Origin of the sequence: Eubacterium segne (assembly GCF_014287775.1) — a bacterium.
GTDB lineage: Bacteria > Bacillota > Clostridia > Lachnospirales > Lachnospiraceae > Eubacterium_G > Eubacterium_G segne.
On record NZ_JACOOZ010000010.1, the window covers coordinates 1 to 115343 of the forward strand.

Below are 115343 nucleotides of genomic sequence, written 5' to 3' on the forward strand. Positions count from 1 at the left end.
AAGAATACAAAAAGAAGAGGGAATAAGCAATATAATAGAGGAAAATGGTGTGAAAGAGTAAATTCCGTTTATGTAAAAGTAAATTCCACTGTACAGTGGGAGAGTGGAATTTAAAATTTTAATTTTGGTATCAAATGAAGATGATGTGGCAGTATTGCAGGAGTTCCCCTATTATGAGTATAATGGTAGTATTCAATGGGGTTGTGATGAGTATAGTAACTGGACATCTTTATTTGAGAAGAATAATCTAACAGTTATAGAACCGTACAAAAAGGGACTAAATGTAACAGTAGCTGTGGTTCCTAAGCAGAAAAGTGTATGGAAAAAGACAGATGGTGATGATTGTAAAACATCATTTAAAGATGGGTATTTAAATAAGTATATTGAATTGTTAAAAGAATTTAGAATACTTGGAATTCATCTACCTAGTTCATCTGTATTATTGCCTTTATTGCACGGAATGGGAGAAGCCGATAGACCGGACTTAATTTTGGGAGACTTTAATTCAGGAGATTACGTAATCAAGAATAGATGGGATGAAGAACATGAGTGTGAAAGACAACAGTATCGAAAGCTGATTAATGTATATGGCTACACGGATATTTCTGGAGGTGGTGTAACAAATCATATAACAGGATCTTCAATAGATCATTTTTTAATAAAAAATACAGTGCTTTTTAGATTGAATATAAAAAACGTTTTTATTGATGATAATAAAACATTGTCAACATTGTCCGATCATTATCCAATTATAGTGGAATTGGAAAAGAAGTTTTAGAGAGCCATTTCCTTCAAATACAACAGATGCCACTAGTGTATTTGGAACGCTTAACAAAATATGCTACTCAGAATCGGGTATCAGGTGTAAAACGAGAATTGAAAGAGAGATAAAGTTTTGTTTTTGATATTTCTGAAAGAAACGATTTGAGTAGATTTATAAACCAATTGATATAGTAAAATCTAAAGGTAAAAAACAAAAAGGGGCAGTTGTTTTGGAGTTTATGATAAAGAGAACCAGTATCTGGATGTGGTCAAAAATTACCTTGTATTTAAAACAGCATAATTTGTATTTTGAAACAGATCTGATGGAAGGTATACCGAGAATAACGATGGTTTTTAAGAATTGTGACAGATCTCCAGGTTATATTACAGAGGGGTGTATCTGGTTTTATGAGAATTCTATGGAAGTAAGAGTTTATTATTCAAAATTGGGTGCAGAAATATGTCAAAAGTCGAAGCATCTGCCTGAATTATACAGATTAATGAATTATATAAATGCCAGATTGTGGGTACGCGTTTCAGATGGTCTGGAAGGTGCATTATATCAGTCTCAATATTTAATATTGCCAAGATTCTATGTTACCGAAGACGAAATGCAAGATATTACAGCAACAATGCTTATTCCATATACGCATTTTGAACTGGATATGTTGGAGATAGAAGATTTTATTACATCAGTGCTCCCCGGCTTGCTAGATGATTTAAGTATTCCAGTGTTTCTTTTGCTTGAAGGCAGGATAACCGCAGAAGAAGCTATAGATATGGTGAGGTCCTCGGGTGACCGAGGGTATATTTGAGAGTTCAATTTTAAAAGACGTTTCTGTTTTTGGTTTTAGTCGGATTGGTGACAGAGGAAGGTGAAAGAAATGGAACAAAAATTTAGTTCAGATTTAGAAATACCCAAATATCTCAAACGGAAAGAAAATGATATATCTAAAGCAAATAAGAAGTCAAAACACAGGCATCAATATGAAGAATGTCTAATTAGATATAAATGGAATTGGGAAGAAAATAAAATTCATACATCACTTAACAGCTATTGTATTATCTGTGGGAAAATCAATGATAAAATGAAAAATTCTATTGTAGTAGATTATATGCAAAAAATAGATACACCAGTGGGAAAACGTTATATACAGATTTCAGAGGATGTATTATATCAGACATATCGTGGAAAATTACCAGTATTTTTTGTAGAAGACATATATAAAGATAAATTTGTAAATTTACATAACACGAATAGCGTTAAAAGAGATGAAGAAAACATAGAGGTGAAGAACGTATGAAATGTGAAAATGTAGGTTTAAAATCAATATTGGCACCAAAATTCAGTAAACAGAATAAAAACTGTACCTTGTGAAATTACCATGTATCAGGCACTTGACTTTCTTTTGGAAGCAAGAATAAGGGATTTCGTGAATTTAACTAACAGATTCGTAGACACATCAAACTTATGGATTTACAACTACTACAATAGTGAAACGAAATCATTTCACTTCGATTTCAAGGAGAGAATTGTTCCGGACAAAAATATTTGCAAGAGTGCTATATATGATCAGGCATTTATTGATGAGCTTATTAATATTGAAGAACATGAAAATGCATCTGTCTTCAAGGGAAATATGGTTCATTATGTGGTATGCGGTCATAGTATTGAGGCTGTAAAAGATATGACGGAAACACTTATGCAGAGCTTAATAAGGGCAAAGCGTATAAGTAGCCGACGCATGGAAGTAATCAGCGAGATAGAACCTGATGTGTATCTTGTACAAAATCATCTTAACGACATAATTGAGGGGAATTACGGAGGAGTGGTAGTTCTTGATCTTACAGAAAAGTTTGGTTGTGATCCGGTAGATTATACTTTGACTAGCAAATATATAGTGAATCTTCTAAAAGAGTATAGAAATAAATGTCTTTTTGTTTTTACATACTCCTATAATTATTTGGAGGTCTAGAATGGAAAAGGATTTTATTGATGAGTTTATCACATCGAAAGATACAAGAGCTTATCTACATAGTATTCACCACGAATTTACAGATATAGAAAAGGCTACAATAGTTGCAAATCACATTATGATTTCATATGAGGAAAAGGTAAAGTGGTTAAAACAGTTTATGGACGAAATAACTGATGATGTATTAAGGAATAGGATATTAAAGGCGATATCACAGATTAGGGAAGACAAGCAATATTACAATGAGAGAAATATTGCATCAGGAAATATATCGTACAGTGAATCATTGTCTGACTTCATATTTATACCACACAACTTCCGGCATGGTGACATTGTAAGAAGTCTCTATGGTAACTGGAACACAACTATGTTTAACGAGAAGATAGGAATAATCTTAGGTTATTTTGACGATGATTATGAGCTTTATAAAAATCTCAGAGGAGATTATTCTGATGTTCAGGTTTGCGTAGATATTAAGTTTGATGGAGTAGCATATCAGGGAGAGTTTGAACATGAGCATATTAATCCGATATATATTGAGCGTATGTCCTTGAACGAAAAAGATGAGAGAATTGCATATCTTAAATATCTCACGAATTTATACAGTAAAAATAGTCATAGGATTAATGCTGATAACAAACCTGAATATGCAGGTGGTTCAGATGATTTATTAGAGCAGAGATATCTTAGTGAATATATCCCGGTTTATGATGATACTTCTGGTATTTGGTGTGTGCAGATGGGATATGGTTTTGAAAGAGGAGCTGTTGATTATATTGCGGCGGAGTTCTCTGGAACAGGGTTAATATATCATTTCGTGCGTAATGGTCAGTTGGATCATGCCCATGGATTTGATAGTGTGTTGGAAGAAGTTTTGCAGGATCCAGAAAATGTAGATATTGTCACAGACTATGGTGAATATTCACAGCAGGAAATAAATATGGTTAGTGGGATAAAGAGAGCTGTGATGTTTGTACAATCACACCGCAGACCTATGACCAGTGCAGAACTACGTGAAAATAGTATAGAGATAAAAAAATAAAGGAGAAGATAATTTTGGATATATATGAGGCATTTGCTGTATCAAATAAGCCAGGAGAAATAACATTAACAGGATTTCATTTCATAAAAGATGTGCTTCCACATAATTTTGAGGTTTGCTTAATTATAGAGAAGAATGGCCACCTATCTGCTGGTTGTTGGGACACCGGATTATGGAGCACTGAAAATGGAAAGGCGGGAAGCTTCAGGCAAAGCCGAGGAGGAGTAATTGAACTTGATAATGTACTGGCATGGTTACCTATAGAAGAAACAACAATAAACATAAAAGAATTATGGTGGAATCCTGAGTATCGTCTCATATCTATTTTTTTGAATTGTGTTATGGTGTTTGCAAAAGATGCTGATAAATATCTAACTATCGAATATTACGGTGGAAATGAAAAGAAAATCATCTTTCACATGGATGTAACGACGGGCAACATATTAGAGATTGATGAAAATGGCAGAGGCGAAATATACTATCTCCAATCTACAATGAGAGCATGGTATGATGATTTGAAGGAAAAACTTTTGGAAGGCTATTATAGTGGCAGATATACTGTTTTGCCAAAGTGGGAGGAATAGCACTTATGAATTATGAACCAAGGACATTAGAAGAGATTGTCGTTGGGAGTGAAAGATTTAACAATGAGCAGAAGTTATAAGCATACACCAGTATACAAAGTCGGTGGCAAAACGAAATTTGCCAAGAGAGTAGCGAATAAGAAAATACGTCGTTCGGGAAAAGATAATCTCGAAAATGCATATTCGGGTAAATCCAATGATTATCGCAAAGAAAATGAATCATGGCATATTTGGGATTATAGATTTTGGGGAGAACCAATATGGAGAGCGGAATCTTGGCGGAACATAGAGGGAAAATTATGGGAAAAACTTTATAAGAGAAAGTGAGGCAATAGATTATGGCAATTCAGTTTAAGGAACTTAGAAAGTATTTGGAAAGAAATATCAGGTTATCCATATGTTTTGAAGATGGTCATTATCACGATTATCTGATGATTTCGGACATACCGGCTGAAAAATACAATGACTTATATATTTATGGTGTGGGAATGGCAGATGTTGAATTTTCTAAGGATATATACATATCTCAAAAGGATTTAGACGGAGTAATTGTTTCAATAAACGATGATACGATAGAACCTGCGATTGAGATTGTTCTTCATGAAAATTCACGTGAGATAGAAAGAAAGGCAGAAGATGTTCTTTTGTTCAAAGATATAAAGCCTTATTTACAGATAGGGCGAAATTTTGCTGTTGTTAATAGAGAAGACTGGTCATACAGATTATACGAATATCGAAATGAAATTCCAGCTAGTTATGACGACATGTTTGTGTATGGTATAGGCATGGAGGATAATTTAGAAGAAAGCGATAAAAATATCGCAAAAGTGTTGGAAAAAAGAAAATTTGATTCATGCTTGAATAAGCGGATGGTAATTGTGTTGTCAAATACAGCGAGGACGGATATTGAAATAAATGGAAAAACTATATATGGAATATTTTAGAGCGAAGGATGGTTATTATTATGAATTTGTCTGAGTTTTTGGAAAATTGGGATGGTAATACACAAATTGTGGTAAAGACTGATACAGAGGAAGTATTTTGCGGGAAGGTTGCGGATGTATCCGTGGATATAGCATGCAGATATAGTATTCCTAAAGCTGGTGTAAAGCATAATAGAGAAATAATGCACATAATTGTAGAGCATAACGGCAAAGAAAAAAGCAATTGATTTCAGTAAGCGGATTAAAAATAGAGTACAAAAATGGAAGGTGGATTTGTTATGGAGAATAGATTATTTTTATTATATTTTCCGGGTTATTATGATGGAGATGAAATCATTGGAATATATGATGATATATCGAAGTTGAAAGCTTCATATGAACGCGTGATTAGTAATCCTGCAGATGAGTATGGATTTCAACAATATGATTTTTATCTCAATAATCCTTGTACAAAACTTACGATAGAAGAATTCAATCAGGACAATGAAATATTTGTAGAAGTAGAACCTGAATTGCTATGGGCAGAGTTTGATAAGGAATCTGTTTATGGGAAGGGACCGTTCTTTCTCCTTGTTACAGCAGATGAATGGAATCATGATGCCGACGAGTGGCTTGGAATATATGTAAGCAAAAAGACAGCAAGGGAAGCCTATGATAGGGCAGTTGCATGGTGGAATGAAGAGCAGAAGCGGGTGTCGGTTTCTACATCGCAAAGAGTTGCGATATTTGAGTATATTGCTATGGATGACAGATTTAGAGAAGTGGAACGAAAAGAGCTAGACTGAAATGAGAAGGAGATTCTAAGTAATGGCAACTTATGTTATTGGAGATATTCATAATTCACTAAAAAAAATTTGATGAAATGATTAAGCTGATATCACCTACAACGCAAGACCAGATTATTCTTTTAGGGGATATATTTGACCGTGGAGGTGCCGAGCCAGATCCTGTTGGTGTTTATTTTAGAATTTGTGGGTTAAATACAAATGTAAAATGGATTCGTGGTAATCACGATCATCTTTTGGCAAAATATATCTATACTTACTACGGAACTGTCCCAAAGAAGCGAAGCAACTTGCAACCATACAGGTATAATTTATTCGATTTGATGAAGGACAGACTTACTGAGGCAGATATGCTGAATTTGGCGGATCAGATTATGGATCTGCCTTTGCATATTGAACGAATAATAAGGTAACAGGGATTACCGCATACAATAGGAGGTCACATATGAATAGTATAGTTTATGTTGGGATGGATGTCCATAAGGAACAGTACACACTTTGTTGTTATAGTTATGATACAGATAAGGTTGAATATAAACAGACAATACCATCAGATTACAAACTTGTTCTTAAATATATGGAACAGGTTCGTTCAAGATATGAAGGTGAGGTTACATTTGTTTGTGGATACGAGGCAGGATGTTTGGGTTATTCTTTGTATCATCAATTAAAAGATCATGCTGTAGATTGCAAAATATTGGCTCCAAGTACAATGGCTGTAACCAATACACATCATGTAAAAACTGATAAAAGAGATGCTGCAAATATAGCCAGATGTCTGGCATTTCATACTTATAGTGAAGTATATGTTCCAGATAATGATGACAATGATGTTAAGGAATATATTAGAATGCGTGATGACCAGAAGCTGTATCTCAAAAAGGTAAAACAACAGATACTTGCGTTTGTTTTAAGACAGGGAAAACGTTTTGAAGGCGGAAAATCTTATTGGACTATTGCACATCTGAAATGGTTAAAAAATTTGGAATTGCCAGATTTACAAAGAGAAGCTTTAGATGAGTATCTTCTGACGTATGAATATTTAACAGAAAAAATCAACAGATTTGATGAAAGAATAGAAGAACTTGCATCAGCAGAAAGATACGAAGAAAAAGTAAAACATATGAGTTGTCTTCTTGGAATTAAGACACATACAGCCCTTTAAATGATTGTCGAAGTTGGTGATTTTGAAAGATTTGAAAAAGCACCGAAATTTGCTTCATTTTTAGGTCTTGTACCAAGTGAAGATTCCAGTGATACGAGAGTTAATCGCTACAGCATAACAAAAGCTGGAAATAGCCACTTGCGAAGACTTTTAGTTGAAGCAACCCAGAGTTATACAAGGGGAAATGTAGGACACAAATCAGTGGCATTGAGGCAAAGACAGCAAGGAAATCCACCGGAAGTAATTGCGTATGCAGATAAAGCAAATGAAAGGCTTAGACGAAGGCTTTACAAAATGACTCTAAACAAAGGAGTTAATCGAAATGTGGCAGCAACAGCAATAGCAAGAGAATTAGCGTGTTTTATCTGGGGTATGATGACAGAACATGTAAGTTAGTAGAATATTCATCTGTTTCAGTCAAGGATGCTTCGCATCGCCATTGGCGACAGGTCCCTGACAGAATCATCTGAATATTCTTAAGGGTAATCAAGCAGAAGTAACTGACTCTGTCAGATTACATCTGCAAAACAACTAATTAACACTGGATACAGAGGTAGAGCCTTGGAGCACTCTAAGGTCCTAATTATTTGCGACTCACCTCTGTTGACACTATATTTATATATTTTGATTCACGCTAGGAGACGGCAAGATTCACGGCGGATCATTGACCTGTTGGTAACCAATCCACGTATAACAGAGTGGCCAAGGCCAGGGACTGTTAGTCTGGGGTTCTACCTCTGTACCCAGTGTTAAAATTTAATGAAAGGAAAAGTTTGTGGTGATTTTTGTGAATTTACTCTTGACAAAGGTCACTTCATAACAGGTGAGACAATGGCAAGGATAACCAAGATTGAAGCCATCAAGAGTTTCATAGAAAAAAGAAAACACGAGTTGCTGCCTATGCCAGAGTATCTACCAGATCGGATGGGCAGTTACTAAGTTTGGAAACACAGAAGGAACATTACGACAATTTCATTAGTGCGAATTCCGAATGGGAATATGCAGGTCTGTATTATGACGAAGGTGTTTCCGGCACAAAGGTGGAAAAGCGTGATGGACTGCTTGCACTTCTGAAGGATTGTGAAGATGGCAAAATCGACCGAGTGATCACAAAGTCTATCAGTCGATTTTCAAGAGATACAACCGACTGCCTGGAGATGGTAAGACGACTGGCATTATTAAACATTTATCTGTACTTCGAAAAGGAAAATATCGACACCGAACACATGAGTTCAGAATTGATGCTTTCCATATTAAGTTACATTGCAGAGAGCGAGTCGAGATCCATTTCGCAAAACAGCAAATGGTCCGTAAAACACCGCTTCGAAGAAGGGATTTTCACTATCAGCTATCCACCATATGGATACGCAAACGAAGATGGTAAGATGGTAATCATTCCGGAAGAGGCAGTAGTTGTTAAGGAGATTTTTTCCATGACCATTAACGGCATGGGAACCTATGTGATTGCAAGAGAACTCAACGAAAAGGGCATTCAAAGTAGGAAGGGAACTAAATGGCATCCATCCACTGTAAGAGGAATTCTGCAGAATGAAAAATATACCGGGGATGTAATTTTTCAAAAGACATATACCGATGATGATTTCAATCGGCACACCAATTACGGAGAGAAAAACATGTACCTTTGCAAGAATCATCATGAACCGATTATCAGCCATGAGATTTTTGATAAGGCGGCAGCAGTGATTGGACAGAGAGCAAAAGAAAAAAGCATTGAGGCAGGTATTGGAAAGTACCAGCGTCTTTATGCATTTTCCGGGAAGATTATCTGTGGCGAATGCGGATCAACATTTAAGAGAAGACAGCATTATAAGCCGAGCGGAGATTATGTTGCTTGGTGCTGCAATACGCATATTACAGATAAGGATGCCTGCTCTATGATGTACATCCGTGATGAGGACATCAAGACAGCATTTCTCAGAATGATTCGGAAGTTGCAAACTGCTCATGCAAAGGTATTAAAGCCTTTTGTTGAAGAACTAAGAGGAGCAAACAATAAGGAAGGATTGTACCAGGTGCTTTCATTGGAAGAACAGATAGAAAAGAACGTGGAACAGATAACGGTTCTTACGAATCTGCTGAGTTCCAGTTATATCGAGCCGGAGATTTTCCACACAGAAAAGAATCAGCTAATCTTAGAGGCTGACAGGCTTGCAATGGAGAAACAGCTGATTTCGAAGAGTATCAATGGTGACCTTACTCATTTGGAAGAGGCACAGAAGCTCCTACGGTTTGTTTCAAAGAAAGCAGAAATCACAGAGTTTGAAGATGAGATGTTCCTGGAATATGTTGATATGATGACAGTTCATTGCAGAGATGAAATAACCTTCAATCTGAAATGCGGACTGAATTTAACGGAGAGGTTGGTGAACGCATGACACATACACCATACGGATACATCATTGACAATGGTCAAGCAGTTATTGATGAGCCAAATGCAGAAAGAGTGAGAATGTTATTCCGAGAATACATTAAATGTGGATCCATGAGAGCTGCAGCTAAGAAAGCCGGAATTGATAAAACGCACTCGGTAATCGGCAGATTTCTAAAAAACAAAGTGTATGTTGGCACAGAGTATTATCCGCAGATTATCAATGAAAATGTTTTTACGAAGGCACAGGAAATCAGAGGAAACAATGCCAAAAGCCAAAATCGTATAGGAGCATACAGACCTCATCCGAAAGGAGAGATTGGTACTTTCACTATTAGAAAGGTAGCAGTGCAATACGATGATCCATACAAACAGGCAGAATACGCATATAGTCAAATCACGGAGGTAGCAAATGAATGAGAATGTAACATTGATTCCTGCCAGAATACGAGCAGGCAATCGAATATCTAAGGAAGAAAATAAGCCGAAATTAAGAGTCGCAGCGTACTGCCGAGTCAGTACTGACAGCGATGAACAGGCGGGGAGTTATGAAGTGCAGGTTCAGCACTACACAGAATATATTGGCAGAAATAAGGAATGGAAACTTGCTGGAACCTATACTGACGATGGAATCTCCGGCACCAATACCAAGGAGCGTGAAGGATTTAATGAGATGATCGATGACTGTATGGCTGGAAAAGTAGATTTGATTATTACTAAGTCAATCAGCCGATTTGCAAGAAATACCATCGACTGCCTAAAGTATGTAAGACAGCTGAGAGAAAAGAATATAGCCATCATATTCGAGAAGGAAAACATCAATACCCTAGAGGCATCTGGGGAGCTGCTCCTTACTATCATGGCTTCGCTTGCACAGCAGGAATCAGCATCCTTATCACAGAACGTAAAGTTGGGACTGCAGTTCCGATACCAGGAAGGAAAGGTAGTAGTGAACCATGAGCATTTCCTCGGATATACGAAGGATGCAAAAGGAAACCTAATCGTTGATAAGAAAGAAGCGAAGGTTGTGAAGCGTATCTTCCGAGAGTATTTGGAAGGGGCAAACTTTAGAGATATCGCAATGGGACTGGAACGAGATCATATTAAAACCGGAGGAAAACGTTATAAATGGCATATGAGTACGGTTCGTGGAATTCTTTCAAATGAGAAATACATTGGTGATGCACTTTTGCAGAAGACCATCACAACAGATTTTATCGAAAAAACAAGAATTAAAAACGATGGAACGGTTCCCCAGTATTATGTAAAAAACAGTCAGGAAGCAATCATACCGAGAGATGTATTCACCCAGGTTCAAGAAGAAATGCTAAGAAGAGCCGATATGACAAGTGGAAGAGATGGGAAGAAACGAAGAATCTACTCTAGCCGATACGCACTCTCAAGCATTTGCACTTGCATGAAATGCGGAGATATTTATAGGCGAGTGGCTTGGAATAACCGAGGCAAGAAATCAATAGTATGGAGATGCTGCACAAGAGTGGAAAATGGACCATCGGGTTGCACAGCACCGACAGTGCCGGAGGAAGAACTTCAACAGGCAGTTATCGATGCCATGAATGCTGTATTGGAGAGTTCCAAGGATGTGATAGCTATATTGGAAGAGAATATTCTGGAAGTTGTCAGCCAAGACAATTCTGATGAAATTGAGGAAATTAACAAGACCATTGCAGAAAAGCAAAAGGAACTCTTGGAATTGGTACACAGCAAAAAAGATTATTCGAAATGTGCTGATGAAATGGAAAAGCTTAGGCAGAATAAACAGCTGCTTTTGGTAAAGCATGCTCAGACCGAAGGCACCAGACAGCGAATCAATGAACTTGTAGCCTATGTTAAAACACAGGATACTCAGATAACCGAGTATGATGATAAGCTAGTAAGGAAATACATCGATCAGATAAAGATTTATGACGATAAGTTTGTGGTCTGCTTTAAGGCCAAGATGGAAATCAATGTTTTAAGATAAAATATAAAGAAATTAGCAGCGTCCAGACGGAAGTCTGGACATTTTAATTTACAAATAATAAAATTATATGAAAAATAATTTAGAAATAATTGCGATATATTGACAAATATAGTTGAAATGTGTATGATAAAATAAAAATGTACGATAAGGAGAAAAATTATGGCTGAATCGAAGCATGATAAATTTATAAGAGTTGCTGAAGCTAGAACAAACAAAATTATTGATATGATTCGACTTTTAAGTAACTGCTCTAATACCGCAACATATGAATACACTGATGAAGACGTAAAAAAGATTTTCTCTGCACTAGAATCAGAATTAAAAACTTGTAAAAGCAAGTATCAGGATAATAGCAATAAAGAAAGCAAATTTACGTTGAGGTGATTTAGATGACTATTGAATGGAAGTTTCCGCATAATGGATTTGGACAAGTGCGTGGAGTATCGGACGCAGGCATTGAAACCTTTACAGGAACAGAGATACAGTCGCTTGCAAGAGAAATTTGTCAAAACTCATTAGATGCAGCGGTGGAAGGCAGTAATGCGACCATCAAAGTTGATTTTGAACAGTATAGAATTCCTTCTTCTGATATTCCTGGATATGAGCAGTATGCTTCTAAAATTCAGAAGGCTTATGATTATTGGTCGAAAAAGAATAGTGAAAAGACCATTAAGGTACTGACAAAGGCATTAAATGCAATTAAGAAGCCTAATACAGTTGTTTTGCGAATTAGCGATTTCAACACAACTGGACTTAGCCATCCATATGAGGATAGTGACGAAGGCTGGAATGCATTGACAAAACTCGATGGTGGTGCGACAAAAACGGGTGATAAAGCCGGAGCATTTGGAATAGGAAAGAACGCACCATTTACAAATTCGGATTATAGATTAGTTTTTTATAGAACTCTAAATGAAGATCAAGAGACTGCTGCACAGGGAATGTCACGCTTTATATCTTTTCCAGAAGATTTAAGCAATAGTATGAATACGATGACAACTGGAATTGGTTATTACGGAAATCCGGAAGGTAACTTACCTGTTGATTCTATCAGTGAGTTGGAAAAACTATATCAGAGAACTGAGATTGGTACAGATGTTTTTGTGTACGGATTTAATGCGGGACATGAATGGAATAGCGATGTAATTAACGAGGTTCTAGAAAATTTCTTGATGTCTATTCACAAGAATTTATTAAGTGTTACAGTTGACAATAAAGTCATCGATAACTCTACGCTTGCAAGTTATCTCAGCACGTATAACTCAAAGATAAAAAATGCATATTGGTACTACCAAGTGCTTGTTCGACCTGAAACAAAAGTGTTCAAAAAGGACTTTCACGGGATGGGAACTCTAAAACTTAGCGTTCTGGTCGATCCTTCGGAGAAATTGAATAGAAAAATTCTCATCACTAGATCTTCCGGAATGAAATTGTTTGCATTGGGTAGTATGTCGAGAATTATTTCATTTTCTGGTGTGCTTGAAATGGGAGGTAAAGAGCTTAATGAATTCTTTAGAGAAATGGAAACGCCAGCACATGATAAGTGGTTGCCAAGCAGACACTCAACAAATGTGCCGCTTGCAAAAGAATATAACAATGAGCTAAAGGATTGGATAAGAGGCTGTATTCAAACGTTGGGCGAACATTCCAGTGACGATGAAATTGAAGTTGCAGGTTTGGCTGGTGTTCTTCAGAAGGAATCGGATAAGACTAATCAGCGTGGAGATGACAGTAATAAAGAAAGTCTTCAAGATAAGATTGGTTCCATTACAATTCAGCCTCGAACATCAAAAACAAAGCCAAAGGGTTTATTTTACGGCAGTGATGGAAATGGAAAGTCGAAAAACACGGATACGGAAGGAACCATCGGTTCTGATGGAGATGATCCAACAACTCGGAATTTAGGTGGTACTAGACATAGGAGTAAAAAGGATTCTCATAAAGGAAGAGCGGAACAAGGTGGACATGATACCGTACATAAAAGATATGGTGGAGATATAAACCAAGAACTTAAGAATGTTAGAGTTATAAAGACATCGAGAAACACTTATAGAGTTTCCTTTATTTTGCCACGGGATATTTGTGCAGGGCATGTTGAGATTGTTACAGTTGGTGAAAATGGTAAATCAAATCGACTGGCCATCCATTCTGCATCAGAGTTGATGGGGTGCACAGGAATAAAGAAGAGTTCGGAAGGTGTAGATTTTTCTAGTATGAAGGGAAACGAAAAAGTCCAGTTTGAAATCACTTTGCTTGATAACCGGGATTATGCGATGGAGGTAAATGTATATGAACATAACTAAAAGATTATATACATATCCAGTTCTAAGCGAAGAAAGAGATGATTACACTGATTCTGTCTTTGATGCAGATGTGCAGTATAAAATGAATGGTGTTAATAATCTGTTGTTTGATTTCGATATAGAAATGGATAACAAAGAACTTCAGAAAATGATCCTGGAAGGTGATGCTGAATATGTGATTCATATTGAATGCGCAAACACATCATATAGAACTACAATTCATGATATTTCCAATCACGTAAGCAAAGAAATTCCGATTGGAAGAATTAACGGAAGAATAGAAATTATCGTTTTAATAGTGACAAAAAAAGATGTTAATCATTTTGTGAATTCTAATTGGGACGATGATTATCAAGGGCTGTCATTCGAACTGTCGAAAGGAAGTATTCTTGCGTATAAAAATATACCAGCTATTGATATTGTAAAGAATTACGAAGAATTTAACAGCGCAAGTTCAATTTTTAAGGTGTATAAGCGGTTAACAACAGAACCAAAGCCAATGGAGGTGGAATTGTCAACTGCACAAATTGGTATCGGTTTGGGATTAGAAGAGTATGAGATTTACTCTCGTTTCTGTGACAAAGAAGAATTTCAACCAATATTGAACTCCATGATGGTTTTCCCTGCCTTAGTATATGTTTTTGAAGAATTAAAGCAAGAGAATGGCATTGAAAATTATGCAGGTACAAATTGGTATATTTCTTTATCAAAGGCCTATGAGAAACGTGGAGTAGACTTGGAAAATGAGATGTTATATTCAGATAAGACCTCTGTGCAATTAGCACAGGAAGCAATGGAATTACCGTTGAATGCTGCATTGAGAAAATTTGCAGATTTGTTTGAAACTGATGAGGAAGAGGAGGATGTTTAAATGAAACTATATTTTATGAAAAAAGAAGCACTGGACATCCTTAAATCAAACCTCGATATGGTTTACAACATGTATTTCACAGAAAAGGATAATAAATGGCTTTGGAAGGTATGTGGAGGAGATCCGTTTGTCGAATTTAAGGAGATACAAGATTTCCAGTTGGCACCGATTGATTCTGATATGTCAAAAGGTGAAGTTGAGTTTGCGAACTGTAAGATTATTTATCAGCACTTGTCATTTTTGACAGAGTCACAGGCTTGTGATGAAAGACTGTGGGCGGGTCTGTGCCATTCGGTTTATTACGATTACCTTAGAAAAAGATGGGACTATGATACAAAATCACCTAAAACACAGAAAGAGGCTGTATCAAATATAAAATCGAGATTTTTCTTTTCTGGTGGTACAAGAGCCGGATTATTTAGAAATTCCATAGCCAAGTGTTGGTGGGTTGGAAGAAATACCTATGATCCAAGTAATGTAGCAAATCCATTTGAAAAATTGGATATTATAGGTAGCAACGATATTAGTAGTAAAATTTCCGATATTTTTTACAGTAATAATTTCTCTGCAAATCCGGTTATTTTGAATGGCATCGTTAAAGCATTCAAAAACTTCAAAGAGGAAAACACACAGCTTTCACTCAAGGAACATATAAGACCAACATTGCAATTCTTGAATGCAGTAGGCGGTGGAGTTGTTTTAGATTGTCTTGATGAGGATGAGATTGCTGATATGCTCATTGATAACATCTATGGAATTTTACAAGGTGATGAGCAGGGGGTAGAGATTGAAGAGGAATCCGAAGAGTATGAAGATATGGATGTTGATGGCAATGACATATCAGAAGAAGAAAACTCTGAAGATAGTGTTGAAGAAGAGTATATAGTTATTGGTCAAAAAGTCAATGTTCGTATTAAGGAAACCGATGAACAAAAAACAATACTGGTAAATTATCTTCCGAATTCCACAAAGATTCCGCCATTGGCAAAAAGCCTTTTAGGCTGCTGGATTGGAGATGAGGTTCCTTTCCAAGGAAAGACATATATTATAGAAGCAATTCAAAAGTAGAGAACAGTTAAAAAAGTGTTTTCAGTGGTGACACTTTTTAACGATAGCCTCGACCTATCGTTAAAAGGTTCATGGATATGTTTCCTTTCACGATGGTAATTCATAGACAGCAGTCCTTTCATGTGGAGACTGTGTGTTTGCTTAGCCGATAAATAAAGGAGTTTCGAGGATTAGAAGTGGGAAAATGGTCGATTTGTCCACCTCTTGTCCACGAAAATTAAAAAAAGAGTGAAACTAAAAGGTGTTTAGTATAGGATACAGAAGGAGGTAATCCTTTTTGAAAAAGAAGAAAGACGAAATAACCATCCGTTCCAGTGCAGCGGAATATTTGACCTATGTTGCTTCTGTTGGCGACCAGCAGGACAGTATTGAGATGCGCTATGAGGATGAGAATATATGGTTGACACAGAAGATGATGGCGGCATTGTACGATGTGGATGTTCGTACAATCAATGAGCATATTAAGAAGATTTATTCCGACTCAGAGCTTGAGGAAGATTCAACTATCCGGAATTTCCGGATAGTTCAAACCGAAGGTTCCCGTCAGGTGACTCGTGATACAAAGCATTATAATCTTCAAATGATTATTGCGGTTGGATTCAAGGTGAATAATGAACGGGCAGTGCAGTTTCGTAAGTGGGTCAATGGTATCGTGAAGGATTACACCATCAAAGGCTGGGTCATGGATGACGAGCGTTTGAAGAATGGTGGTTCTGTGCTTACAGTAGAATACTTTGACCGTTTGCTTGAGCAGATTCGTGAAATTCGTTTGTCCGAGCGTAGATTTTATCAGAAGATAACAGACATCTATGCTACAGCTCTTGATTATGACCGGACAGCAAAAACAACAAAGCAGTTCTTTGCAAAAGTGCAGAACAAGATGCACTATGCAGTTCACGGACATACAGCAGCGGAGTTGATTTATGAGCGAGCCGATGCAGATAAGCCACATATGGGATTGACCACTTGGGCAGCAGCACCGGAAGGCAAGATTGTAAAAAGCGATGTGAGCATTGCGAAGAATTATCTTTCAGAGAAAGAAATGCGTTCACTGGAGCGTATTGTATCTGCTTATCTGGATTTGGCAGAGGATCGTGCAGAACGTCATATTCCGATGACAATGGAGGATTGGGCGAAACGACTGGATCTATTCCTGATGGCAGATGACAGAGAGGTACTTCAGGATGCAGGTAGAATCACAGCAGAAATTGCCAAGGCAAAAGCTGAAACTGAATTTGAAAAATATCGTGTCATTCAGGACAGATTATTTATGTCTGACTTTGATAAGTACATGCTGGAACTGGAAGAGAATGCGAAGAAGTAGCAGTGTTTCAATCAAATTATTAATTCAGAAAATTAAAGATTTTCATTAAGAGAGGGCAAGCTGGAATTCCTTGAATTAACTTATGTGAAAAAAGAATAGCATAAGAAAAATAATATTCTACTGGAGACGGCATGGTAATATATGTATATCCGGTATAGTAACCGACTAAATAGAGGTGAAGCATGATTGAAATAATAAAAATATATAATCAAATTCATGGTGATATTTTACTAATGATAATTAAAATAATCATAGGAACATTGCTTATTGTAAATGAAAAATACATATCTCGAAGGTTTAAATATAGTGTAATAGTAATTTATTTTGGGATGATGCTAGGATGTTTTATTCCAGGGTACCTTGATTTTTCGGTAAAGGGTATTTTTTTAGGGACAATTGTAGGTTTAATATTGGGTTGTATAATTGCCAAATATCATAAGACGGATCATATTGCTAATTCACTATTTTTATTAATTTATTTCTATGAAATTATAGGATGCATTTTTTATATTTTTAATATAAACTTTTCGGAAATACTTGGAGTATATAATTACGATATTGATTATAAAACAATATATGTTGCATTAATTTTTTCCGTTATTTTGACAGTGATAAGTTATATTGTTTTCCGTAATAAGAATAATTTTATAAAAATAGTTGAAGAAAATAAATATTTTTGGATAGGTAATTATTTTGTTATGGGAGCGGTTATAGGATTTTGTATGTTTCCTATTTATGGACCGGGTGATTGGAATGAGATGAGTATAGAATTGTTAAACGTCACCGATGATTTTCAGGTGAATTGTTTAGTAATGTTTGAAGTTGTGATATTAATTGCGTATCGGGAATATAAAAAAACGATAACTAATATATAGATTCAAGTAGTTACTAGATTGGTGGCATTCATGCATTGGGATAGAGACAGTGTATGTTTTGAGATTTCACATTACCTTTAAAATTAATGGCAATAAAGATATAATATAAAAATAAGTATCTTGAAAAAGGAAGGACTTTAAAATGAATATAAAACTATTGCAAACATTAAGAAATTATAACAAAGACAATTTTATAAAGGACATTATTGCAGGAATTATTATTATGGCGGTGTCTATTCCTATCTCTATGGGATATGCACAGATAGCCGGTCTGCCTGCAGTTTGCGGATTGTATGGTTCGGTATTTCCAATTCTTGTTTTTGGACTTTTTTCTACATCGCCTCAGTTTATATTTGGTGTGGATGCGGCACCGGCAGCTCTTGTAGGCTCGGCACTTTTGACACTTAATATAGAGGCAGGTTCAGACAAGGCTATGGCAGCAGTTCCTGTTATGACGTTTTTTGTTGCCTTATGGTTGTTGGCTTTTTATTTTATGAAAGCCGGAAAGCTGGTTAATTACATTTCAGCACCGGTAATGGGTGGTTTTATAACAGGTATTTGTACAACAATCATATTAATGCAGATTCCAAAGGTTATGGGAGGCACATCGGGAACAGGAGAGTTTTTCGAATTAGCCGAACATATCTATAAGACTGCGCTTAATATAAATATGCCATCAGTAATTATGGGAGTGATAGCGCTGGTAATACTTTTTGCCTCGAAGAAGATAATGCCTAAATTTCCAATGGCAGTAGTTTTAATGTTTGTGGGTACGATTTTCACAATAAGTCTTCCAATAAGAGATTGGGGAATTAAGACTTTAAATGCAGTAGAGCCGGGACTTCCAAAGTGGAGTATTCCTGATTTCTCGGCTATTCCCATTCAGCAGACCATTACAATAAGTTTATCAGTGGCAGTAGTAATTATGGCTGAAACATTGTTGGCAGAGAACAGCTTTGCTCAGAAAAATAATTACAGAATAAATGACAATCAGGAGATTTTAGCTTTTTCTGTAGGCAACTTTATGGCTGCTTTTACAGGATGTTGTCCTATTAACGGTTCAGTTTCACGTACGGCAATGGGGGAACAGTATCAGGCAAAAACTCAGCTTACAGGTATTGTGGCAGGACTTTCTATGATAGTGTTGCTTCTTTGTGGAACCGGATTTATCGGATATCTTCCTATTCCTATTTTGACGGCAATAGTTATTTCGGCACTTATGGGTGCAACTGAGTTTGACTTGGCAGTAAGATTGTGGAAAGTAAGCAGAACTGAATTTTTAATTTTTATGGGAGCTTTTTTCGGCGTGCTTTTACTTGGAACAATAAATGGAGTTTTAATCGGCATAATTCTTTCTTTTACGGAAATGATTATAAGGACTTCAAAACCTTCAAGATGTTTTCTTGGAATACAGCCGGGACACAGACATTTTAGGGATTTGAAGGAAGGAAGCCAGATACACGCAATTGAAGGTGTTGTAATTTATAGATTTAGCAGTAATCTGTTTTTTGGAAATATTCAGGTGTTACAGCGTGACATTGAAGACAGCATTAAATCTGATACTAAAGCAGTAATTCTTGATGCAGGTGGTGTTGGAAGTATTGACATAACTGCGGCAGACAGGCTGGCAATGCTTTACAAGTCCCTCGAAGAGAAGGGGATTGGATTTTATATGACGGAGCATATTGCCAGTATTAACGAGCAGCTTAGAAAACTGGGACTGGGCTATATGATTGAAGACGGAAGAGTCAGAAGAACTATCCATATTGCTTTGAAGGACATGGGAATTGGTAGACCATATCCTTTAGAAGGCGGTGTGGAAAATGTAGAAAGAAGTGCTTCAAGAAAAAGAGCTGACAATAAGGTTCAGGAGTTCGTCTGGGCATATGGTGCTGAAAGTGAGGAACAAATTGAAAAACAAATTGTCCTACAGATTCAGCAGTTAAAGAAAACAGGAGACATGGAAAAACTATTCCACGGAAGCTGGTCACATATGGATGCTTTTGATGAGGACGAGTGGTTAGAACATCTGGAAGAACACCTAAAAGAGATTGTTAATATTTCGGGAAAAGATGAAAAGACCATTGCTGAACGTTTTGAAAAGCATAGAGAAGAAATACATATAAGAATCAGGGATGAGCATCCTGAAATGGCAGAGAGATTTAAGGAAAGAAGGCATATTCTTGATGAACATTTGAAAAAAAGACATCCGGAAGTGTTCAAATTAATTGAAGATTTAAGGGAAAAAGAGGATTAAATGTAACTTCTACCCAACCTATTTTCTTATTCCACACACTATATTAATGAAAACAAAAAGTGCACATTTGTTTATCATGGAGGTAAGTAGTGAACAAGATAAATGCAGACAGATTAATAGTTGAATACCAGCAGAAAATATTTGGATTTGCAATGTCTAAAATGAGAGATGTTGATAATGCAGAAGAACTTGCTTCAAACATAGTGTTGGAAGTATATAAGTCATTTCTTAAGTCGGATAATATTGCAAATATAGAAGGATATGTATATAGAATAGCAAGTAATGTATATGCAAGATTTATTGACAGAAAAATGGCAAATCAACACATAGACATTATGAAAATAGAATATCCGGTGTCTGAGAGCGGTTTTGATTGTATTGAAAGTGGAGAAACATACAGAAAACTGCGAAGAGAAATTGGAATGTTGTCCAATAGACAAAGGGCAATTACATACATGAAATACTATAAGGATATGTCTGTAATGGAAATCGCAAAAGAACTTAATATTTCTGTTGGAACCGTAAAATGGCATTTATCTGACATCAGAAGTGGATTGAAGGAGAAAATTGATATGGTTAAGAATGGTAATTTAAGTGTAAATCCTGTATATTTTGTTAGTATGGGACATAGTGGAAGTCCGGGTAAAAGTGGTGACACAAAAGATATGTTTGATTCAAGGTTAAAGCAAAATATTGCATGGAGTTGTTACTATCAGGCAAGGACAGTAACAGAAATTGCAAAAGAATTGGAAGTTCCCATTGCTTATATTGAAGGAGAACTGAGAAAACTGGTTGAGTGGGGATATATTGATCAGATTGATAATTCAAAAAATCCAAAATATCTGACAAATATGTATATAACAGATGTCAGAGAAGATTTTTCAGAAGAGTTAAAAATTAAAAAAGATGTTGCCGACTTTTTATGCGAGAATCTTTTTAAGGACATGTTTGACAAATTTGATAAGGCAGATGATAACTGGGGAATGATATGTCCAAATAATGATAAGAATTATTTGAAATATAATTTAATAATGATGACATTAATTTCCCTGGGAGATGATTGGGAAAATTGGGAAGAGTTTGCAGTAAAAAGACCGGATGGAGGACATTTTATTGCTTATGCAAATGTGACGGATGATTGTACAAAAAAGAAGTTAGACGATAAATACAAAGGTTGCGGTTATATGTTTGATCAGGTATGGAGAGATAACAGGCAGGTGCTTCAAAGTATACAGTATAACTGTATGTACAGTGGTAGAAGTATAGATTGGAGAAACAATAATCCGGATGATTGGGAGGATTTGTATTCGTACATATCAAATGGTTGTGAGAAAGACAAGATAAGTGTAAATAGTTTCTCAAATTTATCAGCAAAGGGATATGTAGCTGACGGGAAAAATCAGATTACACTTATAAATGTAAAAGACGGAAATTTAGTGGGTACCATAAACAATTTTGTAAAAACTCATATGCAGATTCCGGAATTTGTGCTGGAAGAAGGAAAAAGAACAGATGAAAGATTCTACAAGGCAAACCGGCATAAATATCCCAAACATTTGGAAAAACTTGTAAGATACAATAATAGCAACTCATTTACATGGGGAGAAAATATTCCTTTTATAGTTGAAAGAATGCTTGAAGTGAGAATGTTAAAACCACTGACTGATAAGCAGAAAAAGGCGGTATTTACAGTTGTGGCAATAAATGGCGAAGAATGATATAATTCTATAAAAATAATGAAGCACTTATAATTAGCTTACCATATGTACACGCTCTTTATGTAGAAGGATAATTGCATTAGTCGGGAAGATTGGGGAAGTCGTGAGATGTATGGGAATAATTGGTGTGGAAAGGATGAAATTATGCAAACAAAACAAAGGTTATTTATATGTTATCCAAAATGTTCAACGTGTAAAAAGGCAGAAAAATGGTTAGATGAGCATAACATAGAGTACACGGAACGTCATATTGTAGAAAATAATCCGTCATATGATGAGTTAAAAAAGTGGTTTTCTGAAAGTGGCTTACCCTTAAAGAAATTTTTCAATACCAGTGGATTGCTTTATAAGGAAATGAAACTTAAGGATAAACTGCCGACAATGAGTGAGGATGAACAATTAAAATTATTGTCAACAAACGGAATGTTAGTAAAACGTCCATTGCTTGTTGATGGTAATGAGGTGTTAATTGGATTTAAGGAAACAGAATGGACTGAAACATTGCTGTAGAAAATCTGGTTTATATCCATGTGGTAAAAGAAATAGTGGATGTGTAGACAACATCTATGAAAAGGAGCACAGATAAGATTATGAAAACAAGACAGGAAGCAATATCCTATGGATTAACATTTGAAAATACATATTTGGACACCCCATTTAAGGATACTAATTGGCAATTAATAAGAATAAAAGGAAGCAGAAAAGCATTTCTTTGGATTTATGAGAAAGACGGAGTTATTAATTTAAATGTGAAGGTTGACCCGCAATGGAGAGATTTCTGGAGACAGACATATAAATCAGTTGTGGCGGGATATCATCAGAATAAAGAACATTGGAATACCATAATTCTTGATGGAAATGTACCTGATGAGGATGTAAAAAGAATGATAGCCGAAAGTTACGACATTATTACTGACAGTCCAACAAAAAGAATATACGAAGCTGTTAAGAAAATTCCTAAAGGGCATGTGGCAACCTATGGAAGGATTGCGGAAATGGCAGGGGAGCCAAAGATGGCAAGAGCTGTAGGAAATGCATTGCACAAAAATCCGGACCCTGAAAATATCCCATGCTTTAGAGTTGTCAATTCCAAAGGAGAACTTTCAGGGGCCTTTGCTTTTGGTGGAGAAAATGAACAGGCAAAGAGATTGATGGAAGACGGAGTGGAAGTGGTAGAGGGTAAAGTAGATTTGGAAAAGTATGGAATATAAAGGTTTAGGCTAGCTTAAACCCTCTCCAAGGTTAAAATGTTTATTAATATTCAAAATAAGAAAAATTAGTTATCATCAGCTTTGAAATTATAAATCGGAGTAATTACCTTTAATTCCAATTTTTTTGTTAGGTTGACATAATCTGCCACCCTGATTTGGTACAATGTGTGTATATTGTAATATATGGGTAAGATTAAATATCAATAAATAGGAGGATTAGGAAAGGGGAGATTATGTTAAGAACAAGAAGAATATGAAGTTGTTTGATATTATTATCACTTTAGCACATGGTTTGTTTAGAAAAGAAAATGAGGATAAGGATTTATTTGAGGTGAGAACGCGAAAAATACTTTTGATTTCAAATTCTATTGCATCCACAAGTACAATTATTAATACAGCTATAACTCGTAATCCTAAAAATCTTGACATAGGAAGTCTATTGAACACTATTACACACTTGTTTACAGATTTACATTTTATTGCAAAGATAAAGCAGGAATTCATTAATAATGAAATTTCAGATAGATTAAAAAAAGAAATTGACGAAATCGATTTACTATATGAAACAATATAAAAATAAATAATGGAATTTATATGAATGAGATGTTGCTAAAAATTTATAAGGTAATATCTCATTTTTTTATAGAGTAATTTTGGTACACCACCACTTTCCACCATTCCCCTTTGTCTTATCCAAATTATATGATAAAATACATAATAACAAGAAAACATAGCGAGGTGTTCTAGTGAGAAACAGACTAATAATTTTATTTATAATGATATTTGCCCTTACAGGGTGCAGTGCTGACAGCAGTAGTATTAGATTGGGTGCGGCAGGAATCGGCGGTGCATACCATGTATTTAGCGATATTTTCGCAGGAGTAGTGAGTGAGGCGGACAACGGCTATGATATGCAGGTAAAAACCACAGCCGGTTCGGCGGCGAATCTCCGACTTTTATCAAAGGGCTATCTGCAAATGGCAATTGCCCAGAATGATATGACAAATGATGCGTACTACGGCGAAGGCAATTTCGCAGGTGGCGATAAATACCGTGGATACAGTGCCATTGCAACATTATATGACGAGGCATGTCAGATTGTTGTAAGGAAGGATTCAAACATCAAATCGGTAAATGACCTTCAGGGAAAGAATATCAGCATAGGAGAAAAGGAATCAGGAACAGAACAAAGTGCAAAACAGATTTTACAGGCTTACGGACTTACAGACAGATTAGTAAAAACAGTTCAGTTAGATTATACCAGTGCAGCAGACAAGTTAAAAGATATGGAAATTGATGCATTTTTCTGTACAGCTGGAACAGCCACTACAGTAATCAGTGAACTGGCGAAGCAGTGTGATATTGAACTATTGTCATTAGATGATGAAAGTATCAAAAAACTTGAGTCAGCTTACAAATCATACAACATATATACTATTCCGGCAGGCACATACAATGGACAAAAGCAGGATGTTAAAACGGTTGCTGTTAAAGCACTTCTTCTGGCAAGTGATAAATTATCAGACAAAACAGTTAAGGATATAACTAAAATTCTTTTTGATAAGAAGGAAGAAATTCAGCTGGCACTGCCGGTGGATATTTCCTTAGATGAAAAAACTGCTGTGGAAGGAATTTCAATTCCATTTCACAAAGGTGCTGCAGAATATTACAAAGAATGCGGCATTGACGTTAAAATAGAGAAAGGAAATAATTAACAGCTGATATGAAGATAGAATTGGATATGTATCAGACAATGGCAGTTGCTGTCCTTGTTCTGATGTTGGGAAAATTTTTAAAAAAGAGAGTTAATTTTTTAGAAAGATTTTGTATTCCGGCACCGGTTATTGGTGGCGTAATATTTGCAGTATTTACATGTATATGCTATGTAACAGGAGTGGCGGAGTTTACCTTTGACGATATTTTAAAGGAAGTATGCATGGTATTTTTCTTTACATCTGTAGGCTTTCAGGCAAATCTAAAGGTTTTGAGAAGTGGCGGAAAAGCAATGATTGTATTTCTTGGATTGGTTATTACCTTAATTGTATCCCAGAATTTTCTGGCAGTAGGACTTTCAAAATTGCTAAACATAAGTCCGTTAGTGGGATTGTGTACAGGCTCAATTCCAATGGTTGGAGGACATGGTACGGCAGGAGCCTTTGGCCCGGTTTTGGAAGACTTTGGAATTGGCGGAGCCACTACGTTATGTACCGCAGGAGCTACATTTGGTTTAATTGCAGGAAGCGTAATGGGTGGTCCTGTAGGAAGACGTTTAATAGAAAAGAAAAAGCTGTTAGATACAGTTGTTCAGGAAGATGACAGCTTGTTGGTGGAAGAAGAGAAGAAGCACGAGAGACACACAAGTATGTACCCTTCAGCAGTTTTCCAGATTATCATTGCCATTGGAATAGGTACCATTGTGTCAGAGCTTTTGTCCCTTACAGGAATGACTTTTCCAATATATATAGGTGCAATGATTGTTGCAGCCTGCATTCGTAATATAGGAGAATATTCAGGAAAATTTACCATATATATGGGTGAAATAAATGACATTGGTGGTATAAGCCTTTCACTGTTTTTAGGCATGGCAATGATTACCCTTAAAATCTGGCAGTTAGCAGAACTGGCACTTCCACTGGTGATTTTATTGGCAGGACAGACACTTCTTATATTGTTCTTCACATATTTTGTAGTGTTTAATGTAATGGGAAAAGACTATGATGCAGCAGTATTATCCTCAGGTGTATGTGGCTTTGGAATGGGTGCCACCCCTAATGCCATGGCAAATATGCAGGCATTGTGTGAGAAATACGAGCCATCAGTTAAGGCGTATCTGTTAGTTCCATTGGTAGGAAGTTTATTCGCCGATTTCTTAAACAGTTTAGTAGTTACATTCTTCATTAACTTTTTATAGAAAATGTATATTCGGGAGGTATAAAAATGCTCATAAAAAAAATAAGAAAAAAACGTGGTGATTATGAGGTGGAAAGTGAAAACCTTGCAGTTCCTGAAATCCATACAGGAGAAATAAAGGAAGAAGAAAAGGACGACAAAACAGACAAGGACGGGTACATCACATATGATAATGTAGCAATACCGGAAATTCACATTAAGAGGAAAAAATAAGGAGGAGGTTTCATATGAATAATTTTGTATACGACATACCTACTAAGGTGTATTTTGGAGAAAATCAGCTAGGTCATTTAGGTGAAGAATTAAGTAAGTACGGAAAAAAGGTACTGCTTGCATATGGTGGCGGTTCTGTAATTGACTGCACAAAATACATTGGAGCGGCAGCTTTTTATGACGGAGATGCATGGGATATATTAGAGCAGAAAACAGACGTTAAGTAGTATCTTCCTATTGTGGACATCCTCATGGGCAATAAACGGATTTGTAGATGGTGGCAAGCGTCAGGCGTGGAGTTGTCATCCAATGGAGCATGAACTCTCAGCAATATATGACATAACTCATGGTTTAGGTCTGGCAATACTTACACCACGTTGGATGAAATATTGTTTTGACGAAACTACAGTGTCAAAATATGTGGATTTTGCGGTAAATGTATTTGGAGTTGACGAAAATCTCCCACCAATGGAAATTGCAAACAAAGGTATTGAAATGATGGAAAAATTCCTTTTTGAAACATTAGGATTAAAGAGCAGTTTTATTGATATTGGAATTGATGAAAGTCATTTTGAAGTAATGGCTGAAAAGGCAGTAAGGCTGGGAGGACTGGCATATGCATTTAAACCTCTTGCAAAAGAAGATGTTGTAAATATTTTCAAAATGTGTTTATAAATAAGATATTTGCCGGAAGTGGTAAACAGTAAAATTAAATAAGAATAAAACAATGTCGGTTATCATTTTGGTAGCCGGCATTTCTTTTTATCTTAATTTATGCTAACCTATTATCAAGTAATTAGCAAAGTCAGGATAAAAAATGAGAGAAATAATTAATAATAAAAAAAGAGTTTATGCCGTTATTATATTGGCATTATTTAATTTTATATTTTTAGGAACAGAGTATCTGTTTGACAACATGATGAAATATGTAACTGATTCTAAAGGTGTGGTAATTGCACAAAGTTACATATTAGGAGCCAGCGTATTGGGATTTATCATATTCCCTTTTATTAAAGGCTGTGTGAAGAGTAAGGTGCCATACATAGGAAGCATATTGGCAGTAGCAGGGTATATTGGCGGTGTATTGATAATAGTTATGCATTTTTCATATGTTTTAATATTAATTGCCGGGTGCCTTATTTTTGTGTTGTTAGGAATTATAGGCAGTTTAACCCATTACCTTGTGGCAATTAATCTGTTTAAAGATGGCAGTCTGGCAAAGACTATTGGTTTTTCATATGCCATAGGTTTGTACCTTCAGTTCATTAATAACAATCTTATAAACAATGACAGGGCAGAGGCTGTTGTATTGTCAGTAATGATGATAATATGGCTGGCTGTTATTTTAAGTTATGCTTTAAAAAAGCCGGAAGATATTGTGTCAGCAACGGGGCAAAATCAGGATATACTCAAAAGACCAAAAGTTGCAGCTATAACCCTGATTTTTCAGGTGTTGTTCATGGCATGTATATTTTCTACCCTTGATAATGTGGTTACATTATTCCATTCCACAGGAAAGGTTGACATAGGACAGCTGCCAAGACTATTGCTGGCAGTAAGTGGAATTTTGGCAGGTATTTTATTTGATATGGGAAAAAGACGGTATATGAGTATTATTATGTACTGTGTGACTCTGTTATCTACTATTTGCGTATTAGTTATAATGACAGGGGGCAGATTCATGGTAGGTCTTATAGTATTTTATCTGTCAGCAGGGTTTTTCGCAGTATTTTTTACTACGGCATTTATTGAACTGTCTTTCCATATGAAAAAAATGGAACTTTGGGCAGGTCTTGGACGTGGTGTAAACAATTTATGTGCTGCCATTATAGGAACATTATCCATCAATTTGTTTGAAACAAAAAGCGTTTTTGTTAATAGCATTGTAGCATTGGTTATGTTTGTGTTAATAAGTTTATCAATATTCATATACTATATGCATAATGGCATAAGACAGGATATAGAGTCTATAGAGACTCAGGAGGAAGATTTAAAAGACAAATTTATAAAATTCTCAGAAACATTTTCCTTAACACCAAGGGAAAAAGAGGTGATGATGAAACTTCTTACGTCCGACAAAAGTGTACAGGATATAGCAGGAGAATTATATATTTCAAGAGCAGCATTGTACAGGCATATTGCCAACTTAAATGAGAAAACAGGTACCAAATCCAGAGTGGGTCTGATTCAGTTTTATTATGAGTGGAAATAACAAAAAAATGCCATAAAATAACGATTTGAGACATATGTAAACTTAAAAAAAAGTAAACTTTATGGGATATTATTCATACAAATACAGGTGGGAGTGCCGGATTTAACCGGTCCTCGAAAACAAAAAATATTACATACGTGAAAGGAGTATTTGTTATGAAAGAAAAAGTTATAAGTTTATTATTAAGTCTTGCATTGTTGATTACAATGATGCCTCAGATGGTGTTAGGAGCCAATGGACCGGGTAAGGGAGAGTTGCCGTCATATTTAAGATTGATTTCGGAAAAGACCGACAAGTTTATATTTGCCAATTTTGCACAGGCTAAGGTGGAAAAGGTAAATGGTGTGACATATAATGAAAAAAACAACACTCTTACACTAAATAATGTAAAAATGAAAGAGTACAACCTAGTTGCCAATATTATGGGTGATGATTTTAAAATTAACGTAAAAGGTGAAAATGAAGTAAGGTCAATCTTTATTTGGGGAGACGGATATGGTGGAAATCTTACTATTTCAGGAGATGGAAAACTTGTGGTAAATAAGCAGAAATTACAGGAAACAGCGATTAATATGCGTGCCGAGGGAACAAAGGGAATTCTTACAATAGAGAGCACCGTGGACATGGAAATGTATTCACAAAAAGGATATCCTGTAATAGAAACAATTGGGGCTTCAAATGGTGATAAGACAAAAGCCATAGCTATAAAGGGAAAGACTTCAGAAAAGGTTAATGTTAAGCAGGATAAAGAAAAACATGTGATTCCGGAAAATGTTAAGGCATATGATGTTTCAGAAGGAGCATGGCTTGATAAGTTTAAAAAAGACGGAAAATATTATGGTGGCAATGCAAAGTATGATGATAACATGGAAAAAACAGGCTATTATTCCATGTATGAAATATTGGAAAATAAAGAAATTGAGGCAGGGAAAACTTATTTAATTGCAAAGCCTATAAAAGGTCAGGAGAATATTAAGCCTGAAACTAAAGGATATGAAACGGTATTAGACAGTGATGGGGAGATAGATCAGTTTAAGGGAGTGGTACTTATGGACCTGTTTAGTGAGGTTTACCTGCAAATGTATCACAGCACTTCTGATAATAAAGACTATGGTGTATATACCGTACATTACATTGACGATGACCATCCTGATGGAGTCATAAAATATACCGTATTTAAAATAGTAGATGACAGTATATTAGGCAAGGCTGCCATTTTAGTACCGGGCAAGAAAGAAATATTAGAATTGCCAAAGGATTTACAGCAAAAGATTAAGGGAGAATATTATTCATATTTCTACACTGTTAATTTGGAAAAACTGGTTCTTACAAAAGGAACAGCACCAAAGCCGGCTGTAAAGAAAATCGGTCAGGCAAAAATCAGCAGTGCGAAAAATTCAAAGAAAAAGACAGTAACTCTTAGCTGGAAGAAAGCAAGCAATGCAAAGAAATATCAGATTCAGTATTCTTTAAATAAAAAGTTTTCTAAGGCAAAGAAGTATAAAACAAAGACAATAACATCCTCTAAATTAAAAGTGACTGTAAAAAAACTTACTAGGAAAAAGACATATTATTTCAGGGTAAGGGGAATAAATGGCAAGAATGCTGGCAAATGGTCGGCAGTTAAAAAAGTTAAGATAACCAAATAAATGCAAAAACCCGGAAGAAAAGACATTATTCTTGTTCTTCCGGGTTTAATTATGTTGACATTTTTGTTATACTTAAAACACTGTAAACATAATTTATGTTAGTGAATCAGCAATAGGATGTGTATTAATAGGTGCCGGTACGTTATTAATGGTGCTTTAATTCGCAAAGATTATTATAGACTGAAAAATGGTATTAAATTACAGGAGAGATAAGGCTAAAATGAGAAAGTTAGTAAAAACAATAGCGCTTGTAGCTGCAATAACAGCTATTTATGGAGGAGTTCAAAATACATATACTGCATATGCAAATGAAACAGAAAGAGGAACAGCAGAGGAAACTACAGCAGTTATTCCGGAAGAGACTACCAAAAATCCGGAAAATAATTCTAAGATACCAAAGGAAAGTATTATTTCTAAAATATCTCCATCTAAATCTAAAACAGTGGTTTTAGACCCGGGACATTGTAGTGTACATACAGGAGCAAAGGCAAACGGATTAAGGGAAGAAAAAGTAGTTCTTGACATAGCAAATGCCTGCAGGGATGAATTAAATAAATATGAAAATATAAATGTATATATGACAAGGAATACAGGAAGATGCTGCAGTGCCCTTAAGTTAGGGGATTGTCTTGTGGCAAGAAATAATTATGCATTGCGTTTAGATGCTGACTTTCTAGTTAGTATGCATATTAATGCAGATGATAATCCTCACAGAAACGGAGCCATGATTCTTCCGGCATATAGGTCTGGATACAATGATAATGTGCGAATTGAAACTCAGGCATTAGGCAGACAGGTTTTGGCTAATTTAAAGGATTTGGGCATAAAGAATCTGGGACTTTTACTGAGAAAGGCAGATGACATGTATTACGGTAACGGTGCCAGGGCAGACTATTATTCCATAGTAAGAAACGGAGTAAAAACTAAAATCCCAAGCATAATTATTGAACATGGATTTGTTACCAGCAAATCAGACTGTGAAAAGTTTTTTAGCACCAAGGCAAAAAGAGAAATGTTAGGTGTGGCAGATGCCAATGCCATTGTATCATATTATGGTTTAAACCCTATTCAAAACAAGGGAAAGTTTGTAAAGGAAAATGGTGCCACATATTATGTTACGGAAGATGGTAGGAAAGTAAAAGGCTGGGTAAAGCATAACAGTAAATGGTATTATTTTAGCAAGAACAACGGAAAAATGAGAAAAGGTTTTATTTCAGTGGGCAAAAAGAAATATTATCTGTCAGGAAGTAACGGTGCTTTAAGAACTGGTTGGATTAAGGTAAAGGGATACAGATATTTGACAAAGGGAGATGGTTCCGTAATAAGAAATCAGGCTTACAGTGACAGTGTAAAAACATACCTTTTTAGCAAAACAGGAAAGAAGTACACAAAGGGAAGACATAGAATTAAAGGAAAAATGTATTATATAAATAAGAGAACAGGTACGGTTATTAACAGATAAATTGCATTCGCCTGTCTTATAAATGTTAAGGAGAGATTAATGAAAAAACATAATATATCTCAGGTAAAAGATGAAGCAAAATGGATGCTGAAATACGCGAAACACTATTGGGGAGCAATTTTACTTTATTGTGTGTTAGGTGTTTTGGCAACTGTTATGGGATTAGCAGGAAGTGTAATGAGTAAATACCTGATTGACATTGTAACAGGGTACGATACAAAGGCAATAGGATGGGTTGTTTCCCTGATGATTGCCATGGGTATGGGAAATATCGTGTTAAATGCCATAACCAGCAGGGCAACGGTTTTAATCAGTACCAAAGTATATAATGAAATTCAGGCAGAAATTTACGACAGGGTAATGGAAGCTGATTGGGAATCGCTGTATGAATATAGAAGCGGTGACTTAATAAACAGGCTTACAGGAGATGTGAAAACTGTTTCAGACAGTGTTATCAGCTGGTTTCCCAGTCTTATTACCAAGGGAGCACAGTTTTTAGGAGCGTTGGTTATTATTTTATATTATGACCCTACTATGGCAGTTATTGCATTACTTAGCGCACCGGTTTCAGTGCTAATGTCCAGGGTGATTTTGTCAAAAATGAGAAAATACAGTCAGGAACTTAGAAAAGCAAGCAGTGAAGTCATTACATATCAGGAAGATTCTTTTCAGAATATACAGACAATTAAATGTTTTGGAATAGTGGATTTTTTTGAAAAAGGGATGAGAAATGTACAGCAAAAATATAAGGATTTAATGATGGATTACAACAAAATGTCCATAACCGCCACAAGTCTCTTATCTTTTACGGGAATGTTGGTATCTTACGGATGTTTAGGCTGGGGAGTATACAGATTGTGGAAGGGTGCCATTATATTTGGAACTCTTACATTGTTTATACAGCTGGCAAACAGTTTGTCCTCCTCGTTTTCTTCTTTAATATCATTAGTTCCTCAGGCGGTATCAGCTACCACCAGTGCAGGAAGAATTATGTCAGTATCTGAAATTAAGCCGGAGCCGGTGATTGAGGAAGAAACTGCACAAAAAATAAAGGAAAACAGTTCTAAGGGATTGGAAATCAGAATAGAAAATATTGATTTTACGTATAAGGGTGGTGAAAAGGTTTTATCTAATGTAAACCTTTTGGCAAAGTCAGGAAATATTGTGGCAATAGTAGGTCCTTCAGGAGAGGGAAAAACAACTATAATGCGAATAATTTTAGGACTTATAAATCCACAATCCGGAAAAAGTGTTATGAGGGATAATTTAGGAAATGAATGTGCTCTCTCCGCTGCTACAAGGGAAATGTTTTCGTATGTACCTCAGGGCAATACAATTTTTGCCGATACCATTGCCAAGAATATGAGAATGGTTAAAAATGATGCAACAGACAAAGAAATAATAGTAGCTCTTAAAACTGCCTGCGCCTATGATTTCGTAAAAAAACTGCCGGAGGGCATAAATACCATAATCGGTGAAAACGGGCAGGGACTTTCAGAAGGTCAGGCACAGCGAATTTCAATAGCCCGTGCAGTTCTCAGAGATGCACCGGTAATACTGTTAGATGAAGCTACTTCTGCATTGGATGTGGATACCGAGGAAAAGGTTCTTAAAAATATAATAAAAAAGGACAGCAAGAAAATATGTATTGTAACAACCCACAGACCAAGTGTTTTGGATATTTGTGAGAGGGTTTACAGGATAAATAAGACAAATTTTGAGGAAATTAAAAAATAAAAATGTTGCATAAAGACAAATTATATCATAAAACTTTACTTTTTTTTTTCACCGGTGGTAATATCAGATAAATAAGAAAGTTTGACGTTAAACTTATACTGGATTAAACCACGTGAAAAGTTAATTAAAAAGTAGATTCAGTATCATTAGCAGACTGGAGAAAACAATGGAGAGTATTACGGTTTTTACACCTACATATAATCGTGGAAATATAATTAAAAGATTATATTGCTCATTAAAAAAACAGACGTGCAAAGATTTTGTGTGGCTTGTTGTTGATGATGGCTCCACTGATAGCACTGAGAAACTTATAAAAAAGTGGCAGCTGGAAAATGAAATAAAGATAGAATATTTGAAGCAGGACAACTTAGGAAAGTCTATGGCTCATAACAAGGCTGTGGAAATGACAACAACAGAAATATTTATGTGTCTTGATTCAAATGATGTTATTACCCCAAATGCCATTGAAATGGTACTTAAATGTTGGGAAAAAGTTAAACTGAATGAAAACATTGTAGGTATTATGTCACAGAAAAAAGTTCAGTTCAAAGATATAAAAAGGGAAATGAAGGTTAAACAACTGCCGGGGTATATCAAAATAAAACATGATAAAAAGCCTGGAGAAAAAGCTTTTAATGACAGGTATTACATTGAGAAAGAAAAAGCAAGTGATGGCTACGTTGAGACTACTTTAGGGGAGGCATACAGGAAGTTTGGCTTAAAAGGGGAGGCTATGCTGGTATTTAGAACAACAGAAGTTAAGAAGTATCAGTTTCCTAAAATTCAAAAGGAAAAATTTGTACCCGAGGCATACTTATATAATTTAATAGACAGGGACGGAAAACTTGTGGTATTAAACAGAACGTTGTGTGTACACAGATATCAGATGGATGGGTATACATTTAATATGTCAAAACTTATTAAAGATAATCCAAAGGGTTATCTGTTATATGTTAATCAGAAAATAAATAGTGATGATACATTTAGGTCGTTATTTTTTGATTATATAAGATATATTTCAGTAGCAGGAATTGCAGGGGAGAAGGATGTAATAAAGAAAGCACACAACAAGATTGTTGCGTTAATGGCATACCCCTTTGGTGTGATATTTTATTTGTTAAGGTATAAGAGAGTTTAAAAGAGGTGTCACATGATAAGTCCTGATAGTAAAATCTTTATGGATGCCGTTAAAGGAGCCCTTGGGACAGATGGTGAAAACATAGAGATAAATATTAATAAAAAAGAGCAGCTTATTGAAGTATTAAATATGGCAAGGGAACAGAGTATGCTTCCTATTGTGTGCGATTTTATTGCCGGTACCAACAGCTACGAAAGATTTCAAAAAGAGATTGCACCTTATAAAAGACAAACCATTTTGCTTATGATATCCCAGACTCAGAGGACAAGCTTTTTCTTTGAAATTTATAAAAAGTTATTACAAAATGAAATTAAACCGGTGGTGGTTAAGGGAATTGTTCTTAGAAATCTTTATCCTAAGCCGGATTGTAGATATTCAAATGATGAAGATTTGCTTATTGATAAAGAAGATTTTATGAAATGCCATGAAATCTTAAAAAAAGAAGGCTTTATATGTGAAAATGACGTGGAGAATATGGACAAAAAGAAGATTCCATATGAAGTAGCTTATTATAATTCGATTACGAAAGTAAGAATAGAGATACATACTGGCTTGTTGCCATCTGACAATAACGCTTTTAAAGGTCTTAATAACAGATTTAAAAAAGCAGTGGATAAGGCGGAGAAGAGAGAGACGGGAACAGGATGGGTATGGACTCTTAATGAAACAGATCATTTTCTGTTTTTACTAAGTCATAGTTACAAACATTTTATATATTGTGGTTTTGGAGTACGTCAGCTGTGCGATTTGCTGATATTTGTCCAAAAATATAATTCCTTAATTAATTGGGATTATGTGGAAACTGTGGCACAGGAAAACAGATTATATAGATTCCTTATCAATTTATTTGATATAGGTGACAGATATTTAGGCTTTAACAGCAGCGAGATTCCTTTAAAAGACAGACAGTTAATTGTGGCAGACAGTGAAAATCTTTTAGTGGATATGCTTGATTCAGGAACTTTTGGTAAAAGCAGTATGGGAAGGATACATAGCTCAAAAATCACCATAAGTGCTGCAAATAAAGGATTTTCAGAGAAAAATAAAAAAGTACGGCTTTCCATAAAAAGCTCTTTATTTCCGTCTAAGTCATATATGAAGCAGAAATATCAGTATTTGCAAAAGAGAAGTTATTTATTGCCGGTTGCGTATTGTCACAGAATAATAAGGTATTTGAAACAGAGAAGAACACAAAGCAGATATTCTAAAGAAATAGACAGTATAGCAATGGGAAAGAAAAGAATGGAACTTATGCGTCAGTATGGAGTTTTATGAGAAAATAAGTTATTTAAATTTATTAGGAGGAAAGGGATAATGAAAGTGAGAAAAGTTCTAAAAAAAAGCAACAGCGGTCGTAATGGCTACAGCTTTTACGTTTTCAGGAATTAGCTTTCCTACATTTGTAAATCCTACGAATGTAAAAGCCGAAACTGCAAAGGAACCGGGAAATATTCCGGCAAATGCAGAAGTTTTCTTTGATGCAAATAATGAAATACAGTCATTTAACGTTGGATCATACTGGGATGTTTATGACCAGTATTTATTGGGAAATATTGTAAATAAAAACAATGGATTAAAGCTTACATCATCTACTGATGGAGGAATTATTTCAGGGGCGGATACAAGTCAGGCAGCAGAAGTTACCAGCCCTCAGACATATCAGATATCCATGACGGGAAGTAATGGTGATTCAGCTACAAAGACCATTTCAGGTGTAAGTATTCCAAAAAACGCAACGGTTACCCTTACAGGTTCGGGAGGTGCATGCTCAGAAGAAACAAATACAGTAACATGGACTATTCCGGTTCTTAATGCAGGAGAATCATTAAGAAAAGAAAGGCTGCTACAGTTAAAATTTCTCTTAAGAAGATTAAAGGTATAAAGAAATATCAGGTACGGATTTCTTCATCTAAGAAATTTAAAAAGGTTTTAGCTAAGAAAACTGTTAAAAGTGTTTCGTTTACTTTAAAGAGCAAAAAGATTAAAAATAAAAAAGTGTTATACATAAGGGCAAGAGTCATAAAAACTGTTGTCAGAAAGAGCTATTCAGGTAAGTGGAGCAAGCCTAAAAAAGTAACAATAAAAATAATAATTAATCAATAAAATAACCGGTAAGGTGTGACATATTTTTGATATGTACATACTTTACCGGTTTTCATTTAAGTTAAATCCTTTTTTTACAAATATCATTTAGGCAACATCTGTTGCAGTGAGGAGTGGTTCTGGCAGTACATACTTCCCTGCCATGATACACAAGACGGTGACAAAAGTCGCTGCCTTCTTCGCCGGGAATGATTTTCCAAAGTGCCATTTCAACTTTTTTCGGTTCCTTTATTCCATCCACTAATCCCATACGGTTGGTAAGTCGGATGCAATGGGTATCTGTAACAATGGCAGGCTTCCCATAAACATCACCCATTATAAGATTAGCACTTTTACGGCCAACTCCCGGAAGCTTCAACAAATCCTCCATATTGTCAGGTACCTTGCAATCAAAGTCATCTCTCAACATTTTCATGCAAAGACTTATATCCCGGGCTTTACTTTTCCCTAATCCACAGGGACGGACTATTTTTTCTATTTCTTCTACAGGGGCTTCAGCAATAGCATCAATAGTAGGATATTTTTTATATAAATCAGGGACGATTTTATTTACCCGCTCATCAGTGCACTGGGCAGCAAGACGGACGCTTATTAAAAGCTTCCATGCATCCTTATAGTCTAAGGTACAGGAGGCATCAGGATATTCCTTTTTTAAACGATTAATAATTTCCAAAGCAAGCTGTTTTTTTGTCATTTTTTTAATCCTTTCAAATATATCATTTACATATTATAGCATATTTTTTCTTGCTACACATTGATTTAGTGATATAATATTTCTATAAGTTTGAACGGAGACAAGGAGGATACTAAAATGGATAATAATATAGAAAAATCCTGTGTGGAATTTTCTACATCACAGATGCTTAAATGGATGGAATATGTTGCAGATATGCAGGGGGTAACACCTGAAAAAATCAAGCTTCTTAATACTTGCGGAAAAAGGAGAAATGTTCTTGCAACAATAGCAACTCATAAGAGAATTTTAATTTTTGCTGATGAAACTCATCCTAATATGTTATATAAATGCTGGGAAGCAGGCTATGGCGACTATGAAATGTATTTTGGAAAGGGATATGAGCCTGGAGAAATGAAGCACTGTAAGGTAAGCGACATGATGGATGATGAGTTGTCAGGTCCTACGGTTATTTTCATTGTTAATGAAAATACCAGAGAATCAATGATTTTTGGAATAAAAAATGAAAACTTCTCATCAGGTACCGTTAAATATGTAGGTCACGAAATAAGGTCTGTTATTATGAATAAGTTAGAGCTGGATGTTAGTGACACAGCCCTTATTGTAAGTGGTGAAAGTATAGTAATAGAGGCTTCAATGGTGGCATATGAAGGAGTAATTATTGCAGCAGAAAGAGATGCAGGTTCCCTTCGCTCCATGGAAGAGAATGCGTCTAAGTTTGGAGTTCACAATGTTGAAATCGTTTCTGACTTAAAGGTGGAAACATTGGAGAAGCTTCCGGTGCCAAGAATTGCATTTATAGTAGCAACAAAGCAGGATATTGAAAGTGATATTGTAAACTTATTAAAAATTAATCCAAACATTAAGATTATTGTTTATACCTTAGAACTTGATATATTAGCAGACATTAAATACTTAATGAAAAAACATGGAGTTAATGTTACGGAAGTAATGCAGATATCAGTTTCAAAAACAGACAAAAACAGTATTTTTGTTGCACAGCCGTCACCTTGGATGATAACCGGAGAGGTTACGCAATGAAATAAACATAAAAAATATAAAAATAGCACAAAATATATTGACATCACATATACAAAATGTTAACATGCATATAACGATATGAGGCAACACAGGCAACGTATTATTCAAAACATATGTCAGGTATGGATTTGCGCACATAATTTCACATACTAATGTACATATGCTTCCTTATGTTTTAGGCGTGTATTGCCCTATCAGTTATATTGTGAACAGGGGGTGGAAATATGGATTTAAATTTCAAGTCCGGATTTTTCTGACGATGACGTGTTAACATGACGTTATGTCAAAAGAGCTATGGTATTTCCCGGAAGTATCCAGGGATTATACTTTTATTTTTTAATTTGTCATATTGAAACTTAGACGGTATTCTGTCAGCCATTTCGACAGGCTATGTCGGAGAATGTGTAAAAATACTTCCTTGATATAGAGCCTATGGCTTTTGTTATATTCAACAGTTCTATATCTTTAACACCTTATATATATTTATAGTGTATACATATTAATTTCATACTAAGTGTCTTATTGTATGGTAGGGCATATTATTGACAGAAAAGGTCCAAAGTTTTACCGGTATGGTTTTAGGTAATTAAATCCGTACCGGTTTTTTGTATTTAGCCTTAAAGGTAGATGATTTATTTGATTTTAATGCTTACTTCCCCGGATGAAAGCCATTTCTCGCTACCATCTTCATATTCTACCTTTAATCGGCAGTCTCTGTCGATTTCTTTGGCAGTAACAGGTATTTTATCATCACCGTTTACAATATAAATTCTTCGTCCAATAAGCATGGAACGTTTAATGTATTCATCCACGTAGGATTTTTTGTCAAAATTTTCATAATAGTCCATAAAATAATCCAAAAGATGGGCTATAAGGATACTTCTTTTATTAACCGTATCGGTATTGCTGTCAAAAACCGCAGTGGCTATATCATTAATGTTATCAGGAAATCCACCGTCAGGATAGCAAATGTTAATTCCTATTCCTACAATGGCATAATCTAATTTTCCCGTTTCAATATTAAAGGAAGCTTCAGTTAATATTCCACAAACTTTTTTATCAGATATATATATATCATTAACCCATTTAATGTCAGCTTTTTTATCTGAAACATCTTCAATGGCTTTGGCAGTGGCAACGGCAGCAGAAGTAGTAAGAAACAGTGATTCCCCTGCCGGAATGTCAGGGCGGACTAAAATGCTTAAATATATTCCGGTTTTTGATGGAGAATAAAAATTCTTTCCCATGCGCCCTTTTCCGGCAGTCTGTTCCTGAGAAATTATTACGGTTCCGTGAGGTGCCCCCTGAGCTGCCTGCTCCTTTAAAACATCATTAGTGGACGAAATTGTGTCATATACAGTTATGTTAAGGCCGTCGTGGTTTAAATGCTGCTTTATGCTCCAGGATGAAAGAATGTCATTATCCATGTTAAGACAATATCCTTTATTAGGAACAGCAGAAATACGGTATCCACTTTTCTCTAAGGACTTAATTGCCTTCCATACGGCATTTCTGCTGACACCTAATGCAGCTGCCAGTTCACTGCCTGAAAAATAAGTTCCTTTATTATCTTCTAATTGTTTTAATACCTGATCTTTTACCTTCATGTTCGCCTCCAAAAGCAAGTTGTAATGCATTAAGTATAGCATTTTATTAATTTAAAAACAATAAAGCTGAAAAGAAATGTGAACCTAAAAAATAAAATGGTTGACAAATAGAGCTATATGAAATAAAATGGTGACGTTTGAATAATAAAAAAGAGAGGATAAAAATATGCAGACACAAAAAGAAAAGTTGTTTTCAACACAAAACATGGTTTTAATAGCAATATTTACGGCTTTGATAGTAGTATGTTCATGGATAAGAGTTCCGGTTCAGCCGGTTCCATTTACCCTTCAGACATTTGCAGTTTTCGTAACTGCCGGATTGCTGGGGTCAAAGAGAGGAACAATCTCAGTTATAGTTTACATACTGTTAGGAATTATAGGCGTTCCGGTTTTTGCAGGTCAGGTAAAATCAGGACCGTCAGTTATAGCAGGACCAACAGGGGGATATATTGTGGGATTTATATTTACGGCAATTGTTACAGGATTAATTGTTGAAAAAGCTGCTAACAAATTAGAGGGAGTGGCAAAAATCGCAGTTACCGCATTAGCAATGATTGTAGGAGATGTAATATGTTTTGCCATAGGAACAATATGGTTCATGATTTTAATGAAAAACGGATTAGTTGCAACATTGGGACTTTGCGTATTCCCATACATAATACCTGATATAATTAAAATAATTGTTGCAGTAATAATTGTAGACAGAATGAAAAAATATGTAAGATATTTTGATTAATTTTAAATAGGTTTTAAAAAGCTGCTGCTTTGGTGATATGAAATCATCAGGCAGCAGCTTTTCTTATGGATAGATAAGTTAAATTATGGTAATATAGATATTGTAGGTTTTTAATGATTTTGGGGGAGACTTATATATTTTTATGAAAGGTAAGAAAAGAATGGTTAAAGATATTATTGAAAAAAATAAATCCATATACGAAAAAGATGCATATGAAGTAGTGATAAATAAGTATATTGAAGAAATTAATTCTGATGCATGGCTTTTAAAACATAAAAAAACCGGGGCGAGAATTGTATTATTGTCAAATGAGGATGACAACAAGGTTTTTAACATAGGCTTCAGAACACCGGTAAACAATGACACAGGTGTGCCTCATATTATAGAACATACGGTTTTATGTGGCTCAAAAAATTTCCCTTTAAGAGATCCTTTTATGGAACTGGTAAAGGGGTCACTTAATACATTTCTTAATGCCATGACTTATCCTGACAGAACGGTATATCCGGTGGCAAGCTACAATGATAAGGATTTTAAAAATCTTATGCACATATATATGGATGCGGTTTTTAATCCAAATATTTATAAAACAGATAAAATTTTCAAACAGGAAGGCTGGCATTATGAGCTTAATGACGAAAATGAGCCTTTAGAAATTAACGGCATTGTTTACAATGAAATGAAGGGTGTGTATTCCTCTATAGACGGAATTGCTTCCCGTGTAACAGCTCAATCATTGTTCCCGGATACAACATATCAGTATGAATCCGGTGGCGACCCAGAGCATATTCCGGAGCTTACTTATGAGGAATATCTTGATTTCCATAGAAGATATTATCATCCGTCAAACAGCTTTATTTATCTCTACGGCGACATGGATATGAGTGAAAGATTGGACTGGATTGATGAAAATTATCTTGGGAAATATGACAAATTGGACATTGATTCTAGTATTGAACATCAAAGTTCGTTTGATAAAACATATGAGATTGTAAAGGAATATGCCATTTCCGATAATGAAATAGAAGAAGAAAGTGCAATGCTTACATCAAATTATGTTATAGGAGACAACCTTGACGCAAAACTTATGCTGGCGTTTAAGGTACTTAAATATGCAATAATGGATATAGAGGGAGCTCCTCTTAAACAGGCAATTATAGATGCAGGTATTGGAAAGGCAGTGACAGGCTCTATGGATGACGACATACTTCAGCCTGTATACAGCATTGTGGTAAAGGGTGCTAATAAGGATGACAAGGACAGGTTCCTTCAGGTAGTTCAGGACACATTAGAGAAAATAGTAGAAAATGGCATTGATAAAACAACACTTCTTGCAGGTCTTAACAGCATTGAGTTTGACACAAAGGAATCTGATTTTGGAAGCATTCCAAAGGGACTTATGTGGGGACTGGATGTTATGGCAAGCTGGATTTATGATGATGAGAAACCATTTATTCACTTAGAGACAAACAAAATTTTCGATGAGTTAAGAAAGAATATTGAAGGTAATTATTTTGAAGAACTTCTTACAAAATATCTTATAAATAATACACATCATTCTGTAGTGGTTCTGGCACCGAAAAAGGGGCTTACAGAGGAAAAAGAATCTAGGTTAATGGAAAGTCTTCAGGCAAAAAAGGCAGGTTTGTCTAAGGAAGAGATTGAGAAGATAATTACTGAAACCCGTGAATTAGAGGAGTTTCAAAAGACACCATCTACTCAGGAAGAATTAGAAACTATTCCTCTTTTGGAGATTTCAGACATTAATAAAAATCCGAGACCTCTTATTAGTAAAAAAAGTCAGGTGGAAAATATTACGGTGCTTCACAGTGATATTTTTACTAACGGTATTGGATATGTGGATATAGCCTTTGACTGCTCACGGATGCCTGAAAAGTACCACCAATACATTGGTCTTTTGAAGTATCTTTTGACATACATGGATACAGACAGAGACTATATGGAATTAAATATGGATATAGATTTGAATTTAGGTGGTCTGGCCTTTGACACAGGTTTATATGTAAGTCAAAGTGAGAATAAAATTAAATTAAACACTGAAATTCACTTCAAGGCTCTTAATGAGAATATTAAGATTGCATATGAAATCATTAACGAAGTAATTTTGAAAACAAAGTTTGACAATGAGAAGCGTCTTAAAGAATTACTTGAAGAGTTAAAACTTAGAATGAACAGAAGAATAGTAAGCAGTGGTGACAGTGTGGCAAGGCTTAGGGCAATGTCATATTATTCAAAGGCATATTATTTAAGAGACCAAATCGCCGGACTGGCATTTTATGAGTTTATAAGTGACATTGTTGATAATTTTAATGAGAAAAAAGATAAAGTTATAGCAATGCTTTATGACACTGTGAAAAAAGTGTTTGTTAAGGATAATATGATTCTTAACTTTGCAGGTGATGGCGAAAACTTTGAAAAAGTAAAAGAATATACTGTAGACCTTAAGAAAAATATGTTTGACAGTTCAGATGATTTTAAGGAGCAGTTTGACGGCTGGAAGTTTGTTCCACAGCAGAAAAACGAGGCCATTGTAACATCAGGTCAGGTTCAATATGTAACTATGGCAGGAAATTATAATGACGAAGGTGAGAAGGAAGAGTACGATGGAAGCTTTTTTGTTCTGGGAAATATTATGAGAAATAAATATTTATGGAATAATATCAGAGAAAAAGGCGGAGCATACGGATGTAATTGTGTTATTGGAAAAACAGGAGACGGTTTCTTTAGCTCATACAGGGATCCGAAGCTTAAGGAGTCAGTTGAGGTATATAAGAAGGCACCTGAATTTATAGAAAATTTCAACGTGGATGAGCGTGAAATGCGCAAGTATATTATCGGCACAATCAGTCTTCTTGATACACCACTAAATGCAGCTGATATAAGCGGAAGGGAATTTACTAATTATATGGCAGGGGTGCCCTACGAGTCCCTTTGTAAAACAAGACTTAAGGTTTTGGCAACAACACCGGAGGACATAAGAAATCTGGCACCAAAGGTTAAAAAGATAATAGACAGAAACAATATCTGCGTTGTGGGAAGCAAAAGTGCCATAGAAGGTTCTAGGGAGTTATTTAAGGAAATTAAAGAATTAAGATAAGAGGTATAAAATGGATTCAGGAAAGAATACGAAGTTTAAATCGGGTTTTGTGGCACTTATTGGAAGACCAAATGTTGGAAAGTCAACATTAATGAATCAGATTATCGGACAGAAGATTGCCATAACATCAAATAAACCACAGACTACAAGAAATAAAATTCAGACTGTTTATACATGTGATGAAGGTCAGATTGTATTTTTAGACACACCGGGTATTCACAAGGCGAAAAACAAGCTTGGAGAGTATATGGTAAATGTGGCTGAAAAAACATTAAAGGAAGTTGATTTAATTATGTGGCTGGTGGAACCGGACACCTTTATTGGAGCAGGGGAACAGCATATTGCCCAGCAACTTAAAGGAATAGGAGTTCCGGTTATTCTTGTTATTAACAAGACAGACACCGTAAAACAGGAAGAGATTCTTACATTTATAGATGTATATAGAAAAATATATGATTTTGATGAAATAATACCTGCATCAGCCCTAAGAGGCAAAAATGTTGATGTTGTTATTGAACAGATTTTCAAATATCTGCCGGAAGGCCCACAGTATTATGATGAAGATACAGTGACAGACCAGCCTATGAGACAAATCGTGGCGGAGTTAATCAGGGAGAAAGCTCTTCATGCATTAAATGAAGAAGTCCCTCACGGAATTGCCGTTACTATTGAAAAAATGAAGAAGCGTACAAAGACTGACATTGTGGATATTGAGGCAACAATAATATGTGAAAGAGAATCACACAAGGGCATTATTATTGGCAAAAAAGGCAGCATGTTAAAGAAAATCGGAACAAATGCCAGATATGAAATAGAAAAACAGCTGGAAATGAAAGTAAATCTTCAGCTTTGGGTAAAGGTTAGAAAAGATTGGCGTGACAGCGAACTTCTTATGAAAAATTACGGTTATATAAATGAGAAGTAGTTGTTAAATGAATTAACAATTGGTCTTTCCAGTTTTTTCTTTGAAGAAATCAGTATACAAATAATCTCATGGGAGAACCTAATCTTATCACTTAAACAGGTGAAAAAAGCAATTTGATAATTGCAGTATTACGGAGGGATAAGATGGATAATTTAAACAGTTGGAAGGTTTTTGAAGCAACAGGTAAGATTGAAGATTATTTGAAATATGCTGATGAGAGAAGAATAAATAAAACACGGGAAAGCTTTATTGCAAGGATAAAGGACACAGAAGGAAAAGAAGATGGTAGAAACAGTAACGGCGCTGGGGATGGTAATATCTTCAATGGCTATAGGTGAATACGATAAGAGATTAGTTATAATTACAAAGGAATTTGGAAAAATAACAGCTTTCGCCCGTGGCGCAAGAAAACCTAACAGTCCGTTTCTAGGAGGAAGCCAGCCTATGGCTTTTGGTGAATTTACCTTATACCGGGGACGGAACGCCTATACGGTTACTGGAATGAAAATTAGCGATTATTTCAGCAATTCCATGACAGACATTGACAGCATGTACATGGGAATGTATTTTCTTGAACTGGCAGGATACTATGGAAGAGAAGGAATAGAGGCCTCTGAAACTTTAAAACTTTTATATATGGCAATGAAAGCTTTAACTAAAAACAGGATTCCTGTTGACTTAATACGTTGTATATATGAGCTTAAAACCTTGGTTATAAACGGAGAGTACCCCAACGTTTTCTCCTGTGGTAATTGTGGAGAGAAGCAGGAACTTGATTATTTTGATATAAACCGTAATACAATGGTATGTAAAAAGTGTCACGGAAAGGTACCGGATAATGAGATAATAACAGACTCCACGGTGTATGCACTGCAATTTATTGTGGTTACTCCTGTAGATAAATTGTTTTCCTTTACAGTTACAGATATAGTTTTGAAACAGCTAAAACATATTATTGGTTCATACATGGATAAAGTGATAGACAAAAAGTTCAATTCGTTGGAATTTTTGTAAATTTTTTATGCAAAATATGTATTGAAATAATGGTGGTTTGCGTTTAAAATTGTAATCTAGGTGATACTGTTTATAAGGTATTTGCCAAATATCAGGAGGAATGAACAGATGAAGCATATTAACAAAAAGTTAGCAGCTCTTTTTCTTGTGCTGGTGGTAGCTGTTGGAGCTACGGCGTGTGGAAGCACAATAGGTGATATGGATATTGCCAAGGGCGAGAGTGCAGTTTACATACAGGAAGATGGAAAGGTATCTTACGGTGTTGCGGAAAAGTTTGACAAGGACTATTACGACGAAAGTAAGCTTGAAGATACCATAAACAAAGAAGTGGCAGATTATAACGACGGGAAGAAAGCTTCCGTGAAAAATGCCATTACGGTAGATACATTCAAGGTTAAAAGCGATGTGGCAACATTAGTTCTTGAATTTGCTACAACATATGATTTTTCAACTTACATTAAAGAATACAATAAGGTTGAAAGCAATGAGTTTTTCATGGGAAAGATAGCGGACAATTCTGATTGCAAAATAAAAGGTGATTTTACTTCACCGGATAAGAAAAAAGATGCCACAACCAAGGAAATCAAGGCTATGGAAGATGCCAATATCCTTATTATTAAAGGAAAATATAAGGTTCAGTTAGATGAGGATGTTAAGTATATCAGTTCAAATTGCAGTGTGGATGATGATGGAATAGTAACCACTGATGATTCTGATGAAAATTTAAGTTATATTGTATATTAAAAATAATACTGAAAGTATTTGATAAAATCTAAATTATATTAAGGAGAGATGTAATAATGGAAAAGACAATGGATAAGATAGTTGCATTGGCAAAAAGCAGAGGATTTGTATATCCGGGATCAGAAATTTACGGAGGTCTTGCTAATACATGGGACTACGGAAATCTTGGAGTTGAACTTAAAAACAATGTAAAAAAGGCGTGGTGGAAGAAGTTTGTTCAGGAAAATCCATACAATGTAGGTGTTGATTGTGCTATTCTTATGAACCCACAGACATGGGTTGCATCAGGACATTTAGGAGGATTCTCAGACCCGTTAATGGATTGTAAGGAATGTCATGAAAGATTCAGAGCTGACAAGCTTATTGAAGATTATATGGATGAGCATGGTATCCAGGCTGAAGAGTCTATTGATGCATGGTCTCATGAACAGATGGCTTCATACATAGAAGATAATAATATTTGCTGTCCATCCTGTGGAAAGCATAATTTTACAGATATACGTGAATTTAACCTTATGTTTAAGACATTTCAGGGAGTTACTGAGGATGCAAAGAATACAGTATACTTAAGACCTGAAACAGCACAGGGTATTTTCGTAAACTTCAAGAACGTTCAAAGAACATCAAGAAAGAAAATTCCATTTGGTATCGGACAGATTGGTAAGTCTTTCAGAAATGAAATTACACCGGGTAACTTCACTTTCAGAACAAGAGAATTTGAACAGATGGAACTTGAATTTTTCTGTGAACCGGGAACAGACCTTGACTGGTTCCAGTATTGGAGAGGTTTCTGCCGTGACTGGTTATTAAACCTTGGTATTAAAGAAGATGAAATGAGACTTAGAGATCATTCACCTGAAGAATTATGTTTCTACTCAAAAGGAACAACTGATATTGAATTTTTATTCCCATTTGGATGGGGAGAACTTTGGGGCATTGCAGACAGAACAGATTATGACCTTACTCAGCATCAGAATTTATCAAAAGAAGATTTAACATATTTTGATGATGAAAAGCATGAAAGATATGTTCCATACGTTATCGAGCCGTCACTTGGTGCAGATAGAGTCACATTGGCATTCCTTTGCTCAGCATATGACGAGGAGAACATCGGTACAGAAGAAAAACCGGATATGAGAACTGTGTTACATTTCCATCCGGCTATTGCACCTGTAAAGATTGGTGTACTTCCATTGTCAAAGAAGTTAAACGAAGGAGCAGAAAAAGTATTCGCACAGCTTAGCAAGTATTATAACTGCGAATTTGATGACAGAGGAGCAATTGGAAAGAGATATCGTCGTCAGGATGAAATAGGAACACCGTTCTGTGTAACATATGATTTTGATTCAGAAGAAGACGGTGCCGTAACAGTTCGTGACAGAGATACAATGAAGCAGGAAAGAATAAAAATTGAAGACCTTAAGGCATACTTTGAGGAGAAAATGGATTTCTAATCAGGTATAAATTAATCTAATCAAACGGGAAAGAACTTGGAAGGTTTTGGAAATATTTTGAAAAGAGGTATTTTCATGGAACCGATAATGCGAGTAGTGCAGACTGCATAGGGCTCAAAGGAGTTTTGGAAGGAATTAGACCCGTATGAATTAAGAGATTATTATAGTTTCCGAATGAATACAGTGGTTGTGGTTCAAAGCGAACTAAGCAGAGTACACAAACTGGCAGTTACAGTTGACGGAAAAGGAATTAATACAGAAGTACCTCCACACTCAATAACAACATTTATTGTGGAGACAGATAAGAATTTTATTAGGAAAAACCTATGGCTTTTAAACTAAAAACAGCGTTCTCTCTTGACTATAAGGCGCTGTATGTTATAATTGTTCCGTAGGTGCTAGTGCGCCCTTTTTCTGCGTGACTACATAGAAAGAGACATTTATTGAACATATTTTATCCGGAAAACAGGGCAACACCAAAAATCGATTGTATGAGCTGGTAAGGAATGCCATTCTACAGCTCATGACATACAATACTTATTATTTATTAGGAGGAAGAACAGATGGCAAACAAATGGGTGTACCTTTTTAGCGAAGGTAATGCTAACATGCGTGAGCTCCTCGGTGGTAAAGGTGCAAACCTTGCAGAAATGACAGGTTTAGGTCTTCCTGTACCACAGGGATTCACAATCACAACAGAAGCTTGTACTCAGTATTATGAGGACGGAAGAGAAATCAATGATGAAATCCAGGGACAGATTAACGAATACATCGTTAAAATGGAAGAAATCACAGGTAAGAAGTTCGGAGATAAGGAAAATCCTCTCCTCGTATCTGTTCGTTCAGGAGCTAGAGCTTCTATGCCGGGTATGATGGATACTATCCTTAACCTTGGTCTTAACGAGACAGTTGTTAATACAATTGCTGAAAAGTCAGGAAATGCTCGTTGGGCTTGGGACTGCTACAGAAGATTTATTCAGATGTATTCTGACGTAGTTATGGAAGTTGGTAAGAAATACTTTGAAGAACTTATCGACAAGATGAAAGCTGATAGAGGTGTTCAGCAGGACGTAGAACTCACAGCTGATGACTTAAAGGAATTAGCAGCACAGTTCAAGGCTGAATACAAAGAAAAAATCGGTGAAGACTTCCCAGATGATCCTAAGGAACAGTTAATGGGAGCTATTAAGGCCGTATTTAGATCATGGGACAACCCACGTGCTAACGTTTACCGTCGTGACAACGATATCCCTTATTCATGGGGAACAGCTGTTAACGTACAGTCAATGGCATTTGGTAACATGGGTGATGACTGTGGTACAGGTGTTGCATTTACAAGAGATCCAGCAACTGGTGAGAAGAAGCTTATGGGTGAGTTCTTAAAGAACGCTCAGGGTGAAGACGTTGTTGCCGGTGTTAGAACACCAATGCCAATCGCTCAGATGGAACAGGAATTCCCAGAAGCATTCGCTGACTTTGTAAAGGTTTGTGAAACACTTGAAAACCATTACAGAGATATGCAGGATATGGAATTCACAGTTGAAAACAGAAAATTATATATGTTACAGACAAGAAATGGTAAGAGAACAGCTCAGGCTGCTTTACAGATTGCTTGTGACCTTGTTGATGAAGGCATGAGAACAGAAGAAGAAGCTGTAGCTATGATCGATCCTAGAAACTTAGATACATTACTTCACCCACAGTTTGATGCTGCTGCTCTTAAGGCTGCTACACCAGCTGGTAAGGGACTTGGAGCTTCACCTGGAGCTGCTTGTGGTAAGGTTGTATTTACAGCTGATGATGCTGTTGAATGGAATGCTAAGGGAGAAAAGGTTGTTTTAGTTCGTCTTGAAACATCTCCTGAAGACATTACAGGAATGAAAGCTTCACAGGGTATCTTAACAGTACGTGGTGGTATGACATCTCACGCAGCCGTTGTTGCTCGTGGTATGGGTACATGCTGTGTATCAGGATGTGGTGATATCGCTATGGACGAAGCTAACAAGAAGTTCACATTAGCTGGAAAAGAATATCACGAAGGAGATTACATCTCAATTGATGGTTCAACAGGTAACATTTACGATGGTATCATCCCTACAGTTGATGCTACAATCGCAGGCACATTTGGACGTATCATGGGATGGGCTGATAAATATAGAACACTTAAGGTTAGAACAAATGCTGATACACCAGCTGATGCTAAGAAAGCTAGAGAACTTGGTGCAGAAGGTATCGGTCTTTGCCGTACAGAGCATATGTTCTTTGAAGAAGACAGAATTGCAGCTTTCAGAGAAATGATCTGTTCAGATACAGTTGAAGAAAGAGAAGCAGCTCTTGAAAAGATTCTTCCATACCAGCAGGGAGATTTCGAAGCTCTTTATGAAGCTCTTGAAGGAAACCCGGTTACAATCAGATTCTTAGATCCACCTCTTCATGAATTCGTTCCTACAGAGGAAGATGATATTAAGAAACTTGCTGATGCTCAGGGTAAGACAGTAGAAGAAATCAAGACAATTATTTCTTCACTTCACGAATTCAACCCTATGATGGGACACAGAGGACTTCGTCTTGCAGTTACATATCCTGAAATTGCTAAGATGCAGACTAAGGCTGTTATCCGTGCTGCTATCAATGTACAGAAGAAGCACAATGATTGGACGGTTAAGCCTGAAATCATGATTCCATTGTCATGTGATGCTAAGGAATTAAAGTATGTTAAGGATATCGTAGTAGCTACAGCTGATGCTGAAATCGCAGCAGCAGGTGTTGAACTTGAATACCAGGTAGGTACAATGATTGAAATCCCTAGAGCAGCTCTTACAGCTGACGAAATCGCTAAGCAGGCAGACTTCTTCTGCTTCGGTACAAACGATTTAACACAGATGACATACGGATTCTCAAGAGATGATGCTGGTAAGTTCTTAGATGCTTACTATGATGCTAAGATCTTTGAAAATGATCCATTCGCTAAGTTAGATCAGGTTGGTGTTGGTAAGTTAATGGAAATGGCTATCAAACTTGGTAAGCCGGTTAACCCTAACCTTCACGTAGGTATCTGTGGAGAACATGGTGGAGATCCATCTTCAGTAGAATTCTGCCATAAGATTGGTCTTGATTATGTATCATGTTCACCATTCCGTGTACCAATTGCTAGATTAGCAGCAGCTCAGGCAGCTATCGCAGAAAGTGGGAAATAATCGTTTATGGTGTCAAAAGCCCCTAAACATCGGCAATTTCACAGTTTCTAAGGACTACTTGAAAGAGTACAAAAAGTTCGATAAAAACATGAAAAAAGCGGGTAAATGGGAAGACATCAACGTAACGATTACGGTTTGATAAAAATAATCAGGGAATCATACTTTTAAAGTATGGTTCCCTTTTTGTTATAGCGACGAGGCAAGTGGTCATCAGGCTTGCATGAATGAACATTTGCCGACCGCTAATCAGATGCGAGATATGCATAGCGTATCTCGTATCTGTTAAAAAAAGAAAAATATTAAATCCAGGTTGTCAAAAGTAGATTAAGAAAATGAAGGCGGGCCTATTGCAAGATACGCATTTGTATATACAAATACATTCTTGTTAGGAAGAATCCTAAAACCTCTATATCTCAAATGTTGTATTGGCGGGTGCATCTGCTTTGAGGAGATGTCAATTGGACACAAATATTCTAAATAATTTGAACTGAAATTTTGTAATTGATAAAATAATGAAATATCAATTTGATTATAGATATGGTAGAATATAGCTGTATAAATGTTGAGCGAAATATAATAACACGAGTATGGCGTGATAAAACACTAATGGCACTGTGTATAAAATAGAAAATTGGGTAGATGATAAATTAAAATTTAGGGAGGTGAACATATATTGGCAAGAGCAAAATATCAGGTATTAGTCATTCCATATCATATTGAAAACGGCAATGTAAAATATTGCATATTTAAAAGAAATGATATGAAAGTATGGCAATTTATAGCAGGTGGTGGAGAAGATGAGGATGAAACTATAATAATATCTGCAAAACGAGAGGCATATGAAGAAGCAAACATAGGTATGGATTGTAAGTATTCTGTACTTGATACACAAAATAGCATACCAACATACTGTTTTAAAGAAGCAAGAAAAATATGGGGTGAAAATTGTTTGGTTATTCCTGAATATACATTTGCTGCTAGGATGAATACAACAATTTTGGAATTGTCTCAAGAGCATACAAAATATGAATGGGTTGATTATAAAACTGCATTAAAAAGACTTAGATATGATAGTAATAAAACTGCGTTATGGGAATTAGATAGTAAAATTAAATTAGGAACATTAAATTAAGAATATTCATATTATGATTTAAATACAACAAAATTGTAGTGTGTTACAGTTGTAAGCTTGTCATAAGCTCTAGATTTTGAAATATAGGCTGAGAATTAGGTCTATTAGCAAATGAGGTAAAAAAGAATGAACAAGTATTTAGAAAATTTAAACAGAATAGAGTTTGTTGTAACAATGGCATGCACAGGAAGATGCATACATTGTTCAGAGGGAGAACATAAATCAAGTGGAAAACACATAGATGGAGACATAGCAGTGCAAGCAGTTATTGATATATGTAATAACTATGATATTAAATCTTTAATGACTTTTGGAGGAGAACCTTTGATATATCCGGAAGTGGTTTGCAACATTCATAAAACTGCTAAAGAAATGAACATAAAGGATAGGGCAATAATCACTAACGGATTTTTTTCTAAAGACAAAGAAAGAGTAAGAGAAGTGGCGCAAATGTTGTCATATAGTGGAGTTCAAAAAGTGTTATTATCTGTTGATTCATTTCATCAAGAGACTATACCGCTTGATATAGTGAAATATTTTGCAATGTGCATAAAAGAGAGTGGTGTAGAAATTAAATTAAATCCTGCTTGGCTTGTGAGCAAAGAAGATGATAATGAATATAACAAAAAGACAAAGAAAATTATTTCTGAATTTGAGGATTTAAATATTCCACAGGCAAAAGGAAATGTTATTTTTCCAAATGGAAATGCAGTGAAATATCTAAGTGATTACTTCGATAAGAACAAGGAATATATAAATCCATATGAGGAGAATCCAATAGATGTTAGAACAATTAGTTTTTCAGAAAATGGGGATGTGTTGAATGGGAATATTTATGAAAAATCAATTATGGAGATAATTGAGGAATACAAAGTTTAGAATAAAGATACATTTCTTTTTTTTAGAAATAGTAAAACAAATTTAGAATTTATGAGGTGTGGCAATGATAAGAAAAGTAAGAGGTGAAGAAATACCAGTATGTGTGGAAATTATTAAAAAAAGTTTTTTGACAGTTGCAGATGAATATGGTTTTACGGAGAAAAATGCTCCTAGGTTTACAGCTTTTGCGACTACGCAAGATAGATTGTATTGGCATATGGATGGAGAGCATAGGCCAATGTATGTATTTGAAGAAGATGGTGCTTTGTGTGGATATTATTCACTTTTGTTACAAGGAAATGGAGAATGTGAACTTAATAATCTTGCAGTATTGCCAGAGTATAGATATAAGGGCATTGGAAGACAATTATTAGCTCATTCCTTTAATATAGCAAAAGAATTAGGCTGTAGAATTATTAATATAGCTATTGTAGAAGAAAACAGAGTTCTTCGTAAATGGTATGAGTTGAATGGAGCAATACATATTGGAACAAAGAAATATGATTTTTTTCCATTTACATGTGGATATATGAAAAAGGAATTGTAGAGAAATTTAGTATTAGGAGACGAAAAGGAGAGAAGCGATGGATGAATGGTTAAAAACAAGAAACTTACCTTTACATTTTATATCTGTTGCAGGATTAGTATATAAAGGCGATGAAGTTTTATTGATTAAATCAAAACGTAGAGGATGGGAAATCCCTGGCGGAGTGGTAGAACAGGGAGAGGATATAATAAGTGGCTTAAAAAGAGAAATATTTGAGGAAAGTGGCATTGTTGTCGAGCCGGAAAAGTTTGTTGGTCTATATCAGAGATTGAATACTAAAGATGGATATGGTCCCCTTGAAGGAATAATTTTACCTCCTGTTGTGAATTTGACATTTATTTGTAAATATATAGATGGAAATGAAAATGTATCAGATGAAAGTATTGAAGTAGGATGGTTTACTCCAAACATTGCAAAAGAAAAAATTACTGTTCCTGATATAAAGAAAAGAGTTTGTGATATGTTGGAATTTGATGGTAAGCACCATTTTAGTACTTTTGAAAATAAAGACAGTAAAATAAAATTTATTAGCGATATGCTTGTTAAATAATTATACATAATACGGAGTAAAAAAATTGAAACAAATAATTATAATCGGATGTCCGGGAAGCGGGAAAACTTATTTTGCAAAACAGTTGTCAGAAATTTTGCAAATAGAACTTTTTCATATGGATAATATATATTGGAAGAAAGATAAAACGCATATTAGTAGGGGAGAATTGATTAGCGCGGTAGATCGAATAATAAGTCAATCAGAATGGATTCTTGATGGAAATTATATATCAACTATTGAGCAAAGAATAAAAGCTGCGGACACGATATTTTTCTTCGACTATGAAACTAAAGATTGCTTAGAAGGAGTTAAATCAAGAATAGGTGTAAAGCGCGATGACATTCCGTGGATAGAAACAAAATTGGACCCTGATTTTCAAAAATGGATTATGGATTTTAGAAAAGATACATTGCCTCAAATAGAAAAAATATTAGAACGATACAAATATAAAAAAATAATTAGATTTGCTTGTAGAAAAGATAAGGAAAAATACTTGATGAAATTGAAAAAGAATGTAAATCAGAATATTACAATTCATACCACGGAGCTTAATATAGAGTTGCAGGATGACCAATGGCAAATGGAATATATTGATCATAACAGAAATATTGCCAGAGCAATAGTGTATGATGAGGATGGAAATTTTTATTTTGTAAGAGCTGAAAGAAATGATGATTTCGGACAGGCAACAATTATAGAAACAGCAGGTGGGGGTGTTGAAGAAGGTGAAAGATTGCAGGATGCAATAAAAAGAGAACTTAAAGAAGAATTGGGTGTAAAAGTAGATGTAATCTGCAAAATCGGAGTTGTAAGTGATTATTATAATCTGATTCATAGACATAATATTAATAACTATTTTTTGTGCAAAGTTGAATTCTTTGGTGAAAAAGAACTGACAGAAGATGAAAGAAATAATTTTCACTTATCAACATTGAAATTATCTTATGAAGAATCTATTAGAGAGTATGAATATAGGTCAAATACAAGATTAGGGAAACTTATAGCCAATAGAGAATTGCCAGTGTTGCATCGTGCAAAAGAAATAATTGATATTTAGACAAGAATTACTAAATTAAGATTTATGGAAAAGACTTTTAGATTTAATATATGGAGAATATAAAGATGAGTATACAGAAACCGAAGATGATATTATTTGATTATGGACATACATTATTGTATGAGATTGGACATAATGCAGAAAAGGGGAATAAAGCAATATATCAATACATAAAAAGTAATCCTAAAAATATTTCATTTCAAGAATTTAATAAAATAGTAAATAGCACATTTAAAAAGATAAATGAGTGTGGCAATGGAATTGATATTTGTGAGAAAAATTTTTTGCGATTAGTATATGAATACATGAACATTGAATTATCTGTTTCATTGGAAGAGGCAGAAAGCATTATATGGAATGGTGTATCAGAATGTGATATTATGCCAAATGCAAATAAAATATTAGATTATCTGAATAAAAATGACATTAGGAGTGGAGTCATTAGTAATATGTGTTGGTCTGGAAAATCTTTGAAAGACAGATTGAACAGATTACTTCCGAATAACAAACTGGAATTTGCAATTACTTCCGGGGATTATATATTTAAAAAGCCAAATAAAATGCTATTTGGGATAGCACTGAATAGAGCAGGACTAAATGCAGAAGAAGTGTGGTATTGTGGAGATAGTGTAAAAGCGGATATTTATGGAGCACATAATGCAGGAATATTTCCAGTTTTGTATGAAGGAAAAACAGAAGAAAAGAACTCATTTGAGGGTCAAAACGAGGGAGACGAGATAGATTTTGATTATTTTAAAATTAATAATTGGGATGAATTGATAGAAAAAATTGAAACAATATAGAATAGGAAATAAACTAGAATATTAGTAATATTGTACGAGGACGTGAATTATGGAACTTTGGGATGCATATGACATGAATTTAAATAAAATTAAAGATAAAACATTAATAAGAGGTGAAGCCGTACCAGATGGAATGTACCATTTAGTGTGTGAGGTTATTGTTAAACATACAGATGGTACATATTTGTTAATGCAAAGAGACAAAAATAAGCATTATGGTGAATATTGGGAAGCTACAGCAGGAGGTTCAGCATTGCAAGGAGAAAATCCACTTGAATGTGCAATAAGAGAATTGCGAGAAGAAACAGGAATAAATGAAACAAATTTAGTGGAGCTAGGAAGGGTTGTTCAACATAATCATCATTCAATATATGTTGATTATATTGTGATTACGGATTGGGACAAGTCTAATATTATTCTTCAACAAGGAGAAACACAGGATTATAAGTGGGTAGATAAAGATACTTTGAAAAATATGAAATCTAATGAATTGGTAACAAGAAGAATGCAGCTTTTTATTGAGGAATTACGATAATAGACAATAACAAGATTAAAGGAAAGTATTATGAAAATAATTAAGTATAAAGACAAGTATCGTGATGATATGATTTTTATGATATTAGAAGCAAAAAATGCTTTAGGTCGAGTTCCGGGATTAAATGAGGATTTATTGGATGTTAAAAGGAACTACTTGGATGCAGGAGATATGTTTTGGTTGGCTATTAATGAACAAGACAGAGTTATAGGAAGTATTGGATATAATTCTATAAGGGACACAGATGAGGTTTGGCTGCATCGTTTGTTTGTAAAATACAATTTGAAAAGACAAGGTATTGGAAGTGCTTTGTTAGAAATGGCAGAAAATTATATAGCAAATCAAGGAAAGAAAGTGGTAAGAATTCATCTGGGAGGAGATGGCTTTGAGGAATCAAAAATATTTTATACCAAACATGGCTATGTGGAGTATCGGGAACGCTATATGATGAAGAATTTGTAGATAATAGCAAATTACTACGGTAGGAGAATTGAAGTTAGAGGAGGTAAATATAGTGGTTGGCGATATTGTAAAAGTAGTGGTTGACAGACCACTTGGAAGTTATCATCCTAAGCATAAAGATATGTATTATACGATTAATTATGGATATATTGAAGGGATAATTGCTCCAGATGGAGAGGAACAAGATGCGTATATTATAGGTGTAGATGAACCTGTAAAGGAATTTGTTGGAAGAATTATTGCAATAATACATCGCAATAATGATGTAGAGGAAAAATGGGTCGTTGCACCTCAAAATATGATATTTACTAAAGAACAAATATGGGAAAAAGTTTTGTTTACAGAACAGTACTTTGATTCTGAAATAATAATGTAAACATAAGTATTTTTGAACTAATAAAATAAATAGAAAAATTTAGAATTGACCGAGCTCTTTGAGCGAGGGATGCTTCTTGTCCGAAGGGCAAGAAGATGGGATATAGAAAGAACTTAACAAATCGGGATTTTAGTTATAGTAATAAGTATAACGAAAATATTTTATTTAATAAATAATAAGCTAGAAGAAGGATATTATATATAATGACAAATGAAATCGTATTATTTAATGATGGTAATGTTAACATAGAGGTTCAAATGAATCCGGAACAGGAAACGGTATGGCTTACTCAAAAACAGATAGAAACATTGTTTGGAGTTAGTCATGCAACAGTAAGTGAACATATATCTAATATTTTGAAGTCAGGTGAGCTGGATGATACTTCTGTCGGTTTTTCCGACAAAAGTACCGGAGGCAGAAAACCAAAAATATACAACCTTGATATGATATTGTCAGTAGGATATAGAGTTAATTCAAAAAAAGGTATTGCGTTTAGACGTTGGGCTAATGGTGTGTTGAAACAATACATAATGGAAGGATATGCAATAAACGAAAAAAGGATGTTTGCACTTCAAAAAACGGTTAATATTCAGACAAAAATGTTAGCATATTCCTTAGATTTGGAGGAAAAAGAAATATTAAAGGCAGTAAATCAATACACTGAAGCTTTGCTTCTTTTGGATCAATATGATCACCAGTCTTTACAAAAACCTGAGGGAAATGAACCGATTTATAGAATTACTTATGAAGAATGTCGAAGGATGGTTGATGAAATGGAAGATTCATTTAAATCAGATGTATTCGGCGTTGAGAAAGAGAAGGGTAAGGTTGAAGGAATATTAGCAGCTGTTTATCAAAATGTGTTTGGAGGAGATGTGTATCCGTCATTGGAAGAAAAAGCTGCAAATTTACTTTACTTTATAATAAAGGACCATCCTTATGCTGATGGGTGCAAGAGAATAGCTGCATCTCTTTTCCTCGAATTTTTAGCACGCAACAATGCTCTTTATAAAGATGGAGTAAAAATTATCAGTGATGGAGCATTGGTGGCAATTACACTTATGATTGCAGAGTCCAGAGCAGAGGAGAAAGAGATAATGGTAAAGTTAGTTATGAATTTCTTGGCAATGTAGATAACTTGAAGCAGTTGTTGTTTTTAGATTAGATGTCTATAAAATACCATGTAAAGCAAAATAATTGATAACCAAGTTTTGGTTTGATTAAGATGTAGATAAATTACAATTTTAGCGAGGTGAACATATATTGGCAAGAGCAAAATATCAGGTATTAGTCATTCCATATCATATTGAAAACGGCAATGTAAAATATTGCATATTTAAAAGAAATGATATGAAAGTATGGCAATTTATAGCAGGTGGTGGAGAAGATGAGGATGAAACTATAATAATATCTGCAAAACGAGAGGCATATGAAGAAGCAAACATAGGTATGGATTGTAAATATTCTGTGCTTGATACACAAAATAGCATACCAACATACTGTTTTAAAGAAGCAAGAAAAATATGGGGTGAAAATTGTTTGGTTATTCCTGAATATACATTTGCTGTTAGGATGGATACAACAATTTTGGAATTGTCTCAAGAGCATACGGAATATGAATGGGTTGATTACAATACCGCATTAAAAAGACTTAGGTATGATAGTAATAAAACTGCGTTATGGGAATTAGATAGTAAAATTAAATTAGGAACATTAAATTAAGAATATTTATATTATGATTTATTTACAACAAAATTGTAGTGAGTTATAGTTATAAGCTTGTCATAAGCTCCAGATTTTGAAATATAGGCTGAAAATTAGGGCTATTGGCAAATAGTAAATGACGAAGAATCTAATAAGCCAACTGGTATTATTCTTTGCACTGATAAAGATTCAGTGGTTGCGGAATATGCTTTAGAAGGATTAGTAAGTAATATTTTGCATCAAAATATATTTATTATATTACCAATAAAGAACAACTCATAACGGAGATCAAAAAAGTGATAAATCAGTGGAGTAAAAATAAAAGATACAAAAGAAAAATGGAAGAAATGAGATTAAAAGAAATACGTAAAAACGAAAGAAAATCACATATAGAAATATATTCTAATGCCGAACTATATAAAGAGGGTAGTTGGCTAATAAGACCAATAAAAACAGTAGTAGATTTGATACCTCTGTTTGATAAATACGAAGAAATTAATGTCTTGGATTTAGGTTGTGGAGTAGGAAGAAATTGCATATGTATTGCTCGACATTATTATGATAGGTTGTGTAAAATAGATTGTGTGGATATACTGGATTTAGCTATCGAAAAACTTTATGCTAATGCTGATGAATATGGTGTTACATCAAATATATGTGGAATAGTTAAATCGATTGATGATTATCAAATTAAAGAAAGAAATTATGATTTAGTAATGGCGGTATCATCTTTGGAACACGTAGATTCAAAAGAAACCTTTGTTAATAAATTGCGAGAAATAGAACATGGCATCCGCAAAAATGGCATTGTATGTTTAGTTGTAAATTCTAATATAAAAGAGTTTGACAAGAAAACAGGAAATGAAATACTTCCACAATTTGAAGTATGCTTACCTACAGAAGAAATGCAAAGAATTTTTGAAAAAGCTTTTAGTGAATGGACAGTATTAAAATCTACTGTGGTGGATCAGCAATATGATATTCCGAGAGATAGTGGAATATGTGAATTGAAAACAAGTGTAGTTACTTTTGTAGCAAAAAAAGGATAGAGATAAAATGGTTAAGGCACTATTGCAGAAAAAAATCAGTATCAAGAAGTGGCAAAGGAGAATAATACATATGGAGAATAAACTAATAAACACTGGTCAAAATAGTATTATGGATAATTTTATTGAGACAGATGATATATTAAAAGACATGCGACAGATTATTGAATCCTCACAGAAAGCTGCACATCAGGCAGTTAATATGACTCTTGTGCAGAGAAATTGGATGATGGGCTATCGAATCGCCAGTGAGGAATTGCATGGTGAAAAGCGGGCAGAGTATGGAACAAAGATAATAAAGAAATTATCTCAGGAATTATCAACAGAGTATGGAAAAGGTTTTACAAAAACAAATCTATACAATTTTTATTCATTTTATAAAACTTATCCAGAGATTTTCCACTCAGCGAGTGGAAAATCTCAACCGATATTATCATGGACACATTATCGCATTTTATTACAAGTAAAAGATGAAAAGGCACGTGAATGGTATGAGAAAGAAGCGCTTCAACAAGCATGGAGTGTTAGAACATTACAACGTAATGTTTCTTCACAGTACTATTACCGTATGCTTCAGACTCAAAAGAAGGATCTTGTAGAAAATGAAATGAATGAACTAACCAAGGAATATCAGAATGATAAGTTAGAATTTATAAAAATCCGGTTATTGCAGAATTTTTAGGTATGGCTTTAAATACAGGTTTTACTGAAAGTGATTTAGAAAATAGTATTTTGTCAAATTTACAGAAGTTTTTGATGGAATTAGGGAAAGGGTATGCTTTTGTGGCAAGACAGCAACATATTCATACAGAAAAGCAGGATTATTATATTGATCTTGTTTTCTATAACTATATTCTCAAATGTTTTGTACTAATAGATTTGAAAACGCAGAAAATTACACATCAGGATGTAGGTCAGATGGATATGTATATTCGGATGTATGACGAACTTAAACGTAGTGAAGGAGACAATCCTACAATTGGAATTGTACTCTGTTCTGATACAGATGAGGATATTGCAAAGTATTCTATTCTTCATGGTAATGAACAGCTTTTTGCATCAAAATATAAGTTATACTTACCAACAGAGGAAGAATTAAGAGCAGAGATTGAAAATCAGAAAACAATGTTTTATTTGCAACAACAGGAAAATGACGAGTAGTTTTTATTAAAGTATAGAAATACTAATGAGTTACTACATTTTGCATATGTATATTTGGAAAGGTTATTATCAGGTTGGGACCCCGTGTCCCAACCATTTTTTTTTATTATTTCTAAAAAATAAACCATAGTAGATGTATTTTTCTACAAAAATAGATCACCCTAGAATTCGACATTGCAATATTAATAGAGTAAAATATAGCCATAAAGATTTAATAACAAACAAAAAGTTTAGCAGAATAAACTTTAACTTTGCGACATTATGTCGGGAAGTGCATTTTGTAAAACTATTATTTTCACATTCCTACTGTGAAAATAAAAAAATTTTAGCAGTTACAGTTTTATGAATAAAAAAATCTTTATGTTAAACTAATTAGGTCAGACCTGGGAAAGACAATTTAATAACAATAAAAAACGCCAAGAAGTAATCTACAGAAAAAGTAGGTTTTACTCTTGGCGTTTGTTGTTATCAGGGTATTGTAAGATAATATAGTTTATATCGAATAATAGGGAAGAAATTAGGATAAACATTAAGAAGCGTAATTATTTAAATACGCATAGTGTATATGCTGTCTTTTATGTATAATAGATATATTGACGAAGATGTAAAACTTAAGGAATACAAAAATTGTTCCGTTTTGATAACTGTTTTTAATAATAGTCATGAATAAAAATAAATATATTATAAAAAGAGGAAAAAAGAATGAATCACTATGTGTTAGAAGTATGCGTGGATTCTGTAGAATCAGCTATTGCGGCAACTAATGGAGGGGCAACTAGAATTGAATTATGTTCAAATATTATTATAGGAGGAACAACGCCTGATTTAGAGTTATTTAAAATAATAAGAAATAAAATTCAAATTCCAATAAATGTTATGATAAGACCAAGATTTGGAGATTTTTGCTATACAGAATCAGAATTTGAGATAATGTGCAGACAAAGTGAAAAATTTGCAAGAGAAGGAGCAAATGCCATTGTTATAGGTTGTCTTAATCCTGATGGAAGTTTGAATGAGGCATATATGAAGGAAATTATGAATATGGCAACAGGATGCAGAGTTACTCTTCATAGAGCATATGATATGTGCAAAAATCCATTTGAAGCATTTGAGACCGCTAGAAAATTAGGTGTAGATACAATATTGACTTCAGGACAAAAAAATAGTTGTATTGAAGGTGTAAAGTTAATTAAAAAACTAGTTGAAAGATCAAGTGATATAGAGATTTTAGTTGGTGCAGGTGTAAATTCAGATAATATTAAGGAAATAGCTAAAATAACCGGGGCAAAAAGCTTTCATATGACAGGTAAGGTTGTAGAAAACAGCAAAATGGAATATCGAAATGATGATGTTAATATGGGAATTCCCGGGTTAAGTGAATATGAAATTTATAGAACAGACGAAAAAAATATAAGAAAAACAGCTGAAATATTAAAATTATTAAAATAATGCTTAATATAATTATACAAATAATTTGGACATAGTTTAAATAATTAAATTGTAGAAAAATAATAAATTTATTGTTGCATGATTTAATAATAAGTGATAAAACAGAGCTTGTAAAAAGTAATAGTTAGTTGCGTAGAAAGGGATACATTACAATAAAGTGTCTTGATTACAGAGAACCGAGGTAGCTGAGAATCGGAAGAAAAGAATTGTTGTAACATCACCCTGGAGCATCTCTCCCAAAACTTTTTATAGTGAGTAGGCAGAGACGTAGTCTTCACGTTACAGAAGAAGCTGTTGGATGTGACAGTGATGAGTGGTTTTAATTAGTAATAATTATTTCAAACAAAGTGGTACCACGAAATTGATATTTTCGCCTTTGTTGTCGTAAGACAATGAAGGCTTTTTCTTTTGTAATAAAAGAATAAACTATCTAAATAATAACAAAAGAGAGGTAATACAAATGAATGGAATCTTAATGATGGTAATTGCGATTGTAGTACTTGGAGGAGCGTATCTTCTTTATGGTCGTTATCTTCAAAACAAATGGGGCATTGACCCTAATGCAAAAACTCCGGCATATGAATTACAGGATGGAGTTGATTATGTACCGGCTGATACAAATGTAGTATTTGGACATCAGTTTGCATCAATAGCAGGTGCGGGTCCTATTAATGGACCTATTCAGGCAGCAGTTTTTGGCTGGCTTCCTGTTTTATTATGGTTGCTTGTAGGTGGTGTGTTCTTCGGAGCTGTTCAAGATTTTGCATCAATGTATGCATCAGTTAAGAACAAAGGTCGTACAATTGGTTACATAATTGAAGAATATATTGGAAAATTAGGAAAGAAATTATTCTTACTTTTCTGTTGGTTATTTTGTATTTTAGTAGTTGCAGCATTTGCAGATGTTGTAGCCGGAACATTTAACGGATTTACAGTACCTGAAGTTGCAGGACAGGCAGTAGAAAAAATCTCAGCAAATGGTGCAGTAGCAATGACTTCAATTTTATTTATTTTTGAAGCAGTAGCACTTGGAATGATTTTAAAATATGCAAAATTAAATAAATGGGTAAATACAGTAATAGCAATTGCAATGTTAGTAGCAGCAGTTGTAATTGGTTTAAACTTCCCTGTTTATTTAACAAGAGAAACATGGCATCTTTTTATATTCGCTTATATATTTATTGCCAGTGTAGTTCCTGTATGGGCATTATTGCAGCCTAGAGATTATTTAAACAGTTATTTATTAATTTTTATGATTGTAGGTGCAGTTGTAGGTATATTTGTTTCAAATCCTTCATGTAACTTACAGGCATTTACAAGTTTCAACGTAGATGGACAGTATATGTTCCCAATTTTATTTGTAACAATAGCATGTGGTGCCGTATCAGGTTTCCATTCACTTGTTTCATCAGGAACAGCTTCAAAGCAAATTAAAAATGAAAAGAATATGTTACCTGTATCATTTGGTGCAATGCTTATGGAAAGTATGCTTGGTGTAATCGCATTAATCGCAGTTGCTTCATTTGCAAAAGGAGAAGCAGCAGCACAGGGCTTAACAACACAGCCACAGATTTTTGCAGGTGCAATTGCAAACTTCTTATCAGCAGTTGGTTTACCACATAATTTAGTATTTACATTAATTAACCTTGCTGTTTCAGCTTTTGCTTTAACATCACTTGACTCAGTTGCAAGAATTGGTCGTCTTTCATTCCAGGAATTCTTCTTAGATGAAGGAGTAACTGATGATAATATGACACCATTCCAGAAGGTAGTAACAAATAAGTATTTTGCTACAGTTATTACATTAGTTCTTGCATTCTTACTTGCAAAAGTTGGTTATGCAGAAATTTGGCCATTATTTGGTTCAGCAAACCAGTTGTTATCAGTACTTGCTTTAGTAGCTTGTGCAGTATTCTTAAAGAAAACAAAACGTCAGGGTTGGATGTTATGGGTACCAATGTTCTTCATGATGGCAGTTACATTTACAGCCCTTGGAATGACAATTTACAAATTAAGTGGAGCATTTGCTACAACAGGATTATCACTTGGAAATACATTACAGTTAATCTTTGCAGTATTACTTTTAATCCTTGGTGTAATTGTTGCCGTACAGGGTGTAAAGAAGTTATTTGAAAAAAATGAAGAAAAAGAAGTTGCATAAAATGAGACGTAAGTAAGTTATAAAGACTGTCATATTAAAATGATAGAAAATCATTGTTAATATGACAGTCTTTTTTTACAGCACCTTATTTTTTTGAAAAGGAGATTTGCGTGAAAGAATATATAGTGGGATTAGGACTAGGAATTATTTTGATTAATATTATATACACAAACATTGTTTTGTGGGAAAGAAATTAATAGATGAATGATAAGAAATTCAAGTTAATGCTATCTGCCATAACTATGACGACAACAATTTTAAAGGTTGTAGTACAGCATAGAAATCAGGTAAAAAGGGAGAAAGGCAAATAGATGGTAAAAACATATTGGACGAAAAAACAAAATATACAATTATTAAATGATTGTAAAACATATAATATTCCTTTAACAGTAGAAGAAGAAATAAAAAGAGTATTGAATGTATTAGATTTGAATTACGGAATCGAAAGAAGCTTAGAAGAAGATGGAGGATGCGTTTTCCTATTGATATCTGATGAAGAGAAGGAACATAGCAAAATAATGAAAAAATATTTTGTAGACAAAGAGGATTGTGAGTTTAAAGATATATTAGTTGAAAACAAGGGCGAACAGTGGATTCCTGAACTATATATTTCAGCTACAGAATATAGCATTACTATTGTGCACCAAAGGGGGAGAAAAGAAAAAATGTTTAATTGATATTTAACACACGGATAAGTATAATATAAATATAGAACAAAAGTCGTAGACTTATTTGGAAAGAGGTGTTAAAGTGCAAATAGATGAATTAAAAAAGTATATTTCAGAAAACGCTATTCGATGGTCTGCACATTGTTTGGAGAGGATGCAGGAAAGAGACATTTCAAGAGCAGATGTTAAAAAATGTGCTTTGGAAGGTGAAATAATTGAAGATTATCCAGATGATTTTCCACATCCTAGTTGTTTAATTTTTGGATATACTATAAATGATAAAATAATACATGTTGTTGCTGGAAGTGATGGAAAATATATTTATATTATTACAGCATACTTTCCAAATACAATCAAGTTTGAAAAAGATTTAAAGACAAGGAGGAAATAGTTATGTGTATGTTTTGTAAATGTGATACAGTAAAAGAAAGTACTACAACTCATGTTGTTAATTACAAAAATAGTATAATTGTAATTAAAAATGTTCCTTGTGAAGAATGTGAGCAGTGTGGAGAAAAGTATTACACAGATGAAGTTGCTGAGCAGTTAGAAAAAATGGTTAACCTAGCAAAGCAAATGATGCAGGAAATTGCCGTTTTAGATTATTCAAAGGTAGCATAAAAAGATAAAGCAGAAAGAGGAGTGGCTGTAGTAAGCCTATGATATGTAACGGCTCAGGCAGCGATTGCTAACAAGTAATTAATATACTGGTAAGTGATATAATTATAAGAAATTACCCCTGCATACATGGTGTGCAGGGGGTTTTGCAAAAAAGCATGTTGGTTATCTAAAAAGGAAAGTATTTCATATGAAAACTAAAATTATATTATAGTAATTTACAAAGGTGAGAAAGATGAAAGTGCTACTGGGAACAACTAATCCGTCAAAGGTAAAGAGGTTTTCTAAATTGTTAGAAAATTATAATATAGAATTTATAACATTAAAAGATTTAGAAATAAAAGATGAACCGGATGAGACAGGAAAAACGCCGGAAGAAAATGCAATATGCAAAGCAAGATATTATGGCAAATATTTTGATAGGGTGATTTGTAATGATTCAGGATTATATTTTGAGGAACTAAGTTTAGAAGATGAGAGACAACCGGGATTAAATGTCAGAACTCCAATGGGAATGAGCAGATTATCAGATGAAGAAATGATTGAGTATTATTCAAACCTTATAGCGGAGCTTGGCGGAAAGGTGTCTGCCTATTATCTGGACGGTATAGCTGTATATAACAATGGTATGATTTCGTCATTTATGGATAGAGAGTCAGCAAAAAATATAGGCGCTTTTTATATGATAGATAAAGCGTCCTCTAAAAGATTTGAGGGATGGCCACTTGATTCTCTGTCGGTTAGTAGAGAAACAGGAAGATATTTTGTTGATGGCAGTGATACTGAAAGTAAGGAAAATATAATATATGGTGAGTATGAAAAGAGAATAGTAGGATTTTTGAAGGAAGCCTTGGGGATTAAATAGGAGAAAAATATCATGACACTACAGGAATTTATAACCAAATTTAATATAAATCTAAATAAACAACAGTTAGAAGCAGTGCAGAGCGTCGAAAAGCCTACACTGCTTTTAGCTGTACCCGGAAGTGGAAAGACTACAGTTTTTGCATAAAACTAAATTGTGTTACATTTATATGGGGAGCAAGAGGACACTTCTTCTGGAATGGTAATAAACGAACCGGTTTATTGCTTGAAAATAAGATTTTGATTTCTTCAGGTGCAGGTATTATGACTATTATGGATAAATATATTGAACAGTTTAATTCGCTATTGCTGTAGTATTATAATATTGGAAGAAGCGAAGAACTACAGATGTTGTTAGATTATTTTGATGGCAGATAACCTGAAAGTCAGCTACCACATTCTCTTTTGACGGAAAAGATGCAGGAAAGATAGTTTTATCAGGACATTACGCTGAAACGGATGTAAAGAATGCAATAGATGGAAAAGAAGTTAATTGAAAACAACAGTGCATATGTTATACTGAAAAAGTGGAAAAATAAGAGATAATACAAAGGGGTATGAACATGAACAACATCAAAATATTTAAAACAATAAAATATGCACTTGGAATTTTATCGATATGTACATTGATGAGCATAGCTACATTTTCTACTCAGACAAAGGCTGAGGTTTCAGGAGAGAAGGTTACAACATCCGTAGAAGCAGTAACAACTAAGCCATCTGAAAGTACAAAAACTACAGAGACAACTAAGCTCGCAGAAACTACAAAGCCACAGGAAACTACCAAAGCATCAAATATTAAAAAGTCAACTTTGAATCCAGTCAAGTCTAAGGTTATTTTGCTTGATCCGGGACATTGCAAGAAGCATATAGGTGCAAGGGGCAATGGATTAAAAGAAGAGGATGTTAATTTGGACATTGGCAAGGTTTGTAGAAATTACTTAAATAAATATTCAGATGTAACTGTTTATATGACAAGAACTAATAGCAAGTGCGTTAAAAAACTTAAGCTAGGCGATTGCCTTACAGCAAGAAATCATTTGGCAAAAAGGTTAAGTGCAGATGCAAAGGGCATTATTAATTATTACAAGCTTAGTGCAAAAAACACCGAAGGTGATTTTCAGATAATTTCAGGCAAGACATATTTTGTTGACAAGGAAGGAAATAAAATAGCAGGCTGGGTAAAAAAAGACGGAAAGTGGTATCACTTTAACAACAAAACAGCCGTTATGAATAAAGGTTTCTTTAAAGAAGCAGGAAACAAATTTTATCTGAATCCGAAGACTGGAGAAATGACAAGCGGTTGGTTTACTATTAGTGGTAAAAGTTATTTGGCAAAAGGTAACGGAGTTGTAGTAACTAATCAGATTTACACAGACGGAGTGAAAAGTTATTTCTTCAAGAAAAGTGGAAAAAGAAAAAACGGCTGGGTAACATACAAAAATGCTAAATACTATTTTTCAAAGACAAAAGGCATGCTTAAAGGCAAACAGAAAATCAAAGGAAAAAGATATACTTTTAGTAAGAAAACAGGAAAGCTTAAAAAGAAGAAATAAGTATATAATTGTTGTAAAGGAGAAGAATTTTGAACAAAAATATATTTTTAGCACCGGGAACACACGTTGTAGGAAATGTTGAAATAGGCAACAATGTTGGGATTTGGTACAATGCGGTAGTTCGTGGTGATATGGAAGGAATAACAATAGGCGATAATTCTAATGTGCAGGACAATTGCACATTGCACACAGGTAATGGCTTTGCGTTAACCATTGGCAATGGGGTAACAATAGGTCATAACGCCATAGTTCATGGTTGTACAGTTGGCGACAATACAGTTATTGGAATGGGAAGCATTCTTCTGAATGGAGCAAAAGTAGGCAAGAATTGCATTATTGGTGCCGGTGCTTTAGTAACGGGAAAAATGGAAATCCCTGACAATTCAATGGCATTTGGTAATCCTGCTAAAGTTATCCGAAATCTTACCGAAGCAGAAATAGAAGACAATAGAGAGAATGCAGAAGAATATGTGAAATTAATGATGCAGGAGGTAAAGTAGAATGCTAGTAACAATAAGAACAATCTTAGGCATTATATGCTTGGTACTTTGCATGTTGGATATTTGTTTTTTAATAAAAATTAGAAGGACAATGAAAATGGAATCATTAACCAAAGAAGATATTTTATTAAAAGATAGTTTAACATATAAAGAGTTGATGAAATCACTTAAGCTGTTTGGTGCAATAGCAATATTGGCGTTTGTGGTAATAATTCTTAGCTGGTTTTAGAGGTGGATTTTTGGATGAAAGTTACGACTTTGTGTTACATAGAAAAAGATGAAAAATATTTAATGTTACATAGAACTAAAAAAGAAAATGACATTAATAAGGATAAGTGGATTGGCGTAGGCGGTCACGCAGAAGGAAATGAAAGCCCTGAGGAATGTCTTTTAAGAGAAGTAAAAGAGGAGACAGGCTTGGAATTGTTGGCGTATAAGTTTAGAGGTTTGCTAACTTTTGTAAGTGATGACTGTGAGCCTGAAATGATGTGCCTTTTTACATCGGACGATTTTCGTGGAGAGATTATTACCTGCGACGAGGGAGAATTGGAATGGGTAAGCAAGACGGAAGTGCCTAAACTTCCAACATGGGAAGGGGATGCTATTTTTCTAAAGTTGTTGCTTGATAATGAAGAAAGATTTTTTACATTAAAGCTTGTTTATGAAAATGAAAAATTGGTTGAAAAGGCAGTGCAAATCTATTAAAAAATCATAAAATATTCGAGAAATACTTCTAAAAAATATTTATGATAAAATAAAGATGAAAACGTTTCAATTGTCACAACCACGAAAAAAGAAAATCCATATTGATTTCTCCCGAAACAATAGTACAATCAAGTTATAAGTGTATGAACAGGAGGACAAGATCATGAAAGGAAATTTAAAAAAATCTTTATCAATCTTTGGAGCATTGTTTTTTGCTTTTACAGCAGGATTTTTGCTTAGCAATGTCAATGTTTACGCAGCAACTAACCAGACACTTGAACTGAACAAGGATTATTATTTTGACTTGAATGGAGATGGGCAGGCGGAGAAGATTAAGTACACAACTCAGGTTAATAAAGATGATAATGACTTCTTTAATAGTGTAAGTTTGTTTATAAATGATAAGAATGTTTACACTAAGAAGTTAACAGACACTTGGGCTAAGTATACGGTTCTTGATATTGACAGTAGTGATAATACTTTGGAATTGAATTTGCAGATTGGAGGCTATTCGGATGTTATGGATTACAGTTCATTTCAGAGATGGAATGGTGCGTCAATTGTAGAATTTGATAACGATAAAAACAAGGCTTTGAATTATACAAGAGAGTATTCTTTTAGCAATGTAAAAGGCAACGGCAGATTTAATATTGTGGTAGATACACCATATTCATTGCCAATTGGCTGTTTTTATGCTAACATTCCATTGAAATTACAGAATAACAAGATTATAACAACTACAGGAACATATAATCTTGTAGGAAGTTCAAAGAAGTATAAGTATAAGGCTAAGAGTAATATTAAGGTTTACAAAAAAGCATCAAAGAAGTCAAAGGTGAAATTTACAGTCAAAAAAGGTGACAAGATTAAAATCATAAAAATTAAACCAATGAAGAATGTGGCAAAACGTCCACAGGGCAAGTACGGAGAGGAAAAGCCAATTAATGCTTATGCTTATGTAAAAACAAAATCAGGAAAGAAAGGTTGGATTTACCTAAGTAAAAAGAAATCAAGCTGGGGCAGGAAGATGTTGTTTAAAAAAGTTCCGGGCTGGGGTTGATAAAGATTGATTATGAGCAAAAGAGAAGATATTTTTGAAAAGTTAGATAATTTAATAGAACAGAATCAGTTTGAACTTGTGTCAGATAAGGTAGATGATAACAGGCTTAAAGTTATTTATCTTATGAATGATGCGGTTGAAAGTTTTATTGTATTTGAAAATGCAAGAATTACAGGAGAATATATAAAGGACTATCAGGGAGAGATTAATACATCCCTGATAGTTCAAAAAAATGACAGTACAGGAAATGGTGAATATGTTTTGGTTGTGCATCAGAAAGATTCGGTGTGTACTGTATTTTTTGAGGATGTTAGTTTTGAAGTTAATTTGTATAATTACGGAAGAACTGCACATTTTTGGATTGAAGGTTATGAATATTTAAGACAGCTTGAATACAAAATTTCAATTCTCAGAGATAAACTTGATTATTTGGGAGAAAAGTATTGTAATGATTTGGAGAAAGAGCTGGCTAATCTTACAGATTTTCCACCGCTTAATTATTGCTTTTATCCTTCGGTGCCTGAGAAGTATCTTGTGCCAAGGGACAATCCGTGGGAGCCAACAGACAAGACAATCAGTGTTATGCTTAAGGTGGCAAGAGAGCAGCAGGACAAAATGCTTTATCAGGTTCTTGTTTTATATAAGCAGTTTAAGAACAGAAAGCTTGCAAAAGTTATAGCAACTATGTTACATAGAAAGTCTCACAGAAAAGTTGTGGAAAGTCTTATGGAAAAAATGACAGAAGCAACAAAGAATTATCCAACAAGAAAGTTTGGAAAAGCTGCAGACAATGAGCATAAGAAGATTTTGACAAGGGCAAAGCAACTTCAGAACAAGTTAAAACACAAAAAGATAAAGTCAGAGATATTCGTGGAAGAGCCTTTTGTTGTGGCAACTGATTCCATAGAATACAAAGTGTATCTTATGATATGGAAGAAAAGCCTGATAAACACAAAAGTAGAAATACAGGAAATAAAATAAAGTAAAATAAGAAACAGAAGTATTAAACAATTATTGTATTGCAAATACATAACATAATAAAAAGACAGAAGACTTACAGAATAATTATAGTATCAACGTTGGAAAGCAGATAAAATTGTCTCCAATTATTTTGCCATATGATGCTACAACCACAAAATTATTATGGTCAAGTAGTAATAGTAAATACGCAGTTGTGGATTCAAATGGTAATGTTTTTGCAAAGAAAGCAGGAGCTGGTAAGACAGTAACTATATTTGCAAAGACCACAGATGGCAGCAATATTACATCGTCAATAAAATTAAAAATAAATAGAATTTTAGTAAAAAAAATAACATTAAAGGCACCAAAGACTATAAAAGCAGGTAATAAAACAAAGATTAAAATAACTATAAATTCCGATGCTACTAACAAAACTGTAAAATGGTCTGTCAATAATAAAAAATATGCAAAGATTAGTTCAAAAGGAGTTTTAGTTACCAAAAAAGATTCCTTATCTCATAGAAAAACTATTATTTATAGATAATATACTATACATAAAAAGAACATCTTGATTATCAAATTTTATATAATTATTCAGAATCTTTGAAGAAACATATCTAATATCAATAACAGTAATCTTCCTATAACCATCTATTAATAGAGGAACTAAACTACTGCCATAAGAATCACGAAAAACAATTAATTCTTTATTACTATTTGAAGTAGGATTAACAATATCTATAATAGAAGATGCTCCTGATAAATATATATCATATTTATCTAATGATTTTATTTTATCATAATCATATATTTTTGTATATTTTTTAGTTTCATAATTATACACACTACTATTATCAATAGATGGATTAGATATAGTTTTTATAGTATCAATATCTTTAGTTACTGATAGTCTACCAGCATAACTACCCTTAAAAGTAGTAATTGTATTTTCAACATTGTTATTAGTTATATCAAAATTCATTTGATTAGCAATAGTATTTGCGACATTAAATAAATCTTCTTGTTTCCAATGAGTGTCTGTCTTATAATAATTATTAAGTGTTAATTTATCAAATATATTTATATAATTAAGATTTGTTAAATTATTTTTCATCATATCTTGTAATTTATTATAATCAAGTTTTAAATTACCTTTATTAACAAAGTAATTTTTATCAGGAATAATAGTATAATATATATTACTATTATTATTCAAATATGTATTTTTTATATAATTAATCTTATTTGTTAAATTTTTAATAGAATTAGTATTTAAAGGAAATATTTCTTCAACAATATAATCATCATACATATATAAATTGTTGTATTCACCTTTAGTAGATAATTCTATATCTATTTTAATTTTTCTAAAAGTATCTCTTTTGATAAATTGATCCGTAACATAGGAATCAAATTTCTTAAAATATGTACCATCAAACAAGCTTTTAGTAGTTAATTCTGGCATGGTAGCAAGTTTTCTTCTCTCTGCTATAGAAATATCAGTATCTTTTATTGTAACATTAATCAAAAATAACGAAATTATAGTAAAAAGAAATACTAAAGTTACAACTATATCTTTAGTTTTATCGTTCATGTATAACCTCCTTAAAATCTAAAGTATAAAAATGGATTATATGAATTATCTATCAGATAAGAAGTAACAACAAATAATATTATAACTATTAAAATTGGTTCTAAAATATTAATTATGTTATTTAGATATTTATTTTTTCTTAATTTATCTATTAATGTTTTAATAAAAGGAGTAGCCCCAAATATAGCAATAATTAATATTGGTAAATAACTCTTTAAATAATGAAGTGTATAATCATTAATAAAAACCTCTCCATTCATACCAAATAACCCTTTAATATTAATCAAAGCCTCTGACATATTGTCAGAATTAAATATAACAAATAATATCATAACAATAAATAATACATATATTCTTCTTATAAAAGAAGGTAATTTTTCCATAAATTTATTAAGGAATATTTTTTCTATTATAAGAAGAATTCCAAACAATAATCCCCATATTAAAAAAGTCCAATTAGCACCATGCCATATTCCAGTTAATAACCATACTATTAAAATATTTCTTATTTGTTTATATTTACCATCTCTATTGCCTCCAAGTGGAATATAAACATAATCTTTGAACCATGTACTAAGAGAGATGTGCCATCTTCTCCAAAACTCAGTTATACTTTTTGATATATATGGGTAATTAAAGTTTTCAGGAAAATGAAATCCAAATATTCTTCCAAGACCAATAGCCATATCACTATAAGCTGAAAAATCAAAATACAACTGTAGCATATAACTTATACCAAATATCCAATAAAATATTACGGTTGTTTCATTTAGAGCAAAAGCTTTAGTGCAAAGTTCTCCCAAAGCATTAGCTATTAATACTTTTTTAGCAAGTCCAATAGAAAATCTTCTAATACCATATGAAAAATTATTAAAACTATGTACTCTATCATCTAATTCTTTTTCTACTGTCTGATATCTAACAATAGGTCCTGCGACTAACTGTGGAAATAAAGACACATAAGTTGCTAAATTTATAATGTTTTTTTGAACTTTAACTTTACCATTATATACATCAATAAGATAACTCATAATTTGAAATGTATAAAATGATATTCCTATTGGTAATGCAATATTTAATAATTTAATATTAGCATTAGATATATCATTAATTGATTGTATGATAAAATCAGTATATTTAAATATTATTAATAAAAATATATGTATAATTAAAGTTGTTATTAATATATTTTCACTTTGATTTTTATATTTATCAATTAAAATAGCACCTATATAAGCAATAATAATTTCTGCAATCATTAAAAAAACATATTTAGGTTCTCCGTAAAGATAAAATAATAAAGATGCAATTAATAAAATAATATTTTTATATTTTTTAGGTGTTATAAAATATATAATTATTAATGCTGGTAAAAAATAATATAAAAAACTAATACTACTAAATAACATCTTATCCTCCTTTAAAAAGGCACCTTAAAAGGTTCTTCATTATTTTTCTTCGTCATTTGATTTTTCTAATTCTTTTCCAATATTATTATTTACATATTTCTTAAAATCATTATATACTGCTTTAGCAACATCTTTATCAGCCATTACAGAAAATATTACATTACCACTATTTGTGATATATAATTGTTCTGCAGAAACACAAATCCAACGTCTCATATCAATATTATCTAACATCTCTTGTTTAATTTTTTCTACATCAGCATTGTCTTTAACCTTAACAATAGCAACTGAATAAGCTTGTGCTGTTATCAATGGTTCTGATACAACAATTGATTCGATTCCATCATTTGTTTTTAATCCAGTATAACTAGTAACTTCATCAATATTCTTTATATCTACTTTCATAGTTTCAAGTTCGGGTAAAACATTTTTGTTATTTTTATTTATAGTATTAATAACGTCATTAATGTCATTAATGGCTTTTGGTGTTTCAACATTACCTTTGTTACCACTACCTTTGTTACCACTACCTGATACTAGTATGAATATTATAAATGAGATAGCTGCTAATAATATCAAACCTATTATAAAAAATTTTTTTTGTTTCATTTCTTTTTCCTCCTATTATCAAAATTCTATCACATTTTTACTAGAATTTCCAGAAAAAGTATTAGGTTTTACAAATATAGAAACTGTACTTAAATACATTTTTGAATTATCTGTAGAAGAGAAGATTATTTTGGTGTTGGATGAGTACCCATATATAAGGGAATCAGTTAGTGGTATGGACAGTATATTGCAGGCATTAATTGACAAGTATAGAGATAAATCTAAATTATCGCTGATAATATTAGGTTCGTATGTTGATGTAATGAGGTCACTTTTAGAACATTCAAATCCTTTATATGGACGAGTTGATTTGACGATTAACTTGCGACAGATGGATTACTATGAGTCTTCATTGTTTTATCCTAAATATTCAGAAGAGGATAGAGTAAGAATTTATTCTGTGTTTGGAGGTATACCATATTATAACAGATTAGTGGACGATTCTAAGAGTGTAAAAGAGAACATTATTGAACTTATTGCTTCGCCGGGAGCAAGATTGGAAAATGAAGTATCAATGTATTTAAATTCTGAAATTTCAAAAATAGTAAATGTAAATGAAGTTTTTGAAGCGTTAGCAAAAGGGTATCACAAATATAGTGACATATTATCACAATCTCATGTCTCTAGCGGACCAACGCTCGTGGACGTGCTTGACAAATTAATGAAGATGGAAGTGGTTATAAAAACAAGTCCCATAAATGATGAAAACAATAAAAGAAAGACAGGATATTATATTTCTGATAATCTTTCGTTATTTTATTACAAGTATATCTTTAAATACTCATCTCAGATGAATATTATGGATTCCAATGTATTTTATAAAAAATATATAGAAAAAGATTTTGAAGAACAGTATGTTCCCCATATGTTTGAGTCGATATGTCGCCAGTATCTGATTAGAAAAAACAGAAAGGGAGAGATTGAGCCGGTTATTGAGAAGATAGGAAAATATTACTATGACAATCCTAAAGAACATAACAATGGTGAATTTGATGTTGTAACTGAAGATGAAAAAGGATATGTTTTTTATGAAGTTAAATTCAAAAATAAACCAATTACAGATGAAATAATAGATAAGGAAATAAAGCAGGTAGAGGCTGCGGGATTAAATTGCTACAAATATGTATTTATTTCTAAATCCGGATTTAAAAACAAAAATAGAAGCAATGTAGAGTTGATAGAATTAAAGGAGTTATATTAAGTTTGTTGCACAGAAACATATGAGTTATAAAAGACACATGCAAGCTGTTCAAATGTGATATAGTAAAAGAGAAGGGGATATTACAATGTCAAAATTTAAAGATAAATTTCATTTATTGCCAGAACAGAATTTGTTCTTGGCAAAGAAGAAACTAGATGAAAATATATATTGCGGAATGAAAATGAAGAAGTTAAAGCAATTTTTGTATGACAATGCAATTTTGGGCTTAACTGTTTAAATATATTAAGTATAAACTACCTGCTTTCTGGTGCGAAGGTTGGTAGTTTTTTTATTAAAAAAATATATATGAACACGGTATTGCATCGAAAATATTACGGCTAAAATGTAAAAAAGAATAAAATTATCAGACATTATATAGTATAATTGTATCATCATAATAGCAAGCGGAAAATTGGAAGGAAGGAACGGATGAAAAAAACGCTAAAGTTACTAATGTTAATGGGAGTAGTTGCGCTGGGAATTAATTTTACGGAGGTAAAAGCGGAGACAACAACAGTTGATGTAACAACAGCACATCAGGAAGCAATTACGACACCGGAAACAAAGGCACAGATATTTGTTGTGGAAAAGGTGAAACCTGATGTAGTAATTTGTTATCATCAGGCAGGTAAAGTTATGTACCATCGAAAGCATACAAAACTTAGTAATATGCTTTATTCCGTGACAAAATATACCCACATAATAAGTGGTGAGACGCAGTATGGAACATTCAGTGATTATCTGGATGATAGAAATATATTAAACTGCACATTGGAAACAGGTCCAATGCCTGCACCTGTAAAAAATAGTGAATTTAAAAAAATATACAGAACAAATAAAAACGTATTGATAGCAGTGGCAAAGATGTATTCATAAAGTAAACAATAACTTTTAAGGTTAAGAAGTTATAAGCAAAAAGTCAGATGTTCAGACAACGACCTGTTATTATGAAGTTTAGCCCTTTCAAGATGGAAAAAAAATAGTGATATAAGATGAAAAATGCATATAAATTTTAAAAACAAGCATCTTGTACTATATTTAAGTTTGTTTTATAACTGATAATAGAGTTGCTTTTTTTGAAAAATGTTAATAGTTCTTTAGAGGAGAGATATTTATGAGTAAAGCATTAAAAAAAATAGTATGTGTAATTGTATGTTTGTCAATGGCATTTGGAGGGATATCAGTGCCAAATTTATTTACAGTAAAAGGAGAACAGACAAAATATATGGGAAGTGGAAGTATTGCAGAAGGATTGCCAAAGGCGTTGCAAAGTGATGCATCAAAACTGCCATCTAAAAGTAATAGCAATGTAACAAGATTTACAACAGATAATTATGATAATAACAATGGAGCTTTTGATACAAATAACTGGGGAACATCTGCAATGTGGAATTTTAATGGAAATAATAAGTATTCCGGTAGCATGTATACTTATCCATTGGCATTTAAAGCTGCGAAAGATGGTATGTGGATATCAAAGCCAAGTACAAGAATTGGTTCTACATATTGCGTTATGACTCTTACTACAAATGGAGATTATACAGATTTTTCCGTAAGACCGGACTTTTCCACGGAAAATGCAAAGGTAGATAAAATATCTGATTGGACATATGATGTGGTTTTGGAAAACAAAAATGATAACAGTCAATATCTGAAAACAACAATTGTACAGGGAAGTCCTTTTGGATTTTTTACATTAAAGAACAGCAAAAAGCTGACAGTTGCAAAATACAGAAAAGATGTTGATTCAAAGATTATTTATTATGATGGTACAACTCTTAAAAATTCGTCATATGTAGTTCTAAAAGTATATGATGACACTGATGAAAAAAACGGCTATCCAAAATATGATTATTATGGAATATATCTGCCAAAGGGAACAACACTGACACAGACAGACAACAGTTCAAGTAGTGTTGGAAATATTAATATAGAATTTTCATCAGAGCAGAAAGCTTATTTTTCAATGGCATGGCTTACTGAGTCAGACGGAAGTGATGCAGAAGCATTGGCAATTGCAAAGGAATATAAAGCATATGCTTACAATTTTATAACAGACACAAAAGCTGAATACACATATAATCAGCAGGTTTCAACTGTGTCTACAAAATACATTTATACAGTTGATAAAAAAAGCGAAAGCACAGTTGATGGAACAATAATGGGCATAATGCCACATCAGTACAAAAATATAAAGACAAATATTTCATACATGAAAAATACAGCAAGAACCTTAAGAGGAACAGTAAAGTTTGTAAAGGGTTCATCATTTACAACAGAACTTAAATATTCAGGTGTACTTCCTTTTGTAACAGGAGTAGCAGACAATGACAAAAGCAAATTAAAAGAATATGTAAATGAATACATGACATCAAAAATGCCGATAAATGGTAATTATGAATTATGCGTAGATGAAACTAATGGAGACCCATATGCGTATGGAAAGCAATTAAATCGTGCATCAAATATGTTGGCGGCAGCAGAGGATGTAAATGATACTGAAAGCAGTGAACGTATTTTAAGGGCAATGGAAAAATCTTTGGAAGACTGGTTTACATACTCAGGCGATGGAGATGGAAAGTATTTTGCCTATGATGATGGCATAGGTTCTTTGTTTAGTTTCCCATCATCTTATAATTCCATTGACCAGATGAACGATCATCATTTTCATTATGGATATTTTATTGCAGCAGCAGCACAGGTGGGATTAAGAGATAAACAGTGGATTAAAAAATATGCACCGGTTATAGAAGAATTAATTGACGATATAGCATGTACAAAGCAAAACAGCAAGGATTCAAGATATCCATATATGAGAAACTTTTCGCCTTTTGAGGGCCACTCATGGGCATCAGGATTTGAAGATCCTGAAAGTGGAAACAATCAGGAGTCAACATCTGAGGCAATGAATGCCTGGTATGGAGTGATTTTATACGGAATGGCAAGTGACAATGAGAAAATAAAAGATTTGGGAATCTATTTATATACAACAGAATTGTCTGCCATCAATTCATATTGGTTTGATATTGATCAGGATGTGCTGGACAGTAAGTATGTAAAACAGGGAACAAATCAGATAAAAAACAACATGGCCTCTCTTGTATGGAGTGGAAAATATGACTATGCAACATGGTTTTCAGCAGATCCTGCCATGGTTCAGGGAATTCAGCTTTTGCCTATAACAGCAGGTTCATATTATCTTGCCACAAACAAGGAATACATAAAGAACAGTATAGAAACACTGAAAAATAAAGGCAATTCAAAATCATGGAACGATATATGGAGTGAGTATCTGGCTATGGCTGATCCTGACGGAGGATTTGACAGATGGGGTGGATCAACACCGGAAAATGGTGAGACAAATGCACATATTTATCAATTTATAAAATCATTGCAAAAGGCAGGAACACCTGAGACAGGCATTACTTCAAATACAGAGTTAAGTATGGTGTTTAAAGATTCAAATGGCGAGAAAACTTACGCAGTGTATAATGCAGACAGTAAAATAAAAACAGTACAGTTTTCTGATGGAGCAAAATTTAGCGCAGCACCAAACCAGATGACTATAAGAACAGAAAGCCAGATGAAGGGACAGGAATACTATGTAGAGTATTATGTGCAAAATGTAAGTGGTCAGTATGACTTGGCAGGAACTGACATACAGTATGGTAAAAATAATGAAAAAGTGCAGATAACACCAACAGAGAAAAAAGGTTATATTATAAATAAGGAAAAGAGTGTGTTGGAAGGAACCATAAAATCTGGAGGAACACATTTGAAAATATATTATGACAGAGGAAAATATAATATAACTTATCAGTTAAATGGTGGCACATGTAACAACATGGTAAATTCATATGTGTATGGTGAAACCATAGACCTGCCAACACCACGAAAAGAAAACAGTGTGTTTAGGGGGTGGTACACAGATGCATCATATTCAAACAAAATAGAAAAAATAGACAGTGATGTATATGGAAACATAACATTGTATGCATGTTGGGCATCAGCCGGGGACTGTTATATCAATGACAATCTTTATATGACAATGAATGGATATAAGGCAACATTTGTAGCGTTAAATGACAGTGCTTCCAACATAATAGTTTTATATCACATATATGATACTATAGAGGAGGCAACAGAAGCCTATAATAATGACAGTATTGCAGGATATATAGGACAGGAACTTGGTAAAAATAATGGGTATTGGTCAAAGGATATAGATTTGACTTCATATAAGGATAAATACATAGTGTTTGCATTTAATATAATTAGTGAACACGGAACAGTATCTGAAAAAGGATTTAAAAAGATAACAAATGCACCAGGCAATCCGGACGAATCAATAGTAGTACCAACAACTAAGGAAAATGCGACAACTACAAAACCTGCAGGTAATACTACATGGTCAAAAGTAATAGGCAATGATTCATTGGAGTATAGCGTAATAGCCGGTGAAACAAAATTGGTATTGATAAAGTACGAGGCAGGAAAGGTTTATGTAGGATTAAATCTTGCAGCAAAGTTTTCATCAGTGACATGGGATGACAAAAATATGACACCGGAGGCTGGAGCCTTTGTAAATATATCTGATGCTGACCTGTCAAGTGGCAGATACCACACACTAAAGGTGGTGGATTATTATAACAAAGAAAGCGTTACGATATTGTTTAAAAATACAAATATATCGGAAGAAACAACAACTGTAAATGAAACTAAAGTAAATCAGGAGACAACTGCAGAATTAGAAGGCTTAATAAAAATAGAGGGAGTTTGTATAAATACCAAAATTGGTGGAATGAAAATAGTGGCAAAAGTAACTGACAGTATTAATAATAAAAAAGTAACTAAGTTTGGTTTGATTTATGGTCTGTTAAAATATAATGGGAAAAAAACAGGAATAACATCTGACCATTTGAAAATTGGAATGGAGGGTCAGTTTGTAAGGAGTTATAATACAACACAAAAGGGCATTTGGAAAAAAACAGATAATACAACTACGTATGTAGAAACTATGACGTATGGTGCAAATAGCAAAGAGGCATATACTGCAGAGTATAAAGCAAGAGCCTATGCTGTGTTAGAAGACGGAGAAATAGTGTACAGTAATGCAATAGATTACTCAGTGTATGAAATAGCAGAACAGTTGTATAATAATTGTATGATGCCAACAATAGATGGACATAAATATCTATATAACACCATATTAACCAAGGTGACACCTGAATATACAGAGAAAATATATAAATAATAAAAAGCCGGTTGTGTAAAAAAATATAATGCATGACCGGTTTCAACACATAAATATCTTGCATAGAATCATACTGATGGAGGGCACGCCATGGAAAATTTAATAGAATATTATTGCAGTCTAAACGTAAAGAAATTCTCAAAAATGCTGGATAATACCACGCAGTGTTACAAGTTTTTCTGGTTAGATTCCATAATGCAGCTAGTAGCAAGAGGAGAGGAAACACCAACATTTCTTGAAATTTTTGCAGGCATGATAGCAGATGCATGGTATGCAGTTAGTGAATATCACTTAAGACTTGGTCCTAAAAACAAGGACGGAAGCAGTTCAGATATTTTAGAACGGGCTGTCAACAAGTTGGGACAGGCTGTGGATATTAAAAATGATGAGGCTAGAGATATCATAATTGAAAAGATAAAATCCAACAGACATTGTGTTAAAAAAGAGATGATGGATTTGGCAAAAAACGTGCCTTATCGTATATTGTCACCCTTTATTGAAGAGATTAAGGGAAATGATCCTTTGTGGGACAAGAGGAAACACCTGATAACATATTTCGATATGGTGGATAAAAAAGAATGTCTGCCATATAAAATAGAAGAGGGGACAGGATTGAACAAAAAAATCATAATAAATAACTCTTGGAGAAGCTTTTTCATTGATAATATGGTAACAATTCGTGGCTGGATTAAGATGAAAAAATTAAAATATCTTCAGGACAGAAATCCCGGTGTGCCTGGCATTATATATAAGTTGGAGCCTGAAAAGGATAAAAAACGCAGGCTTGAAAAAGCCCGAAAGCTTTGGGATTGTGTAATGGAAATAAATGGCGGTGAGTTTAGTGATATTTATTCTAACGCTCCCCTTAATGGCGAATACGATATTGACCACTTTATCCCCTGGTCTTACGTGGCAAATGACGAGCTTTGGAATTTGGTTCCTGTCAAGGGAAATCTTAATTCTGCCAAAAACAACAGACTTCCCCAATGGGAAAACTACTACGGGGGCTTTGCTCACCGGCAATATCTGTTAAATAGAACAGTTCATAGTAATGAATATGCAGGGCGGCTTTTTAACGATTGTAAAAGATATAATCTTAATTCAATATGGCCTTTAGACGAATTGTACATAGAAGGGATTGAACCGGATAATTTTAGCCAGGTTCTTTATAAAAGACTACATCCCATTTATGAATCAGCATTAACTCAGGGATACAGCGTGTGGGAAAATAAAATCAGTTAATAGGAGGAAGGCATAATGTTTGACACGGGAAATGGATAAAATATTATCCATAAAGGAGAAGGACAACTTGATGCAAAATTATATATGGGAAACCCCTGAAGAAATTAATTTGAAAATTGCAGACAGACTTAAGAATATAAGGAAAAGGCGTCGTATTTCCCAAAAAAAACTTTCTGAAATCAGTGGAGTAAGCTATGGCTCCATAAAACGTTTTGAAACCACAGGGCAGATTTCACTGCTAAGTTTAACAAGAATAGCAACGGCATTGGATGTGGTTAATGAATTAAGGGAAATATTTTCACAGGTTCCATACAAAAACATTCAGGAGGTAATTAATGAAAACAAGTGAAATAATAAATGTATTTTATAATGAACGTCCTGTTGGAACCTTAGCACTTGGCGGCTTAGCCCGGCATATGATTTGACCTATAGCAATACCTACTATGGAGAGCATACTACAACGGTAGCAGGGAATGGCAGAAATCCGGGAGTAAAGGAATTAACAGAAGTAGGTGTTAATGCCGGTTTGAAAAAACAATATTGTGAAGAGGTAGCAGGGGAAATAAGAGATTTAGTGGAAGAAATGTTAAACAATTATATATAAAGAGGAGAAGATTATATGCATGATAACATCAAAAAAAGAATCAACATTGCCGCAAAAAGACAGCCGGCAGATCTGGTAATAAAAAACTGTAAAATAGTTAATGTGTTTACCCACGAAATTATTGAAGGAGACATTGCCATTTCAGACGGAAAAATAGCAGCAGTGGGAAATTACAGTGGAGAAAAAGAAGTGGATGCAGAAGGCAGATATGCCCTACCGGGATTTATTAACAGTCATATTCACATTGAATCATCCTTTGTTTCTCCGGAAGAGTTCAGCCGTTTGGTAGTACCTCACGGAACTACCACCATTATTGCAGACCCTCACGAAATAGTGAATGTATGTGGTATGGACGGCTTTGATTATATGGTAAAGGCAGGGGAAAATGCAGCCCTTAATATTAAATACATGCTTCCATCCTGCGTGCCATGTACACCATGGGAACATGCAGGAGCAGTTGTGGATTCAAAGGCTATTAGTGAAGTTATTAATCAGGATAAAGTATTTGGCATGGGAGAGTTTATGAACACTGTGGGAGTAATAAACACAGATTCAGAAGTCATTGAAAAAATCAGTCTTTGTCATCAGGCAGGAAAGCTGATAGACGGTCATTCTCCGGGGCTTAAAGGGGATGATTTGTCTGCATATGTTACAGCAGGAATACATACAGACCACGAAAGCGGTTCCTTGGAGGAACTTAATGAGAGACTTAGAAATGGAATGTACGTTATGCTACGTTATGGTTCTGCCTGTAGAGAGCTTCCTATGTTGCTTAAAGGGGTAAATGAACAAAATTCCAGACGTTGCATTCTTTGTGCCGACGATTTACAGCCGGTGACAATTTTTGAAAAGGGAGATATGGACGAAAAACTTCGTATATGCGTTGAAAATGGAATTGACCCTATTACAGCTGTGCAGATGGCAACTCTTAATGCAGCGGAATGTTTCCACTCAGATGACCGGGGAGCCATTGCACCAAACAAAAAAGCAGATATTGTTTTAGTGGATGATTTGGAAAAATTCAAAATTGACAAGGTTTGGATTGAAGGAAATCTGGTGGCAGATAAGGGCAACTATTTGGCAGACACAAAGCATATTGGAATCCAAAAGGTGGCAGGAAGTGTTAAAGTAAAAGATTTTTCCATTGACAAACTAAAAATGCATTTAGAATCTGACAAGGCTACGGTAATAGGAATTTTGCCGGATAGCGTTGTTACAAAGAAAAAGGTAATGAAAATTAATCGTGGGGAAGATGGAGATTTTAAGTTTGATAAAAATATTGATGTGGCAAAGGTGGCAGTAGTTGAGCGACACCAGATGACAGGCAACGTGGCAACGGCACTTATAGAAGGTTATGGAATAAAGACAGGAGCCGTTGCAGTAACAGTGGCACATGATTCCCACAACATAATTGTAGTAGGAACTAATAATGAAGATATGGCATTTGCAGTATCTAAGTTAATAGAATTAGAAGGCGGCATTGTTGTGGTAGATGGCGGAGAGGTTTTAGAATCCATGCCTCTTCCAATAGCAGGATTAATGAGCGATAAAAGCGGTGAGTGGGTTAGGGATAAATTAACAAAAATTCATAATATTGCTTATGATAGGCTTAAGGTAAATCCTAATGTAGAACCAACCATGACATTGTGTTTTATGTCATTACCGGTTATACCAGAAGTAAAAATAACGGATATAGGACTGTTTGATGTAGTGGAACAAAAGTTTATAAAATAGTGAAAAAACAAAATTACGTTAGGTTGAAAAAGAAAATTCAGAGTGTTAAACTCTAATAGTAAAAAAAGTTAACGGAGGTGAGTTTCATGGATAGTTGCGATAGTATTAGGCTATATAGTAGCTGTGGTATTAAATTAATGAACAATAAGAAGTGGCTGTCTGTGAAATTGGGTTAGTTACTTTTTATTCATATGTCTTTTTATACACCACAGGGAATTATAGCATACATCACAACATGTAACTGTAGGTTCCACTTTAAGTGGTGTATTTTTTGTGTGCAAAAATAAAATCATATAGATGAGTGGTTATATGCACAAAAGTAAGGAGGCATAAATGAAAACAAGAAAATTTGAAAAAAAGAACTATGTTAAAGAGCTTGTAGCTTTAATGAGAAGCACATTGCCTGAAAAAGAACTGGCAAAAAGAATTGACAACTACCATTACAATGATATTGCAGAGGCTTTAACATGCCTTACTGAAAATGAAAGAAAACATATATATAGGATTTTAGGGGCAAAGCATGTTGCAGAGATTTTCACTTATATTGATGATATAGAAAAATATTTTAATGAATTAACATTAGAAAAAGCAGTAAAAGTAATATCATTAATGGATTCCGATGATGCAGTTGATTTAATAGAAAGTCTTGATGAAAATAAAAGGGAAAAAATCTTAAAGCATCTTGATGAAAATCTAAAGGAAGATGTGCAAAAGATTATGTCCTATAGCGAGGATGAAATCGGAAGCCGCATTACAACTAATTATATATGCATTCACAATCATTTAACTATTGGGGAGGCAACTAAGGAGCTTTTAAAACAGGCAGGAGACAACGACAATATTTCCACAATTTATGTTGTTGATGATAATGAAAAATATTTTGGGGCAATTGATTTAAAAGATATGATTCTTGCAAGAAAGGACGATAAATTAATTGAAATAATCAGCCAGTCATATCCGTATCTTCTTGAGCATGACCTGATAGATGAGTGTATGGACAAGATTGTGGAGTATTCAGAGGATTCAATACCGGTGCTTAAGATTACCGGAGAAATAGTAGGTGTAATTACTTCAGATGACATTGTAGAATTAGTTGATGATGAAATGGGAGAAGATTACGCTAAGTTAGGTGGTCTTACAGCGGAAGAAGATTTGAAAGAGCCGGTTATTGAAAGCAGTAAAAAAAGGCTTCCATGGCTGATTATATTGTTATTTTTAGGTATGGCGGTATCATCAGTGGTGGGAATGTTTGAATCAGTAGTGGCAGTTTTACCGATAGTTATATGCTTCCAGTCTCTGGTGCTCGATATGGCAGGAAACGTTGGAACCCAGTCCCTTGCAGTAACTATCAGGGTGTTAATGGATGAACAGCTGACAGGAAAGCAAAAACTTACGCTATTGGTTAAGGAAGTAAGAGTGGGATTGCTTAACGGCTCCATTTTAGGAATAATGTCACTGGCATTTTTAGGTATATACATTCATGTTTTTAAGCATTATGCATGGGGCAGCGCATTTTTAATATCAGCATGTGTGGGAGTATCCCTTTTAGTTGCCATGGTTATATCAAGTATTGTGGGAACTGCAATACCAATGATTTTTCACAAAATTAAAATTGACCCGGCAGTTGCATCAGGCCCTTTGATTACCACCGTAAATGATTTAGTGGCAGTGGTAACATACTACGGACTGGCTTTAATATTCCTTATAAATATTTTTAATCTTGTTTAATAAAATACAGGTATTTGCCAAAAGATATGTTATAATTAAAGTATCAGTTCTGCTTCATGTGAAAGGCATTGATTGTAGTTATTATTACGAGGGATATACAACTTATAAAACAGAAGAATTATAGAAAATACCCTGATATAGTTATTTAGTCGCTATATCCGGGTATTTTTAACTTTAATCTATACTTATGCCATCGTAGAGCACATCCATAAATTCCTCATAGGTTTGAGAATTTATAATTTTTTGCTGTAGCTTGCTATCACTGATTATTTCAATAAAAATATCATATAAATGCTCAAAATCTGTTTGCTCACCCTGTTTTATTACCAGCATAAACACAATTTGAATCATGTTGCTTTCGTTCCAGTTAATAGGATTGTCTAACAGAGCCACCACAACCTTGGTATCTGTAGCACATAATTCCATAGGGTGTGGAAGGGCAAAAACGTCATTCATATTTGTTTTGCCAATTTCCTCACGTTTTAGTACGGAATCAATAAAACGCTCGTCTACAATACCTTTGTCGTAAGTTTTCTGATACATGGTTCTTATAACGTCTTCCTTGGTGGTATTGCCTTTAAGCCGCATAAACAAATCCTTATCAAAAAAGTGCTCAAACATCTGAAGACGTTTATGAAGCATCTTAGACAAATGTCTGTTGATAGATTCCACATCTTTATTGTTTAAAGCGAAATCAACCATAACTGACGGAAGAAGGTTATTATCTAAAGTAATAGTTGTAATAACAAAATCAATATCTTCCACATCTTCCTTAGTGTAGCTTGAATATTCATTATAGGACAAACACTTTACAATATTAATTTTGTCCGGAAAAACTATGTTAAGTCTTGTTTCAAGCATTCGTGTAGTTGCATGACCGCTGCCACAAACAAGAATAACATTTTTCTTTTTCTGGGATTTATAATAACATCTCTCAATGGCAGCTCCAATATAAACTGAAACATAGCCTACATCATCTTCCTTTAAAACATAAGGCTCAAAAACAAAAGTTTTGGCAATTGCAGTAAGAGTAATCTCATATTCTAAAGGATAATTGGTCTTTATGGTTTCAAGCAAAGGATTATTACTGTTTAGATCATAAAGTTTACTGGTAAAAATAGACTTAAGATGCCTAAACAAATCCGCACACAAAATTTCGTCATTTCTTAAGTCAAAATTAAAATCAGTATAAATAACCTCAAGCATCTGATTAATGGAATCCCGAAGCTTCTCATCGTCAATATAAGTAATATCTAAATGAGTATTGGCAATAAGCTGGAGATACATATAATTCTTTTCACTTTGAGACAGAATAATATCGTATTTTTCCTCAATTTCCCGGCATAATCCGTTAATCAATCCCATAATAGAAGAATCCGGTGTTATATTATACAGGTTAATATAATGATTACCAAGAACACGGGTTGTCATTAATGCAAGATGAATAATAATATTTTTCATATTATAATCACTGGTTTTTACAAAATGACTATTTAACTGGTCAATGGTAATTTTTCTAAGCCAGTCCAAATCAATGTTACTAAAAATAGAACGTTCTTCCTTGGTAAAGGAAGTGACATATTCATTAAAGTTAGCGGACAGTATATATTCCACATATAACTTTCTGATTCTGTCCTCGGAACCAATGATTTTTACACCGGAGCTTGGTTTTGTAATGTATTCCAAATCATACTTATTAACAATATTTTTAATAGTCTTTATATATTTATTTAAAGTATTTTTTGAAATAAATACAGTTTCCGAAAGCTCATCCATAGATACATAATCCTCAGAGGACAACAATTCATTAAGTATATATTTAATACGCTCCTCAGAAGTATCAATATTCATTTTTTTATCATCACTGTGTTCAAAGGTTTTTAGAAAATCTGAATATTTTTCATCATCAGTTATTTCTATATAATATCCGTAATTTCTCTTAAGTTTAACCAAAGCTCCACAAGCAGACAAAGTATCATTAATTTCCAAAATGTCATTGCGGATAGTTCGGTCGGTAATGTTTAGCAATGACTGGAGACTGCTTACAGGAGTATATTCGTTTTTCCTAATATGATTGAACATCATGTTTAAACGTTTGTGTTGAAACATATATCCTCTCTCCTATTAAAAAGTAATAATGTCTGATATTTAATTCACGCCTTATTTATATATAACATAGTATAGAATATTTAACTAAAAAGAGCAAAGTCAAAAATTTCCGTTTTGAAACGGAAATGTGATACAACAATTGCACATTATTTCCACTTTGAAACGGAAATACCGGATTTTTAATTGTAATGATTTCCGTTTTCAATTGGAAATCGTATGAATTGAAATGGAAATGCCGGTGGATTATGATATAGCCATAGTAACAAAGAAAAGCACATAGAGAAGGGAAAAAAGAATGATTAGAGAAGAATATATTTTTTTAGATGTTGATGTAGCATCCAAGGAACAGTTACTTGACTTTGTAAGCGAAAAAGCATTGAAAATGGGAATTACAGACAACAAGGAAGGCTTAAAGAGTGATTTCTTAAAAAGAGAAGCTGAGTATTCTACAGGACTTCAGAATGAATTTGCAATTCCTCATGCAAAGTCAGAATACGCAAAAGAAACAGCAGTATTTTTTGTAAAATGCAAAAATCCATTAGATTGGGAAACAATGGACGACACAAAAGTGAAATATGTGTTTGCCTTAATAGTTCCTACTGAGAAGGCAGGAAATGAACACTTAATAATGATTTCAAAATTGGCAACAAGTTTGTTAGAAGACGAATTTAAAGACACAGTTAAGTCTTCAACAGACAAGTCAATGTTAAAGGAATATATATTAAAAATCATGAAGGAGGATAATTAAGATGAAGATCGTTGGAATTTCAGCATGTCCGGCAGGACTTGCACACACACCAATGGCAGCAAAGGCATTGGAGAAGGCAGGACAGGCATTAGGATATGACGTAAAAATGGAACAGCAGGGCAGCATGGGTCAGGTAAATACAATTACTGATGAAGAAGCAAAGGCAGCAGATTTGGTAATCATTGCATCAGACCAGAAAATCGTTGGCATGGAACGTTTCGCCGGCAAGAAAGTTATCCGTGTTGATATAAACATTTGTATCAAGGCACCGGAAGCTGTACTTAAAAAATGTGTAGCAGCAGTTAGCAAATAAAAATTAATAATAAATAAAAAAGGAGATTAAGAAATGAAACAGTTTTTTAAAGACGCTAAAGGTCATTTGATGACAGGTATCGGCTACATGCTTCCACTTATTATCGGAGCATCATTAGTAGTTGCAATACCAAAGCTTATTGCATTATGTTTTGGTATCACTTCATTAGATCCATATGCAGATGGAACAGGAATCTGGCATATAATGAAGTTAATTGAAAATGTAGGTTGGACAGGTATTGGAATGGTTAATACAGTATTAGCAGGATTTATTGCTTACAGTATTGCAGATAAGCCGGCAATTGGTGCAGGTTTAATCGGTGGTGCAGTTGCATCAAATACTTACGCAGGATTCTTAGGTGCTGTAATTGCAGCTTTTATTGCAGGTTATTCAGTAAAATGGGCTAAGAAGCACATTAAGTTACCACAGTCAATGAATTCTGTAATGCCACTGGTTGTTTGTCCTTTAATAGCAACAGGATTAGTTGCAATAATTATGGGTGTTATATTGGCAACACCATTAGCAGCAATAAACACATGGCTTGTAAACTGGATTAGTTCAATGTGCCAGAACCAGAGCTCACAGTTAGTAATGGCATTAATCCTTGGAGCAATGATTGCCTGCGATATGGGTGGCCCAATCAACAAGTCAGCATGGATGGCAGGAAACGCATTAATGGCAGAAGGAATTTATCAGCCAAACGTATTTATCAACGCAGCAATTTGTATGCCACCACTTGCATACGCTATTGCAACAGTAATCAGAAAGAAGAGATTCTCAGCAGAATTTAGAGAGACAGGTAAATCAAACTGGGCAATGGGATTTGTAGGAATTACAGAAGGAGCTATTCCTTTCACACTTGTAAAACCTCAGTTCTTAATTCCAATTAACATGTTTGGTGCAGCTATTGGTACAGCTGTAATTGCTCTTTTAGGTGGAAAAGGTGACATCCCTCCTGTTGGTGGAATTTACGGATTCGTATCAGTAACACATGGATGGGCTTACCTTATAGGTATTTTAGTAGGAGCATTAATCATCGCTTTACTTGCAACATTAGTGGTTGACTTTAATGAAGGAGACGAAGGAAAGTCAGAAGACATTGATATTGATGAAATTGAAATATCTTTTGAAGATGTTAAATAGTAAAAAATAATATATTATGACGTGGTATCAAAAGTAAATTTTGTCACTCATAAGTTTATAAGTATTACAACAAATTAATAACTCAGTTAATGGACAGGGGCTAAGTTTTTGCCCCTGCCTGTTTTAAAATTATTTACTTTAAAATAAATAAGGAAAGGAATTGAAATGAAAAGAAAGATACATGTAGTACCACATTCACATTGGGATAGAGAATGGTATTTTACCACATCAAGATCAAAAGTATATCTTATGAAGGATTTGGGAGATGTTCTTGATACATTAGAAAGTGACCCTGAATTTAAGTATTTTATGGTTGATGCCCAGGGCTCATTATTAGATGATTATATAAAGTGGAGACCACAGGATAAAGAGCGCATTACAAAGCTTGTGAAAATGGGAAAACTGGTTATAGGTCCTTGGTATACCCAGACAGACCAGTTGGTTATTTCAGGAGAAAGCATTGTAAGAAATATGTATTACGGAATGAAGCGTTGCGAAAGCTTTGGAAAATACATGAATGTAGGTTATGTGCCGGATTCTTTTGGACAGTCAGGAAACATGCCGCAGATTTACAGGGAATTTGGCATTGAAGATACATTATTCTGGCGTGGTGTTAGTGATGACATGGTTGAACACACTGATTTCAACTGGAAAGGTGATGACGGCAGCGTGGTATTTACAACACAGATTCCTTTCGGTTATTATATTGGTGGAAAGATTCCGGAAGATCCAAAGGAAAATGATGAATTTTGGGAGAAGGAGTGTCTTGAAAAAGCAGGTGGACGTAGTGCTACAAGACATATATATTTCCCTAACGGATTTGATCAGGCACCTATCCGTACCAATCTTCCACAGCTTATAAAGGAAAGAAACGAGAAAGATCCTGAGAACGAGTATGTTATCAGCTGTATTGAAGATTATATTAAGGATGTTAAAAGTGAAAAGCCGGAATTGGAGGAAGTACAGGGCGAGTTAGTTATTGCAAAGCATATGAGAATACACAAGTCAATTTTCTCATCCCGTTCAGACCTTAAGGTTATGAACACTCAGATTCAAAATTATGTTACAAATGTAATGGAGCCTTTACTTACAATTTCTTATAACTTAGGAAATGAATATCCTCACGAGGCAGTGGCAGAAATCTGGAAGCTGTTATTTGAAAATTCAGCTCATGATTCAATTGGTTCATGTATTTCCGATACAGCCAACGAAGATGTTTATGTAAGGTATAAGCAGGCAAGAGATATTGCCATAAATCTTGTGGAACTTCATTCAAGATTAATTGCAACTAATGTTAAAAACAGTGCAGATATGACATTTACATTAATCAATACATTACCACAGAAACGTGAAGATACAGTTATTGTTAAAACTTATGTTCCAGGTGGAAAATTTGCAATTGTTGATGAAAAGGGAAATAATGTAGATTATACAATTATTCAGTCAAGAGATTTAACGGATTATGTTTTATCCCAGATTATTACTATTGACCCGTCAAGAAAATTCTACATTCCTGACCATGTTTTTGAAGTTACAATGGCAATTAAGGCTAATGATGTGCCGGCTCTTGGATATGTACAGTACAGTGTTGACACAGAAAAAGACAGCCATAAGGAAATGGAAGAGAAGTCAGTTCTTGAAAATGAATATTACACAATTGAAGTGGAAAAGGACGGCTCACTTACAATAGTAGATAAGGAAAATAATGTAACATACAAAAATCAGGGAATATTGGTTGAAAATGGTGACGACGGAGACAGCTTTAACTACTCACCACCAAGAAAAGATTTGGAAGTATTTTCAAATGAATCAGAGTCTTCTGTAAAAATTAGCGGAAGTGATGTTTACAGTCAGGCAGTTATTCATTTTGACATGGTTGTTCCTGAAAATCTTGAAGAGAGAGCAGAGGGAAAAGTCAGCGTAACAATGCCTGTTGATATGACAGTTGCCTTAAGAAAAGGCTCAAAGGTTATTGATTTCAATGTTAAGGTTGATAACAAAGGTCTTTCCCACAGATTATGTGTAGTATTTGACAGCCAGATAGTTTCTGCATTTAACTATGCAGACCAGCAGTTTGGACTTATTAAACGTCCTAATTACTACGAAAAAGAAATGAAACTGTATATGGAATCAATGAATAATAGGTCTGAAAAGAAGACAGGAATACAGGAACTTGCCAACTGGGCAAATGACCAGTCTACATGGCAGGAGCCACCTATTAGCATTGAACCTACACAGTCATATGTATCTCTTACTGATGGAAAAACAGGCGTTGCAGTTATTCCACAGGGAGTGCGTGAGTACGAAGTATTAGATGACAGCAAAATAAGATTAACATTGTTTAGAACCTATGGATTTATGGGTAAGGAGAATCTTATATATCGTCCGGGACGTGCCAGTGGAGAGAGAATTATTGAAACACCGGCAGCTCAGTTGTTAAAGCAAATGGAATTTAACTTTGGATTTACAACTTATGCAGGAGATATTAACGACGCTGATATTGATACATTGGCAAAACAGTACGATACAAATATGGAAGTGTACACATATGCTGAGTTCTTAAATGGCAGACTTATTTTCTCACAAAGAGAAATTGAAGGAAAGAATGATATTGTTCACAGCCTGTTTGAAACTGAAGGAAATCTTGTGGTATCAGCTATTAAAAAGGCAGAAGAAGATGATGGATATATTATTCGTCTTTACAATGGAAAAGACCATAGGAATTTGGATGATAAAATTAAGTTCAATTTTGATGTAAAAGAGGCATATTATACTAACTTAAGAGAAGAAAAGACAGAGGCTATCAAGGTTGAAAATAACACAATTTCAGTAAAGGAATTGTCACACTGTAAGTTTGTGACAATATGGGTGAAATAAATGAGATATGCGGTAGCAATCGATATTGGAGGAACCAATACAAGAGTTGCCCTAATAGATGAAGAGTTAAATATTATCAGTAGAGAGCAGTTCTCTACTGATAATAAGGAACCGGAAAATACACTTAATGAAATATGTCACATTATCAAATCCTTTGATAAGGATATTGTAGGTGTTGGAATGTCATGTCCGGGACCTCTTGATTTAATAAATGGAAAGGTTTTGACACCGCCTAATCTTAATGGTAAGTGGCATAATCTTGAAATTTCAAAGGTGTTAAGTGAGAAAATCGGTAAGCCTGTTTACTTAGATAACGATGCTAATTTGGCAGGATTGGCTGAAGCAGTAGTTGGTGAGGGAAAGGATTGTAATATTGTGCAGTATTTAACTGTATCTACAGGACTTGGCGCCGGCTTTGTTATTAACAAAGAGGTTTATTTAGGTGCCCATGGTTTTGCCAACGAAGTGGCAAATAGTATTATGATTCAGGACGGCCCAAGCCACGGAAACATTCTTCCGGGAGGAATTGAGGCAATTAGCAGTGGAACAGCCATTACTGAAAGAGCCAAAAAGGCAGGACTTTTAGTTAAACATGCCGGAGAAGTTAATGATTTGGCATTGTCAGGAAATGAAGTGGCAGCAGGAATAATGAAGGACGCAAAAAATTATCTTGCTAACTTCATTGCTTTAATATATGGTTTCGCTGACCCGGATATCGTAATATTAGGTGGCTCTGTTGCCCTTAAGATTGATGGATTTGTGGAAGAAATAGAAGCTTTGGTTAAGGAAAAAGTTTACGGAGTAATGAAGCCATATATAAAGGTTAGAAAATCCACATTAAATGAAGATTCAGGTTTAATTGGCGCAGGCTATCTCGCCTTTTCAAAACAAAAATAGACGGAAACTTTTCAAGGTAAAATAGAAATAAGCTTTTCAAAACAAAAATAGACGGAAAGACAAAAGAACAAAAAGAGCGTTATGTTGGCATGAAACACATTGGTGGGACGTGTTGGCGTAAGGCTCTTTTTTGATATGTAAGTAATGGGATTATTAATTTGTAAGACATGGAAAATTTCTTGTACCAGGAAATTGATGGATTCATGGTTAAATCCTGGAACGAATTGCCCATTTTATGGCTGAAATTAGTAAATTGAACCAGGAAATTGATGGATTTATGGTTAAATCCTGGTAGGAATCGCCCATTTTATGGCTGAAATTAGTAAAATGAACCAGGAAATTTATGAATTCATGGTTAAATCCCGGTAGGAATCGCCCATTTTATGGCTGAAATTAGTAAATTGAACCAGGAAATTGATGAATTCATGGTTAAATCCTGGTAGGAATCGCCCCTTCCCCGGGTGAGACCAAGGAAATTAATAATTTCACAGAAAAGTCCTGAAAGAATTGAAACTTAACCGTAATCAATTACTCCAAATTGCGAGACAGAACTTGCAAATAAATCGATTATCTTTATAATAAAAGAGCTTGTTGTGCAAATAAAAATGCAACAAATAGAAAATATGTAAATTTCATTGATACTGAAAATACACAGAAAAACATTAGAAACTAAGATTGAAATTATAAAGAGGATTACTATTATGAAGAAGATTATATTGGCAATTATTTGTATTGCGTTATTGGGAACAGCTATATTTGGAGTTGTAAAGGGGCAGAAAAAATAGGTGTATCACCCTGGGCAGATACATTGCATAAAATGATTGCGTTTATTCAGTTTAACTATAAAGAACCTATTAAGTTAGAAGAAATAGCTGAAGCAGGCAATGTTAGTAGAAGCCAGTGTTGCAAAATTTTTAAAGAAATAATAAATAGAAGTCCTAATGATTACCTGGTAGAATACAGGATAGACAAAAGCATTGATTTAATTATGAAAACAGATATGAAAATGACGGAAATAGCCTATGAATGTGGATTTAATGGCTCAAGTTATTTTGCGGAAACCTTTAAGAAAATAGTGGGAGTAAGTCCCAGAGAATACAAAAATAAAGAGAAGAAGAAATGTACTACGATTTAACTAAAGGAAAAATATATAAAAGTCTTCTGCTTTTTGCGTTGCCGATGATAGCAGGAAATCTTTTGCAGCAATTTTATAATATAGCAGACACCCTGATAGTAGGTCAGGTTTTAGGAAAAGCAGCGTTAGCGGCGGTAGGTTCTGCATATACCCTGATGACTTTTTTAACATCAATATTTTTAGGACTAAGTATGGGTTCCGGAGCACTTTTTTCTATTTATCAGGGTAAAGGCGAGGATAAGTTGCTTAAATTGTCAATAATTCATGCATTTGTGCTTATTATGTTAATAACCGTGATTTTAAATGTGGCAGTATATGTAGGAATTGACGGAATAATGCACTTTTTAAGAACTCCGGAGGATGTTTATGAAGGAATGAGGACATATTTAATAATTATTTTTTCAGGGCTTTTTGCCACATCCCTTTATAACTTCTTTTCATGTCTTTTAAGGGCACTGGGAAATTCTACGGCACCTTTAGTTTTTCTTGCAGTTTCAGCGGTTCTTAATATAGGTCTTGATTTGCTGTTTGTTATGGTATTGTCCATGGGAATAGGAGGGGCAGCATTTGCTACGGTTATTTCCCAGTATGTATCAGGTGTTGGTATAACAATTTATGTGTTGAAAACAAGAAGAGATCTTTATCCTGAAAGAAGTCAGCTTCATTTTAACAAAAATATACTTAAGGAAATTGCCAATTTGTCCTGTTTAACATGTCTTCAGCAATCAGTTATGAATTTTGGTATATTAATGGTTCAGGGATTGGTAAATAGCTTTGGAACAACTATTATGGCGGCATTTGCGGCAGCAGTTAAAATAGATACATTTGCATATCTGCCGGTACAGGATTTCGGCAATGCCTACTCAACATTTGTTGCACAAAACTATGGTGCAGGGAATAAAGACAGAATAAGAAAAGGTACTAAGGCAGCATTTATAATGAGTATTTCCTTTAGCATTGTCATATCCCTTTTAGTGTGGATTTTTGCCAAGCCTCTTATGCATATTTTTATCAGCAAAAAAGAAGTTATGGTTATTGCAGCAGGTATAAAATATTTAAGAATAGAAGGGGCATTTTATTTTGGCATAGGCTGTCTGTTTCTATTATATGGGTATTATAGGGCAATTAAAAAGGTGGAAATGTCAGTTGTTCTTACGGTAATATCTCTAGGTACAAGAGTTGCATTAGCATATATTCTGTCTCCATTTATAGGGGAAATCGGAATATGGATGGCAATTCCTATTGGATGGGCGCTGGCGGATATAACGGGAATTATATATATGAAAAAGAAATAAAACTTATTGAAATATCTTCCAAATAGATATACAATAGTACCGGACAAATTTAATAGCAGGGGAGCTTGTAGGCAGGCTGAGAGGAAGTAATCAACTTCGACCCTTTAACCTGATTTGGATAATGCCAACGTAGGGAATATAAAAGGATTCATTACGGATAAGCCAGGTTAGGTTTGTCCGTTTTATTTTATAAAAATATCAGGAGGAAAAGATGTTTAAGGAATGTATTGAAAATGTAAGAAAAAATGTACCTTTAGTACATAACATTACAAATTACGTAACTGTAAACGATGTGGCAAATGTATTGTTAGCCTGTGGCGGAAGTCCCATCATGTCAGATGACATTGATGATGTAGAGGATATTACCTCTATATGTGGAGGACTTAACATTAACATTGGAACTCTTAACAAAAACACAATACCTTCAATGTTTGCAGCAGGAAAGAAAGCAAACGAATTAGGTCATGTTACATTGTTAGACCCTGTTGGAGCAGGCGCAAGTAAGCTTAGAACAGAAACAGCAAACAAGTTAATTGATGAGGTTAAGTTTGATGTTATTAGAGGAAATATTTCTGAAATTAAAACTTTGATGTTAGGAAGCGGAAGCACAAAAGGTGTAGATGCTGACGTGGCAGATAAAGTTACAGAAGATAACATAGACGAAACAATAGCTAAGTTAAAGGCTTTTTCAAAGGCTACGGGAAGCATTATTGCCGTTACAGGAGCAATTGATTTAGTATGTGACAGTGATAAGTGCTATGTTATAAGAAACGGAAGACCGGAAATGAGTGCCATCACAGGAACAGGCTGTCAGTTATCAGGAATGATGACAGCATTTGTAGTTGCTAACAAGAATAACAAACTTGAGGCAGCAGCTGCAGCAGTATGTGCCATGGGGTTAGCAGGAGAAATCGGCTACGAAAGAATGGCAGAAGGTGACGGAAATTCAACTTACAGAAACAGAATAATTGATGCTATTTACAACATGGATGGAGAAGTATTAGAAAAAGGAGCAAAATATGAAATCAGGTAATACAACACCGGAAGAATTATTGCTTTATGCCGTAACCGACAGAGCATGGTTAAATGGCGAAACACTTTATGAACAGGTTGAAAAAGCATTAAAAGGCGGAGCAACTTTTGTTCAGTTAAGAGAGAAAAAATTAGATGAGGAAAGTTTTTTACAGGAAGCCATTGAAATAAAGGAATTATGTAAAAAGTACAATGTTCCTTTTGTTATAAATGACAATGTTGACATTGCATTAAAAATGGATGCAGATGGCGTACATGTAGGACAAAGTGACATGGAAGCCGGAGACGTAAGAAAAAAAATCGGCAATGACAAAATAATCGGTGTGTCAGCTCAAACAGTGGAGCAGGCAATAAAAGCCCGGGAGAGAGGCGCTGATTACTTAGGAGTAGGAGCAGTATTCCCTACAGGCTCAAAGGATGATGCAGAGGATGTATCTTACGATACATTGAAGGCAATTTGCCAGGCAGTGGATATTCCGGTTATTGCCATTGGAGGCATTACAAAGGATAACGTGAAAGAGCTATCCGGTAGCGGAATATGCGGTATTGCTGTAATTAGTGCAATATTTGCCCAGAAAAATATTGAAGAAGCAACAGCAGAACTTAAAGAAAAAACTTTAGAAATGATTAAATAAAGAAAACAAAGCGGCAAATTGGGGGCACCACCTTTTACCGCTATATAAAACGATAGATTAAAACTATTGACCATAGGAAAAAGCAAGGAGGAAAGAAAATGAATACAGCATTAACAATTGCGGGAAGCGATTCTTGTGGAGGCGCCGGAATACAGGCAGATATAAAGACAATGACAGCTAATGGTGTTTATGCCATGAGTGCCATTACAGCTTTAACTGCACAAAATACCACCGGCGTATCAGATATTTATGAGGTAAGTCCTGAATTTTTAGAGGCACAGTTAAAGGCTATTTTTGAGGATATTACACCGGATGCAATTAAGATAGGTATGGTATCTTCCGGTGAACTTATTAAAACCATAGCCTGTAACTTGAAAAAATACAATGGAAAAAACATTGTTTTAGACCCGGTAATGGTGGCAACTAGTGGAGCTAAATTAATTAGCGATGATGCAATTGCAACATTAAAGGAATACCTTATACCATTAGCCACAGTGATTACGCCAAATATTCCGGAAGCGGAAGTATTGTCGGAAATGACTATTAGCAATGAGGAAGACATGATTAAGGCAGCAGCATATATTAGTGAAAAATATAACTGCTCCGTATTATGCAAGGGAGGTCATAGCATAAATGACGCCAACGATTTGTTATATAGCAACGGGGAATACAAGTGGTTTTACGGAAAAAGAATTAATAATCCAAATACTCACGGAACAGGATGCACTCTTTCTAGTGCCATTGCCTCAAATCTGGCAAAAGGCAGAGATTTAGATGAGTCAGTAGAAAAAGCAAAAGCTTACATTTCAGGAGCATTGGCTGCAATGCTTGATTTAGGAAAAGGCAGTGGACCTATGAACCACGCATTTGCAATTAAAGGCGAATACTAAAATATAAAGGAAAGAGGAACATCACATGGAGAAAAAAGGAACATCAGTATTTAGTAACAGTTTAATCTGGTTTGGGGCAGGGGTATCAATTGCAGAAATCGTAACAGGAACATATTTGGCATCCCTTGGTATGACAAAGGGTATACTGGCAACAGTTATTGGACATATTATTGGATGTGTGTTATTGTTTTTAGCAGGAATAATTGGCGCTAAAACAAAGAAAAGTTCAATGGAAACAGTTAAGATAAGCTTTGGACAAAAAGGAAGCATTATCTTTTCAGCATTAAATGTAATTCAGTTAGCAGGATGGACGGCAATAATGATTTATGATGGAGCAATATCTGCTAACGGCATATTTAACACAGGAAAATGGGTATGGTGTCTTGTAATAGGCGTACTTATTATTTTGTGGATTATTGTGGGAATAAGCAATGTGGAAAAAATAAATGTAGTAGCAATGTCAGCGTTATTTATACTTACAATTATTCTTTGTAAAGTAGTATTTTTTGACAATCATCAGATGGTTAGCGTTGCAGGAGACGGGCTTACCTTTGGAGCAGCAGTGGAATTAGCCGTTGCAATGCCTCTTTCATGGCTGCCTCTTATTAGTGATTACACAAGAGAAGCCGAAAAGCCTGTTAAAGCAACTGCAGCCAGTGCCATTGTATATGGTTTGGTAAGCTGTTGGATGTACATAATCGGAATGGGAGCTGCAATTTATACACAGGATGCAGGAATTGACCAGATTATGTTAAAGGCAGGTTTGGGAATTGCAGGTCTTTTAATAATTGTATTTTCTACAGTTACAACTACTTATTTAGATGCTTATTCAGCAGGAATTTCCAGCGAAACCATTTCACATAAAATAAAAGGAAAATATATGGCAATCGCTGTTACAATAGTGGGAACAATAGCTGCAATTGTTTATCCAATGGATGATATTACAGACTTTTTGTACTTAATCGGTTCAGTTTTTGCACCAATGATTGCAATTCAGATAGCGGATTTCTTTATTATAAAGAAGGATAGCACAGAAAAAAATGTGGAAGTAGCAAATGTGGTCATATGGATAATCGGATTTGTACTGTACAGATATTTGATGACAGTAGATATAATTGTAGGTAATACATTGCCGGATATGGTAATTACCGTGATTATATGTGTGATAGTAAGCAAATTTGGAGTTAAGAATGCAAAATAATAACATTGTGGAAATAACGGATTTTGAATCTAAGAAACTAGACATATATGCCAGATGTAATGAGTCGGAGTTGCTTAGAGGCTTTGGCAGGGACGGTGGAATTTTTATAGCGGAAAGTCCAAAGGTAGTGGAGAGAGCCTTAGATGCAGGATACCAACCTATTTCCATGCTGGTGGAACACAGACATATAGATGGAGAGGCAAAATACATTATAAAAAGATGTGGCAGTGTTCCGGTGTATACAGCGGAGTTTGATGTGTTATCAAAAATAACAGGATTTAAACTTACAAGAGGCATGTTATGTGCCATGCACAGAACAAAGCTTAAAACCATAGAAGAGGTTTGTGCCGGGGCTAAGAGAATAGCCATATTGGAAAATGTTATGAATCCAACTAATATAGGGGCAATATTTCGCTCGGCAGCAGCTCTTGGAATGGACGCTGTTTTAATGACACCGGGGTGCAGCAATCCACTATACAGACGTGCCATAAGGGTAAGTATGGGAACTGTGTTTCAAATTCCCTGGACTTTTTTTGATGGGGAGTTAAAATGGCCATATGATGGCATGAAAATCCTTAAAAATATGGGATTTAAAACTGCGGCAATGGCACTTACTGACAATTCAGTAAGTATTGATAATAAAGAATTGTTGTCACAGGAAAAGCTTGCCATTATACTTGGAACAGAAGGGGAAGGCTTAATGGCTGAAACCATTGAGGCAAGTGATTATACGGTAAAAATACCTATGGCTCACGGAGTTGACTCATTAAATGTGGCAGCTGCAAGTGCCGTGGCTTTTTGGCAGATTAGCAGGAAAGGAGAATAAGCTTGGCTAAAGGATTTATTTTTGATGTAGACGGAACAATACTTGATTCAATGTCCATATGGATGGATGCAGGAAAGTTGTATCTTGAAAGTTTAGGAATTAAAACAGATGAAAATATTGGAGAAGTAATGTTTGACCTGACCATGGCGGAAGGGGCAGAATATCTTAAAAAGAACTACGGTCTTGACCTTTCCATAGAGGAAATCTGTGACGGAATAAACAACAGGGTGTTTGAATTCTATGATAAGGAAGCAATGGAAAAGAAATATGTGAGAAATTTCCTAGAGGATGCAAAGGAGATGGACATTAAAATGACTATTGCCACATCTACAGACAGACCTATGATTGAGGCAGCTCTTAAACGACTTGACCTTATGAAGTATTTTGATGAAATATTTACCACTACTGAAGTGGGAAAAGGAAAAGCTTCACCGGATATTTTCTTAAAGGCAATGGAGAAGATGGGAACAACAACTGCTGATACGTGGTTGTTTGAGGATGCCGCATACTCTATGAGAACAGCTAAGGGCATGGGGTTAAACACTGTGGGAATATATGATGAAAGCAGTGCCGGAAACCAGGAGCAGGTAAAGGAACTGGCGGATATTTACATTACGGACTGGAGTGGATATAAGGACGTAATGAGAAAGATAGAAGAAAAGTAGTATAGGGAAGATGCGTGGAAAAGTAGTGTAAATGCAGTATAGGGAAAAAATGGGGAAATGTAGTGTAAATGCAGTATATGGAAAAAATAGGGAAATGTAGTGTAAATGCAGTATAGGGAAAAAATGGGAAAATGTAGTGTAAATGCAGTATATGAAAAAAATGGGAAAAATGTAATAAAAATGTAGGAAAAGAGATAATTTGAGAGGCGTCTGTGTCAGAAAATGGCATGAGCGTCTTTTTATTATTGTTAAGGAAATGCCGGTGGGATTGCCGGTAGTGGCGTGAGAGCAGGTGGGCGAAGGAATTAAATTACTAAGTTTACAATAAAACAAATTTAGATTGAAAAAATTAATGTAATTGTTGGTGGGTGGGGGGAGGTTATATGCGATGAAATCGTGGATTTTACAATAAAACAAATTTGATTTGAAAAAATTAATGTAATTATTTGTTGCGAAGGGGTGTTGAAGGGAATGAAATCACAAATTTTACAATAAAAAAATTTGAATTTAAAAAATATCCTGTACATATCTAGGAACAAGCACTTTTTAGGCATATAGATTAGCAATAATTACAATAAAATATAAACAATTTGAAAAAAATCCTGTAGGGTTGAAGGAACCACGGAAAAACCGAACAAAAGTTCCTTCGCAAGTCCTTTTTAATGGACAGCTTGGATGATAGGATTTAGGTATGATAAAAATATAAAATATAAAATTTTTAGGAGGTAGGAGAAATGACAGAAATTATAACAATAATATTAACAATTGGAGTGGGTTACGTTATGGGACATATCGAGGAGATTTATTTCTGGCTACACGAACCGGAGCAGCCGGAAGATACAGAATTTGATATAAATCAGCAATTTCTTGATATAAACAGGTATGGCAATGATTATGCTAAACGTAAATATATTCGTGGTGAATATTTTATAAAAAAGGATAAAAAGAAGTAATGACGAAATATGGGGAGTAGAGAATAAAAATATAGAAGAAAACAAAAAACTAATTTCCAATCGCAAGAAATGACAGAGAGGTGGATATCATGCTAACACATCATTCCATGATTGAATCCGGGGCGTGGCGTATATAGTAACATGACTTATATGGCTATCGATTGGAGCAATAATAATGTTGATTTGGTTATTTCATTAATGGAGAAAGTGAGGTACAAGAATATGAAAAAAGAGGGATATAGCAGACCGGGATTATTTGGAACTGTAAATCATTAAATCAGAAACAAATAACCTTGATAATTCTTTATTATAGGAGGTATAGCGATGAGAGATTGGATGGATTTAAACGGCGATGGCGAAATAGATAGCTCAGAAATGATGTTTGCAGAAGAAATGCTTTGCACCAGCAGGGAAGAGCATGAAGCATTATTTGGAGATGCTGGGGACTTTGAAGATGACACTAAGGATGATTTAGAGATTGATGCTATGGCAGCAGGACTTGATATTGGTGAATTAGAACTTATGGATTCAGATGACAGGGCAGAGGCATTGGAAGAAGCAGGATTGGATCCGGATGATTATGATTTGGACTGAGATTTGGGTAAAGAAGGCTGATTTGTATGAGAAAGAATTCATTTGGACAGGGACTGACAATATTTTTTGTGATAATAGGTGTTCTGTTTGTAATAGGCTCAATGGATGAAGCAATGGATGAGTATGGAGAAGATGGGGAAAGCCGATAAGGCGAAAGGAAAGGTGGTGTCTGTAGTTAATGGTGGAGTAGTGTGTAGGATTATTGCTACTGTTTTAGGTGATACAACAGATAAGTAGAATAAAAATATAAAATTTTTTAGGAGGTAGAAGGATGGCGTTGTTTGATTGGAATCATAATGGCAAAAAAGATTTTATGGATGATTATATTGAATATAACATTTATAAAAGGAATCTGGAAAGAATAGAAGCACAGAAAAATGAATATGGAAGTTACAGTAAAAGAACTACAAAATTTAATAATGACACAGAAAAAGAAAATTCATATTCAAGTTCGAATAAAAGCACAAGCATGGCTGACAAAGTCCTAATTACAATTGGAGCAGTTGCAGCTGGAATATTGTTCATAGGTGTAGTAGCCAATTTTAATATATCTTCTTCAAGTCAAGATAGGAGTTATGGGAGTTATAATAGCAGATACAATAGTAATTATAATAGTAATAATAATGTGTTGAGCAGGGAAACGGAAGAAAAAACAGAAATGGAAACATCAGGATACGAAAAAAATACCTACAAATATAGCAATTATTCCAACAAAACACACAATAAATCTAATAAAGTCTATGATAAATATAATGTTAGAGATTACAGTAACGCAGAGGATTTCTATGAGGACAATTACGATGATTTTGACGGAGAAGAAGATGCAGAGGATTATTATGATGATGTTATGGCGGAATATGGGGAATAGAGGGGAAAAAGTAAAAAATAGTTTTAAAAGTATTAATATGTATGATATAATGGAACCAGATTTTTTGAGCGGATAGCATAAAAAAAAAGACTTTAAAAGTCTTTTTTCTACCACACAATGTGGACCTTACGGCGATTTCGGATAAATCCTTATTTGAACTCACCTTGTAATTTGTAATTACATTATAACAAAATTTTATAGAATGTCAAGAGTAGGAGGGAAAAACTATGGCATATGAAAGATACTATTTAGGTTTGGACATGGGAACATCATCCTTAGGATGGGCAGTTACAAATGAAAAATATCAGTTATTGAGAAGAAAAGGTAAGGATCTTTGGGGCGTTCGTTTATTCAGTGAAGCAAACACAGCAGCTGATAGGAGAAGTCATAGAACAGCTAGACGAAGATTACAAAGAGAAAAAGCAAGAGTAGGATATCTACGTGAATTATTTGCTGAAGAAATAAATAAGATTGATCCGGGATTTTATCAAAGATTAGCTGATAGTAAATACCATAGAGAAGATAAAGAGAGTAATCAGCCTTTTGCGTTGTTTGCAGATACCGGATATACTGATAAGGAATATTATCATGATTATCCGACTATATTTCATTTAAGAAAAGCACTGTTAGACTTGAATAATACAGGAAAAGAGTATGATGTTAGATTAGTTTATCTTGCAATACTTAATATGTTTAAACATAGGGGACACTTTTTGAATGCAAATTTAGATGAAAAAAGTGGAAGTGATTTACATAAGAGTGTTGAACAATTAAATATATCAATGTTGGATATTCTAGGAAAAAGACTTGAAGAGGTGGAACAGGAAAAACTGGAAAACATTTTATCATCAAAAAATTATTCCAACACAGCCAGATTAGAGAAACTTATAGAGTTATTCCAATTGTCAAAAAGTAAAAATAAGCAGGAAGTAGAAATTTTAAAACTAATATGTGGATTGAAGGGTACACTTTCAAAGATATTTGAAAACGGAGATTTTAATGAAGATACAGTTAAAATGTCTATATCTTTTAGGGATGCAAATTATGAAGAAAGCATAACGGAAGTAGAAAGCATTTTAGCAGAAGATGAATTTGAAATGCTACTAATTGCAAAACAGATTCATGATTGGGCAGTTTTGGCAAATATAATGTCCGGAGAAGAATATTTGTCCGTTGCACGAGTAAAAGCATATGATAAACATAAAAAAGATTTAGAAGTCTTAAAAAGGGTGCTGAAGAGCAATTCAATGGATAGCTATAAGAAAATGTTTAGAATTATGGAGGACAATAATTATAGTGCATATGTTGGCTCTGTTAATTATAAGAACGAAAAAGTAAGAAGGGGAGCAAAGCATGACACAGACGAAATCTTTAAGAAAATGAAAGCGATAGTTAGTGGATGTGAAGATTGCGAAGAAAAGAACTATATATTATGCGAACTGGATAAGGGAACATTTTTGCCTAAACAAGTTACATCTTCAAATGGAGTAATTCCAAACCAGGTACATAAAAAAGAATTAAAACGAATAATCGAAAATGCTCAGAAGTACTTGGAATTTCTAACTTATAAAGATGAATCAGGATTGAGTGTTGGAGAAAAAATAATTAAACTTTTTGAATTTCAGATTCCATATTATGTAGGACCTTTATCATATAAAGTTGGTGAAAACGAAAAAATGGGGAAAAGAGGAAATATGTGGTCTGTTAGAAAAGAGAGCGGTGCCGTGTTACCGTGGAACTTTGAACAGAAAATAGACATAAAAAAATCAGCTGAAAAATTTATAAACAATTTAACAAATCATTGTACATATTTAAATGGCGAAACAGTTTTGCCTAAAAATTCGCTATTATATGAAAAATATATGGTTCTTAATGAACTTAACAAGTTAAAAATAAATGGGGAGGGCATTAGTGTAGAATTAAAGCAAAATATTTATAATGATTTGTTTAAAAAGGGAAAAAGAGTTACATCTAAAATGTTGGTTAAGTATTTGAAGGACATAGGTGAGGTTGATGCGAATGACAATCCGGAAATATCAGGAATAGATGGGGACTTTACAAATAGACTGGCAAATCACAAAAAGTTTTTTGAAATTTTTGGTAAAGATAATCTAACGCAGGAACAAATTAATATAGCAGAAGATGTTATTTTCTATTCAACAGTATATGGCGATTCAAGAAAATTCCTTTCTGAAAAAATACGTGAAAAATATCAGAATATTTTGGATGAAAGTCAAATCAAGAGAATTTTAGGAATGAAATTCAAAGATTGGGGAAGATTTTCGAGACAGTTATTAGAACTAAATGGAACAGACAAGCAGACAGGAGAAGTTTCATCTATTATTTCAAAAATGTGGAATGAAAACTACAATTTTATGGAATTAATGGCAGAAGATAAGTTTACCTATTCAGAAGAAATTGAACAACGGGTAAAAAAGATTGAAAAAACACTCTCAACGATGGAATATTCAGATTTAGATGAGTTGTACATATCAGCACCGGTTAAAAGAATGGTGTGGCAGACAATATTAGTTCTTAAGGAATTAGAAAAAGTCATGGGATATGGACCGGACAAAATTTTTGTCGAAATGGCTAAAGGACCGGGAGAAAAGAATCAGAGAAAGGACAGCCGAAAGAAGAAATTTTTAGATTTGTACAAACAATGTCAAAAAGAATCACGAAATTGGAAAAGTGAACTTGAGGCAACAGAGGAGTCAAAATTTAAAAGTAAAAAATTGTATTTGTATTATACACAAAAAGGAAAGTGTATGTACTCAGGAGAAAATATAGAGTTAACGGATTTATTTAACGATAATTTATATGATATTGATCATATTTATCCAAGACATTTTATTAAAGATGATAGTATTGAAAATAATTTGGTTTTGGTAAAAAAGACACATAATGCCCATAAAAGTGATACATTTCCAATTGAAGAGAGTATAAGAAGAAATATGCATTCAATATGGAAAATGCTTAGAGATGGTAATTTTATTACAGAAGAAAAGTACAAGAGATTAATGAGGAATAATGAATTTACTGATAAGGAGCAGGCAGAATTTATTAGCAGACAGATTGTAGAAACTAGACAAGGAACAAAAGTCATAACGGATTTGTTCGAAAAAACGTTCCCTCAAAGTGAAGTTATATATGTTAAGGCAGGGCTGGTCAGTGATTTCAGACATAAATATGGGTTCTTAAAATGCAGAAATATAAATGATTTTCATCATGCAAATGACGCATATTTAAATATTGTTGTGGGAAATGTGTACAATACAAAGTTTACTAAGCATCCTATAAACTTCATTAAGGATTATAAACGTGATCCGGAGAAATATAAGTATCACATGGATAAGTTATTTGAATATCCGGTTTCAAGAGGTGAAGAAAATGCATGGATTACGAAAGGTGGAGAAAGTTTTAAAATGGTTAGAAAAATGATGGCTAAAAATACACCTTTAGTAACTAGAATGAACTATGAGGAACATGGCGGAATAGCAGATCAGACTATTTATAGTGCAAAAGAAGCTTCGAAGGTTAATGGTGATGGATATATTTCTGTAAAAAGTAGCGATGAAAAAATAAGTGACACATGTAAATATGGTGGAATGAAAAAATATAAAGGAACATATTTTGTTCTGGTTGAACATACGGAGAAAGGGAAGAGAGTTAGGACACTGGAAGATATACCTTTATATCTTAAGGAACAGTTGGATAGCAGGGAAAAATTACAACAATATTTTAAAAAAGAAAAAAGATTTAGATATGAAAATCCTGTTGTAATATATAATAGGATAAAGCGGCATTCCTTAATTAAGGTTAATGGATTCTATTTGTATCTTACAGGAAGAACAGGAAAGCAATTACGGGTATTGAATGCAGTGCAGTTATCGTTAGACGCAAAGATGGCTCGTTACGTTAAATGGATTACAAAGGTAAATGACGAGTACCAATCTGAGGCACAGTATGATGAAGATGAAAAGATAACAAGGGAGAAAAATTTGGAGTTATACGAGGTACTAAAAGATAAGCATATGAACAAAATATATAGTAAAAGACCTAATGCAGTTGGCTCTAAACTGAATGGGGGGACAGAAAAGTTTTCTGATTTACCTTTAAGCAGACAGGTGTATGTGCTTTTACAAATTATTCAGTTGTCACAATTAATTAATGAGGGAGTGGATTTAAGGGAAATTGGGGGTTCAAAAGCCAGTGGAACTTGTAAAATTAGTAAAAAAATATCAGGAAATGATGAGTTCAAGTTAATTAATCAATCCGTAACGGGTCTTTTTGAAAACGAAATAGATCTGTTGACGGTATGAGTTGGAGAACAGTCGTAATATCAAATAATGCTAAACTTGATTATCAGATTGGATATCTGGTAGTTAGGGGAGAGAGTACTACCAAAATTCACTTAAATGAGATAGGAACATTGATTGTTGAAAGTACAGCAGTGTCAATGACTTCCTATCTGTTAAGTGAATTGATAAAAAATAAAGTAAAAGTTATTTTTTGTGATGAGAAAAGAAATCCAATTTCAGAATTAGTTTCATATTACGGTAGCCATGATACAAGTGCGAAAATCAGAAAACAGATGGAATGGACAAAAGAGGATAAAGCACTTATCTGGACGGAAATCGTTTCAGAAAAAATAAAACAACAGGCATTGTTACTGGAACGTTATGGCAAGAATGAAGCAAATATGTTATATGGTTATATGTCAGAGGTAGAGTTTGGAGATATTACGAATAGAGAAGGACATGCAGCTAAAGTGTATTTCAATGCTTTATTTGGAAAGAGTTTTACAAGAACAGATGAAATACCGACAAATGCGGCTTTAAATTACGGTTATAGTATTATCTTATCACTTTTTAATAGGGAGATAGTTTCATCCGGATATTTAACACAGATAGGACTGTTTCATGATAATATGTTTAATCAATTTAATTTGGCATCAGATTTTATGGAACCATTTAGACCATTAGTTGATGAAATGGTGGTTGAATTAAAACCGAATTGTTTTGAAAAAGATGAAAAACATAGAATGTTGGGACTTTTGAATAAAGAAGTTGAAATAGCAGGTAAGAGGGAAATCCTGGGAAATGCAATAAAAATATATTGCCGAAGTGTATTTGATGCGTTAAATGATAGAGATATTTCGCAGATAAGGTTTTATTTTAATGAGTTATAGATATATGAGAATTATAGTAATGTTTGATTTGCCAGTGACTACAATAAGTGATCGAAGAGCATATACACAGTTTAGAAAATATCTGATAAAGAATGGATTTCTAATGTTGCAGGAGAGTGTATATTGTAAGTTAGCACAAAATTCCACGGCAGCGGATTTGATAACTCAAGGTGTAAGAAAGAACAAACCTCCATCAGGATTGGTTCAAACTTTGAAAATTACAGAAAAACAATTTTCCAGGATGGAATATATTGTAGGTGAGCGTAAAAATGAGGTTTTAGATTCTGATGAGAGGGTTGTGATTTTATGAGATTGGTTAATAGCAGATATGGAATTAATATTGAATTTAGAGAGAATGAAATAAATACGTTGATTGTGGAAAAGCCGGAATTTCTTACCGACGTGGTTCAAAATATTATGAAACAAATAGAAGGGGAAGAGGGAGATTTTGTTCTTTCAGACAACACAAGCATAAAGATTGATAAGGATGTTGTATTTATTGTTAATCCGTTTGCCATTGATTTTAATAACAAAAAAATAATAAACAGATTATATGAGCAGTTATCTGATGTTGGAAATGATTATATACAAGAATATAATCAGATAAATAGTAGTATAGTAAATACCTTGGACAAAATAACAAACCAGGTTTCGTATAATAATATTACATATAATTTGGAATTCGAATGGAAATCGTTGTATAAGCTGTATAATGTGAGAATTGATGATAATTGTAGTTCTTTGTTCGAAAGAATTGATGAGTACATAAAAATATTGTCAAATGTGTATCATTCCAGACTAGTAGTTTTTTTAAATCTAAAGGATTATTTGAGTATGGAGCAGATTCAAAATTTAAAACAAAGTTGCTTTTATTATAAGATGCACGTGTTGTTAATAGAAAGTGTGGAAAGATATAAATCAAATCAAGAAAACATATTTGTTATAGACAAAGACAGGTGTTTGATTGTAAAATAAATGTTAGCAAAGTTATAATACTACCAAGTATATAGGTTCGGTGATGACAATTTGAGGTTTGAGAACCTTGTAATTTTGTAAGAGTGTAAAACATTTTCTGTAATGATGAAATAACTCCGCTTGTTTGAGAACCTTGTAATTTTGTAAGAGTGTAAAACAGGACACTTAAAGATTTAGCAAGTTGCGATGTTTGAGAACCTTGTAATTTTGTAAGAGTGTAAAACCGAACCATCACCAGCCCCAACAACAAGCAGTTTGAGAACCTTGTAATTTTGTAAGAGTGTAAAACAGCATAAAGGAAACGAAAATTGCCGTAAATGTTTGAGAACCTTGTAATTTTGTAAGAGTGTAAAACATTTTAAATTTTCTTTTAGATATAATTCTGGTTTGAGAACCTTGTAATTTTGTAAGAGTGTAAAACACTGACAGATGGAGAAAACCTATGTTTGAAGTTTGAGAACCTTGTAATTTTGTAAGAGTGTAAAACTGCAAATAGAACCATTTTGAATGCTTTTCCGTTTGAGAACCTTGTAATTTTGTAAGAGTGTAAAACAAGCATTAGAGGAAAAGACAAGACACACAGGTTTGAGAACCTTGTAATTTTGTAAGAGTGTAAAACAACTAAGCCAAACAACGGACTATATTTTTTGTTTGAGAACCTTGTAATTTTGTAAGAGTGTAAAACAACAACAAATTCAAAAATGCATTTAGGCAAGTTTGAGAACCTTGTAATTTTGTAAGAGTGTAAAACCGAAATGGCGTGTATGTTTTCAATGGTAACGTTTGAGAACCTTGTAATTTTGTAAGAGTGTAAAACACCTCGGTCGTTGCATCCTCAACGGAATTTTGTTTGAGAACCTTGTAATTTTGTAAGAGTGTAAAACTGTAAAATTTATTTCTCGATTGATTTATTTGTTTGAGAACCTTGTAATTTTGTAAGAGTGTAAAACTCAAAGTTGTATAAATTTCTGTCGTGTCTGTTTGAGAACCTTGTAATTTTGTAAGAGTGTAAAACTGTGTGTATGGCATATCTTTAACTTCCTTAGTTTGAGAACCTTGTAATTTTGTAAGAGTGTAAAACAAAAATTGATGCTGATTTGAACACTTTAGAAGTTTGAGAACCTTGTAATTTTGTAAGAGTGTAAAACCAGGATAATAATCCTCTTCATCATCAACAGGTTTGAGAACCTTGTAATTTTGTAAGAGTGTAAAACCAATTTGGATGCATAGGTGGTTTATTCTTGGTTTGAGAACCTTGTAATTTTGTAAGAGTGTAAAACCTAAACTTTGTTATTTTTTGTTTAGTGGACGTTTGAGAACCTTGTAATTTTGTAAGAGTGTAAAACGGAGAAAATAACGATACAAGTACCAGAATAGTTTGAGAACCTTGTAATTTTGTAAGAGTGTAAAACCAACGGATGAATCGACTTGGGAAATGTTGAGTTTGAGAACCTTGTAATTTTGTAAGAGTGTAAAACTCTCCACTGCCTCCGAGACTACCAGATTGCGTTTGAGAACCTTGTAATTTTGTAAGAGTGTAAAACGTAACATTGTTAATATTACCTTCCATCATTGTTTGAGAACCTTGTAATTTTGTAAGAGTGTAAAACTCATAGTATATCATTAATTGGTACATCTGGGTTTGAGAACCTTGTAATTTTGTAAGAGTGTAAAACTTGCAGGAGTAAGAATCCTTTAATGTGCGCGTTTGAGAACCTTGTGATTTTGTAAGAGTGCAAAACAATTAAAGCCGGGAATTGATGCAGGTGGTGAGCTTGAGAACCTTAAGTTATCATAAAACGAATAATAAACGCTTGTTTGATGTATGAGGGTTTTAGTACCTGAAAGAATCAAGTTATTGTAAAATATTTGCAGTATCTCGTGAGGGTGATGATGACGGAGCTATGATTGTATGCAGAGATGTTGCAACAATAGCATTGTGGTTATGCTGATAACAGTAATATATATGATGATAGGTTGGGAAAGTTAGTGCTTAAATGATGACGGAATTTATTGAACAGAACAAATAACTGAAGAGAATACTAGCCGGTATTGAGTTAGTAGTTTAATCTACCAATTTCTTTTTCTCCTTATTCTCTTGTGATTGTTTTTTCGAAAAACAATCACAAAAAGAAAGGAGGATACATGAATAGTATCACAGATTTATTTGACGATTATGTATCAAAAGAGCATTTTAGCACTTGGAAGAATTAAGTTATCGCAAAACAATATGCTTAGAGATGCATCAGAAGTAACAGAAGAAAAAATAAAGGAAAGTATTTGATTGGGGCATCAATAAGGGTAAGTGAATCGAATAATGCATTGGAGCTTTATGAAGTGTACTGTGTAAAAGAAGGAGCGATTGATACATCATCAATCAGGTCCTTCGATACAAAAGTATCTTCTCCTGAAGTACCAAGTGCTCCTTCAATACTGAGTTTATTAAAAAAAGTTAGTGAAGTCAACATAGATGATAAAATTGAGAATAGACATCAATGCCGGAAAGATATCTGAAACGGAAGGTCATAACATAATGATATTAACTCTTTCCCATGAACTTACTCATTATGCGGAGAATTTCGTCCATAAGGAGTATGCAGACTTGCAGGAATTTGTCTTTGATGTACTTTCAAAGAATACAGGTAAGGACATTAAAGAGCTTATAGCAGAGGAAACGGAACATCAGAGAAGACAGAACCGGGAACACGGAACGAATATTGAAGTGACAGAGAGCAGGGCCAAGAGTGAACTTGTGGCAAGAGGCTGTGAACTGGTTCTTACGGATGCGGAAACAATCAGGGAACTGGCAGAAAGAAACCGTGGACTTTTTGGAAAAATCAAGGCGAAGATAATTGAGTTTACAGACAGTATCATCAATGCATGTAAGGAAATATTGGGTAAGGATGGAAACATCAAAAACGACGTAATTTCTAAGGAAGCAATGCAGATGAAGGAGTATGCAGAAAAGCTAAGGACATTGTGGAATGAGGCTGTAGGTGCAGCAGGAGAGAGTAATGCTGTAAAGAGTGAGAAGAACAGTGTTTCAGGCGGTGTTCGTGAAATGATACGGTATGATTCTGATAATAATCCATTTGTGGAAATTGACAAAGATATTTTTAAAGGAGTAACTAATAAAAAAGAACGAATAAAGTTGGTCAAGGAAGCAATAAGAGATAGTTTTTCGACTGGAATTGAAATTGATGAAGGAAATGTCTGGTCCAGTGGAAAAACTAGAAAAGAATTTACGGATTCAAAATACAGCAATTGGCTGAAAAGAAAGCACAAGATTATATATACTAGAAAATTGCGTATGGCGGGTAATGCTGATGAAATAGTAAAATCTGTAAAGAAATATTCTTATGAGACGCCTTTACACCCGAGAAAAGATAATTTAATTGGTTTTTATAGAGGGGATACAAAAATAAGGATAGGAAAATTTGACTATACCGCAGATGTGATTTTAGCATTAGATAGTAGCAACAAAATGTATTTTTACGACATAATAAATATAGAAAATACAAAAATAGAAGAGCCGACCGAACCTGGTTCTCAAATGAATGAGAATAACAAGAGACTAGTCAACTCTTCTATTAATAGTATATCCCGAAATTCA

114 protein-coding genes, 2 pseudogenes, 1 CRISPR repeat array, 1 riboswitch and 1 other annotated feature (1 of these 119 running past the window's edge) are annotated in these 115343 nt (G+C 34.2%); of the genes and pseudogenes, 110 read left to right on the forward strand and 6 right to left on the reverse strand.

The window, feature by feature from the left end:
* Window positions 1–103: 103 nt before the first annotated feature.
* The 39 genes and pseudogenes from H8S00_RS12195 (at window position 104) to H8S00_RS12375 (ending at window position 36461) form a co-directional block, all read left to right on the forward strand.
* A complete protein-coding gene (locus H8S00_RS12195; protein ID WP_186840635.1) occupies window positions 104–778 on the forward strand; it encodes an exonuclease/endonuclease/phosphatase family protein in 675 nt (224 codons plus the stop codon).
* A gap of 223 nt (window positions 779–1001) precedes the next feature.
* Window positions 1002–1577 carry a hypothetical protein gene (locus H8S00_RS12200; protein ID WP_186840636.1) on the forward strand — a complete coding sequence of 192 codons (576 nt, stop codon included), beginning with the start codon at window positions 1002–1004 and terminating at the stop codon, window positions 1575–1577.
* A 69-nt stretch (window positions 1578–1646) separates the two neighbouring features.
* The gene (locus H8S00_RS12205; protein WP_021951753.1) at window positions 1647–2066 is read left to right on the forward strand and encodes a hypothetical protein; all 420 of its coding nucleotides are present in this window, start codon (window positions 1647–1649) and stop codon (window positions 2064–2066) included.
* Window positions 2067–2147: 81 nt separating this feature from the next.
* A complete protein-coding gene (locus H8S00_RS12210) occupies window positions 2148–2738 on the forward strand; it encodes a hypothetical protein (RefSeq protein WP_118589063.1) in 591 nt (196 codons plus the stop codon).
* A gap of 1 nt (window position 2739) precedes the next feature.
* A complete protein-coding gene (locus H8S00_RS12215; RefSeq protein ID WP_243053031.1) occupies window positions 2740–3780 on the forward strand; it encodes a hypothetical protein in 1041 nt (346 codons plus the stop codon).
* Between the two features lie 14 nt (window positions 3781–3794).
* Window positions 3795–4364: a hypothetical protein gene (locus H8S00_RS12220; protein ID WP_118589061.1), complete on the forward strand. Its 570-nt coding sequence runs from the start codon at window positions 3795–3797 to the stop codon at window positions 4362–4364.
* Between the two features lie 63 nt (window positions 4365–4427).
* The gene (locus H8S00_RS12225) at window positions 4428–4691 is read left to right on the forward strand and encodes a hypothetical protein (protein ID WP_147365649.1); all 264 of its coding nucleotides are present in this window, start codon (window positions 4428–4430) and stop codon (window positions 4689–4691) included.
* A gap of 11 nt (window positions 4692–4702) precedes the next feature.
* A complete protein-coding gene (locus tag H8S00_RS12230; protein ID WP_118589059.1) occupies window positions 4703–5308 on the forward strand; it encodes a hypothetical protein in 606 nt (201 codons plus the stop codon).
* A 20-nt stretch (window positions 5309–5328) separates the two neighbouring features.
* Window positions 5329–5535 carry a hypothetical protein gene (locus H8S00_RS12235; protein WP_021951759.1) on the forward strand — a complete coding sequence of 69 codons (207 nt, stop codon included), beginning with the start codon at window positions 5329–5331 and terminating at the stop codon, window positions 5533–5535.
* 51 nt (window positions 5536–5586) lie between these two features.
* Window positions 5587–6093 (forward strand): hypothetical protein, encoded by a 507-nt coding sequence (locus H8S00_RS12240; protein ID WP_118589058.1) that lies wholly within the window; start codon window positions 5587–5589, stop codon window positions 6091–6093.
* 77 nt (window positions 6094–6170) lie between these two features.
* Window positions 6171–6506 (forward strand): metallophosphoesterase family protein, encoded by a 336-nt coding sequence (locus H8S00_RS12245; protein WP_118589057.1) that lies wholly within the window; start codon window positions 6171–6173, stop codon window positions 6504–6506.
* Window positions 6507–6538: 32 nt separating this feature from the next.
* Window positions 6539–7258, forward strand: coding sequence for an IS110 family transposase (locus tag H8S00_RS13880; RefSeq protein ID WP_243053030.1), 720 nt, complete (start codon window positions 6539–6541; stop codon window positions 7256–7258).
* A complete protein-coding gene (locus H8S00_RS13885; protein WP_243053028.1) occupies window positions 7259–7654 on the forward strand; it encodes a transposase in 396 nt (131 codons plus the stop codon).
* 363 nt (window positions 7655–8017) lie between these two features.
* Window positions 8018–8197, forward strand: coding sequence for a hypothetical protein (locus H8S00_RS14165; RefSeq protein WP_436233081.1), 180 nt, complete (start codon window positions 8018–8020; stop codon window positions 8195–8197).
* A gap of 2 nt (window positions 8198–8199) precedes the next feature.
* A complete protein-coding gene (locus H8S00_RS12255) occupies window positions 8200–9654 on the forward strand; it encodes a recombinase family protein (RefSeq protein WP_436233082.1) in 1455 nt (484 codons plus the stop codon).
* Window positions 9651–10067: a serine integrase family protein gene (locus tag H8S00_RS12260; protein ID WP_118589056.1), complete on the forward strand. Its 417-nt coding sequence runs from the start codon at window positions 9651–9653 to the stop codon at window positions 10065–10067. The genes H8S00_RS12255 and H8S00_RS12260 overlap by 4 nt, the downstream gene beginning before the upstream one ends.
* Complete coding sequence (locus tag H8S00_RS12265; RefSeq protein WP_186840637.1) at window positions 10060–11631, forward strand: recombinase family protein; 1572 nt, start codon at window positions 10060–10062, stop codon at window positions 11629–11631. The genes H8S00_RS12260 and H8S00_RS12265 overlap by 8 nt, the downstream gene beginning before the upstream one ends.
* 159 nt (window positions 11632–11790) lie before the next feature.
* The gene (locus H8S00_RS12270) at window positions 11791–12015 is read left to right on the forward strand and encodes a hypothetical protein (RefSeq protein ID WP_117688270.1); all 225 of its coding nucleotides are present in this window, start codon (window positions 11791–11793) and stop codon (window positions 12013–12015) included.
* 5 nt (window positions 12016–12020) lie between these two features.
* Entirely contained in the window at window positions 12021–13934 is a 1914-nt protein-coding gene (locus H8S00_RS12275) for a hypothetical protein (RefSeq protein ID WP_118589055.1), read from the forward strand.
* Window positions 13921–14805: a hypothetical protein gene (locus H8S00_RS12280; RefSeq protein ID WP_186840638.1), complete on the forward strand. Its 885-nt coding sequence runs from the start codon at window positions 13921–13923 to the stop codon at window positions 14803–14805. Before H8S00_RS12275 ends, H8S00_RS12280 begins: the two co-directional genes overlap by 14 nt.
* A complete protein-coding gene (locus tag H8S00_RS12285) occupies window positions 14806–15873 on the forward strand; it encodes a DUF6339 family protein (protein ID WP_118589053.1) in 1068 nt (355 codons plus the stop codon).
* 277 nt (window positions 15874–16150) lie between these two features.
* Window positions 16151–17197, forward strand: coding sequence for a virulence RhuM family protein (locus tag H8S00_RS12290; RefSeq protein WP_118589052.1), 1047 nt, complete (start codon window positions 16151–16153; stop codon window positions 17195–17197).
* A gap of 182 nt (window positions 17198–17379) precedes the next feature.
* Entirely contained in the window at window positions 17380–18072 is a 693-nt protein-coding gene (locus H8S00_RS12295; protein WP_118589051.1) for a hypothetical protein, read from the forward strand.
* A 142-nt stretch (window positions 18073–18214) separates the two neighbouring features.
* A complete protein-coding gene (locus tag H8S00_RS12300; RefSeq protein WP_118589050.1) occupies window positions 18215–20329 on the forward strand; it encodes a SulP family inorganic anion transporter in 2115 nt (704 codons plus the stop codon).
* An 89-nt stretch (window positions 20330–20418) separates the two neighbouring features.
* Window positions 20419–22047, forward strand: coding sequence for an RNA polymerase sigma factor (locus H8S00_RS12305; RefSeq protein WP_186840639.1), 1629 nt, complete (start codon window positions 20419–20421; stop codon window positions 22045–22047).
* 144 nt (window positions 22048–22191) lie between these two features.
* On the forward strand, window positions 22192–22557 hold the full coding sequence (locus H8S00_RS12310) for an arsenate reductase family protein (RefSeq protein WP_186840640.1): 366 nt from the start codon (window positions 22192–22194) through the stop codon (window positions 22555–22557).
* 80 nt (window positions 22558–22637) lie between these two features.
* A complete protein-coding gene (locus H8S00_RS12315; RefSeq protein WP_118589048.1) occupies window positions 22638–23258 on the forward strand; it encodes a methylated-DNA--[protein]-cysteine S-methyltransferase in 621 nt (206 codons plus the stop codon).
* A 253-nt stretch (window positions 23259–23511) separates the two neighbouring features.
* Entirely contained in the window at window positions 23512–23832 is a 321-nt protein-coding gene (locus H8S00_RS12320) for a hypothetical protein (RefSeq protein WP_186840641.1), read from the forward strand.
* 172 nt (window positions 23833–24004) lie between these two features.
* Window positions 24005–24973, forward strand: a complete 969-nt coding sequence (locus tag H8S00_RS12325) for a TAXI family TRAP transporter solute-binding subunit (RefSeq protein WP_021952500.1) — start codon at window positions 24005–24007, stop codon at window positions 24971–24973.
* An 8-nt stretch (window positions 24974–24981) separates the two neighbouring features.
* Window positions 24982–26169: a sodium/glutamate symporter gene (gene gltS / locus H8S00_RS12330; RefSeq protein WP_186840642.1), complete on the forward strand. Its 1188-nt coding sequence runs from the start codon at window positions 24982–24984 to the stop codon at window positions 26167–26169.
* A 26-nt stretch (window positions 26170–26195) separates the two neighbouring features.
* Entirely contained in the window at window positions 26196–26381 is a 186-nt protein-coding gene (locus tag H8S00_RS12335; protein ID WP_021952498.1) for a hypothetical protein, read from the forward strand.
* Window positions 26382–26395: 14 nt separating this feature from the next.
* Window positions 26396–27056 (forward strand): annotated as a pseudogene (locus H8S00_RS12340) (hypothetical protein).
* A 142-nt stretch (window positions 27057–27198) separates the two neighbouring features.
* Window positions 27199–28593 carry a LuxR family transcriptional regulator gene (locus H8S00_RS12345; protein WP_186840643.1) on the forward strand — a complete coding sequence of 465 codons (1395 nt, stop codon included), beginning with the start codon at window positions 27199–27201 and terminating at the stop codon, window positions 28591–28593.
* Window positions 28594–28748: 155 nt separating this feature from the next.
* Window positions 28749–30242 carry a fibronectin type III domain-containing protein gene (locus H8S00_RS12350; protein WP_186840644.1) on the forward strand — a complete coding sequence of 498 codons (1494 nt, stop codon included), beginning with the start codon at window positions 28749–28751 and terminating at the stop codon, window positions 30240–30242.
* Window positions 30243–30462: 220 nt separating this feature from the next.
* Window positions 30463–31704: an N-acetylmuramoyl-L-alanine amidase gene (locus tag H8S00_RS12355; RefSeq protein ID WP_186840645.1), complete on the forward strand. Its 1242-nt coding sequence runs from the start codon at window positions 30463–30465 to the stop codon at window positions 31702–31704.
* Between the two features lie 39 nt (window positions 31705–31743).
* Window positions 31744–33441, forward strand: coding sequence for an ABC transporter ATP-binding protein (locus H8S00_RS12360; RefSeq protein ID WP_186840646.1), 1698 nt, complete (start codon window positions 31744–31746; stop codon window positions 33439–33441).
* 166 nt (window positions 33442–33607) lie between these two features.
* On the forward strand, window positions 33608–34579 hold the full coding sequence (locus H8S00_RS12365) for a glycosyltransferase family A protein (protein ID WP_186840647.1): 972 nt from the start codon (window positions 33608–33610) through the stop codon (window positions 34577–34579).
* A gap of 12 nt (window positions 34580–34591) precedes the next feature.
* Window positions 34592–35854: a nucleotidyltransferase domain-containing protein gene (locus H8S00_RS12370; protein ID WP_186840648.1), complete on the forward strand. Its 1263-nt coding sequence runs from the start codon at window positions 34592–34594 to the stop codon at window positions 35852–35854.
* Between the two features lie 82 nt (window positions 35855–35936).
* Entirely contained in the window at window positions 35937–36461 is a 525-nt protein-coding gene (locus H8S00_RS12375; RefSeq protein WP_186840649.1) for a hypothetical protein, read from the forward strand.
* A 282-nt stretch (window positions 36462–36743) separates the two neighbouring features.
* Here the strand turns inward: H8S00_RS12375 and H8S00_RS12380 are convergent, their stop codons facing one another.
* Window positions 36744–37376 (reverse strand): endonuclease III domain-containing protein, encoded by a 633-nt coding sequence (locus tag H8S00_RS12380; protein ID WP_186840650.1) that lies wholly within the window; start codon window positions 37374–37376, stop codon window positions 36744–36746.
* A gap of 117 nt (window positions 37377–37493) precedes the next feature.
* Between H8S00_RS12380 and H8S00_RS12385 the strand changes: the two genes are divergently transcribed.
* On the forward strand, window positions 37494–38417 hold the full coding sequence (locus H8S00_RS12385) for a Precorrin-6B methylase 2 (RefSeq protein WP_186840651.1): 924 nt from the start codon (window positions 37494–37496) through the stop codon (window positions 38415–38417).
* Window positions 38418–39049: 632 nt separating this feature from the next.
* Here the strand turns inward: H8S00_RS12385 and H8S00_RS12390 are convergent.
* Window positions 39050–40024 carry a biotin--[acetyl-CoA-carboxylase] ligase gene (locus H8S00_RS12390; protein ID WP_021952487.1) on the reverse strand — a complete coding sequence of 325 codons (975 nt, stop codon included), beginning with the start codon at window positions 40022–40024 and terminating at the stop codon, window positions 39050–39052.
* A 166-nt stretch (window positions 40025–40190) separates the two neighbouring features.
* On the opposite strand from H8S00_RS12390, the gene H8S00_RS12395 reads away from it, so the two are divergent.
* The 37 genes and pseudogenes from H8S00_RS12395 to H8S00_RS12570 all read left to right on the forward strand — a co-directional run.
* Entirely contained in the window at window positions 40191–40760 is a 570-nt protein-coding gene (locus tag H8S00_RS12395) for a biotin transporter BioY (RefSeq protein WP_186840652.1), read from the forward strand.
* A gap of 142 nt (window positions 40761–40902) precedes the next feature.
* Window positions 40903–43878 (forward strand): insulinase family protein, encoded by a 2976-nt coding sequence (locus H8S00_RS12400; RefSeq protein WP_186840653.1) that lies wholly within the window; start codon window positions 40903–40905, stop codon window positions 43876–43878.
* Window positions 43879–43888: 10 nt separating this feature from the next.
* Complete coding sequence (era, locus tag H8S00_RS12405) at window positions 43889–44803, forward strand: GTPase Era (protein WP_186840654.1); 915 nt, start codon at window positions 43889–43891, stop codon at window positions 44801–44803.
* A gap of 143 nt (window positions 44804–44946) precedes the next feature.
* Window positions 44947–45141 (forward strand): hypothetical protein, encoded by a 195-nt coding sequence (locus tag H8S00_RS12410; protein ID WP_186840655.1) that lies wholly within the window; start codon window positions 44947–44949, stop codon window positions 45139–45141.
* Window positions 45086–45817, forward strand: a complete 732-nt coding sequence (gene recO / locus H8S00_RS12415; protein WP_021952481.1) for a DNA repair protein RecO — start codon at window positions 45086–45088, stop codon at window positions 45815–45817. The genes H8S00_RS12410 and recO overlap by 56 nt, the downstream gene beginning before the upstream one ends.
* Window positions 45818–45925: 108 nt before the next feature.
* Window positions 45926–46561 (forward strand): hypothetical protein, encoded by a 636-nt coding sequence (locus tag H8S00_RS12420; protein WP_021952480.1) that lies wholly within the window; start codon window positions 45926–45928, stop codon window positions 46559–46561.
* A 56-nt stretch (window positions 46562–46617) separates the two neighbouring features.
* Window positions 46618–48015 carry a glycine--tRNA ligase gene (locus H8S00_RS12425; RefSeq protein ID WP_021952479.1) on the forward strand — a complete coding sequence of 466 codons (1398 nt, stop codon included), beginning with the start codon at window positions 46618–46620 and terminating at the stop codon, window positions 48013–48015.
* Window positions 48016–48189: 174 nt separating this feature from the next.
* Entirely contained in the window at window positions 48190–48357 is a 168-nt protein-coding gene (locus tag H8S00_RS12430) for a hypothetical protein (RefSeq protein WP_186840656.1), read from the forward strand.
* A 221-nt stretch (window positions 48358–48578) separates the two neighbouring features.
* On the forward strand, window positions 48579–51212 hold the full coding sequence (gene ppdK / locus H8S00_RS12435; RefSeq protein ID WP_186840657.1) for a pyruvate, phosphate dikinase: 2634 nt from the start codon (window positions 48579–48581) through the stop codon (window positions 51210–51212).
* Between the two features lie 673 nt (window positions 51213–51885).
* Complete coding sequence (locus H8S00_RS12440) at window positions 51886–52344, forward strand: NUDIX hydrolase (RefSeq protein ID WP_118231551.1); 459 nt, start codon at window positions 51886–51888, stop codon at window positions 52342–52344.
* A gap of 126 nt (window positions 52345–52470) precedes the next feature.
* On the forward strand, window positions 52471–53223 hold the full coding sequence (locus tag H8S00_RS12445; protein WP_118435980.1) for a radical SAM family protein: 753 nt from the start codon (window positions 52471–52473) through the stop codon (window positions 53221–53223).
* 64 nt (window positions 53224–53287) lie between these two features.
* Window positions 53288–53770, forward strand: coding sequence for a GNAT family N-acetyltransferase (locus tag H8S00_RS12450; protein ID WP_186840658.1), 483 nt, complete (start codon window positions 53288–53290; stop codon window positions 53768–53770).
* Window positions 53771–53807: 37 nt separating this feature from the next.
* A complete protein-coding gene (locus H8S00_RS12455; RefSeq protein ID WP_118589026.1) occupies window positions 53808–54320 on the forward strand; it encodes an NUDIX hydrolase in 513 nt (170 codons plus the stop codon).
* Between the two features lie 25 nt (window positions 54321–54345).
* Window positions 54346–55380 carry an NUDIX domain-containing protein gene (locus H8S00_RS13890; RefSeq protein WP_243169594.1) on the forward strand — a complete coding sequence of 345 codons (1035 nt, stop codon included), beginning with the start codon at window positions 54346–54348 and terminating at the stop codon, window positions 55378–55380.
* A gap of 50 nt (window positions 55381–55430) precedes the next feature.
* Window positions 55431–56183, forward strand: coding sequence for an HAD family hydrolase (locus tag H8S00_RS12465; RefSeq protein ID WP_186840659.1), 753 nt, complete (start codon window positions 55431–55433; stop codon window positions 56181–56183).
* 49 nt (window positions 56184–56232) lie between these two features.
* A complete protein-coding gene (locus H8S00_RS12470) occupies window positions 56233–56718 on the forward strand; it encodes an NUDIX hydrolase (protein WP_207721430.1) in 486 nt (161 codons plus the stop codon).
* A gap of 30 nt (window positions 56719–56748) precedes the next feature.
* Window positions 56749–57180, forward strand: a complete 432-nt coding sequence (locus H8S00_RS12475; RefSeq protein ID WP_118589025.1) for a GNAT family N-acetyltransferase — start codon at window positions 56749–56751, stop codon at window positions 57178–57180.
* Window positions 57181–57232: 52 nt separating this feature from the next.
* Window positions 57233–57556, forward strand: coding sequence for an inorganic pyrophosphatase (locus H8S00_RS12480; protein WP_118589024.1), 324 nt, complete (start codon window positions 57233–57235; stop codon window positions 57554–57556).
* A 203-nt stretch (window positions 57557–57759) separates the two neighbouring features.
* Window positions 57760–58689: a type II toxin-antitoxin system death-on-curing family toxin gene (locus tag H8S00_RS12485; RefSeq protein WP_186840660.1), complete on the forward strand. Its 930-nt coding sequence runs from the start codon at window positions 57760–57762 to the stop codon at window positions 58687–58689.
* A 130-nt stretch (window positions 58690–58819) separates the two neighbouring features.
* Window positions 58820–59278 carry an NUDIX hydrolase gene (locus H8S00_RS12490; RefSeq protein WP_243169595.1) on the forward strand — a complete coding sequence of 153 codons (459 nt, stop codon included), beginning with the start codon at window positions 58820–58822 and terminating at the stop codon, window positions 59276–59278.
* A gap of 278 nt (window positions 59279–59556) precedes the next feature.
* Complete coding sequence (locus H8S00_RS12500) at window positions 59557–60309, forward strand: class I SAM-dependent methyltransferase (protein ID WP_186840661.1); 753 nt, start codon at window positions 59557–59559, stop codon at window positions 60307–60309.
* Between the two features lie 70 nt (window positions 60310–60379).
* Entirely contained in the window at window positions 60380–60988 is a 609-nt protein-coding gene (locus H8S00_RS14120) for a DUF1016 N-terminal domain-containing protein (protein ID WP_021952036.1), read from the forward strand.
* Window positions 60989–60990: 2 nt separating this feature from the next.
* Entirely contained in the window at window positions 60991–61467 is a 477-nt protein-coding gene (locus H8S00_RS14125; protein ID WP_366459926.1) for a PDDEXK nuclease domain-containing protein, read from the forward strand.
* A 702-nt stretch (window positions 61468–62169) separates the two neighbouring features.
* Window positions 62170–62916 carry a copper homeostasis protein CutC gene (locus H8S00_RS12510; RefSeq protein ID WP_021952038.1) on the forward strand — a complete coding sequence of 249 codons (747 nt, stop codon included), beginning with the start codon at window positions 62170–62172 and terminating at the stop codon, window positions 62914–62916.
* Between the two features lie 124 nt (window positions 62917–63040).
* Window positions 63041–63297: a binding site (T-box leader), on the forward strand.
* Window positions 63298–63376: 79 nt separating this feature from the next.
* Window positions 63377–65077 (forward strand): carbon starvation CstA family protein, encoded by a 1701-nt coding sequence (locus H8S00_RS12515; protein ID WP_021952039.1) that lies wholly within the window; start codon window positions 63377–63379, stop codon window positions 65075–65077.
* A gap of 311 nt (window positions 65078–65388) precedes the next feature.
* Window positions 65389–65754, forward strand: coding sequence for a hypothetical protein (locus H8S00_RS12520; RefSeq protein WP_021952040.1), 366 nt, complete (start codon window positions 65389–65391; stop codon window positions 65752–65754).
* A 73-nt stretch (window positions 65755–65827) separates the two neighbouring features.
* Complete coding sequence (locus tag H8S00_RS12525) at window positions 65828–66136, forward strand: DUF4258 domain-containing protein (protein WP_186840662.1); 309 nt, start codon at window positions 65828–65830, stop codon at window positions 66134–66136.
* A 2-nt stretch (window positions 66137–66138) separates the two neighbouring features.
* A complete protein-coding gene (locus H8S00_RS12530; RefSeq protein ID WP_040447328.1) occupies window positions 66139–66366 on the forward strand; it encodes a type II toxin-antitoxin system MqsA family antitoxin in 228 nt (75 codons plus the stop codon).
* 232 nt (window positions 66367–66598) lie between these two features.
* Window positions 66599–67228, forward strand: coding sequence for a non-canonical purine NTP pyrophosphatase (locus H8S00_RS12535; RefSeq protein WP_021952043.1), 630 nt, complete (start codon window positions 66599–66601; stop codon window positions 67226–67228).
* A 12-nt stretch (window positions 67229–67240) separates the two neighbouring features.
* Window positions 67241–67375: a UvrD-helicase domain-containing protein gene (locus H8S00_RS12540; RefSeq protein WP_021952044.1), complete on the forward strand. Its 135-nt coding sequence runs from the start codon at window positions 67241–67243 to the stop codon at window positions 67373–67375.
* Between the two features lie 415 nt (window positions 67376–67790).
* The gene (locus H8S00_RS12545; RefSeq protein WP_158576914.1) at window positions 67791–68783 is read left to right on the forward strand and encodes an N-acetylmuramoyl-L-alanine amidase; all 993 of its coding nucleotides are present in this window, start codon (window positions 67791–67793) and stop codon (window positions 68781–68783) included.
* Window positions 68784–68812: 29 nt separating this feature from the next.
* The gene (locus tag H8S00_RS12550) at window positions 68813–69283 is read left to right on the forward strand and encodes a gamma carbonic anhydrase family protein (RefSeq protein WP_084812579.1); all 471 of its coding nucleotides are present in this window, start codon (window positions 68813–68815) and stop codon (window positions 69281–69283) included.
* Between the two features lie 97 nt (window positions 69284–69380).
* Complete coding sequence (locus H8S00_RS13985) at window positions 69381–69512, forward strand: hypothetical protein (protein ID WP_279220129.1); 132 nt, start codon at window positions 69381–69383, stop codon at window positions 69510–69512.
* Between the two features lie 14 nt (window positions 69513–69526).
* Window positions 69527–69988, forward strand: coding sequence for an NUDIX hydrolase (locus H8S00_RS12555; RefSeq protein WP_118590228.1), 462 nt, complete (start codon window positions 69527–69529; stop codon window positions 69986–69988).
* Window positions 69989–70151: 163 nt separating this feature from the next.
* Entirely contained in the window at window positions 70152–71048 is an 897-nt protein-coding gene (locus H8S00_RS12560; RefSeq protein WP_118590230.1) for a hypothetical protein, read from the forward strand.
* A 12-nt stretch (window positions 71049–71060) separates the two neighbouring features.
* Complete coding sequence (locus tag H8S00_RS12565) at window positions 71061–72029, forward strand: DUF3878 family protein (protein WP_118590244.1); 969 nt, start codon at window positions 71061–71063, stop codon at window positions 72027–72029.
* 88 nt (window positions 72030–72117) lie between these two features.
* Window positions 72118–72552, forward strand: a pseudogene (locus H8S00_RS12570) (Ig-like domain-containing protein); the annotation flags it as partial.
* Here H8S00_RS12570 and H8S00_RS12575 read toward each other — a convergent pair.
* Genes H8S00_RS12575 through H8S00_RS13895 form a run of 3 tightly spaced genes read right to left on the reverse strand, consistent with a single transcriptional unit; the run spans window position 72520 to window position 75620 of the window.
* Window positions 72520–73602, reverse strand: a complete 1083-nt coding sequence (locus tag H8S00_RS12575) for a DHHW family protein (RefSeq protein WP_118590234.1) — start codon at window positions 73600–73602, stop codon at window positions 72520–72522. The pseudogene H8S00_RS12570 and the gene H8S00_RS12575 sit on opposite strands and share 33 nt — an antisense overlap.
* An 11-nt stretch (window positions 73603–73613) precedes the next feature.
* A complete protein-coding gene (locus H8S00_RS12580) occupies window positions 73614–75011 on the reverse strand; it encodes an MBOAT family O-acyltransferase (protein ID WP_118590236.1) in 1398 nt (465 codons plus the stop codon).
* Window positions 75012–75050: 39 nt separating this feature from the next.
* On the reverse strand, window positions 75051–75620 hold the full coding sequence (locus H8S00_RS13895) for a hypothetical protein (protein ID WP_021952055.1): 570 nt from the start codon (window positions 75618–75620) through the stop codon (window positions 75051–75053).
* Between the two features lie 133 nt (window positions 75621–75753).
* Between H8S00_RS13895 and H8S00_RS12590 the strand changes: the two genes are divergently transcribed.
* From H8S00_RS12590 to mgtE, 9 genes are all read left to right on the forward strand, one after another.
* The gene (locus tag H8S00_RS12590; protein ID WP_243053113.1) at window positions 75754–76821 is read left to right on the forward strand and encodes an ATP-binding protein; all 1068 of its coding nucleotides are present in this window, start codon (window positions 75754–75756) and stop codon (window positions 76819–76821) included.
* An 85-nt stretch (window positions 76822–76906) separates the two neighbouring features.
* Window positions 76907–77059, forward strand: a complete 153-nt coding sequence (locus H8S00_RS12595; RefSeq protein ID WP_158576910.1) for a hypothetical protein — start codon at window positions 76907–76909, stop codon at window positions 77057–77059.
* A gap of 191 nt (window positions 77060–77250) precedes the next feature.
* Entirely contained in the window at window positions 77251–77697 is a 447-nt protein-coding gene (locus H8S00_RS12600) for a M14 family metallopeptidase (protein ID WP_118590097.1), read from the forward strand.
* Between the two features lie 238 nt (window positions 77698–77935).
* A complete protein-coding gene (locus tag H8S00_RS12605) occupies window positions 77936–82075 on the forward strand; it encodes a glycosyl hydrolase (RefSeq protein WP_186840664.1) in 4140 nt (1379 codons plus the stop codon).
* Between the two features lie 90 nt (window positions 82076–82165).
* Window positions 82166–83317, forward strand: coding sequence for an HNH endonuclease domain-containing protein (locus H8S00_RS12610; RefSeq protein WP_118590101.1), 1152 nt, complete (start codon window positions 82166–82168; stop codon window positions 83315–83317).
* A gap of 31 nt (window positions 83318–83348) precedes the next feature.
* Entirely contained in the window at window positions 83349–83666 is a 318-nt protein-coding gene (locus H8S00_RS12615; protein WP_366459934.1) for a helix-turn-helix domain-containing protein, read from the forward strand.
* Window positions 83667–83738: 72 nt separating this feature from the next.
* Window positions 83739–83921, forward strand: a complete 183-nt coding sequence (locus tag H8S00_RS12620; RefSeq protein ID WP_118590103.1) for a hypothetical protein — start codon at window positions 83739–83741, stop codon at window positions 83919–83921.
* A gap of 15 nt (window positions 83922–83936) precedes the next feature.
* The gene (gene ade, locus H8S00_RS12625; RefSeq protein ID WP_118590105.1) at window positions 83937–85655 is read left to right on the forward strand and encodes an adenine deaminase; all 1719 of its coding nucleotides are present in this window, start codon (window positions 83937–83939) and stop codon (window positions 85653–85655) included.
* 333 nt (window positions 85656–85988) lie between these two features.
* Window positions 85989–87383 carry a magnesium transporter gene (gene mgtE / locus H8S00_RS12630; protein WP_118590107.1) on the forward strand — a complete coding sequence of 465 codons (1395 nt, stop codon included), beginning with the start codon at window positions 85989–85991 and terminating at the stop codon, window positions 87381–87383.
* A gap of 174 nt (window positions 87384–87557) precedes the next feature.
* Here mgtE and H8S00_RS12635 read toward each other — a convergent pair whose 3' ends face one another.
* A complete protein-coding gene (locus H8S00_RS12635; protein ID WP_118590110.1) occupies window positions 87558–89492 on the reverse strand; it encodes a BglG family transcription antiterminator in 1935 nt (644 codons plus the stop codon).
* Window positions 89493–89787: 295 nt separating this feature from the next.
* Between H8S00_RS12635 and H8S00_RS12640 the strand changes: the two genes are divergently transcribed.
* From H8S00_RS12640 to H8S00_RS12745, 24 genes are all read left to right on the forward strand, one after another.
* Window positions 89788–90240, forward strand: a complete 453-nt coding sequence (locus H8S00_RS12640) for a PTS sugar transporter subunit IIA (protein ID WP_021952069.1) — start codon at window positions 89788–89790, stop codon at window positions 90238–90240.
* A 1-nt stretch (window position 90241) separates the two neighbouring features.
* Window positions 90242–90553: a PTS fructose transporter subunit IIB gene (locus tag H8S00_RS12645; protein ID WP_021952070.1), complete on the forward strand. Its 312-nt coding sequence runs from the start codon at window positions 90242–90244 to the stop codon at window positions 90551–90553.
* 33 nt (window positions 90554–90586) lie between these two features.
* Complete coding sequence (locus H8S00_RS12650) at window positions 90587–91696, forward strand: PTS fructose transporter subunit IIC (protein WP_118590112.1); 1110 nt, start codon at window positions 90587–90589, stop codon at window positions 91694–91696.
* Window positions 91697–91861: 165 nt separating this feature from the next.
* Window positions 91862–94573 carry a mannosylglycerate hydrolase gene (mngB, locus tag H8S00_RS12655; RefSeq protein WP_021952072.1) on the forward strand — a complete coding sequence of 904 codons (2712 nt, stop codon included), beginning with the start codon at window positions 91862–91864 and terminating at the stop codon, window positions 94571–94573.
* Window positions 94574–95470: an ROK family protein gene (locus H8S00_RS12660; protein WP_118590114.1), complete on the forward strand. Its 897-nt coding sequence runs from the start codon at window positions 94574–94576 to the stop codon at window positions 95468–95470.
* A gap of 635 nt (window positions 95471–96105) precedes the next feature.
* Window positions 96106–96255, forward strand: a complete 150-nt coding sequence (locus H8S00_RS12665; protein ID WP_186840665.1) for a hypothetical protein — start codon at window positions 96106–96108, stop codon at window positions 96253–96255.
* A gap of 32 nt (window positions 96256–96287) precedes the next feature.
* A complete protein-coding gene (locus H8S00_RS12670) occupies window positions 96288–96605 on the forward strand; it encodes a helix-turn-helix transcriptional regulator (RefSeq protein ID WP_118590116.1) in 318 nt (105 codons plus the stop codon).
* The gene (locus H8S00_RS12675; protein ID WP_118590118.1) at window positions 96590–97900 is read left to right on the forward strand and encodes an MATE family efflux transporter; all 1311 of its coding nucleotides are present in this window, start codon (window positions 96590–96592) and stop codon (window positions 97898–97900) included. The genes H8S00_RS12670 and H8S00_RS12675 overlap by 16 nt, the downstream gene beginning before the upstream one ends.
* Before the next feature lie 47 nt (window positions 97901–97947).
* Window positions 97948–98054, forward strand: a riboswitch (TPP riboswitch).
* 57 nt (window positions 98055–98111) lie between these two features.
* Window positions 98112–98933: a hydroxyethylthiazole kinase gene (thiM, locus tag H8S00_RS12680; protein WP_118590120.1), complete on the forward strand. Its 822-nt coding sequence runs from the start codon at window positions 98112–98114 to the stop codon at window positions 98931–98933.
* Window positions 98920–99567, forward strand: a complete 648-nt coding sequence (gene thiE / locus H8S00_RS12685; RefSeq protein ID WP_118590122.1) for a thiamine phosphate synthase — start codon at window positions 98920–98922, stop codon at window positions 99565–99567. Before thiM ends, thiE begins: the two co-directional genes overlap by 14 nt.
* 98 nt (window positions 99568–99665) lie before the next feature.
* Entirely contained in the window at window positions 99666–100457 is a 792-nt protein-coding gene (gene thiD / locus H8S00_RS12690; RefSeq protein WP_021952078.1) for a bifunctional hydroxymethylpyrimidine kinase/phosphomethylpyrimidine kinase, read from the forward strand.
* A 25-nt stretch (window positions 100458–100482) separates the two neighbouring features.
* Entirely contained in the window at window positions 100483–101658 is a 1176-nt protein-coding gene (gene cytX / locus H8S00_RS12695; RefSeq protein WP_021952079.1) for a putative hydroxymethylpyrimidine transporter CytX, read from the forward strand.
* A complete protein-coding gene (locus H8S00_RS12700; protein WP_186840666.1) occupies window positions 101648–102484 on the forward strand; it encodes a TrmH family RNA methyltransferase in 837 nt (278 codons plus the stop codon). The genes cytX and H8S00_RS12700 overlap by 11 nt, the downstream gene beginning before the upstream one ends.
* Before the next feature lie 2 nt (window positions 102485–102486).
* The gene (locus H8S00_RS12705) at window positions 102487–103149 is read left to right on the forward strand and encodes an HAD family hydrolase (protein ID WP_186840667.1); all 663 of its coding nucleotides are present in this window, start codon (window positions 102487–102489) and stop codon (window positions 103147–103149) included.
* A 734-nt stretch (window positions 103150–103883) separates the two neighbouring features.
* Entirely contained in the window at window positions 103884–104102 is a 219-nt protein-coding gene (locus H8S00_RS12710; RefSeq protein WP_118590130.1) for a hypothetical protein, read from the forward strand.
* A 150-nt stretch (window positions 104103–104252) separates the two neighbouring features.
* Entirely contained in the window at window positions 104253–104378 is a 126-nt protein-coding gene (locus tag H8S00_RS13990) for a hypothetical protein (RefSeq protein ID WP_279220127.1), read from the forward strand.
* Between the two features lie 48 nt (window positions 104379–104426).
* A complete protein-coding gene (locus tag H8S00_RS12715; protein ID WP_118590132.1) occupies window positions 104427–104696 on the forward strand; it encodes a uroporphyrin-III methyltransferase in 270 nt (89 codons plus the stop codon).
* A gap of 26 nt (window positions 104697–104722) precedes the next feature.
* A complete protein-coding gene (locus tag H8S00_RS13995; protein WP_279220128.1) occupies window positions 104723–104845 on the forward strand; it encodes a hypothetical protein in 123 nt (40 codons plus the stop codon).
* A 122-nt stretch (window positions 104846–104967) separates the two neighbouring features.
* Window positions 104968–105564 (forward strand): hypothetical protein, encoded by a 597-nt coding sequence (locus H8S00_RS12720; protein WP_118590134.1) that lies wholly within the window; start codon window positions 104968–104970, stop codon window positions 105562–105564.
* 227 nt (window positions 105565–105791) lie between these two features.
* On the forward strand, window positions 105792–109886 hold the full coding sequence (cas9, locus tag H8S00_RS12725) for a type II CRISPR RNA-guided endonuclease Cas9 (RefSeq protein WP_118590136.1): 4095 nt from the start codon (window positions 105792–105794) through the stop codon (window positions 109884–109886).
* On the forward strand, window positions 109883–110755 hold the full coding sequence (cas1, locus tag H8S00_RS12730; RefSeq protein WP_118590138.1) for a type II CRISPR-associated endonuclease Cas1: 873 nt from the start codon (window positions 109883–109885) through the stop codon (window positions 110753–110755). Before cas9 ends, cas1 begins: the two co-directional genes overlap by 4 nt.
* Before the next feature lie 4 nt (window positions 110756–110759).
* Window positions 110760–111065, forward strand: a complete 306-nt coding sequence (gene cas2, locus H8S00_RS12735; protein WP_118590140.1) for a CRISPR-associated endonuclease Cas2 — start codon at window positions 110760–110762, stop codon at window positions 111063–111065.
* Window positions 111062–111730, forward strand: a complete 669-nt coding sequence (csn2, locus tag H8S00_RS12740) for a type II-A CRISPR-associated protein Csn2 (RefSeq protein WP_118590142.1) — start codon at window positions 111062–111064, stop codon at window positions 111728–111730. The genes cas2 and csn2 overlap by 4 nt, the downstream gene beginning before the upstream one ends.
* A gap of 56 nt (window positions 111731–111786) precedes the next feature.
* A CRISPR array of direct repeats spans window positions 111787–113472; the repeat unit is 36 nt; unit sequence GTTTGAGAACCTTGTAATTTTGTAAGAGTGTAAAAC.
* A gap of 728 nt (window positions 113473–114200) precedes the next feature.
* Window positions 114201–115343, forward strand: the 5' end (the start) of a protein-coding gene (locus H8S00_RS12745) for an LPD23 domain-containing protein (RefSeq protein ID WP_118595016.1). The gene runs 1425 nt beyond the window's last position; the window shows 1143 of its 2568 coding nt (coding positions 1–1143); its start codon is at window positions 114201–114203; its stop codon lies off the right edge, out of view.

Coding starts and splice junctions, on each gene's coding strand:
- H8S00_RS12475 (WP_118589025.1), top strand. CDS start 56,749: ATGAAAATAATTAAGTATAAAGACAAGTATCGTGATGATATGATTTTT.
- ade (WP_118590105.1), top strand. CDS start 83,937: ATGCATGATAACATCAAAAAAAGAATCAACATTGCCGCAAAAAGACAG.
- H8S00_RS12310 (WP_186840640.1), top strand. CDS start 22,192: ATGCAAACAAAACAAAGGTTATTTATATGTTATCCAAAATGTTCAACG.
- ppdK (WP_186840657.1), top strand. CDS start 48,579: ATGGCAAACAAATGGGTGTACCTTTTTAGCGAAGGTAATGCTAACATG.
- H8S00_RS12720 (WP_118590134.1), top strand. CDS start 104,968: ATGGCGTTGTTTGATTGGAATCATAATGGCAAAAAAGATTTTATGGAT.
- H8S00_RS12360 (WP_186840646.1), top strand. CDS start 31,744: ATGAAAAAACATAATATATCTCAGGTAAAAGATGAAGCAAAATGGATG.
- cas9 (WP_118590136.1), top strand. CDS start 105,792: ATGGCATATGAAAGATACTATTTAGGTTTGGACATGGGAACATCATCC.
- H8S00_RS12560 (WP_118590230.1), top strand. CDS start 70,152: ATGAAAGGAAATTTAAAAAAATCTTTATCAATCTTTGGAGCATTGTTT.
- H8S00_RS12700 (WP_186840666.1), top strand. CDS start 101,648: ATGCAAAATAATAACATTGTGGAAATAACGGATTTTGAATCTAAGAAA.
- H8S00_RS13885 (WP_243053028.1), top strand. CDS start 7,259: ATGATTGTCGAAGTTGGTGATTTTGAAAGATTTGAAAAAGCACCGAAA.
- H8S00_RS12640 (WP_021952069.1), top strand. CDS start 89,788: ATGATTAGAGAAGAATATATTTTTTTAGATGTTGATGTAGCATCCAAG.
- H8S00_RS12565 (WP_118590244.1), top strand. CDS start 71,061: ATGAGCAAAAGAGAAGATATTTTTGAAAAGTTAGATAATTTAATAGAA.
- H8S00_RS12230 (WP_118589059.1), top strand. CDS start 4,703: ATGGCAATTCAGTTTAAGGAACTTAGAAAGTATTTGGAAAGAAATATC.
- H8S00_RS12390 (WP_021952487.1), bottom strand. CDS start 40,024: ATGAAGGTAAAAGATCAGGTATTAAAACAATTAGAAGATAATAAAGGA.
- H8S00_RS12345 (WP_186840643.1), top strand. CDS start 27,199: ATGAGAGAAATAATTAATAATAAAAAAAGAGTTTATGCCGTTATTATA.
- H8S00_RS12710 (WP_118590130.1), top strand. CDS start 103,884: ATGACAGAAATTATAACAATAATATTAACAATTGGAGTGGGTTACGTT.
- H8S00_RS12370 (WP_186840648.1), top strand. CDS start 34,592: ATGATAAGTCCTGATAGTAAAATCTTTATGGATGCCGTTAAAGGAGCC.
- H8S00_RS12485 (WP_186840660.1), top strand. CDS start 57,760: ATGACAAATGAAATCGTATTATTTAATGATGGTAATGTTAACATAGAG.
- thiM (WP_118590120.1), top strand. CDS start 98,112: ATGTTTAAGGAATGTATTGAAAATGTAAGAAAAAATGTACCTTTAGTA.
- H8S00_RS12410 (WP_186840655.1), top strand. CDS start 44,947: ATGGATAATTTAAACAGTTGGAAGGTTTTTGAAGCAACAGGTAAGATT.
- H8S00_RS12615 (WP_366459934.1), top strand. CDS start 83,349: ATGGATAAAATATTATCCATAAAGGAGAAGGACAACTTGATGCAAAAT.
- H8S00_RS12660 (WP_118590114.1), top strand. CDS start 94,574: ATGAGATATGCGGTAGCAATCGATATTGGAGGAACCAATACAAGAGTT.
- H8S00_RS14120 (WP_021952036.1), top strand. CDS start 60,380: ATGGAGAATAAACTAATAAACACTGGTCAAAATAGTATTATGGATAAT.
- H8S00_RS12455 (WP_118589026.1), top strand. CDS start 53,808: ATGGATGAATGGTTAAAAACAAGAAACTTACCTTTACATTTTATATCT.
- H8S00_RS12275 (WP_118589055.1), top strand. CDS start 12,021: ATGACTATTGAATGGAAGTTTCCGCATAATGGATTTGGACAAGTGCGT.
- H8S00_RS12355 (WP_186840645.1), top strand. CDS start 30,463: ATGAGAAAGTTAGTAAAAACAATAGCGCTTGTAGCTGCAATAACAGCT.
- H8S00_RS12450 (WP_186840658.1), top strand. CDS start 53,288: ATGATAAGAAAAGTAAGAGGTGAAGAAATACCAGTATGTGTGGAAATT.
- H8S00_RS12225 (WP_147365649.1), top strand. CDS start 4,428: ATGAGCAGAAGTTATAAGCATACACCAGTATACAAAGTCGGTGGCAAA.
- H8S00_RS12465 (WP_186840659.1), top strand. CDS start 55,431: ATGGAGAATATAAAGATGAGTATACAGAAACCGAAGATGATATTATTT.
- csn2 (WP_118590142.1), top strand. CDS start 111,062: ATGAGATTGGTTAATAGCAGATATGGAATTAATATTGAATTTAGAGAG.
- H8S00_RS12335 (WP_021952498.1), top strand. CDS start 26,196: ATGCTCATAAAAAAAATAAGAAAAAAACGTGGTGATTATGAGGTGGAA.
- H8S00_RS12270 (WP_117688270.1), top strand. CDS start 11,791: ATGGCTGAATCGAAGCATGATAAATTTATAAGAGTTGCTGAAGCTAGA.
- H8S00_RS12400 (WP_186840653.1), top strand. CDS start 40,903: ATGAAAGGTAAGAAAAGAATGGTTAAAGATATTATTGAAAAAAATAAA.
- H8S00_RS12395 (WP_186840652.1), top strand. CDS start 40,191: ATGCAGACACAAAAAGAAAAGTTGTTTTCAACACAAAACATGGTTTTA.
- H8S00_RS12265 (WP_186840637.1), top strand. CDS start 10,060: ATGAATGAGAATGTAACATTGATTCCTGCCAGAATACGAGCAGGCAAT.
- H8S00_RS12200 (WP_186840636.1), top strand. CDS start 1,002: ATGATAAAGAGAACCAGTATCTGGATGTGGTCAAAAATTACCTTGTAT.
- H8S00_RS14125 (WP_366459926.1), top strand. CDS start 60,991: ATGGCTTTAAATACAGGTTTTACTGAAAGTGATTTAGAAAATAGTATT.
- H8S00_RS12610 (WP_118590101.1), top strand. CDS start 82,166: ATGGAAAATTTAATAGAATATTATTGCAGTCTAAACGTAAAGAAATTC.
- thiE (WP_118590122.1), top strand. CDS start 98,920: ATGAAATCAGGTAATACAACACCGGAAGAATTATTGCTTTATGCCGTA.
- H8S00_RS12260 (WP_118589056.1), top strand. CDS start 9,651: ATGACACATACACCATACGGATACATCATTGACAATGGTCAAGCAGTT.
- H8S00_RS12555 (WP_118590228.1), top strand. CDS start 69,527: ATGAAAGTTACGACTTTGTGTTACATAGAAAAAGATGAAAAATATTTA.
- H8S00_RS12240 (WP_118589058.1), top strand. CDS start 5,587: ATGGAGAATAGATTATTTTTATTATATTTTCCGGGTTATTATGATGGA.
- H8S00_RS13990 (WP_279220127.1), top strand. CDS start 104,253: ATGGCTATCGATTGGAGCAATAATAATGTTGATTTGGTTATTTCATTA.
- H8S00_RS12205 (WP_021951753.1), top strand. CDS start 1,647: ATGGAACAAAAATTTAGTTCAGATTTAGAAATACCCAAATATCTCAAA.
- gltS (WP_186840642.1), top strand. CDS start 24,982: ATGAAGATAGAATTGGATATGTATCAGACAATGGCAGTTGCTGTCCTT.
- H8S00_RS13995 (WP_279220128.1), top strand. CDS start 104,723: ATGAGAAAGAATTCATTTGGACAGGGACTGACAATATTTTTTGTGATA.
- H8S00_RS12650 (WP_118590112.1), top strand. CDS start 90,587: ATGAAACAGTTTTTTAAAGACGCTAAAGGTCATTTGATGACAGGTATC.
- cas2 (WP_118590140.1), top strand. CDS start 110,760: ATGAGAATTATAGTAATGTTTGATTTGCCAGTGACTACAATAAGTGAT.
- H8S00_RS12430 (WP_186840656.1), top strand. CDS start 48,190: ATGAATACAGTGGTTGTGGTTCAAAGCGAACTAAGCAGAGTACACAAA.
- H8S00_RS12535 (WP_021952043.1), top strand. CDS start 66,599: ATGAAAGTGCTACTGGGAACAACTAATCCGTCAAAGGTAAAGAGGTTT.
- H8S00_RS12445 (WP_118435980.1), top strand. CDS start 52,471: ATGAACAAGTATTTAGAAAATTTAAACAGAATAGAGTTTGTTGTAACA.
- H8S00_RS12645 (WP_021952070.1), top strand. CDS start 90,242: ATGAAGATCGTTGGAATTTCAGCATGTCCGGCAGGACTTGCACACACA.
- H8S00_RS12235 (WP_021951759.1), top strand. CDS start 5,329: ATGAATTTGTCTGAGTTTTTGGAAAATTGGGATGGTAATACACAAATT.
- H8S00_RS12545 (WP_158576914.1), top strand. CDS start 67,791: ATGAACAACATCAAAATATTTAAAACAATAAAATATGCACTTGGAATT.
- cytX (WP_021952079.1), top strand. CDS start 100,483: ATGGAGAAAAAAGGAACATCAGTATTTAGTAACAGTTTAATCTGGTTT.
- H8S00_RS12420 (WP_021952480.1), top strand. CDS start 45,926: ATGAAGCATATTAACAAAAAGTTAGCAGCTCTTTTTCTTGTGCTGGTG.
- mgtE (WP_118590107.1), top strand. CDS start 85,989: ATGAAAACAAGAAAATTTGAAAAAAAGAACTATGTTAAAGAGCTTGTA.
- H8S00_RS13895 (WP_021952055.1), bottom strand. CDS start 75,620: ATGAAACAAAAAAAATTTTTTATAATAGGTTTGATATTATTAGCAGCT.
- H8S00_RS12580 (WP_118590236.1), bottom strand. CDS start 75,011: ATGTTATTTAGTAGTATTAGTTTTTTATATTATTTTTTACCAGCATTA.
- H8S00_RS12715 (WP_118590132.1), top strand. CDS start 104,427: ATGAGAGATTGGATGGATTTAAACGGCGATGGCGAAATAGATAGCTCA.
- H8S00_RS12530 (WP_040447328.1), top strand. CDS start 66,139: ATGTGTATGTTTTGTAAATGTGATACAGTAAAAGAAAGTACTACAACT.
- H8S00_RS12600 (WP_118590097.1), top strand. CDS start 77,251: ATGAAAAAAACGCTAAAGTTACTAATGTTAATGGGAGTAGTTGCGCTG.
- H8S00_RS12605 (WP_186840664.1), top strand. CDS start 77,936: ATGAGTAAAGCATTAAAAAAAATAGTATGTGTAATTGTATGTTTGTCA.
- recO (WP_021952481.1), top strand. CDS start 45,086: ATGGTAGAAACAGTAACGGCGCTGGGGATGGTAATATCTTCAATGGCT.
- H8S00_RS12385 (WP_186840651.1), top strand. CDS start 37,494: ATGGATAATAATATAGAAAAATCCTGTGTGGAATTTTCTACATCACAG.
- H8S00_RS14165 (WP_436233081.1), top strand. CDS start 8,018: ATGAAAGGAAAAGTTTGTGGTGATTTTTGTGAATTTACTCTTGACAAA.
- H8S00_RS12380 (WP_186840650.1), bottom strand. CDS start 37,376: ATGACAAAAAAACAGCTTGCTTTGGAAATTATTAATCGTTTAAAAAAG.
- H8S00_RS12315 (WP_118589048.1), top strand. CDS start 22,638: ATGAAAACAAGACAGGAAGCAATATCCTATGGATTAACATTTGAAAAT.
- H8S00_RS12515 (WP_021952039.1), top strand. CDS start 63,377: ATGAATGGAATCTTAATGATGGTAATTGCGATTGTAGTACTTGGAGGA.
- thiD (WP_021952078.1), top strand. CDS start 99,666: ATGAATACAGCATTAACAATTGCGGGAAGCGATTCTTGTGGAGGCGCC.
- H8S00_RS12635 (WP_118590110.1), bottom strand. CDS start 89,492: ATGTTTCAACACAAACGTTTAAACATGATGTTCAATCATATTAGGAAA.
- H8S00_RS12350 (WP_186840644.1), top strand. CDS start 28,749: ATGAAAGAAAAAGTTATAAGTTTATTATTAAGTCTTGCATTGTTGATT.
- H8S00_RS12540 (WP_021952044.1), top strand. CDS start 67,241: ATGACACTACAGGAATTTATAACCAAATTTAATATAAATCTAAATAAA.
- H8S00_RS12470 (WP_207721430.1), top strand. CDS start 56,233: ATGGAACTTTGGGATGCATATGACATGAATTTAAATAAAATTAAAGAT.
- H8S00_RS12280 (WP_186840638.1), top strand. CDS start 13,921: ATGAACATAACTAAAAGATTATATACATATCCAGTTCTAAGCGAAGAA.
- cas1 (WP_118590138.1), top strand. CDS start 109,883: ATGAGTTGGAGAACAGTCGTAATATCAAATAATGCTAAACTTGATTAT.
- H8S00_RS13880 (WP_243053030.1), top strand. CDS start 6,539: ATGAATAGTATAGTTTATGTTGGGATGGATGTCCATAAGGAACAGTAC.
- H8S00_RS12595 (WP_158576910.1), top strand. CDS start 76,907: ATGTCAAAATTTAAAGATAAATTTCATTTATTGCCAGAACAGAATTTG.
- H8S00_RS12210 (WP_118589063.1), top strand. CDS start 2,148: ATGTATCAGGCACTTGACTTTCTTTTGGAAGCAAGAATAAGGGATTTC.
- H8S00_RS12295 (WP_118589051.1), top strand. CDS start 17,380: ATGATTGAAATAATAAAAATATATAATCAAATTCATGGTGATATTTTA.
- H8S00_RS12300 (WP_118589050.1), top strand. CDS start 18,215: ATGAATATAAAACTATTGCAAACATTAAGAAATTATAACAAAGACAAT.
- H8S00_RS13985 (WP_279220129.1), top strand. CDS start 69,381: ATGGAATCATTAACCAAAGAAGATATTTTATTAAAAGATAGTTTAACA.
- mngB (WP_021952072.1), top strand. CDS start 91,862: ATGAAAAGAAAGATACATGTAGTACCACATTCACATTGGGATAGAGAA.
- H8S00_RS12675 (WP_118590118.1), top strand. CDS start 96,590: ATGTACTACGATTTAACTAAAGGAAAAATATATAAAAGTCTTCTGCTT.
- H8S00_RS12215 (WP_243053031.1), top strand. CDS start 2,740: ATGGAAAAGGATTTTATTGATGAGTTTATCACATCGAAAGATACAAGA.
- H8S00_RS12520 (WP_021952040.1), top strand. CDS start 65,389: ATGGTAAAAACATATTGGACGAAAAAACAAAATATACAATTATTAAAT.
- H8S00_RS12425 (WP_021952479.1), top strand. CDS start 46,618: ATGGAAAAGACAATGGATAAGATAGTTGCATTGGCAAAAAGCAGAGGA.
- H8S00_RS12575 (WP_118590234.1), bottom strand. CDS start 73,602: ATGAACGATAAAACTAAAGATATAGTTGTAACTTTAGTATTTCTTTTT.
- H8S00_RS12365 (WP_186840647.1), top strand. CDS start 33,608: ATGGAGAGTATTACGGTTTTTACACCTACATATAATCGTGGAAATATA.
- era (WP_186840654.1), top strand. CDS start 43,889: ATGGATTCAGGAAAGAATACGAAGTTTAAATCGGGTTTTGTGGCACTT.
- H8S00_RS12670 (WP_118590116.1), top strand. CDS start 96,288: ATGATTGCGTTTATTCAGTTTAACTATAAAGAACCTATTAAGTTAGAA.
- H8S00_RS12320 (WP_186840641.1), top strand. CDS start 23,512: ATGAAGTTGTTTGATATTATTATCACTTTAGCACATGGTTTGTTTAGA.
- H8S00_RS12510 (WP_021952038.1), top strand. CDS start 62,170: ATGAATCACTATGTGTTAGAAGTATGCGTGGATTCTGTAGAATCAGCT.
- H8S00_RS12285 (WP_118589053.1), top strand. CDS start 14,806: ATGAAACTATATTTTATGAAAAAAGAAGCACTGGACATCCTTAAATCA.
- H8S00_RS12375 (WP_186840649.1), top strand. CDS start 35,937: ATGGCTACAGCTTTTACGTTTTCAGGAATTAGCTTTCCTACATTTGTA.
- H8S00_RS12245 (WP_118589057.1), top strand. CDS start 6,171: ATGATTAAGCTGATATCACCTACAACGCAAGACCAGATTATTCTTTTA.